General features: G+C 45.1%; 105 protein-coding genes and 4 tRNA genes (2 of these 109 only partly in view). 58 read left to right on the forward strand and 51 right to left on the reverse strand.

The window, feature by feature from the left end:
- Both glnD and map read right to left on the reverse strand, forming a co-directional pair.
- On the reverse strand, positions 1-1,627 hold the 5' portion of the coding sequence (gene glnD / locus EJ063_RS10030) for a bifunctional uridylyltransferase/uridylyl-removing protein GlnD (protein WP_126574146.1). It extends 995 nt beyond the left edge of the window; the window shows 1,627 of its 2,622 coding nt (coding positions 1-1,627); it begins with the start codon at positions 1,625-1,627; its stop codon lies beyond the left edge, outside the window.
- Between the two features lie 102 nt (positions 1,628-1,729).
- A complete protein-coding gene (gene map / locus EJ063_RS10035) occupies positions 1,730-2,608 on the reverse strand; it encodes a type I methionyl aminopeptidase (RefSeq protein WP_126574147.1) in 879 nt (292 codons plus the stop codon).
- Positions 2,609-2,958: 350 nt separating this feature from the next.
- On the opposite strand from map, the gene rpsB reads away from it, so the two are divergent.
- The 21 genes from rpsB to EJ063_RS10140 all read left to right on the forward strand — a co-directional run bounded on the left by rpsB (position 2,959) and on the right by EJ063_RS10140 (position 25,533).
- Positions 2,959-3,687 carry a 30S ribosomal protein S2 gene (gene rpsB, locus EJ063_RS10040; RefSeq protein WP_126574148.1) on the forward strand — a complete coding sequence of 243 codons (729 nt, stop codon included), beginning with the start codon at positions 2,959-2,961 and terminating at the stop codon, positions 3,685-3,687.
- A 131-nt stretch (positions 3,688-3,818) separates the two neighbouring features.
- Positions 3,819-4,661 carry a translation elongation factor Ts gene (gene tsf, locus EJ063_RS10045; RefSeq protein WP_126574149.1) on the forward strand — a complete coding sequence of 281 codons (843 nt, stop codon included), beginning with the start codon at positions 3,819-3,821 and terminating at the stop codon, positions 4,659-4,661.
- A 150-nt stretch (positions 4,662-4,811) separates the two neighbouring features.
- The gene (pyrH, locus tag EJ063_RS10050; RefSeq protein ID WP_126574150.1) at positions 4,812-5,543 is read left to right on the forward strand and encodes a UMP kinase; all 732 of its coding nucleotides are present in this window, start codon (positions 4,812-4,814) and stop codon (positions 5,541-5,543) included.
- A 102-nt stretch (positions 5,544-5,645) separates the two neighbouring features.
- Complete coding sequence (gene frr / locus EJ063_RS10055) at positions 5,646-6,203, forward strand: ribosome recycling factor (RefSeq protein WP_126574151.1); 558 nt, start codon at positions 5,646-5,648, stop codon at positions 6,201-6,203.
- 96 nt (positions 6,204-6,299) lie between these two features.
- Positions 6,300-7,055 (forward strand): undecaprenyl pyrophosphate synthase, encoded by a 756-nt coding sequence (uppS, locus tag EJ063_RS10060; protein WP_126574152.1) that lies wholly within the window; start codon positions 6,300-6,302, stop codon positions 7,053-7,055.
- Between the two features lie 11 nt (positions 7,056-7,066).
- A complete protein-coding gene (locus EJ063_RS10065; protein ID WP_126574153.1) occupies positions 7,067-7,909 on the forward strand; it encodes a phosphatidate cytidylyltransferase in 843 nt (280 codons plus the stop codon).
- 42 nt (positions 7,910-7,951) lie between these two features.
- The gene (ispC, locus tag EJ063_RS10070; protein WP_126574154.1) at positions 7,952-9,160 is read left to right on the forward strand and encodes a 1-deoxy-D-xylulose-5-phosphate reductoisomerase; all 1,209 of its coding nucleotides are present in this window, start codon (positions 7,952-7,954) and stop codon (positions 9,158-9,160) included.
- Entirely contained in the window at positions 9,157-10,515 is a 1,359-nt protein-coding gene (rseP, locus tag EJ063_RS10075) for a sigma E protease regulator RseP (protein ID WP_126574155.1), read from the forward strand. The genes ispC and rseP overlap by 4 nt, the downstream gene beginning before the upstream one ends.
- 38 nt (positions 10,516-10,553) lie before the next feature.
- The gene (bamA, locus tag EJ063_RS10080; protein ID WP_126574156.1) at positions 10,554-12,965 is read left to right on the forward strand and encodes an outer membrane protein assembly factor BamA; all 2,412 of its coding nucleotides are present in this window, start codon (positions 10,554-10,556) and stop codon (positions 12,963-12,965) included.
- A 16-nt stretch (positions 12,966-12,981) separates the two neighbouring features.
- Positions 12,982-13,491, forward strand: a complete 510-nt coding sequence (locus tag EJ063_RS10085; RefSeq protein ID WP_126574157.1) for an OmpH family outer membrane protein — start codon at positions 12,982-12,984, stop codon at positions 13,489-13,491.
- Positions 13,492-13,499: 8 nt separating this feature from the next.
- A complete protein-coding gene (gene lpxD, locus EJ063_RS10090; protein ID WP_126574158.1) occupies positions 13,500-14,531 on the forward strand; it encodes a UDP-3-O-(3-hydroxymyristoyl)glucosamine N-acyltransferase in 1,032 nt (343 codons plus the stop codon).
- 149 nt (positions 14,532-14,680) lie between these two features.
- A complete protein-coding gene (fabZ, locus tag EJ063_RS10095; protein WP_126574159.1) occupies positions 14,681-15,133 on the forward strand; it encodes a 3-hydroxyacyl-ACP dehydratase FabZ in 453 nt (150 codons plus the stop codon).
- A gap of 1 nt (position 15,134) precedes the next feature.
- Positions 15,135-15,923 carry an acyl-ACP--UDP-N-acetylglucosamine O-acyltransferase gene (lpxA, locus tag EJ063_RS10100; protein ID WP_126574160.1) on the forward strand — a complete coding sequence of 263 codons (789 nt, stop codon included), beginning with the start codon at positions 15,135-15,137 and terminating at the stop codon, positions 15,921-15,923.
- A gap of 139 nt (positions 15,924-16,062) precedes the next feature.
- Complete coding sequence (lpxB, locus tag EJ063_RS10105) at positions 16,063-17,214, forward strand: lipid-A-disaccharide synthase (protein ID WP_439333279.1); 1,152 nt, start codon at positions 16,063-16,065, stop codon at positions 17,212-17,214.
- Positions 17,214-17,831, forward strand: coding sequence for a ribonuclease HII (gene rnhB / locus EJ063_RS10110; RefSeq protein WP_126574162.1), 618 nt, complete (start codon positions 17,214-17,216; stop codon positions 17,829-17,831). The genes lpxB and rnhB overlap by 1 nt, the downstream gene beginning before the upstream one ends.
- A 90-nt stretch (positions 17,832-17,921) precedes the next feature.
- On the forward strand, positions 17,922-21,401 hold the full coding sequence (gene dnaE / locus EJ063_RS10115) for a DNA polymerase III subunit alpha (protein ID WP_126574163.1): 3,480 nt from the start codon (positions 17,922-17,924) through the stop codon (positions 21,399-21,401).
- 38 nt (positions 21,402-21,439) lie between these two features.
- Positions 21,440-22,399 carry an acetyl-CoA carboxylase carboxyl transferase subunit alpha gene (accA, locus tag EJ063_RS10120; protein ID WP_126574164.1) on the forward strand — a complete coding sequence of 320 codons (960 nt, stop codon included), beginning with the start codon at positions 21,440-21,442 and terminating at the stop codon, positions 22,397-22,399.
- 94 nt (positions 22,400-22,493) lie between these two features.
- Entirely contained in the window at positions 22,494-23,813 is a 1,320-nt protein-coding gene (gene tilS / locus EJ063_RS10125) for a tRNA lysidine(34) synthetase TilS (RefSeq protein WP_126574165.1), read from the forward strand.
- Positions 23,814-23,863: 50 nt separating this feature from the next.
- Positions 23,864-24,178, forward strand: a complete 315-nt coding sequence (locus tag EJ063_RS10130) for a c-type cytochrome (protein ID WP_126574166.1) — start codon at positions 23,864-23,866, stop codon at positions 24,176-24,178.
- A 111-nt stretch (positions 24,179-24,289) separates the two neighbouring features.
- Positions 24,290-24,628, forward strand: a complete 339-nt coding sequence (glnB, locus tag EJ063_RS10135) for a nitrogen regulatory protein P-II (RefSeq protein ID WP_004744805.1) — start codon at positions 24,290-24,292, stop codon at positions 24,626-24,628.
- A 47-nt stretch (positions 24,629-24,675) separates the two neighbouring features.
- Positions 24,676-25,533: an endonuclease/exonuclease/phosphatase family protein gene (locus tag EJ063_RS10140; protein WP_126574167.1), complete on the forward strand. Its 858-nt coding sequence runs from the start codon at positions 24,676-24,678 to the stop codon at positions 25,531-25,533.
- On the opposite strand, the gene EJ063_RS10145 is transcribed toward EJ063_RS10140, so the two are convergent.
- The 3 genes from EJ063_RS10145 to gloB form a co-directional block, all read right to left on the reverse strand.
- A complete protein-coding gene (locus EJ063_RS10145; protein ID WP_126574168.1) occupies positions 25,513-26,199 on the reverse strand; it encodes a YIP1 family protein in 687 nt (228 codons plus the stop codon). The genes EJ063_RS10140 and EJ063_RS10145 overlap by 21 nt on opposite strands.
- The gene (locus EJ063_RS10150) at positions 26,196-27,761 is read right to left on the reverse strand and encodes a LysM peptidoglycan-binding domain-containing protein (protein ID WP_126574169.1); all 1,566 of its coding nucleotides are present in this window, start codon (positions 27,759-27,761) and stop codon (positions 26,196-26,198) included. Before EJ063_RS10150 ends, EJ063_RS10145 begins: the two co-directional genes overlap by 4 nt.
- A 70-nt stretch (positions 27,762-27,831) precedes the next feature.
- A complete protein-coding gene (gene gloB, locus EJ063_RS10155) occupies positions 27,832-28,590 on the reverse strand; it encodes a hydroxyacylglutathione hydrolase (RefSeq protein WP_126574170.1) in 759 nt (252 codons plus the stop codon).
- A gap of 33 nt (positions 28,591-28,623) precedes the next feature.
- Here gloB and EJ063_RS10160 point away from each other — a divergent pair, with 33 nt between their 5' ends.
- On the forward strand, positions 28,624-29,361 hold the full coding sequence (locus tag EJ063_RS10160; RefSeq protein ID WP_126574171.1) for a class I SAM-dependent methyltransferase: 738 nt from the start codon (positions 28,624-28,626) through the stop codon (positions 29,359-29,361).
- Between the two features lies 1 nt (position 29,362).
- On the opposite strand, the gene rnhA is transcribed toward EJ063_RS10160, so the two are convergent.
- On the reverse strand, positions 29,363-29,827 hold the full coding sequence (rnhA, locus tag EJ063_RS10165) for a ribonuclease HI (protein WP_126574172.1): 465 nt from the start codon (positions 29,825-29,827) through the stop codon (positions 29,363-29,365).
- A gap of 56 nt (positions 29,828-29,883) precedes the next feature.
- Here rnhA and dnaQ point away from each other — a divergent pair, with 56 nt between their 5' ends.
- Together dnaQ and EJ063_RS10175 are read left to right on the forward strand one after the other, a co-directional pair.
- Positions 29,884-30,618 (forward strand): DNA polymerase III subunit epsilon, encoded by a 735-nt coding sequence (gene dnaQ, locus EJ063_RS10170; protein WP_126574173.1) that lies wholly within the window; start codon positions 29,884-29,886, stop codon positions 30,616-30,618.
- A gap of 8 nt (positions 30,619-30,626) precedes the next feature.
- A complete protein-coding gene (locus tag EJ063_RS10175) occupies positions 30,627-31,877 on the forward strand; it encodes a TIGR03503 family protein (protein ID WP_126574174.1) in 1,251 nt (416 codons plus the stop codon).
- Positions 31,878-31,990: 113 nt separating this feature from the next.
- On the opposite strand, the gene fadE is transcribed toward EJ063_RS10175, so the two are convergent.
- Entirely contained in the window at positions 31,991-34,441 is a 2,451-nt protein-coding gene (fadE, locus tag EJ063_RS10180; RefSeq protein ID WP_126574175.1) for an acyl-CoA dehydrogenase FadE, read from the reverse strand.
- A 304-nt stretch (positions 34,442-34,745) separates the two neighbouring features.
- On the opposite strand from fadE, the gene lpcA reads away from it, so the two are divergent.
- Positions 34,746-35,327 carry a D-sedoheptulose 7-phosphate isomerase gene (lpcA, locus tag EJ063_RS10185; RefSeq protein ID WP_126574176.1) on the forward strand — a complete coding sequence of 194 codons (582 nt, stop codon included), beginning with the start codon at positions 34,746-34,748 and terminating at the stop codon, positions 35,325-35,327.
- Between the two features lie 106 nt (positions 35,328-35,433).
- A complete protein-coding gene (locus EJ063_RS10190) occupies positions 35,434-36,279 on the forward strand; it encodes a class II glutamine amidotransferase (protein WP_126574177.1) in 846 nt (281 codons plus the stop codon).
- Positions 36,280-36,464: 185 nt separating this feature from the next.
- On the opposite strand, the gene EJ063_RS10195 is transcribed toward EJ063_RS10190, so the two are convergent.
- Both EJ063_RS10195 and tsaA read right to left on the reverse strand, forming a co-directional pair.
- The gene (locus EJ063_RS10195) at positions 36,465-38,180 is read right to left on the reverse strand and encodes a proline--tRNA ligase (RefSeq protein WP_126574178.1); all 1,716 of its coding nucleotides are present in this window, start codon (positions 38,178-38,180) and stop codon (positions 36,465-36,467) included.
- Between the two features lie 112 nt (positions 38,181-38,292).
- A complete protein-coding gene (gene tsaA / locus EJ063_RS10200; RefSeq protein ID WP_126574179.1) occupies positions 38,293-38,988 on the reverse strand; it encodes a tRNA (N6-threonylcarbamoyladenosine(37)-N6)-methyltransferase TrmO in 696 nt (231 codons plus the stop codon).
- Between the two features lie 113 nt (positions 38,989-39,101).
- Between tsaA and EJ063_RS10205 the strand changes: the two genes are divergently transcribed.
- From EJ063_RS10205 to EJ063_RS10220, 4 genes are all read left to right on the forward strand, one after another.
- Positions 39,102-39,362 carry a type B 50S ribosomal protein L31 gene (locus EJ063_RS10205; RefSeq protein WP_126574180.1) on the forward strand — a complete coding sequence of 87 codons (261 nt, stop codon included), beginning with the start codon at positions 39,102-39,104 and terminating at the stop codon, positions 39,360-39,362.
- Positions 39,363-39,488, forward strand: a complete 126-nt coding sequence (ykgO, locus tag EJ063_RS10210; protein WP_126574181.1) for a type B 50S ribosomal protein L36 — start codon at positions 39,363-39,365, stop codon at positions 39,486-39,488.
- A 366-nt stretch (positions 39,489-39,854) separates the two neighbouring features.
- Entirely contained in the window at positions 39,855-41,441 is a 1,587-nt protein-coding gene (locus EJ063_RS10215; RefSeq protein ID WP_126574182.1) for an AbgT family transporter, read from the forward strand.
- Positions 41,442-41,611: 170 nt separating this feature from the next.
- On the forward strand, positions 41,612-42,136 hold the full coding sequence (locus EJ063_RS10220; RefSeq protein WP_126574183.1) for a cytochrome b: 525 nt from the start codon (positions 41,612-41,614) through the stop codon (positions 42,134-42,136).
- Between the two features lie 76 nt (positions 42,137-42,212).
- Here the strand turns inward: EJ063_RS10220 and EJ063_RS10225 are convergent, their stop codons facing one another.
- The 3 genes from EJ063_RS10225 to metN are packed head-to-tail and all read right to left on the reverse strand — an operon-like array spanning position 42,213 to position 44,768.
- On the reverse strand, positions 42,213-43,022 hold the full coding sequence (locus EJ063_RS10225; protein WP_126574184.1) for a MetQ/NlpA family lipoprotein: 810 nt from the start codon (positions 43,020-43,022) through the stop codon (positions 42,213-42,215).
- Positions 43,023-43,066: 44 nt separating this feature from the next.
- Positions 43,067-43,744, reverse strand: coding sequence for a methionine ABC transporter permease (locus EJ063_RS10230; protein WP_126574185.1), 678 nt, complete (start codon positions 43,742-43,744; stop codon positions 43,067-43,069).
- Entirely contained in the window at positions 43,734-44,768 is a 1,035-nt protein-coding gene (metN, locus tag EJ063_RS10235; protein ID WP_126574186.1) for a methionine ABC transporter ATP-binding protein MetN, read from the reverse strand. Before metN ends, EJ063_RS10230 begins: the two co-directional genes overlap by 11 nt.
- 259 nt (positions 44,769-45,027) lie before the next feature.
- Between metN and gmhB the strand changes: the two genes are divergently transcribed.
- The 5 genes from gmhB to treC all read left to right on the forward strand — a co-directional run bounded on the left by gmhB (position 45,028) and on the right by treC (position 50,389).
- Positions 45,028-45,579 (forward strand): D-glycero-beta-D-manno-heptose 1,7-bisphosphate 7-phosphatase, encoded by a 552-nt coding sequence (gene gmhB / locus EJ063_RS10240; protein ID WP_126574187.1) that lies wholly within the window; start codon positions 45,028-45,030, stop codon positions 45,577-45,579.
- A gap of 47 nt (positions 45,580-45,626) precedes the next feature.
- A complete protein-coding gene (locus tag EJ063_RS10245) occupies positions 45,627-45,971 on the forward strand; it encodes an MliC family protein (RefSeq protein WP_126574188.1) in 345 nt (114 codons plus the stop codon).
- Between the two features lie 63 nt (positions 45,972-46,034).
- A complete protein-coding gene (treR, locus tag EJ063_RS10250; RefSeq protein ID WP_126574189.1) occupies positions 46,035-46,982 on the forward strand; it encodes a trehalose operon repressor TreR in 948 nt (315 codons plus the stop codon).
- Between the two features lie 224 nt (positions 46,983-47,206).
- Positions 47,207-48,631, forward strand: a complete 1,425-nt coding sequence (treB, locus tag EJ063_RS10255) for a PTS trehalose transporter subunit IIBC (RefSeq protein ID WP_126574190.1) — start codon at positions 47,207-47,209, stop codon at positions 48,629-48,631.
- A gap of 75 nt (positions 48,632-48,706) precedes the next feature.
- Positions 48,707-50,389, forward strand: a complete 1,683-nt coding sequence (gene treC, locus EJ063_RS10260; protein ID WP_126574191.1) for an alpha,alpha-phosphotrehalase — start codon at positions 48,707-48,709, stop codon at positions 50,387-50,389.
- A 143-nt stretch (positions 50,390-50,532) separates the two neighbouring features.
- Here treC and EJ063_RS10265 read toward each other — a convergent pair.
- The 4 genes from EJ063_RS10265 to EJ063_RS10280 all read right to left on the reverse strand — a co-directional run bounded on the left by EJ063_RS10265 (position 50,533) and on the right by EJ063_RS10280 (position 51,130).
- Positions 50,533-50,617, reverse strand: a tRNA-Tyr gene (locus tag EJ063_RS10265).
- 86 nt (positions 50,618-50,703) lie between these two features.
- Positions 50,704-50,788: transfer RNA gene (locus EJ063_RS10270), tRNA-Tyr, on the reverse strand.
- A gap of 85 nt (positions 50,789-50,873) precedes the next feature.
- Positions 50,874-50,958, reverse strand: a tRNA-Tyr gene (locus tag EJ063_RS10275).
- An 87-nt stretch (positions 50,959-51,045) separates the two neighbouring features.
- Positions 51,046-51,130 (reverse strand) — tRNA-Tyr (locus EJ063_RS10280).
- Between the two features lie 268 nt (positions 51,131-51,398).
- Between EJ063_RS10280 and EJ063_RS10285 the strand changes: the two genes are divergently transcribed.
- A complete protein-coding gene (locus tag EJ063_RS10285; RefSeq protein WP_126574192.1) occupies positions 51,399-52,469 on the forward strand; it encodes an efflux RND transporter periplasmic adaptor subunit in 1,071 nt (356 codons plus the stop codon).
- A complete protein-coding gene (gene vexH / locus EJ063_RS10290) occupies positions 52,469-55,591 on the forward strand; it encodes a vibriobactin export RND transporter permease subunit VexH (RefSeq protein ID WP_126574193.1) in 3,123 nt (1,040 codons plus the stop codon). The genes EJ063_RS10285 and vexH overlap by 1 nt, the downstream gene beginning before the upstream one ends.
- A gap of 181 nt (positions 55,592-55,772) precedes the next feature.
- Here the strand turns inward: vexH and EJ063_RS10295 are convergent, their stop codons facing one another.
- Positions 55,773-56,372 (reverse strand): YitT family protein, encoded by a 600-nt coding sequence (locus tag EJ063_RS10295; protein ID WP_126574194.1) that lies wholly within the window; start codon positions 56,370-56,372, stop codon positions 55,773-55,775.
- Positions 56,373-56,737: 365 nt separating this feature from the next.
- On the opposite strand from EJ063_RS10295, the gene glyA reads away from it, so the two are divergent.
- Positions 56,738-57,988, forward strand: a complete 1,251-nt coding sequence (gene glyA, locus EJ063_RS10300; protein WP_126574195.1) for a serine hydroxymethyltransferase — start codon at positions 56,738-56,740, stop codon at positions 57,986-57,988.
- A gap of 345 nt (positions 57,989-58,333) precedes the next feature.
- On the opposite strand, the gene EJ063_RS10305 is transcribed toward glyA, so the two are convergent.
- The 6 genes from EJ063_RS10305 to nadK form a co-directional block, all read right to left on the reverse strand.
- Complete coding sequence (locus EJ063_RS10305; RefSeq protein WP_126574196.1) at positions 58,334-58,660, reverse strand: hypothetical protein; 327 nt, start codon at positions 58,658-58,660, stop codon at positions 58,334-58,336.
- Between the two features lie 132 nt (positions 58,661-58,792).
- On the reverse strand, positions 58,793-59,938 hold the full coding sequence (gene dnaJ, locus EJ063_RS10310; RefSeq protein WP_126574197.1) for a molecular chaperone DnaJ: 1,146 nt from the start codon (positions 59,936-59,938) through the stop codon (positions 58,793-58,795).
- A 185-nt stretch (positions 59,939-60,123) separates the two neighbouring features.
- The gene (gene dnaK / locus EJ063_RS10315; protein ID WP_126574198.1) at positions 60,124-62,043 is read right to left on the reverse strand and encodes a molecular chaperone DnaK; all 1,920 of its coding nucleotides are present in this window, start codon (positions 62,041-62,043) and stop codon (positions 60,124-60,126) included.
- A gap of 314 nt (positions 62,044-62,357) precedes the next feature.
- Entirely contained in the window at positions 62,358-62,717 is a 360-nt protein-coding gene (bamE, locus tag EJ063_RS10320; RefSeq protein ID WP_126574199.1) for an outer membrane protein assembly factor BamE, read from the reverse strand.
- Between the two features lie 183 nt (positions 62,718-62,900).
- On the reverse strand, positions 62,901-64,565 hold the full coding sequence (gene recN / locus EJ063_RS10325) for a DNA repair protein RecN (RefSeq protein ID WP_126574200.1): 1,665 nt from the start codon (positions 64,563-64,565) through the stop codon (positions 62,901-62,903).
- A 193-nt stretch (positions 64,566-64,758) separates the two neighbouring features.
- Complete coding sequence (gene nadK / locus EJ063_RS10330) at positions 64,759-65,643, reverse strand: NAD(+) kinase (RefSeq protein WP_126574201.1); 885 nt, start codon at positions 65,641-65,643, stop codon at positions 64,759-64,761.
- A 144-nt stretch (positions 65,644-65,787) separates the two neighbouring features.
- Here nadK and grpE point away from each other — a divergent pair, with 144 nt between their 5' ends.
- Both grpE and EJ063_RS10340 read left to right on the forward strand, forming a co-directional pair.
- Positions 65,788-66,384 (forward strand): nucleotide exchange factor GrpE, encoded by a 597-nt coding sequence (grpE, locus tag EJ063_RS10335; RefSeq protein WP_126574202.1) that lies wholly within the window; start codon positions 65,788-65,790, stop codon positions 66,382-66,384.
- A 283-nt stretch (positions 66,385-66,667) separates the two neighbouring features.
- Entirely contained in the window at positions 66,668-67,945 is a 1,278-nt protein-coding gene (locus EJ063_RS10340; RefSeq protein ID WP_126574268.1) for a dicarboxylate/amino acid:cation symporter, read from the forward strand.
- Between the two features lie 96 nt (positions 67,946-68,041).
- Here the strand turns inward: EJ063_RS10340 and lnt are convergent, their stop codons facing one another.
- The 5 genes from lnt to miaB form a co-directional block, all read right to left on the reverse strand.
- The gene (gene lnt, locus EJ063_RS10345) at positions 68,042-69,550 is read right to left on the reverse strand and encodes an apolipoprotein N-acyltransferase (RefSeq protein WP_126574203.1); all 1,509 of its coding nucleotides are present in this window, start codon (positions 69,548-69,550) and stop codon (positions 68,042-68,044) included.
- Between the two features lie 36 nt (positions 69,551-69,586).
- Positions 69,587-70,486 (reverse strand): CNNM family magnesium/cobalt transport protein CorC, encoded by a 900-nt coding sequence (corC, locus tag EJ063_RS10350; protein ID WP_126574204.1) that lies wholly within the window; start codon positions 70,484-70,486, stop codon positions 69,587-69,589.
- A gap of 72 nt (positions 70,487-70,558) precedes the next feature.
- Positions 70,559-71,023: an rRNA maturation RNase YbeY gene (gene ybeY, locus EJ063_RS10355; RefSeq protein WP_126574205.1), complete on the reverse strand. Its 465-nt coding sequence runs from the start codon at positions 71,021-71,023 to the stop codon at positions 70,559-70,561.
- Between the two features lie 2 nt (positions 71,024-71,025).
- The gene (locus EJ063_RS10360) at positions 71,026-72,138 is read right to left on the reverse strand and encodes a PhoH family protein (protein ID WP_126574206.1); all 1,113 of its coding nucleotides are present in this window, start codon (positions 72,136-72,138) and stop codon (positions 71,026-71,028) included.
- Positions 72,139-72,257: 119 nt separating this feature from the next.
- Entirely contained in the window at positions 72,258-73,682 is a 1,425-nt protein-coding gene (gene miaB, locus EJ063_RS10365; RefSeq protein ID WP_126574207.1) for a tRNA (N6-isopentenyl adenosine(37)-C2)-methylthiotransferase MiaB, read from the reverse strand.
- A gap of 287 nt (positions 73,683-73,969) precedes the next feature.
- Between miaB and EJ063_RS10370 the strand changes: the two genes are divergently transcribed.
- Entirely contained in the window at positions 73,970-75,148 is a 1,179-nt protein-coding gene (locus EJ063_RS10370) for a 2-octaprenyl-3-methyl-6-methoxy-1,4-benzoquinol hydroxylase (RefSeq protein ID WP_126574208.1), read from the forward strand.
- Positions 75,149-75,221: 73 nt separating this feature from the next.
- Here EJ063_RS10370 and crr read toward each other — a convergent pair whose 3' ends face one another.
- The 5 genes from crr to cysZ all read right to left on the reverse strand — a co-directional run bounded on the left by crr (position 75,222) and on the right by cysZ (position 80,177).
- On the reverse strand, positions 75,222-75,731 hold the full coding sequence (gene crr, locus EJ063_RS10375) for a PTS glucose transporter subunit IIA (protein WP_126574209.1): 510 nt from the start codon (positions 75,729-75,731) through the stop codon (positions 75,222-75,224).
- A gap of 104 nt (positions 75,732-75,835) precedes the next feature.
- Positions 75,836-77,560, reverse strand: a complete 1,725-nt coding sequence (gene ptsI, locus EJ063_RS10380) for a phosphoenolpyruvate-protein phosphotransferase PtsI (protein ID WP_126574210.1) — start codon at positions 77,558-77,560, stop codon at positions 75,836-75,838.
- A 138-nt stretch (positions 77,561-77,698) separates the two neighbouring features.
- Positions 77,699-77,956, reverse strand: a complete 258-nt coding sequence (locus tag EJ063_RS10385) for an HPr family phosphocarrier protein (protein WP_004415108.1) — start codon at positions 77,954-77,956, stop codon at positions 77,699-77,701.
- A gap of 300 nt (positions 77,957-78,256) precedes the next feature.
- Positions 78,257-79,225: a cysteine synthase A gene (gene cysK / locus EJ063_RS10390; protein WP_126574211.1), complete on the reverse strand. Its 969-nt coding sequence runs from the start codon at positions 79,223-79,225 to the stop codon at positions 78,257-78,259.
- Positions 79,226-79,430: 205 nt separating this feature from the next.
- A complete protein-coding gene (gene cysZ / locus EJ063_RS10395) occupies positions 79,431-80,177 on the reverse strand; it encodes a sulfate transporter CysZ (protein ID WP_126574212.1) in 747 nt (248 codons plus the stop codon).
- Between the two features lie 203 nt (positions 80,178-80,380).
- On the opposite strand from cysZ, the gene zipA reads away from it, so the two are divergent.
- The 3 genes from zipA to EJ063_RS10410 all read left to right on the forward strand — a co-directional run bounded on the left by zipA (position 80,381) and on the right by EJ063_RS10410 (position 85,063).
- Complete coding sequence (zipA, locus tag EJ063_RS10400; RefSeq protein ID WP_126574213.1) at positions 80,381-81,289, forward strand: cell division protein ZipA; 909 nt, start codon at positions 80,381-80,383, stop codon at positions 81,287-81,289.
- A 148-nt stretch (positions 81,290-81,437) separates the two neighbouring features.
- On the forward strand, positions 81,438-83,447 hold the full coding sequence (gene ligA, locus EJ063_RS10405) for an NAD-dependent DNA ligase LigA (RefSeq protein ID WP_126574214.1): 2,010 nt from the start codon (positions 81,438-81,440) through the stop codon (positions 83,445-83,447).
- Between the two features lie 494 nt (positions 83,448-83,941).
- The gene (locus EJ063_RS10410; RefSeq protein ID WP_126574215.1) at positions 83,942-85,063 is read left to right on the forward strand and encodes a porin; all 1,122 of its coding nucleotides are present in this window, start codon (positions 83,942-83,944) and stop codon (positions 85,061-85,063) included.
- Between the two features lie 123 nt (positions 85,064-85,186).
- Here EJ063_RS10410 and EJ063_RS10415 read toward each other — a convergent pair whose 3' ends face one another.
- The 7 genes from EJ063_RS10415 to EJ063_RS10450 form a co-directional block, all read right to left on the reverse strand.
- Positions 85,187-85,852 carry a DUF2057 family protein gene (locus EJ063_RS10415; protein ID WP_126574216.1) on the reverse strand — a complete coding sequence of 222 codons (666 nt, stop codon included), beginning with the start codon at positions 85,850-85,852 and terminating at the stop codon, positions 85,187-85,189.
- A 114-nt stretch (positions 85,853-85,966) separates the two neighbouring features.
- On the reverse strand, positions 85,967-86,152 hold the full coding sequence (locus tag EJ063_RS10420) for a hypothetical protein (protein ID WP_126574217.1): 186 nt from the start codon (positions 86,150-86,152) through the stop codon (positions 85,967-85,969).
- Positions 86,153-86,470: 318 nt separating this feature from the next.
- Positions 86,471-86,938, reverse strand: coding sequence for an NfeD family protein (locus EJ063_RS10425; protein WP_126574218.1), 468 nt, complete (start codon positions 86,936-86,938; stop codon positions 86,471-86,473).
- A 9-nt stretch (positions 86,939-86,947) separates the two neighbouring features.
- Positions 86,948-87,871 (reverse strand): SPFH domain-containing protein, encoded by a 924-nt coding sequence (locus EJ063_RS10430; RefSeq protein WP_126574219.1) that lies wholly within the window; start codon positions 87,869-87,871, stop codon positions 86,948-86,950.
- A 151-nt stretch (positions 87,872-88,022) separates the two neighbouring features.
- Positions 88,023-88,877 carry a co-chaperone YbbN gene (locus EJ063_RS10435; RefSeq protein WP_126574220.1) on the reverse strand — a complete coding sequence of 285 codons (855 nt, stop codon included), beginning with the start codon at positions 88,875-88,877 and terminating at the stop codon, positions 88,023-88,025.
- Between the two features lie 308 nt (positions 88,878-89,185).
- Positions 89,186-90,013: an SDR family oxidoreductase gene (locus EJ063_RS10445; RefSeq protein WP_126574221.1), complete on the reverse strand. Its 828-nt coding sequence runs from the start codon at positions 90,011-90,013 to the stop codon at positions 89,186-89,188.
- A 44-nt stretch (positions 90,014-90,057) separates the two neighbouring features.
- Complete coding sequence (locus tag EJ063_RS10450; protein WP_126574222.1) at positions 90,058-90,972, reverse strand: TIGR01777 family oxidoreductase; 915 nt, start codon at positions 90,970-90,972, stop codon at positions 90,058-90,060.
- Between the two features lie 169 nt (positions 90,973-91,141).
- Between EJ063_RS10450 and yfcE the strand changes: the two genes are divergently transcribed.
- Positions 91,142-91,690 carry a phosphodiesterase gene (yfcE, locus tag EJ063_RS10455; RefSeq protein ID WP_126574223.1) on the forward strand — a complete coding sequence of 183 codons (549 nt, stop codon included), beginning with the start codon at positions 91,142-91,144 and terminating at the stop codon, positions 91,688-91,690.
- A 28-nt stretch (positions 91,691-91,718) separates the two neighbouring features.
- On the opposite strand, the gene EJ063_RS10460 is transcribed toward yfcE, so the two are convergent.
- From EJ063_RS10460 to EJ063_RS10475, 4 genes are read right to left on the reverse strand one after another with little or no spacing between them, the layout of a single operon-like run.
- Positions 91,719-91,997, reverse strand: a complete 279-nt coding sequence (locus EJ063_RS10460; protein WP_126574224.1) for an Rdx family protein — start codon at positions 91,995-91,997, stop codon at positions 91,719-91,721.
- Between the two features lie 8 nt (positions 91,998-92,005).
- The gene (locus EJ063_RS10465) at positions 92,006-92,761 is read right to left on the reverse strand and encodes a sulfite exporter TauE/SafE family protein (protein WP_126574270.1); all 756 of its coding nucleotides are present in this window, start codon (positions 92,759-92,761) and stop codon (positions 92,006-92,008) included.
- 44 nt (positions 92,762-92,805) lie between these two features.
- Complete coding sequence (locus EJ063_RS10470) at positions 92,806-93,330, reverse strand: regulatory protein ToxS (RefSeq protein WP_126574225.1); 525 nt, start codon at positions 93,328-93,330, stop codon at positions 92,806-92,808.
- A gap of 11 nt (positions 93,331-93,341) precedes the next feature.
- Positions 93,342-94,205 (reverse strand): winged helix-turn-helix domain-containing protein, encoded by an 864-nt coding sequence (locus EJ063_RS10475; protein ID WP_126574226.1) that lies wholly within the window; start codon positions 94,203-94,205, stop codon positions 93,342-93,344.
- A 263-nt stretch (positions 94,206-94,468) separates the two neighbouring features.
- Here EJ063_RS10475 and htpG point away from each other — a divergent pair, with 263 nt between their 5' ends.
- From htpG to EJ063_RS10495, 4 genes are all read left to right on the forward strand, one after another.
- Positions 94,469-96,373 (forward strand): molecular chaperone HtpG, encoded by a 1,905-nt coding sequence (htpG, locus tag EJ063_RS10480; RefSeq protein WP_126574227.1) that lies wholly within the window; start codon positions 94,469-94,471, stop codon positions 96,371-96,373.
- 305 nt (positions 96,374-96,678) lie between these two features.
- The gene (adk, locus tag EJ063_RS10485; protein WP_126574228.1) at positions 96,679-97,323 is read left to right on the forward strand and encodes an adenylate kinase; all 645 of its coding nucleotides are present in this window, start codon (positions 96,679-96,681) and stop codon (positions 97,321-97,323) included.
- A 132-nt stretch (positions 97,324-97,455) separates the two neighbouring features.
- Positions 97,456-98,409 (forward strand): ferrochelatase, encoded by a 954-nt coding sequence (gene hemH, locus EJ063_RS10490; protein WP_126574229.1) that lies wholly within the window; start codon positions 97,456-97,458, stop codon positions 98,407-98,409.
- Between the two features lie 508 nt (positions 98,410-98,917).
- Entirely contained in the window at positions 98,918-99,637 is a 720-nt protein-coding gene (locus EJ063_RS10495) for an oligogalacturonate-specific porin KdgM family protein (protein ID WP_126574230.1), read from the forward strand.
- Between the two features lie 79 nt (positions 99,638-99,716).
- On the opposite strand, the gene EJ063_RS10500 is transcribed toward EJ063_RS10495, so the two are convergent.
- Positions 99,717-100,160, reverse strand: coding sequence for a DUF411 domain-containing protein (locus EJ063_RS10500; protein ID WP_126574231.1), 444 nt, complete (start codon positions 100,158-100,160; stop codon positions 99,717-99,719).
- An 8-nt stretch (positions 100,161-100,168) separates the two neighbouring features.
- Positions 100,169-102,841 carry a heavy metal translocating P-type ATPase gene (locus tag EJ063_RS10505; RefSeq protein ID WP_126574232.1) on the reverse strand — a complete coding sequence of 891 codons (2,673 nt, stop codon included), beginning with the start codon at positions 102,839-102,841 and terminating at the stop codon, positions 100,169-100,171.
- A gap of 487 nt (positions 102,842-103,328) precedes the next feature.
- Here EJ063_RS10505 and EJ063_RS10510 point away from each other — a divergent pair, with 487 nt between their 5' ends.
- The 5 genes from EJ063_RS10510 to EJ063_RS10530 all read left to right on the forward strand — a co-directional run bounded on the left by EJ063_RS10510 (position 103,329) and on the right by EJ063_RS10530 (position 109,340).
- Positions 103,329-104,432 (forward strand): porin, encoded by a 1,104-nt coding sequence (locus EJ063_RS10510; RefSeq protein WP_126574233.1) that lies wholly within the window; start codon positions 103,329-103,331, stop codon positions 104,430-104,432.
- 68 nt (positions 104,433-104,500) lie between these two features.
- Complete coding sequence (locus EJ063_RS10515) at positions 104,501-105,145, forward strand: DUF2057 family protein (RefSeq protein ID WP_126574234.1); 645 nt, start codon at positions 104,501-104,503, stop codon at positions 105,143-105,145.
- Positions 105,146-105,259: 114 nt separating this feature from the next.
- Positions 105,260-106,687, forward strand: coding sequence for a glutamate--tRNA ligase (gltX, locus tag EJ063_RS10520; protein WP_126574235.1), 1,428 nt, complete (start codon positions 105,260-105,262; stop codon positions 106,685-106,687).
- A gap of 473 nt (positions 106,688-107,160) precedes the next feature.
- Positions 107,161-108,135 carry an OmpA family protein gene (locus EJ063_RS10525; protein ID WP_126574236.1) on the forward strand — a complete coding sequence of 325 codons (975 nt, stop codon included), beginning with the start codon at positions 107,161-107,163 and terminating at the stop codon, positions 108,133-108,135.
- A 236-nt stretch (positions 108,136-108,371) separates the two neighbouring features.
- Positions 108,372-109,340 (forward strand): OmpA family protein, encoded by a 969-nt coding sequence (locus EJ063_RS10530; RefSeq protein ID WP_126574237.1) that lies wholly within the window; start codon positions 108,372-108,374, stop codon positions 109,338-109,340.
- Between the two features lie 62 nt (positions 109,341-109,402).
- Here EJ063_RS10530 and EJ063_RS10535 read toward each other — a convergent pair whose 3' ends face one another.
- A complete protein-coding gene (locus EJ063_RS10535) occupies positions 109,403-109,909 on the reverse strand; it encodes a Fe3+-citrate ABC transporter substrate-binding protein (protein ID WP_126574238.1) in 507 nt (168 codons plus the stop codon).
- 121 nt (positions 109,910-110,030) lie between these two features.
- Positions 110,031-111,164 (reverse strand): flagellar assembly protein FlgT, encoded by a 1,134-nt coding sequence (locus tag EJ063_RS10540; RefSeq protein ID WP_126574239.1) that lies wholly within the window; start codon positions 111,162-111,164, stop codon positions 110,031-110,033.
- A gap of 161 nt (positions 111,165-111,325) precedes the next feature.
- Between EJ063_RS10540 and EJ063_RS10545 the strand changes: the two genes are divergently transcribed.
- Positions 111,326-111,961 carry a FlgO family outer membrane protein gene (locus EJ063_RS10545; protein WP_126574240.1) on the forward strand — a complete coding sequence of 212 codons (636 nt, stop codon included), beginning with the start codon at positions 111,326-111,328 and terminating at the stop codon, positions 111,959-111,961.
- An 8-nt stretch (positions 111,962-111,969) separates the two neighbouring features.
- Complete coding sequence (flgP, locus tag EJ063_RS10550; RefSeq protein ID WP_126574241.1) at positions 111,970-112,401, forward strand: flagellar assembly lipoprotein FlgP; 432 nt, start codon at positions 111,970-111,972, stop codon at positions 112,399-112,401.
- 94 nt (positions 112,402-112,495) lie between these two features.
- Here the strand turns inward: flgP and EJ063_RS10555 are convergent, their stop codons facing one another.
- The 3 genes from EJ063_RS10555 to flgA form a co-directional block, all read right to left on the reverse strand.
- Positions 112,496-112,921 (reverse strand): flagella synthesis protein FlgN, encoded by a 426-nt coding sequence (locus tag EJ063_RS10555; protein ID WP_126574242.1) that lies wholly within the window; start codon positions 112,919-112,921, stop codon positions 112,496-112,498.
- Positions 112,922-112,940: 19 nt separating this feature from the next.
- Positions 112,941-113,255 (reverse strand): flagellar biosynthesis anti-sigma factor FlgM, encoded by a 315-nt coding sequence (gene flgM, locus EJ063_RS10560; protein ID WP_126574243.1) that lies wholly within the window; start codon positions 113,253-113,255, stop codon positions 112,941-112,943.
- 80 nt (positions 113,256-113,335) lie between these two features.
- Positions 113,336-114,082 carry a flagellar basal body P-ring formation chaperone FlgA gene (gene flgA / locus EJ063_RS10565; protein WP_126574244.1) on the reverse strand — a complete coding sequence of 249 codons (747 nt, stop codon included), beginning with the start codon at positions 114,080-114,082 and terminating at the stop codon, positions 113,336-113,338.
- A gap of 77 nt (positions 114,083-114,159) precedes the next feature.
- Between flgA and EJ063_RS10570 the strand changes: the two genes are divergently transcribed.
- A complete protein-coding gene (locus EJ063_RS10570) occupies positions 114,160-115,086 on the forward strand; it encodes a chemotaxis protein CheV (protein ID WP_126574245.1) in 927 nt (308 codons plus the stop codon).
- An 11-nt stretch (positions 115,087-115,097) separates the two neighbouring features.
- Positions 115,098-115,343, forward strand: partial view of a protein-glutamate O-methyltransferase gene (locus EJ063_RS10575; protein ID WP_126574246.1) — the beginning only. It continues 582 nt past the right edge of the window; only the first 246 of its 828 coding nucleotides appear in the window; its start codon is at positions 115,098-115,100; its stop codon lies off the right edge, out of view.

The following is a 115,343-nucleotide window of genomic DNA, read 5'->3' on the forward strand; positions in this document are numbered from 1 at the left end:
ACATCAATAGGTGATGTCTGACCAACCAAGCAACCAATTTTGCTTCTGGCTTTGATAGGCCATGATCGATGCAGAAGTTGTACGCTTCACCTTCACCAATCACTGAGTGGTCACCACCTCGACCTTTTCCTATATCGTGAAAAATGGCCGCCAGGATCAGTAACTCTTTTTTCTGAATACGGGGATAGACTTCACAGCAAATTGGGTGCTTATCTCGGTTTTTAGCATAGCTGAACGTATTGATGTGCTTGAGCAGGCGAACGCTGTGCTCATCAACGGTGTACACATGGAAAAGATCAAACTGCATCTGACCCACAATCTGGCTCCACTGCGGTAGGTAGGCGGCTAACACCCCCAGTTTGTGCATCAAACTGAATGCTTTGTGCAAAGCGTTAGGGTGGCGGCAGAGATCCATAAACTTCTCTCTTGCCTCAGGCATGGTATGGAGAAATTTGTTGAGTCGCCTTCTTGCGGTTCTTAGTTGACGGAGCGTCGGTGGGGCGACACCTTCGATGGTTGAGTCATTGGCGATATGCAAAAACATATCCAAAATTGTCTCAGGCCTTGCTTGGAACAGTGCCGGTTTACGGGCCTCGATTAAATGACCACGACGTTGAAAATCATCACCCAGTATTTGCGGTTCTGCTTCAATACCATTATTGAGGATCGCTTGGTCGAACAGTTTGAGTAGCATTTTGTTGAGTTCAGCCACACGGCGAAGGGTGCGATAAAACTCTTTCATCATCATTTCAACACCGCGATTGCCTTCACCGACATAGCCGAGGCTTTCCGCAACTTGAGCTTGATGAGCAAAAGTGAGGCGGTTGTCGTAGCGTTTAAGCTCAATGTGCAAGGCGAAGCGTACGCGCCACAAGAAATCTTGGCACTCGACCAGCTCTCGATATTCCGCATCAGTTAAAAATCCATAGCGGCTCATTTCGAGTAGCGATGTTGCACCAAAGTGGCGGCGAGCAATCCAACTTAGCGTATGAATATCTCTAAGGCCTCCGGGGGTTGATTTGATGTCTGGTTCAAGATTGTACGTGGTGTCATGGTAACGAGCATGACGATTACGCTGCTCTTGGATCTTAGCTTTATAGAATACTTCGCTTGGCCAAAACGACTCAGAGTGGATCACCATGCGCAGTTGATAAAACGTGTCTTCACAGCCACAGAGCAGACGAGCTTCTTGAAGGTTAGTTGCAACGGTTAAATCGTCACGACCAATTTCTGCACATTCCTCAACGCTACGAACGGCATGGCCGACTTCTAAGCGTAAGTCCCAAAGTAGGGTAATGAACTCACTGACTTTCCCTTTCAGCTGTTCTGGTAACGCTTTTCGCGACACAATTAAGATATCGATGTCGGATAAGGGGTGCAGCTCGCCACGACCGTACCCGCCGACCGCGACCAAACTGATATTGGGTAACGCAGAAAATCCGAAGTGTTGCCACAAGCGGTTGAGTAGCAAATCAATATATTCAGAGCGGCCCAATACTAAATCGGTAACTGGGTGATGGTTAAGGAACTCTTGCTTCTGATAATTGGCAAACGCTTCCAATTTATCTTTAAGTTCGTTAACTGAAAGTTGCTCATCTTGAAAGGTGAGGGGGGACTGAAAAGGCATACAGCAAATCCGTGCAGAAAATCCATTTGATACCAATCTATCAAAATGGAGCCGATAAAAAAATATCCCCGATTGTCGGGGATATTTTAAAAAGTGTTGAGATTATGCGTTGTTCATCATTCGAGGGATGGTGTCATCACTGCGCAGAGTGAGAACCTCACAACCTGTCTTAGTCACTAGAATAGTGTGTTCATACTGCGCCGATTTTTTCGCATCGCCGGTATATACCGTCCAATCATCTTCTGCATCAACAGTCACACCGAACTTACCAGCGTTGATCATAGGCTCGATAGTGAAACACATGCCTTCTTTCAATACGCGGCGGTCGTTGTTTTTGTAGTGAACGATTTGCGGCTCTTCGTGGAACTCGTTGCCAATGCCGTGACCACAGAAATCTTTCACGATAGAGAACTTGTTACGTGGGTTCTTTTTGTTGTTCTCTTTGATGTACTTCTCGATAGCCGTACCGATATCACCAACCGTTGAACCTGGCTTAACTGTACGCATACCCACGTACAGTGCTTCTTGTGTCACCATACATAGACGCTTATCAGCAGGAGATGCGTCACCAACAAAGAACATCTTAGACGTGTCACCGTGGTAACCATCTGGGCGAACGCTTAGGTCTGCACCTTCTTCGTTTGGAATGATAACCGTAATATCAACGTTGATGATGTCACCGTTTTTCAGCACCGCTGGCTTAAGTTGACCATTACTGCCCACTTCATCTTGAGACGCTGGAATACCGTGACAAACGATGTGGTTGATCGAGGTACAGATTGATTTAGGGAAACCGTGGTAATCAAGAGGAGCAGAGTAAGCGCCTTTTTCAATCCCGTAATCGTGACAGATTTGGTTCAATTCGTCTGTCGTTACCCCTTCTTTGATATGAGGTTCGATCATCTCTAGGATTTCAGCGGCCAACGCGCCCGCTAGTCGCATACGTTCGATTTCTTCAGCTGTTTTAATCTTGATTGACATCGGTTTTCTCTACTTTATTCAGTTGCACTCACTGGTGCGATTGGCCGCATTCTAACAGGAACACCACATAATGAGAATTATTCTTCACTTTATGATACGAGAAAAGACGAGAGTGAAATCACTGCAAAATGTTTTTTTACTAGCCAGAAGACATGAAAATATGGTATAAAGCGCGCCGGAATTGTGGTCAGTTCTCTCTAGTTAAGTTTCTTAACTGGCGAAGCGGATTACGTCCAACTAACTTATATCTTTAAATCACACACATTCCGTCACATATTCCGGGGTGCTGGGCAGAAGCCTAGTCGGAGTTATGGGGGATGTGGAGGCCTAACCCCATAGAGGATTTTAAAATGGCAACTGTATCAATGCGCGATATGCTAAAAGCTGGTGTTCACTTCGGTCACCAAACTCGTTACTGGAACCCAAAAATGAAGCCATTCATCTTTGGTGCTCGTAACAAGGTTCATATCATCAACCTAGAAAAAACTGTACCAATGTTCAACGACGCTCTAGCTGAACTAGCTAAAGTTGGCGAGAAGAAAGGTAAAGTTCTATTCGTAGGTACTAAGCGCGCTGCATCTGAAGCTGTTAAAGAAGCTGCAATCGCAAGCAACCAGTACTACGTAAACAACCGCTGGTTAGGCGGTATGCTTACTAACTACAAAACTGTTCGTCAGTCAATCAAGCGTCTAAAAGAACTTGAAGCGCAAGCTCAAGACGGTACTTTTGACAAGCTAACTAAGAAAGAAGCTCTAATGCGTACTCGTGAAATGGAGAAGCTAGAGAAATCTCTTGGTGGTATCAAAGATATGGGCGGCCTACCAGACGCTCTATTCGTAATCGATGCTGATCACGAACACATTGCGATTAAAGAAGCTAACAACCTAGGTATTCCAGTATACGCTGTAGTAGATACTAACTCTAACCCAGACGGCGTTGACTACATCATCCCAGGTAACGATGATGCGATCCGTGCAGTACAGCTTTACCTAAACGCTGCTGCTACTTCAGTAACTGAAGGTCGCAACAAAGACGTAGCTGTAGCTGCTGAAAAAGACGGTTTCGTAGAAGCTGAATAATAGCGGCTCCGCGTCACACTTAGCTTATGTGCAACTTAGTTGTAGCATATACTGAGTTATAGTTATCAGCAGGGGCCTACGATATTGGCCCCTGTTTTTTACCAAATACAGAATCAACTGAGGAATTTAGAATGGCTGTTACTGCTGCTCTAGTTAAAGAACTGCGCGAACGTACTGGCGCAGGCATGATGGAATGTAAGAAAGCGCTTGTTGAAGCAAACGCTGACATCGAACTAGCAATCGAAAACATGCGTAAGTCTGGTGCTGCTAAAGCTGCTAAGAAAGCAGGTAACGTAGCTGCTGAAGGCGCAATCATCATCAAAGAAGAAAACGGCGTTGCTGTTCTTCTTGAAGTTAACTGCCAAACTGATTTCGTTGCTAAAGATGGTAACTTCACTGCATTTGCAGAGAAAGTTGCAGCTGACGCTCTAGCTTCTAAAGCTTCTGTTGAAGAACTAGTAGCTAAATTCGAAGACGAGCGCGTTGCTCTTGTTGCGAAAATCGGCGAAAACATCAACATCCGTCGCGTTCAATACGTTGAAGGCGCTGCAATCGCTTCTTACCGTCACGGCGAGAAGATCGGTGTAGTTGTTGCTGGTGAAGGCGATGCTGAAACTCTTAAGCACGTTGCAATGCACGTTGCTGCTTCTAAGCCAGAGTACGTTAACCCAGAAGACGTACCAGCTGACGTAGTTGCTAAAGAGAAAGAAGTTCAAGTTGAAATCGCTATGAACGAAGGCAAGCCTGCTGAAATCGCTGAGAAGATGGTTGTTGGCCGCATGAAGAAATTCACTGGCGAAATCTCTCTAACAGGTCAAGCGTTCATCATGGAACCTAAGAAATCTGTAGGTGAAATCCTTAAAGAGCGTGGCGCTTCTGTTTCTACTTTCGTTCGCCTAGAAGTGGGTGAAGGTATCGAGAAAGCTCAAGAAATGAGCTTCGCTGAAGAAGTAGCAGCAGCTCAAAAAGGTTAATCCTTAGAGACTTGCATACTATTTAGACCGTAGCCATGGCTGCGGTCTTTTTACGACTAACGGTTAATCGTTTAGCCGTGATGGATGCAGACTGCTAGAGTCTTTATCCATGACTGTTAATCAACAACTCTCTTTTGGAAGGTAAACTCCATGACTACGAACCCTAAACCAGCGTATCAACGTATCCTGTTAAAACTGAGCGGTGAAGCTCTACAAGGCGAAGAAGGTTTTGGCATTGATCCAGCGATTCTTGATCGCATGGCACAAGAAGTAAAAGAGTTGGTTGAGCTAGGCGTACAAGTCGGTGTGGTTATCGGTGGTGGTAACCTGTTCCGTGGTGCTGGCCTTGCTGAAGCAGGTATGAACCGCGTTGTTGGCGACCACATGGGTATGCTTGCAACGGTAATGAATGGCCTGGCAATGCGTGACGCGCTGCACCGTGCATACGTAAACGCTCGTGTAATGTCTGCTATTCCACTGAAAGGTGTGTGTGATGACTACAACTGGGCTGATGCAATCCGTGAACTTCGTCAAGGTCGCGTTGTTATCTTCTCTGCGGGTACTGGTAACCCATTCTTCACCACAGATTCTGCTGCATGTTTGCGCGGTATTGAAATTGAAGCTGACGTAGTTCTAAAAGCGACAAAAGTTGATGGTGTATTTACGGCTGACCCTGTAGCAAACCCTGACGCAGAGCTGTATGATAAGCTATCTTACACTGAAATTCTGGATAAAGAATTGAAAGTAATGGACTTGGCTGCGTTCACACTTGCTCGTGACCACAAAATGCCAATCCGCGTATTCAACATGAATAAGCCAGGCGCACTACGTCGCGTGGTTATGGGTGAAGCAGAAGGCACGCTAATCAGCGACTCTGAGTAACTCCAATCACCGTAGCGTAAAGTGATTTATGCTACGGTATTGCCTTTTGAAGAGTCCCGCATAGGCTTTCTTCGAGAAAGAATTACACATTAAGGTGATATTGTGATTAACGAAATCAAACAAGACGCTCAAGAGCGCATGGAAAAAAGCGTAGAAGCGCTAAAGAACAACCTTTCTAAAGTTCGTACAGGTCGTGCGCACCCAAGCCTACTATCTGGTATCTCTGTTGAGTACTACGGTGCTCCAACGCCTCTAAACCAAGTAGCAAACGTTGTAGCTGAAGATGCACGTACACTAGCAATCACAGTATTCGACAAAGAGCTTACGCAAAAAGTTGAAAAAGCGATCATGATGTCTGACCTAGGCCTAAATCCTATGTCTGCTGGCACTATCATCCGCGTTCCACTGCCACCACTAACGGAAGAGCGTCGTAAAGACCTAGTTAAGATTGTACGTGGCGAAGCTGAAGGCGGTCGCGTTGCTATCCGTAACATCCGTCGTGATGCTAATGGTGAGCTTAAAGCATTGCTAAAAGACAAAGAAATCTCTGAAGATGAAGATCGTAAAGGTCAAGACGAGGTTCAGAAGCTAACAGACGCTGCAGTTAAGCAAGTGGACGAAGTGTTAGCTGCGAAAGAAAAAGAGTTGATGGAAGTCTAATTCTCCATAATCTCTCTGTATAAATAGCGCTGTGCTCGCAGCACAGCGTTTTTTTATGCTAATCTCTCTCTCCTGCTGATTATCTATCAATGTTTTATGCATAATTCTCAACTCTCTCCTGATTTACTTCCTAAACACATCGCAATCATTATGGATGGCAATGGCCGTTGGGCGAAAGCGCAAGGGAAACCTCGTGTATTTGGCCACAAAAATGGTGTTGCTGCAGTACGTAAAGCGATTTCAACCTCTGCAAAATTGGGCATTAAGGCTATCACTCTGTTCGCATTCAGTAGTGAAAACTGGCGCCGTCCTGAAGAGGAAGTCGGTGTCTTGATGGAGCTGTTTATCTCGGTTCTTTCGACAGAGGTGAAAAGGCTGCATAAAAACAACTTACGCCTACGTGTGATCGGTGATAAGTCTCGCTTTAATGAACGACTGCAAAAGAAAATCGCTCAAGCAGAGGCGTTGACTGAGTCAAACAGTGGCATGGTGATTAACATCGCGGCCAACTATGGCGGTAAGTGGGATATCATGGAGGCAACAAAAGCAATTTCAGCTAAGGTTGCCAATGGTGAACTCGATGCTAATGAAATCAGTGAAGAACTGATCACAGAGCATCTGACCATGGCAGATTTACCTGAAGTTGATTTAATGATTCGAACCAGTGGTGAGTGCCGCATTAGTAACTTTATGTTGTGGCAAATGGCGTATGCTGAACTCTATTTCACCCCGATCTACTGGCCAGAATTTGATGAAAATAGCTTGATCGAAGCTGTGACTTGGTTTGTTAACCGTGAGCGCCGTTTTGGCTGCACTGGTGAGCAAGTTAAGGCTTTGATGGAAAGCGAATAAAGGATCAAAGTTTGAAACAAAGAATTATAACCGCACTTATCCTTGCCCCTCTGGTAATTTTAGGCATCTTTGAGCTGTCTTTACCGTTGTTTATGGTGGCGATTGCGGCTGTCACTCTGATCGGCTTTTGGGAATGGACCCAGTTTGTCGATGCAAAATCACGAGCTTTGGCGCTTATTCCAACGGTGGTTGTCAGTGCTGTCAGCTTTCTGGTTCTTCCGTTTGATTCAATCAGCTTAGGCTTAGTGACTGAACCTCATGTTGCGATGTTGGCTGTTGGTTCTGTGTGGTGGTTGGCGGCAAGTGCGCTCGCGATCACTTACCCTAAATCTTCGGTTTTATGGCAACACTCGTCTTTTTTGCGCCACGCTTTTGGTGTGCTAACTTTACTGCCATTTTTCTGGAGTGTTCTGCTTTTACGAGCGAAAGGCATCGAACTTGACCCTTATCACGGTGCGAAGCTTGTCTTGTACGTTTGCTTTATCGTTTGGGCCGCTGACAGTGGTGCTTACTTTGCCGGAAAGAGTTTCGGTAAACGCAAAATGGCCCCTCATGTAAGCCCAAATAAAACCATTGAAGGACTGATTGGCGGTATTATCACGGCAATTTTGGTCGGTTGGGGTACAGCAAGCTGGTTTGAAATTCAGTTTACTAGCCCGTTAGCAATGGTAGGAATTACACTTATCACCGTTGTTATTTCAGTCTTAGGTGACTTGGTCGAAAGTATGTTTAAGCGTGTCTCTGGCATTAAGGACAGCAGTAACATCATTCCGGGTCATGGCGGTGTTTTGGACCGCATTGATAGCTTAACGGCTGCATTCCCTGTCTTTGCTTTCCTATACTTCATTTTTTAAGGCAAGCTTCGGCTTGCCCTTACTCCATACTGGTTTCTTGCTATGCGTAAGTTAACGATTCTAGGTGCGACAGGCTCTATTGGAGCAAGCACGTTTAAGGTTCTCGAACAAAATCCTGAGAAGTTTTCTGTGGTTGCGTTAGCCGCAGGGCAAAACGTAGCGAAAATGAGAGAGCTGTGTCAGAAATGGCAGCCTAAGTTTGCTGTGATGGCTGATGACAACGCAGCTAAACAATTAAAGCTTCAACTTTCTGAGCTTAAAATCGCGACACAAGTGCTTTCTGGCGTGGATGCGATGTGTGACGTCTCATCGATGGATGAGGTCGATACTGTTATGGCTGCCATTGTGGGGGCTGCAGGTTTGCTACCGACAATGGCGGCCGTAAAAGCGGGTAAGCGTGTGCTATTGGCCAACAAAGAAGCATTAGTGATGTCTGGTCAATTGTTTATCGATGCGGTGAACAAGCATGGTGCCGAATTGCTGCCTGTTGATAGCGAACATAATGCTATTTTCCAATGTTTACCTAGCGAAATCCAAACCAACTTAGGTCATTGTCAGCTTACTGAGTACGGTATTTCTCACATTCTATTGACTGGTTCTGGTGGCCCTTTCCGATACAGTGATATTGAATCACTTCAAGCAGTAACGCCTGAGCAGGCGATTGCCCACCCTAACTGGTCGATGGGGCCGAAAATTTCTGTCGATTCAGCGACCATGATGAATAAAGGCCTTGAGTATATTGAGGCGAAATGGCTGTTCAATACACAGCGAGAGCAGTTGAAAGTTGTGATTCATCCTCAGTCCGTTATTCACTCTATGGTTCAATATAAAGATGGGTCCGTATTGGCTCAAATGGGAGAGCCAGAGATGGCAACACCGATTGCTTTGACCTTGTCATACCCAGAACGAATTTCAGCGGGTGTGGCACCGCTTGATTTCACTAAGGTGGGTGAATTGACTTTCATCGAACCTGATTACAATCGTTACCCATGTTTGAAGCTCGCGATTGATGCCTGCTATGAAGGTCAGCATGCGACTACGGCGTTAAATGCGGCAAACGAAGTCGCAGTCGAGGCCTTTTTGAACCGACAACTGCGTTTTACCGATATTGCAGTAGTCAATGACAAAGTAACCAGTCAAATTTGTGCAACACACAATCAGTCACACTGCAGTGACTTGGAAAGCATACTGGAGCTCGATAGAATGGCCAGAGAACTAGCTGTGAACCATCTAAGTGAGCTGAAACTATGACCGGTATTTTGTGGAACTTCGTGGCGTTTATTGTCGCGCTTGGCATCCTAGTCGCTGTCCATGAATTTGGCCATTTCTGGGTTGCGCGCCGCTGCGGCGTAAAAGTTGAAAAGTTCTCGATAGGATTTGGCAAATCTATCTGGAGCAAAATAGGAAAAGATGGCACTGAATACAGTGTGTCGATGATTCCATTAGGCGGCTACGTCAAGATGCTTGATGGACGAGTCGATGATCTAAAAGAGAGCGAAAAAGCGTTTGCCTTTGATCTGAAACCACTTTGGAAGCGCAGCGCGATAGTTGCCGCTGGCCCGGCCTTTAATTTCTTGTTTGCTATTTTTGCCTACTGGCTTGTCTTCCTTATTGGTGTTCCTGCCGTCAAACCGGTTGTGGGCCAAGTAACACCGTCCTCAATTGCGGCAGAAGCGGGTTTGGAGCCTGGAATGGAACTAAAAGCGGTTTCTGGCGTCAAAACTGCGGATTGGGAGTCGGTTAATATGGGGCTGATTTCCCATATCGGTGACCGCCAACTGACAATGACAGTCGTACCCGCTGATGGTGTTGGTGTTGAGCAAATAAAATATTTTGATTTAACAGAGTGGAAGTTTGACCCTGAGAAGCAGTCTGCCATGTCTGCACTGGGTTTCGTTCCATTTACGCCGCCCCTTACGCCACGCTTAACCAACGTGTCACCAGAAGGTGCTGGAGCGAGAGCAGGGTTAGAAGTCGGTGATGTATTGCTTGAAGTTGATGGGCTAAAAGTGGCCAATTGGCAGCAAGTGGTCGATGCGATTCAGCAGCATCCGAATACGCCAATTGAACTAAACGTTGATCGTAGTGGTCAGACGTTAGCGTTAACCATAATACCAGACAGCCGCGAACTTTCTGACCAACGTGTGATTGGTTTTGCGGGAATCGCACCTGAGGTCGCAGAATGGCCAGAAAATTATCGCTTCGACTTACAATTTGGTGTAATTGATTCAATCGGAAAGGCGGTTGAAAAGACAGGTCAGGTTATTAGCTTAACGATCAGCATGCTTAAAAAGCTGATCGTGGGCGATGTTGGATTGAATAATTTAAGTGGACCTATTTCGATCGCAAAAGGAGCCGGGACGACCGCTGACTATGGGTTAGTGTATTTCCTTGGTTTCCTTGCATTAATTAGTGTGAATTTAGGGATTATTAACCTTGTACCGCTTCCTATGTTAGATGGCGGACATCTATTGTTTTTTGCTATTGAGGCTGTAATAAGACGCCCTGTGCCTGAGAAAATTCAGGAAATGGGGTACCGCGTTGGCGGTGCAATTATCTTCTCTCTTATGGCAGTGGCAATTTTCAATGATTTTGCTCGTCTCTAATCGAGTGAAGGTTGAAGTAAGGAATAACTAAAACAAATATGGCGATGAAAAATATCCTGTTTGCCTCCTTGTTGGCGACAAGTGTGAGTGCAAACGGTGCTGAGAACTTCGTAGTTCAAGATATCCAAATTGAAGGTCTTCAGCGTGTTGCACTGGGTGCAGCTTTGTTGAAAATGCCAGTACGTGTGGGTGATACCGTAGGTGGACAAGACGTATCGGAGACGATCCGCGCGCTGTACGCCACAGGTAACTTCGAAGACATTAAAGTTCTACGTAATAACGATGTGCTTGTTATTCAAGTGAAAGAGCGCCCAACTATTGCGAGCATCTCTTTCTCTGGCAACAAAGCTATCAAAGAAGAGCAGCTGCAACAAAATTTGGACGCGTCTGGTATCCGAGTCGGTGAAGCACTCGATCGTACAACCCTGTCTACGATTGAAAAAGGCTTAGAAGACTTCTATTACAGTGTGGGTAAATATAACGCGACTGTAAAAGCGGTTGTGACGCCACTACCTCGAAATCGTTCTGACCTGAAATTCGTCTTTACTGAAGGCGTTTCAGCCAAAATTAAGCAGATTAACTTTATCGGCAATACTGAGTACACCGATGAGGAACTATTGAGCCGTTTTGAGTTAAATGTTGACGTTTCGTGGTGGAACTTCTTATCGGATGATAAATACCAGAAGCAGGTGCTTGCTGGTGATATTGAAGCGTTGAAGTCTTACTACCTTGATCGTGGCTACCTCAAGTTCCAAATTGACTCTACTCAAGTCGCTATCTCTCCAGATAAGAAAGGGGTGTACATCACTCTTGGTCTTAACGAGGGCCTACCTTACAGCGTTAACGATGTAAAATTCCGTGGTGAGCTGTTAGGCAAAGAGGCGGAGTTTGAAAAGCTCGTTCCTTTCGAAGCGGGTGAAACGTATAACGGCTCGGCGGTGACTGGGCTAGAAGAAAACATCAAACGTCTTCTGGGTGAAGCCGGTTATGCCTACCCGCAAGTACGTACTATTCCTGAATTTGACGACGAAAACCAAACGGTCTCTTTAGTTGTGAACGTAGAAGCGGGTCAGCGAATTTATGTTCGTGATATTCGCTTTGTCGGTAACAACTCAACCAAAGATGAAGTTCTGCGTCGTGAAATGCGTCAGATGGAAGGCAGCTGGCTAAACTCGAAATCGATTGAAACGGGCAAAAACCGTCTTAACCGCCTTGGCTTCTTTGAAACTGTTGATGTTCAAACGGTGCGTGTTCCTGGCAGCAATGACCAAGTTGACCTTGTTTACAACGTAAAAGAAGCGAACTCGGGCAGCGTGAACTTCGGTATCGGTTATGGTACTGAGTCAGGTATCAGTTTCCAGGTTGGCTTACAGCAGGATAACTTCGCAGGTACGGGCAACCGCGTTGGTATCAACGCGATGATGAACGATTACCAGAAGAACATCAGCTTAGATTATCGTGACCCATACTGGAACCTTGATGGTGTCAGCATGGGCGGTAAGATTTTCTACAACCAGTTTGAAGCTTCGGAAGCGGGTATCGTTGACTACACCAACGAAAGTTATGGTGCGAGTTTAACGTGGGGCTTCCCATTCGATGAGCTTAACCGTTTTGAATTTGGTGTGGGTTATACACACAATAAGATCGGTAACGTACCGACTTACGATCAAGCTCAGCAGTTTGCTCAAAGTATTGGTCAGCCAGATGGTGATATCTTAACTAACGATTTTGATCTCAACGTCTCGTGGACACGAAACAACCTAAACCGTGGTTATTTCCCAACGGCGGGTAACTATCAGCGTGCATTTGCTAAAGCAACCGTACCTAGCTCTGACGCACAGTACTTTAAAGTTCAGTATGATGTTAGACAGTATGTACCTATTACCAAGAAGCATGAGTTCACGCTCTTAATGCGTGGTCGTCTGGGTTACGGTAATGGCTATGGTCAAACGGATGGCAACGATAACTTGTTCCCATTCTACGAGAACTACTACGCAGGTGGCTTTACAACGCTCCGTGGTTTCGGTTCAAACAGCGCGGGTCCGAAGGCGGTATATACCACTAACGGCAACCCTGCTACCTGTAACAGTGCGAGTTGTGTATCAGCGACTGATGATTCAGTGGGTGGTAACGCGGTGGCACTGGCGAGTATGGAGCTGATTGTTCCAACGCCATTTGCATCTGAAGAAGTTCGTAGCCAAATTCGTACCAGTGTCTTCGTTGATGCGGCAAGTGTTTGGGACACTGAGTTTATCTATGATCCAAGTTATGAGGGTGAGCGCTACTACCATGACTACTCTGATCCAATGAACTTCCGTGCTTCTTACGGTGCTGCATTACAATGGATGTCGCCAATGGGGCCGTTGGTCTTCTCTGTTGCTAAACCAATTGAAATTTACGAGGGTGATGACGAAGAATTCTTCACATTCACTATCGGCAGAACCTTCTAATACAAAGGAAAATAAAGTGAATAAAACAATTAAAGCGGCTGGCTTAAGCCTTCTTGTAATGACGTCTTCTTTCTTTGCTAATGCTGCTGAAGCTGCGCAAAAAGTGGGCTATGTAAATACCGCACAGGTTTTCCAAGCGCTTCCTCAACGTGAAGTCGTGCTGCAAAAAATGCAGGAAGAGTTCAAAGATAAAGCGGATGAGCTAAAGTCTATTCAGGCTCAAGCTAAAACTAAAATTGAAAAGCTTAAGCGTGATGGCGAATTGCTAGGTCAAGATGAAGTTGAAAAACTGCGTATCGAGATCGGTCAACTAGACAGCAAGTACAAGATCAAAGCACAAGCTCTAGAGCAAGCATCAGCACGTCGTGAAGCACAAGAGAAGCAGAAGCTGTTTAAAGTGATCCAAGACGCAGTTAAGAAGGTTGCTGACAAGCAAGGTTACGACATCATCGTTGATATCCAAACCATGCAGTACGGCAAGCCTGAATACAACATTTCTGAAGACGTAATTAAAGCTCTTAAATAACGATAATTATGACAGTACTTTCTTTAGCCGAATTGGCAACCATTACCGGGGGCGAGCTACATGGTGACGCGAATGCGACAGTTACCATGGTTGCGCCAATGGATAAAGCGCAGGAAGGTCATGTAACTTTCCTGTCTAACCCTAAATACGCTAAGCACTTAAACGATTGTCAGGCAACGGTTGTGATGGTCAAAGAGGCTCAGCGTGAACAGTGCAACGGAAATGTACTGGTCGTTAATGACCCTTATGTGGCATTTGCCAAAGTGACTCAAGCGTTAGACATAACGCCAGCACCTGCTCAGGATATTGCTCCTTCGGCTGTTATTTCAGAGCAAGCCAAGCTTGGTAGTAACGTCTCTGTTGGCGCTAATGCTGTGATTGAATCTGGTGTTGAACTGGGTGATAACGCGGTAATTGGTGCGGGCTGTTTCGTTGGTAAGAATGCTAAGATCGGCGCGAACTCAAAGCTTTGGTCAAATGTTAGTGTTTACCACGAAGTGCAGATCGGCTCTGACTGTCTGATTCAAGCGAATTCCGTGATCGGTTCGGATGGCTTTGGCTATGCGAACGAAAAAGGTGAGTGGATTAAAATTCCTCAGCTTGGCAGTGTTCGTATTGGTAATCGAGTTGAAATCGGTTCATGTACCACTATTGACCGTGGTGCGTTGGACGATACGATTATTGAAGACAACGTCATTCTTGATAACCAACTGCAAATCGCTCATAACGTACACATCGGATATGGTACAGCAATGGCGGGTGGTACGATTGTTGCTGGCAGTACCAAGATCGGTAAGTACTGTATTATTGGTGGCGGTACGGTGATCAATGGCCATATTGAAATCGCAGATGGTGTGACGATTACCGGTATGGGTATGGTCATGCGTGGTATTGAAGAGAAAGGCATGTACTCATCAGGCATTCCCCTTCAACCGAATAAAGAGTGGCGTAAGACTGCGACTCGAGTTCATCGCATTGATGAGATGAACAAGCGCCTCAAAGCGGTTGAAAAACACCTCGAGCAGAAAGAGGAATCGTAGTTCCACTTCTGATAAAAAAGGCTCGCAATAGCGAGTCTTTTTGTCTATATACCCACCAATAAATGGACTAAGTTATACCTTAAGGCGACTTGGGTATATAATGTCTGCCAGCAACCAAATTTAGCATTCAATATAATAGGAATATGACTTTGACTACTGAACAGAAAACGATGAACATCACTGAAATTCAGGAATTGTTACCTCATCGCTACCCGTTTTTGTTAATCGACCGTGTAATTGATTTTCAAGAAGAAAAATATTTAACAGCGATCAAGAATGTTTCAGTGAATGAACCTCAGTTTACAGGTCATTTCCCTCAACTACCTGTATTCCCAGGAGTACTGATCCTAGAAGCAATGGCTCAAGCAACAGGCCTACTGGCATTCAAATCGTTTGGTGCTCCTTCTGACAATGAACTGTACTATTTTGCGAGTGTTGATGGCGCGAAATTCCGCAAGCCTGTCGTTCCAGGTGACCAACTTGTCATTGAAGTAGAATTCCTAAAAGAACGCCGTGGCATCGCTGCATTCAAGGGTGTCGCAAAAGTAGACGGTGAAGTGGTATGTTCTGCTGAACTGAAATGTGCTCGCCGAGAGTTTTAATATGATTGATGCAACGGCTCAAATTCACCCTTCTGCTGTTATTGAAGGTGATGTAAAAATTGCAGCAAACGTGACAGTCGGTCCTTTCACTTACATCTCAGGTAATATCGAGATCGGGGAAGGCACGGAAATTATGTCACATGTCGTGATTAAAGGTCACACAACGATTGGTAAAGAAAACCGTATTTTCCCCCATGCAGTGATTGGTGAAGAAAACCAAGACAAGAAGTATGGCGGCGAAGAGACGACCGTTGTGATTGGCGATCGTAATGTGATTCGTGAAGCGGTACAAATTCACCGTGGGACGACACAAGACAAAGCGACCACTGTGATCGGTGATGACAACCTACTTTGTGTAAATGCTCACGTTGCACACGATGTGATTGTCGGTAATCACACTCACATTGGTAATAATGCGATCCTAGGTGGCCACGTTACTGTTGGTGATTATGCCGGTGTGATGGCGCTTTCAGCGATTCACCCATTCTGTAACATCGGGGCATACTCATACACTGGTGGCTGTTCTGCGGTTGTTCAAGATGTGTTGCCGTATGTTCTAGCACAAGGTAACCATGCAACGCCGTTTGGACTAAACCTAGTCGGCCTTAAGCGAAACGGCTTCGAAAAGCCAGAGATTCGTGCACTTCAGAAAGCGTACAAAGAGATTTACCGCTCAGGTAAAACGCTTGAAGATGCGAAAGCGAGCTTAGTTGAAATGGCGAAAGAGTTTGAATCTATCAAACCTATGCTGGAAATGTTAGAGATCTCTGAACGCGGCATTATTCGCTAATTAGAGCATTGAAAGATCGTGAGGTTATTCGTGGCAAGAGTGCTACAGTGATGTCACGATCTTTTTGTTTTTATAAGGAAAATAGCTAAGGGAATCTAACTTAACTTTTAGCTATTTCTCTGAACATTCAGGAATACACATGCCTCAAATGGAAAGACCACTTCGTATTGGTATCGTTGTCGGTGAACTCTCTGGTGACACGCTTGGTGAAGGTTTTATCAAGGCCGTCAAACAAAAATACCCGAATGCAGAGTTTGTCGGTATCGGCGGACCGAAAATGATCGCACAAGGCTGTGAGTCACTTTTTGATATGGAAGAGCTGGCGGTCATGGGACTGGTTGAAGTCCTTGGTAGATTACCGAGACTGCTGAAAGTGAAAGCTGAGTTGGTTAAGTTCTTCACCGACAATCCTCCGGATGTCTTTGTCGGTATTGATGCCCCTGACTTTAACCTGAGGTTAGAGCTCGATCTTAAGAAAGCTGGGATTAAAACCGTTCACTACGTGAGTCCATCGGTGTGGGCTTGGCGTCCAAAACGTATTTTTAAAATCGATGCGGCGACTGATCTTGTTCTCGCATTCTTGCCTTTTGAAAAAGCGTTCTATGATAAGTATCAAGTCGCCTGTGAGTTTGTTGGCCATACCTTAGCGGATTCGATTCCACTCGTGCCCGATCAGCAGGAAGCGAGAGAACTCCTTAACTTAGAACAAGACAAGCAGTGGCTTGCTGTTTTACCGGGGAGCCGTGGTGGCGAAGTGGGCTTAATCGCTCAACCATTTATTGAAACCTGTCGCCAAGTAAAACAGAAATTTCCTGATATTGGCTTTGTTGTCGCCGCGGTGAATGACAAGCGCAAACAGCAGTTCGAAGAGATTTGGCAGCAAACGGCACCTGATCTCGATTTCGTGATTGTTCAGGACACCGCTCGTAACGTGATTACCGCGTCAGACGCGGTGTTGCTTGCGTCGGGTACGGTTGCACTAGAGTGTATGCTGCTTAAGCGCCCTATGGTAGTGGGCTATAAAGTCAACCGATTCACTGGTTGGTTAGTTCAGAAATTAGCGATTACAGAATTTGTTTCTTTGCCAAATATTCTCGCGGGTGAAGAGCTAGTCAAAGAGTTTATTTTGGATGAGTGTGATCCAGAGTTTCTTGTCCCCGCGGTTGAGGACATGCTGAGCCGTAATAATGATGAACTGATTGCTCGATTTACTGAAATGCACCACTTGATCCGTAAAGACGCAGATGTTCAGGCTGCCAAAGCGGTCCTTAATTTAATTGGTAAAGAATAATGGCGAAAGACAAACAAGAACTTCCACCGTTTGAATACCCACAAGGTTACCAATTGGTTGCGGGTGTGGATGAAGTAGGCCGCGGCCCTTTAGTCGGTGATGTGGTTACCGCTGCGGTTATTTTAGACCCTAATAACCCGATTGAGGGTTTGAACGACTCTAAGAAATTATCAGAGAAAAAACGTTTAGCCCTGTTACCTGAAATTAAAGAAAAAGCCTTAGCATGGTCGGTAGGGCGCTGTTCTCCTGAAGAAATTGATAAGCTAAATATCCTTCAAGCGACTATGGTTGCAATGCAACGCGCAATCGAGGGGCTGAGTGTTCAGCCAGATTTAGCGCTTATTGATGGTAATCGCTGCCCCCAATTGCCCATGGACTCTCAAGCGGTGGTTAAAGGGGATCTACGTGTCGCTGAGATCAGTGCCGCGTCAATCATTGCTAAAGTGGTTCGTGATCACGAAATGGAAGAGCTTGATAAGGTGCACCCAGAGTTTGGTTTTGCTAAGCACAAAGGCTATCCAACCAAGGCGCATTTTGAAGCCATTGAAAAACACGGCGTCATTGAACAGCACCGAAAGAGCTTTAAGCCTGTCAAACGTGCGTTAGGCATTGAGTAGAAAGCGCATTCTTGGGGTATATAAGTCGCTATTTTTCACTTAAAATACCCCAACTATCTTCCAAATTTGTAACCTTTCCGGATCTTCTTCATGTCAGAACCAAAGTTTATCCACCTTCGAGTTCATAGTGACTTCTCCATGGTCGATGGCCTATCCAAAGTGCCGCCATTGGTTAAGAAAGTGGCTGAAATGGGTATGCCTGCAATGGCCCTGACCGACTTTACCAACCTCTGTGGCCTGGTTAAGTTCTACGGCACCGCACACGGCTGTGGTATCAAGCCAATCATTGGTGCCGATTTCTTAATGCAATCGCCAGAATTTGGCGATGAGTTAACCAAAATTACCGTTTTGGCCTCTGATAACGCAGGCTATAAAAATCTGACATTACTGATCTCAAAAGCTTACTTACGAGGTCATGTTCAGCACCAACCCGTTATTGATAAGGCATGGCTAGTAGAGTTAGCGGAAGGTTTAATTCTGCTTTCTGGTGGTAAGAGTGGTGAGATCGGCAAAGCATTGCTGAAGGGCAACCAAAACGTCGTTAACCAGTGTGTTGAGTTTTACCAAACACATTTCCCGGATCGCTTCTATCTCGAACTGACTCGCACGGGACGTGCCGATGAAGAGACTTACCTTCATTTTGCGTTAGACCTATCCGAGCAAAGTGAATTGCCTGTTGTGGCGACGAACGATGTTGTGATCTTGCAAGAAGATCTGTTTGATGCGCACGAAATTCGAGTCGCTATTCATGATGGTTATACACTTGAAGATCCTCGCAGGCCAAAAAACTACAGTCCTCAGCAATATCTGCGCACTGAAGAAGAGATGTGTGAACTCTTTTCTGATATTCCAGAAGCGCTAGAAAACAGTGTCGAGATTGCTAAGCGTTGTAACGTAACCGTTCGTCTCAATGAATACTTCCTGCCGGCCTTCCCAACTGAGGGGATGGAAGAAACCGAATTTCTGGTTAAGAAATCAGAAGAGGGGCTTGAAGACCGCCTTGAGTTCCTATTCCCGGATCCAAAAGTACGTGAAGAGCGCCGACCTGAATATGACGACCGCCTTAAGATTGAACTTGAAGTAATCAACAACATGGGATTCCCGGGTTACTTCTTGATCGTAATGGAGTTCATTCAGTGGTCAAAAGATAACGCGATTCCCGTTGGTCCTGGCCGTGGTTCGGGTGCCGGTTCACTTGTGGCGTATGCCCTTAAGATCACCGACTTGGATCCATTGGAATATGACCTGCTTTTCGAACGATTCTTGAACCCAGAACGTGTCTCGATGCCCGATTTCGACGTCGACTTCTGTATGGATAAGCGTGACCAAGTTATTGACCACGTAGCAGAAATGTATGGCCGAGACGCGGTATCTCAGATAATCACCTTTGGTACGATGGCGGCAAAAGCGGTTATCCGCGATGTGGGTCGTGTTCTTGGCCACGGTTTCGGCTTTGTGGATCGCATTTCCAAGTTGGTGCCGCCAGATCCAGGTATGACGTTAGAAAAAGCGTTCAAAGCGGAACCCGCATTACCTGAACTGTACGAAAACGACGAAGAGATCAAAGAGCTGATCGATATGTGTCGCATCCTTGAAGGGTGTACACGTAACGCCGGTAAGCACGCGGGTGGTGTTGTAATCTCACCAACGACCATTACTGATTTTGCGCCTATCTACGCCGATGCGGAAGGTCATTTCCCTGTTACCCAGTTTGATAAGAACGACGTAGAAACCGCCGGTCTGGTTAAGTTTGACTTCTTGGGTCTACGTACGTTAACCATCATCGACTGGGCGCTGGGCTTGATTAACCCTCGTCTAGAGAAAGAAGGCAAACCACCAGTCGCGATCGAGTCAATCCCACTGGTAGACCAAGCGTCATTCAATTTGTTGCAAAACTCAGAGACCACGGCGGTATTCCAGCTAGAATCGCGTGGTATGAAAGAGCTGATCAAGCGGCTTCAACCAGACTGTTTTGAAGATATTATCGCACTGGTAGCTCTATTCCGCCCGGGCCCACTCCAATCGGGCATGGTAGATAACTTTATCGACCGTAAGCATGGGCGAGAAGCCGTATCGTACCCAGATGAACAGTGGCAGCACGACTCGTTACAAGAAATTCTTGAACCGACCTATGGCATTATCCTCTATCAGGAGCAGGTAATGCAGATCGCTCAGGTTCTTTCTGGTTATACGCTAGGTGGTGCAGACATGCTCCGTCGTGCGATGGGTAAGAAAAAACCAGAAGAGATGGCCAAGCAGCGTGCCACGTTTGAAGAAGGGGCGATTGCCAACGGCGTTGACGGCGAACTGGCGATGAAGATCTTCGACTTGGTAGAAAAGTTCGCAGGTTACGGCTTTAACAAATCGCACTCGGCTGCCTATGCATTGGTTTCGTACCAGACGTTGTGGCTAAAAACGCACTTCCCTGCGGAATTTATGGCCGCGGTAATGACAGCCGACATGGACAACACGGAAAAGGTGGTTGGTCTGGTCGATGAATGTTTCCGCATGAAGCTTAAAGTGCTACCACCAGACATTAACGCTGGTTTATACCGCTTCAATGTTGATGAAGATGGTGCGATTGTTTACGGCATCGGCGCGATTAAAGGCGTGGGTGAAGGCCCAATTGATGCGATTCTAGAAGCGCGCAATAAAGATGGCCACTTTAAAGATCTCTTTGATTTCTGTGCTCGCATTGACCTAAAGAAGGTCAATAAGCGAGTGATTGAAAAACTGATTTATGCCGGTGCTCTTGACCGACTTGGCCCTCACCGTGCAGCTCTGATGGCGTCATTAAATGATGCCGTAAAAGCGGCGAGTCAACACCACCAAGCGGAAGCATTTGGTCAAAGCGACTTATTCGGAGTATTAACTGAGGCTCCGGAAGAGGTTGAGCATAAGTACACTAGAGTTGAACCATGGCCTGAGAAGGTATGGCTTGAAGGTGAACGTGATACACTCGGCCTATATTTGACCGGCCACCCAATTAATGCCTATATAAAGGAACTTGGTAAGTACACCAGTTGTCGACTAAAAGACGCGACGCCAACGCGTCGTGATCAAAGTGTCACGGTTGCCGGCTTAGTGATTGCGTCGCGAGTCATGACAACCAAGCGTGGTACACGTATCGGTATTATGACTTTGGATGACAGAAGCGGCCGAATGGAAGTGATGTTGTTCTCAGATGCGCTGGATCGATACGCAGAATTGTTAGAAAACGATAAAATTTTAGTGGTTTCTGGACAGGTCAGCTTTGATGATTTCAATGGTGGTCTTAAAATGTCCGCGCGCGAAGTTATGGATTTGGGAACAGCTCGTGAAAAATATGCACGAGGTTTATCTGTCTCGATTGATGAATCACAAATCAATGACCGATTTTTTGAGCGCTTTAGTCAAATCCTAGAGCCTCATCGGGCAGGAAGTGTGCCTGTCCATGTATACTACCAACGCTCCGATGCTCGGGCGCGTTTGACATTAGGTACAGAATGGCGAGTAACGCCGAGTGACGCATTATTAGATGATTTAAAACAACTACTTGGGAAAGGCCAGGTAGAACTCGAATTTAACTAAGTTCGGTCACCCCTGACCGAATAATAAAGGATCTATAGATGAGCCTGAACTTTTTAGAATTTGAAAAGCCAATCGCAGAGCTAGAAGCAAAAATTGAAGCACTTCGTGACGTCTCTCGTCATGGTGGTGAAGCAGGTGTTGATCTTGAAAAAGAGATTGAGCAGCTAGAAAAGAAAAGCCTAGAACTTAAAAAGAAAACGTTCAGCGATCTTGGTGCATGGGAAACGGCTCAATTAGCTCGTCACCCACAGCGCCCGTACACGCTAGATTACATCGAACACGTATTTACTGAGTTTGACGAAATGGCGGGTGACCGTCACTACGCTGACGACAAAGCGATCGTGGGTGGTATGGCTCGTTTAAACGGCCGCCCTGTGATGATCATCGGTCATCAGAAAGGTCGCGAGACAAAAGAAAAAGTAAAACGCAACTTCGGTATGCCAAAACCTGAAGGTTACCGTAAAGCGCTACGTCTAATGCAAACGGCAGAGCGTTTTAACATGCCAGTGATCACCTTCATTGATACTGCGGGTGCATACCCGGGTGTTGGTGCAGAAGAGCGCGGCCAATCAGAAGCAATCGCAACCAACCTTAAAGTGATGGCTGGCCTAACAGTACCGGTTATCTGTAACGTTGTGGGTGAAGGCGGTTCTGGTGGCGCATTAGCGATCGGTGTGGGTGATTACGTGAACATGCTTCAGTACTCAACTTACTCGGTAATCTCTCCAGAAGGTTGTGCATCAATTCTTTGGCGTGATTCTGATAAAGCGCCACAAGCGGCTGAAGCGATGGGCCTGATTGCTCCACGTCTAAAAGAGCTTGAGCTGATTGATGAAATCATTGACGAGCCTCTAGGTGGCGCGCACCGTGATCACCTGAAGATGGCTGAGAACATGAAAGCGACATTGGTTCGTCAGCTTGAAGAGCTAGAACAGTTTGATAACGACGCACTACTAGAGCGTCGTTACCAGCGCTTAATGAGCTACGGTTACTGTTAATCGCTACTCATTTCAAAGAAAGGCTGAACTTAGGTTCAGCCTTTTTTATTGCAAGTGATAAAATACCCCGATATCTCTTAATTTCGAGTTCGACATGAGCCTAGAATCGATTTTTACTTCTGTCATCCAGCAACATCATCAACCCGGCACTGGCATTGTGCTTGGGCTAAGTGGTGGACTGGATTCTCGAGTTATGTTGGAACTACTTGCAAATCACGCCAAGCAAACCAATATACCGTGTTTAGCGGTGCATGTTCATCATGGGCTGAGTGACAACGCAGACCAATGGGCAGAGCAATGTCAGCGTTGGTGTCAGTCTTTAGATGTACCGTTGGTGATTGAAAGAGTTCGCTTAGATCTAGAAGGTCGAAGCGTTGAAGAGAGTGCGCGGGAAGCACGTTATAGCGCACTGCGTAAACACCTTAATACCGGTGATTTGCTACTGACCGGTCAACATGCTGATGATCAGGTAGAAACGTTTTTGTTAGCCCTGAAACGCGGCAGTGGGCCGAAAGGGTTATCCTCAATGGCTGCAGTCATGCCTTTCGCGAATGGGCAGATTGTCAGACCCCTGCTTTCTGTCACTCGCCAAGAAATTGAATCGTTCGCGCAAGCATCAAAACTTGAGTGGATTGAAGATGAGAGTAACCAAGATCAGCGCTTTGATCGCAATTTCATCCGCCATCAAATTACCCCTTTAGTTACTGGACGTTGGCCACATTTTTACCAATCAGTGCAGCGAAGTGCAGAGCTGTGCGCTGAGCAAGAAAGTCTTATTGAGGAGCTGGTGGCTGACAAGCTTTCTGCAGCTCAAAGCCAAGACGGCAGTCTTGAGATTAATGACTTGGCCGCTTTGAGCCCACTTCTTCGTTTGAGGCTTATTCGCTCATGGTTAGCGTCTCACGGTCTACGTATGCCAACACGAACTCAGCTGCTCAATATATGGCAAGAGGTTGCAATGGCACAGAAAGATGCCAATCCACAGCTTGTGTTAGCCGGAGGACAGGTTAGGCGTTATGCGCATCGTCTGTATCTTGTGAAAGAATGGCAAAGCTTAGAGCAATGGCAAAGTCGATTGGAAATAGAGCAGCCATGCACATTACCGGATGGCCTAGGTCAGGTTAGATTGTCGCGTTCTCAACATGGGCAGTTATCGCTAGACGCCTTGAAGGAAGGAGAGCTACGGGTCACCTTTGATCCCGAAGGGTTGAGTGCTCACCCTTCGCAAAGGGGGCATAGCCGCAAGCTAAAAAAATTGTTCCAAGAGTATGGTGTTCCAAGTTGGTTGAGACGTAGAACTCCTATAGTGATGTGTGACCAACGTGTTGTTGCCGTGGGCAATTTATTTATTGATCGCCATTTTATCGGCCAGGACTGTGAACTCATCTGGGACAATTCTGAGTCTGTTCGGTAGAATTGTATACATAATAATGCACAACCAATATGGAATGATAAGGAAGAGCAATGAAGAAAATCGTAATTGGATTAGCTATTGGTATGGGCCTAATGAGCGCTCAATCTTTTGCGGCTGGTGATGTCGCAGCAGGACAAGCGAAAGCGGCAGTATGTGCAGCATGTCATGGTGCTGATGGTATTGCATTAATTCCTGGTTACCCAAACTTGAAAGGTCAGAACGAGCAATACCTTGTCTCTTCGATCAACGCCTACAAAAACAAAGAGCGTAATGGTGGTTTGGCGGCAGTGATGCAAGCTCAAGCGTCAATGTTGAACGATGCGGATATTGCAAACTTAGCGGCGTACTACGCAAGTCTTAAGTAATCACTCTATACAAAGTTTGAATGATTTAGCCCGAGCATAGTTTGCTCGGGCTTTTTATTACCCTATGAACATGGGATAATAAACCCAGTTACAATAGTTTAAGGGATGAACATGAAAAAGATTGAAGCCATTATTAAGCCATTTAAGTTAGATGATGTACGTGAAGCTCTAGCGGAAGTTGGCATAACTGGTATGACAGTGTCGGAAGTAAAAGGTTTTGGTCGTCAGAAAGGTCACACTGAGCTGTACCGTGGGGCAGAGTACATGGTGGACTTTCTACCTAAAGTGAAACTGGAAATTGTTGTAACCGATGACGTTGCTGATCAGTGCGTAGATACGATTATCGAGACTGCTCAAACAGGCAAGATTGGCGATGGTAAGATCTTCATTACGGATGTGGAGCGTATTGTTCGAATCCGCACTGGCGAAGAAGATGAAGATGCAATCTAGTTGTTAAAAAGGGCCTCAGGGCTCTTTTTTGTTTTAGGCTGTTTAGAATGAAAAAAGCGATTCTCCTTTCAATTCCTCTAGCGATCGCGGTTACAGCCGTGATTGGTTATCAAACCGTATTTACTTTGCCAGACTCAGCCCAAGTGACTTCTTTGTCTGATGGTAAAGCCCAACTTTCGCTGCAGTGCTACCGGAAAGAGTCGGTGAACGCGATTGATGATAACGGACGTTTGAATTTATTAGTTTGGAATATCTACAAGCAAAACCGTGCTCAGTGGCAAGCTCAGCTGTCTGATCTGGCGAGTGACAAACAGTTAGTTTTGTTGCAAGAAGCGAGTATGACCGAGGAATTAAAGTTGTGGATTGCCGAGCAAGGTTGGTTCGGAAGCCAAGTGGATGCCTTTAAGGCCTTCGAGACCACGGCCGGAGTGCTGAATTTATCACACGACTCACCGACTAAAGCGTGTGCTTACACTGAGCTAGAACCTTGGCTAAGGTTGCCGAAATCTGCCTTGTATGCACTCTATCCTCTGTCAAATAGCTCTAACTTGGCGGTAGTGAACATTCATGCAGTTAACTTCACCTATGGCACACAAGAGTATCAACGCCAGCTTGATACCCTAGTTGATGAGCTATTGGAGCATCAAGGGCCCATCATTGTTGCAGGGGACTTTAATAGTTGGAGCGAAGAGCGCTTGAGTGTGATGAAACAAGCGCTCAAGAAAGTTGGCGTCACAGAGGTGCATTATCAGCCGGACCATCGAACCCAATTTATTACAGGATTGCCACTAGACCATGTTTTCTACCGTGGCTTAGTCCTAGAAACAGCAGAGGCACCCGAATCGGATGCCTCTGACCATAATCCTTTGCTTGTGCGCTTTCGCTTAGAAAATAAGGATATATAGCGCCCAAATTAGGTAATAACCGACCCATGGCAGTGCAGAGATAGCTAACGCTTGTCCACGTTCAAACTCTGTCCATGTCCCCACCGCCGCATAGCCTAACGCAATGTACCAAGGTAATAGCAACGGGAATGAGCTAGCAAATTGCGACCAATCGTTGGTGAGCGGCAATTTTAACAGTCCATTTAGACTATTTAGGTCAGCCGCGTAGATCATCACTTGACCATGCTTGAGCAGCACACTGACGTAACTGGCTAAGTCACCAATAATCGCGGGGAAGGTAATGACAGCGCCTGCCGCAAACCACTTCCAAAACCCGTGTTGATGTTGGCTTTGTTTGGTGGCTAAGTTGAACCAAAAAGCGAGCATTAGAATCGTCAGTGTACGACCTGCCATATCACTGATGATTTCACTTGCCATTAAGGTATTGGCATCCAATAGCTCTAACTGTTTAGGGTTCGTTTCTGCTAGCTGAACGGTGAGGGCTTCTTTGAGCCATTCAAAGTTCACCAAGTCAAAGTACGAGCCCCAGAATAGGAAAGGCGATAAGATGAGGAAAACATAAGGCTGCCAGCCCCAAGCTCCACGCTGATAAAGTGCAAGAAAACAGGCACTCGGAGAGCGGAAAATATCCAGCAGCATTACTAAAGGGTTACTTGACGGGGTCATACACTCACCTTGGTTACATCGACATACAGCTTAAGCTTTTGACCTGGTTTTAGGTATTTCTGTTTGCTGAGATCGTTCCATTTGACGATGTCGTTAGATTTTACTTTGAATTTGCTGGCGATACCGCTGATGGTGTCACCTGAGCGTACATTATAGAAAACGGTGCGGATCACTGCGCCATCAGAACTGTTCTTCCAAATCACCAGCTTTTGGCCGACACGTAAGGTGTCACGAGGCCCCATGCCATTCCACTTTGCCAGCGACTGATGCGACACTTTGTTGGCTTTCGCTATGGACCAAAGGCTGTCACCTGAACGTACTGTGTGAGTCAGCTTGATTTGTCCTCGGCTCTTGGCTTGTGTTTTAGCCAGACGATTTGAAGCACTCAAGGCGTATGCATTGTCATCTTTGGTTGATGTTGGAATCATCAAATGTTGTCCAACACGAATATTGTTGTTGGATAGGTTATTGGCACTGCGAATCACACCCGATGTGGTGTTGTACTTTTGAGCCAGAACACTGATGGTATCGCCAGATTTAACTTTGTAGCGGACGACCTTCATGCCTTTACCACGGTTCTTAGCCACCGCTTGGTTGAACTGGTCTACGTTACCTTTCGGTAGTAGCAGCTGATGAGGGCCCTCCGGAGCCGTTGCCCACTGATTGTAAGCTGGGTTTAGACCTTGCAGTTCTTTGACTGTAATACCCGCATATTGAGCGGCAATGGCCAGATCGAGTTGCTCTTTTGGGTCAACCACTTCAACGACAGGTTTGTTCGCGATCGCAGGAATGATTAAGCCGTATTTTTCTTGGTTTGCAACGATGTCGGCTAGAGCAAGCAATTTTGGAACGTAACCACTGGTCTCTTTCGGCAAATCTAACGAGAAGAAATCAATCGGTTTACCAAGGTTGTTGTTCTTGCGAATCGCACGAGAGACACGGCCACCACCACTGTTATAGGCAGCAATGGCATGCGTCCATTCACCATCAAAACGTTTATTTAAGTAGGTAAGGTAATCGAGAGCAGCTTCTGTTGAGGCAGGTACGTCACGACGACCATCGTACCAAAAGTTTTGCTCAAGGCCTTGCTGCTTTCCGGTTGCAGGAACAAACTGCCATAACCCAGCGGCACTGCCATGAGAGTAGGCAAATGCGTCGAATGAACTTTCAACGATAGGCAGAAGTGCCAGCTCTAATGGAAGATTGCGTTCTTCAATTCTCTCTGTGATCAGATATAAGAAAGGTTCAGCACGCTTCGAGACCGTCTTTAAATGATTTGGATGTTTGAGGTACCAAGTACGGTAGTAATCGACCAATTGATGATCCGGAATTGGCATCTCGAGCTGCATAGCAATTCGTTGCCATACATCTTCTTGAGATTGCGGTGTCACCACAGGTTGTGGCTTTTCGACCGGTTTTGCTGGCTGAGCGGTTGGCTCAGCCGGTTCGATTGTTTCAGGTTGGTTTGTATCCGGAGAGACGGCTTCTCCAGAGTCCGTTGGCTGGGTAAGCTGACAGCCAGATAATACTAGCGCTAATACCCAGCTGTGTTTAACTCGCATTGCACAGCCCTTTTTTTCTTTGGCTGCTGATAATACTTGTCACAATCCGCCAGTGACAAGCAGCAAATCGTTAAAATTCGTTCTTCCACTCACGTAATGCAGTAAAAATGGAGAGAGAGTCCGATTGCGATGTACGATTCATCACCGAACGGATAACACTTGGCTCACCAGTGCGTAAGAATGGATTGATCCATTTTTCTCGGCGAATGGTGCTTGGCAGCGTCGGCTTATTCTGTGCACGAAGTCGGTTAACCTCGTCGCGGTACTGTTGAAGTTGCGTGTTGTCCGGCTCAACGGCTAACGCAAAGGCGACATTGCTCGCGGTGTATTCGTGAGCGCAGAACACCTGGGTTTCTTCAGGGAGGGCGAGAAGTTTACTCAGTGACGTGTGCATTTGTTCCATCGTGCCTTCAAACACTCGGCCACAGCCTGCAGAGAAGAGCACGTCGCCACAAAACAGTTTACTGTCACCCACATAACCAATATGACCTAGGGTGTGGCCTTCTAAGCCCAGCACGAAAAAGACTTCATCAAACAGTTCAATTTGGTCACCAGCTTCTACAGGATGAGTCAGGGTAGGAACCGGCTCATTAGCGGGTCCTACAACATCAACTCCAGGAAATTGGCGTACCAGTTCAGGGATACCGCCAATGTGATCATTATGGTGGTGAGTGATTAGGATCGCTTCTAAACTGAGGTTGTGTTCAGTTAGGTAGTCTAGCACTGGTTTAGCATCACCCGGATCGACAACAGCACAACGGCGATCGCTATTTTCAATCAGCCAGATGTAATTATCATTAAATGCAGGTATGCTTTTGATATTCAACATAGTTGTGTCTCCAAAGAGTGAAGCAGGTTAGATATGAAACCAGCACGTAGCGCTAAAAAGCTTGAAAAACCTCATTCGTGGTCTCAGCTAAAAAATGGTCAATGGGTCAATGACTCCATTCAAACCCGAGTTGATGAATGGTGCCCGAGATTGTTTGGCTATCACTTACTCAAACTGGGTGGTCTTAGCTGCGAGTTAACCAGCTTCAACTGTAACATTCAACATCAAGTTCAGTTAGATATCCAGAACCCTTTGCATAATGTCATTGCAGATGGTTACGATTTGCCCTTTTTAGAGAAAAGCTTTGATGCCGTCTTAATGGCGCATCAGCTCGACTACTGTAATGATCCCCATCGAATGTTGCGCGAAGTGGATCGTGTGATGATCGATGATGGCTATCTTATACTCACCGGATTTAACCCGATTAGCTTTAGCGGCTTGAGCAGTTTAATGCCGTGGCGAAAAAATAATCTGCCGTGGAGTGGTCGAATGTTCACGCCCAACCGGATTAAAGATTGGCTTGGATTACTGAATTATCAAGTGATTGAGTGTGATACGTATGCGCTCTTTCCGATGCAGAAGTATCAAACCATGTGGACGTGGCTTGAAAATAGCTTGGGGGATTGGGCGTCTCCGATGGGCAGTTTATACTTCATTGTTGCGCGCAAACGGACTTATCCACTTAAACCGATTAAGCCTCACTGGAAGCTTAAACGAAAATTGACGCCCGTGAGCGTCAATTACAAAGTGTCGAATAAGCAGCAACACTAGCTTAGTTAGGAATGTAGCCGGTATCTTCTTCTGTCGGATTTTCTGCTGCAGCGCGAGCCAGATCATCACACATTTCGTTTTCTCTATGGCCTGCGTGGCCTTTTACCCAGCGCCAATCAATTGTGTGACGTTCAGATTCTGCATCTAATGATTTCCAAAGGTCGGCGTTTTTCACAGGCTTTTTGTCGGCCGTTTTCCAACCTCGTTTCTTCCAGTTATGAATCCACTGAGTGATGCCTTGACGAACGTATTGGCTGTCGGTAGTCAGAATGACATTACACGGCTCTTTAAGAGTTTGCAGCGCGACAATCGTCGCCAACATTTCCATGCGGTTGTTGGTGGTAAGCGTGTAGCCTTTCGCCAGGGTCTTTTCGTTTTGCTTATAGCGAAGAACGATACCGTAGCCGCCAGGACCAGGATTGCCTAAACAAGAACCATCTGTGAAAATTTCCACTTGTTTCGTCATGATTTGATACTATTGGGTTAAGCACATTATTGGCATAGTCTGACACATATTTTGTTATGAATACTAGCAACAATTCTGAACAACATCGTATCGTCGTTCTCGATACAGAAACCACCGGTATGAACCAAGAGGGTGGTCCACATTATCAAGGTCACCGAATCATCGAAATCGGTGCGGTTGAGATCATTAACCGTAAGCTGACTGGGCGTCATTTCCACGTTTATATCAAGCCGGACCGTGATATTCAGGCCGAAGCGATCGGAGTTCACGGTATTACCGATGAATTTCTTGTCGATAAGCCAGAGTACCAAGACGTTCATAAAGAGTTTTTGGACTTCATCAAAGGTTCTGAGCTGGTGGCTCACAACGCCTCGTTCGATACCGGGTTTATGGATCATGAATTTTCGATGCTCGATCCGACCATCGGAAAAACAGACGATTTCTGTAAAGTGACCGATACGCTTGCCATGGCGAAGAAAATCTTCCCAGGTAAGCGAAACAACCTTGATGTACTTTGTGACCGCTACGGTATTGATAACTCCCACCGTACTCTCCACGGGGCTTTGCTCGATGCCGAGATTCTGGCAGATGTTTATCTGTTAATGACGGGTGGGCAAACTTCGCTGCAGTTTAACGCAGGAAGCTCAGAGTCAGGTGGTGAAACCATAAAACGTGCCGCTAATGGACGAAAAGCACTAAAGGTTCTGCGTGCAACGGCCGATGAAATAGATGCCCATAATAATAGATTAGATATCGTCGAGAAAAACGGAAGTTGTCTCTGGCGCTCGTAGGAGAAAGGATGTTGAGGATTTGGATTGCCATTGTAGGGATTGTATTTAGCACGCTAGGCTATTCAGCTGAAGAATCCTCAATGTCTTTGTTAGACAATCGTTTCAGGGTTGACCCATCGATCAAGCAAATCACGTTTGTTATCTATCGGGCGAAAAGCTCTCAACCTGTGGTATTGGTTCGCCCTGATGGTAAAAAATACTATGCGTGGCGAAACCCAGATCATGTTCGCTGGTATCAAGAATCTGCCATGGACATTATCTCGATTGATAATCCTATGCCGGGCCCTTGGCAGGCGATAGGTAAAGTCACACCCAAGAACAAAATTAAGCTTATCTCTCATCTAGAGCTTTCCACAGATAAGCTGCCAAACCGTCTTTATCTCGGCGAAACACTCAAGTTCAATGCTCGCCTGACGTCCGATGGTGAGCCTTTAGTGCTTCGAGATTTTCTCGACCGTGTCAAACTCAAAGTCACGTTTACCAAATATGTCGAGAATGAAGAAACCTTAGTCAAAGAAGCGCGCCCGGTTCCTACTGTTGTAGGTGAATTTGCTGATGATGGTCGCGATCTAGACGAAGTGGCCGGTGATGGTAACTTCACGGTGGCGCTGCCGATTTCAAGTGAACCAGGGAAATACCGAGTAAGAATTACTTCTGGGAATGGGGTGTTTTTGCGCGCTCAGGAGCAAGAAGTCTTAGTTTACCCTAAGCCTCTACAAGCGACCTTTATTCAATCTCGCATTGATACTAATCCGCATAAAGTTGTCTTTAGCGGTGAACAGGGCATGGTTAAGCCAGGTTCTATTTCAGCGCATGTCGAGCATATTGCACCAGACGGTCAGAAAATTACGGTTCAGGGCAGTGCTGAGATGGAAAGCAATCGTCTAGAGCTGGAGATCCCTAACAGTGACAAGCTCGGTAATTACAGCTGGTCAGGCAAAGCCTTTGCCACTGAAATGGGCTCGGAGCGACCTTTGACGTTCACGGTGACAGAGCATACTTACAGCATTGTAGAAGAAGTCGATTTAGAAGAAACTCGTCGTCTACAAGAGTTAGAGCGCATCGAACAACAAAGACGCTTGGAAGAGATTCAATTGCAGCAAATGCGTGAAGAGAAGAAGAAACGCACCATGATCATTATTGGTGTGGGCAACGTTGTTGTGCTGCTGCTAGGGCTGGTCATTTGGTTCGTGAGGCGTAAACTCAAGGCGAAGAAAGAGATGATGCCAGAAATGCAGTTAGAAATGCCGAAGAAATAGGGCGTTATTTGCTTTTAAAACCAATCATAAATTGAAAAGAAAAGGGGCTGCAGATGATGCAGCCCCTTTGTTGTATTTACTGTGTCGTTATGAAATGTACTGTCACGTTTGGTTTAAGCAACGGCTTCCATTGAAGGCGCCGTTGTTTGAGGCTTTGCCGCGAGTTCTTGAGGGTCAAAGTCGTCAACGTTAATCACATACAGTCTGTGCTGTTCTGCTTCTTTAAGCAGCTCTGCTTCGTCATTGCTGATGATGCCTTGCTCGAGGCCAATATCAGCCACAAGGTCTAGACGTAAGAACGGACGGCGCGTGTTGGTCGCTTTACAGACTTTATCAAACACGGGCTCAGCTTCTAAGATAACGTGCAGGGCTTTCTCAATCTTACCCACCGGATTGAATTCACTCGCTTCAAAGTATTGGTTACGGCCAATGCGAGAGCGTGTCGCACTTGGCGTTTGAAGAATTTGAGCCACTTGGCTATCGAGCTTATCACTTGGCGCTTTGCGGATTCGGCCAAACGGCAAGATAACAACGCGAAGTGCTTTGCCTAGCCACTTGTTTGGGAAGTTGGCTAAAAACTCATCAATCGCATGTTCCGTTTGTTTCAAGCTGTCTTGCAGTCCCCAATGAACTAGTGGTAAATCGTCTGCAATTCGACCTTCGCTTTCATAGCGTTTTAATGTTGCAGAGCTTAGGTAAAGTTGACTTAGAATATCGCCCAAGCGAGCTGATAAACGCTCTTTACGCTTCAGTGAGCCACCAAGAACGGCCATCGAGATATCTGACAAGAAAGCAATATTCGCACTGTAACGATTAAGCTGTTGGTAATAACGGGTTGTCGCATCTTTCACTGGCGCATCAGAGAATCGGCCGTCGGTTAAACCTAACCATAAACTGCGTGCGAAGTTACTCATGGTAAAGCTAACGTGCCCTGCGAGTGCAGCGTCAAATTTATCGAGTGCGTCTGCTGAATCTGAGTAAGCCGCGTTCATTTCTTCAAGTACGTAAGGGTGACAACGAATGGCTCCTTGACCGTAGATGATCATTGAACGAGTCAGAATATTCGCACCTTCAACGGTGACTGCGATAGGTGCGCCTTGGTAACCACGCGCTAAGAAGTTCGATGGACCCATACAGATCCCTTTACCACCGACGATATCCATTGCATCAATCACACTGTGTTGCATACGGTGAGTACAGTGGTATTTAACAATCGCAGAGATAACCGAAGGTTTTTCACCTAAGTCGATACCGGCCACTGTCAGTGAGCTAGCTGCATCCATCACGTAAGCATTACCACCTAAGCGCGCTAATGGCTCTTCAACGCCTTCCATATGACCGATTGGCTGCTTAAATTGACGGCGAATACGTGCGTAAGCGCCCGTTGCCAGTGCCGCGGTTTTGATGCCACCAGTAGAGTTTGAGGGCAGTGTAATACCACGACCAACGGACAGACATTCAACCAGCATACGCCAGCCTTGGCCGGCCATCTTAGGCCCACCAATGATGAAATCGAGTGGGACAAATAAGTCGTTAGCGCGAGTTGGACCATTTTGGAACGGCACGTTTAATGGGAAGTGGCGGTTACCAATATCCACCCCTTTAAGGTGAGTTGGGATTAACGCACAAGTAATGCCGAGTTCTTCTTGATCTCCCAATAGACCCTCTGGGTCGCGGAGTTTAAATGCCAAACCAAGCACCGTCGCCACCGGCGCCAGCGTAATATAGCGCTTGTTCCAAGTCAGGCGCATCCCCAATACTTCTTTGCCTTCCCATTTGCCCTTACAGACCACACCAAAATCTGGGATAGAACCTGCATCTGAGCCTGCTTCTGGGCTAGTTAATGCGAAACATGGGATCTCTTTACCTTCGGCAAGGCGAGGTAAGTAATAATCTTGTTGTTCTGTTGTACCGTAATGTTGTAGAAGTTCACCTGGGCCTAGTGAGTTAGGTACGCCTACCGTAGACGACAGAACACTCGAAACACCGGTTAGTTTTTGTAGCACCAAAGATTGTGCGTACGCTGAGAACTCTAAACCGCCGTATTTCTTCTTGATGATCATCGCAAAGAATTTGTGATCTTTCAGATACTGCCAAACCTCTGGTGGTAGATCAGCAAGCTCGTGAGTCACTTGGTAATCGTTGACCATTGCACAAACTTCACTGACTGGGCCATCAAGAAAAGCTTGTTCCTCTGCACTCAGTTTTGGATCTTTAATGCTGTGCAGTTTTTGCCAATCAGGTTTTCCTTTGAACAGCTCGGCTTCCCACCAGACAGTACCGGCATCAAGCGCTTCTTTTTCTGTCTGAGACATCGCTGGAAGCACTTTCTTAAATAAAGATAACGCTTTCTTACTGATTAGCGACTGGCGCACGGAAGGGATAGCCAGAGTCACCACTGCTGCGATAAACAGGATCCAGCTGATTGAGCCAGCACTACCAAAGATGGATAGCGCCACCATGGTTGCTGTCAATGCAGCGATAGATAGGGTGAGTGAACTGCGATGATACAAGCAGATGCCAAGTACCACAGTAAAACCTAAGAGGGAGAGCAAGATGTCCATATTGATTGTTCCTTTTACGGCGATATAGTGTTTTTGTATGCCATTAAGTTGTAAGAGGTCTAACCAGTTAAGTGTAATCAAAGTATTAATAAAATGTAAAATGGCTATTTGTTCAAAAAGTGATCTAAGTAGAGTGAAAGGTCTAAAAATGACGACTGATACCACTTTTGTGGGCTGAGATTTGTAATAAAGGTGCAATTGTTCAGGTCCAGGTATCGACAGTGAGAATTGTTTGAGTAAACTCTGTAGGTAACATTGTCTGTGTTTTACAGAACTATCTATTACAAAAATTAGAGACGAACCTATGTACCAGGACCTCATTAAGAACGAATTAACAGAAGCTGCTGATGTACTAAACAAATTCCTAAGCGATGATCACAATATCGCTCAGATTGAAGCAGCAGCAAAAATGCTTGCAGACTCCTTCAAGCAAGGCGGCAAAGTGCTTTCTTGTGGTAACGGTGGTTCTCACTGTGATTCCATGCACTTTGCAGAAGAACTAACGGGTCGTTACCGCGAAAACCGTCCAGGTCTACCAGGTATCGCAATCTCTGATCCAAGCCACCTTTCATGTGTAAGTAATGACTTTGGCTATGACTTTGTCTTTTCTCGTTACGTTGAAGCAGTAGGCAGCAAAGGTGATGTTCTATTTGGTCTATCGACGTCAGGTAACTCGGGCAACATTCTAAAAGCCATTGAAGCAGCACAAGCGAAAGGCATGAAGACGATCGCTCTAACGGGTAAAGACGGCGGTAAAATGGCTGGCCTAGCGGATATTGAAATCCGTGTACCGCATTTTGGTTATGCTGACCGTATCCAAGAGATCCACATCAAGATCATCCATATTGTGATTCAGCTGATTGAAAAGGAAATGGAAAACGCTTAATAGCTGTTACCGTTTTCTATCTTATAACTATAAGCGCTAGCAATCTTGCTGGCGCTTATGTTATTAAAGAGAGAGTACACGCACCGAGAAGGGAGTTGAGTAAACGATGTGTGAATTGCTTGGAATGAGCGCTAACGTTCCAACTGATATTTGTTTTAGTTTTACTGGCTTAATGCAGCGCGGTGGGAATACTGGCCCGCATCGAGATGGCTGGGGAATTACTTTTTACGAAGGCAAAGGCTTTCGAACGTTTAAAGATCCTAACCCGAGTTGTGATTCTAAAATCGCCGAGCTGGTTCAAAACTACCCGATCAAAAGCCAGGCGGTGATTAGCCACATTAGGCAAGCTAACCGTGGCGGAGTGAATCTAGAAAACACTCACCCCTTTACGCGTGAATTGTGGGGAAGTTACTGGACGTTTGCGCACAATGGCCAGCTCTCTGATTATCAAGATTTGCAAACAGGTCGTCATAGACCGGTAGGCCAAACCGACAGTGAACTCTCTTTCTGCTGGCTACTAAAGCAGATGGAAGATCGCTACCCTGAGCCTCCGCAGGATATGGTGGGTGTCTTTCGTTTTGTCGCAGAGTGTTGTGACAAATTGCGAGAGAAAGGAGTGTTTAATATGCTGCTTTCTGATGGTGAGTATGTCGTGACGTACTGTACCAATCATCTCTACTGGATCACTCGTCGTGCGCCATTTGGCAAAGCTTCACTGATTGATGAAGATGTTGAGATTAACTTCCAAGAAGAGACCACCCCGAATGATGTTGTCTCAGTGATAGCGACTCAGCCACTGACTGACAATGAGAAGTGGCATCGCATGAAGCCGGGAGAATTTGGTATTTTCCACTTTGGTGAGTTGATTGATGGTAATGCTGACGAACTTGTTGATGTGCCATACGCACCGAAGAAGGTAGCAAGCCAAGCACCCACTGAGCCGCTGGAGTAGGGAGCGCAGTATGGATACTGTCATTCCATAGACTGACGAAGGAAGGAGTAGGGAATCTCATATAGAACGAGACTAGCTTCAAGAGATCCCCAACTCTCTCGTCCCTCGCTCTTGAGGATGACAGCAAAAACAAAAAAGGCTGATGTTTTCACATCAGCCTTTTTGGTATCTAAGCGTTAAACAACTTAAGCAAGTTGCGCTTTAACGTGCTCAACAATGTCAGCCATCGCTACTGCAGTCTTCTCGCCGTTGCGGCGGTTCTTGTACTCGAAGTTGCCTTCTTTCATAGAACGATCACCAATCACGATAGTGTGAGGAACGCCGATAAGCTCCATATCAGAGAACATAACGCCTGGACGCTCTTTACGGTCATCGAATAGGACTTCAATACCCATAGCCGTCAGCTCAGCGTACAGCTTCTCAGCCGCTTCTTTCACTTCTTCTGACTTGTGCATGTTCATTGGCACGATAGCTACTTGGAAAGGCGCTAGTGCGTCTGGCCAGATGATGCCGTATTTGTCATGGTTCTGCTCGATTGCAGAAGCAACAACGCGTGATACACCGATACCGTAACAACCCATCTCTAGGATAACATTCTTACCGTCAGGACCAAGAACGCCACAGTTCATCGCTTCAGAGTATGCTTTACCTAGCTGGAAGATGTGACCAACTTCGATACCACGTTTAAGCATTAGCGTACCTTGACCACATGGGCTTGGATCGCCTTCTACTACGTTACGTAGATCTTCAACTTGGCCTAGCTCAACGTCACGACCCCAGTTGATACCGAAGTAGTGTTTGTCATCAATGTTAGCGCCTGCGCCGAAATCGCTCATTACAGCTACTGTGCGGTCAACGATGAATGGCAGTTCAAGGTTTACTGGGCCTAGAGATCCAGGGCCTGCGCCAATCAGTGCACGAATTTCTTCTTCTGTTGCCATCTCTAGAGGGGCAGCAACTTGAGGAAGGTTTTCCGCTTTCACTTCGTTCAGTTCGTGATCGCCACGGATGATAAGCGCGATGAGATCTGCGTCTACTTCATCAGATGCTTTAACGAAAAGCGTCTTAACTGTCTTCTCGATAGGCATGTCGAATTGTTCAACAAGCTCAGCAATAGTTTTCGCATTTGGCGTATCAACCAGCGTCATTTCTTGAGTTGGCTGCGCACGCTCACCTGCAGGGGCTGCTGCTTCTGCTTTCTCGATGTTCGCTGCGTAATCAGACTCAGTAGAGAACGCGATTAGGTCTTCGCCGCTTTCAGCTAGTACGTGGAATTCTTGAGAGCCACTGCCACCGATAGCGCCAGAGTCAGCCAGTACAGGGCGGTACTCAAGGCCCATGCGATCGAATGCTTTACAGTAAGCATCGTGCATCGCTTGGTAAGATTGCTCTAGACCAGCTTTGTCGATGTCGAAGCTGTACGCATCCATCATGCAGAATTCACGTGCACGCATTACGCCAAAACGAGGGCGACGCTCATCACGGAATTTAGTTTGAATTTGGTAAAGGTTTAGCGGTAGCTGTTTGTAAGAGCTCACTTCATTACGCACTAGGCTAGTGATCACTTCTTCAGCGGTTGGGCTAAGAACAAACGGACGCGTGTGACGGTCAGTAAAGCGAAGTAGCTCAGGACCCATCTTTTCGCTGCGACCTGTCTCTTCCCATAGTTCAAACGGCTGAACAACGGGCATCAGAGTTTCGACAGCACCTGCATTGTCGATCTCTTGACGAACGATGTTTTCGACTTTACGCAATACACGTAGACCAGTAGGTAGCCAGGTGTAAAGACCTGAAGCTAGCTTACGGATCATACCTGCACGTAGCATAAGCTGGTGGCTTACTACTTCTGCGTCGTTTGGAGTCTCCTTCAGAGTAGAAAGAAGATAATTACTGGTACGCATTAAATTTATCCGTTTATTAAAGTTGATGACTCAAGCCGGAATGGACAGGAGCATGAAATCCCAAAACAGGGAAATTTGTTAAGCCGTCTATAATATCAGCCAATTGGCTTTGTCAAAAGCACTCAATCGTTGTAACCGTAATGAAATTGCCTTCCACGATGAATTTTACATTCAAGTCGAACAAGTTGACGGCATATTCCTTATTGTCAGGTTTATTTTTCTTATAGGCAGGACGAGGATCTTGACCGAGAACCTGTTTGATTACAGCTGTTTCCATGGCTGCTTCTGGGCGCTTGGCGAGCGCTTTTTGTGCAGACTCACTAAAGATGACATCGATAGTGTCAGGCGCTTGTTCAGCGTAGCCACCTTGGGCATCGGCAATTGAATCTGAATAAGGGATATAAGGCTTGATGTCGACGATTGGCGTGTTGTCGACCAAATCGACATTACCTAACTCGAGATAGACTTGATCGCCTTTGATCGTGACGTCCTTTAATTCAACCGCTGACATACCAATCCCGTTGGGTCTGAATGTCGAGCGTGATGCTAAGACACCGATACGTTCATTTCCGCCTAAGCGTGGAGGCCTGACTGTTGGCTTCCAGCCTGCTGCCAAGTTTTGGTCAAACAAAAACAGTAACCACACATGGCTGAACTGCTCGATGCCACGCACGGCTTCGAGGCAATTGGCTTGCCCTGTTAAACGCACGCGAGAAGTGGCAGAGGGAACAAGCCTTGGTTGCCTAGGAACAGCAAACTTCTCTTTATAAGGTGATTCGACAAAGCCAATGGGTTCGATTGAGTACATGTTTCCGCTCTCGGTGATCTTTGATCTAGAAAATATCACAAAAAACCTTGATTTTCTTTTTGATAATGATTATTAATTGCAATGTTATATCATAACAATTTATGGAGAGAATAATGAAACAAGGCATTCACCCTGAATATCGACAAGTGGTTTTTCACGACACCAGCGTTGATGAGTATTTCGTGATTGGTTCGACATTAAAAACGGACCGTACCATCGAGTGGAAAGATGGCAAAACGTACCCGTACTTCACCGTGGAAGTGTCTGCAAAGTCGCATCCTTTCTATACCGGCAAACAACGTGTGATTCAGAAAGAAGGTCGTATTGCGAACTTTAACCGTCGTTTTGCTCAATTTTCAAAAGAGGGAAAGTAAATGAAAGTCGTCAAGTCACTACGAAGTGCTAAGAATCGACATCCTGACTGCCAGATCGTTAAAAGGAGAGGGCGTCTTTATGTCATCTGTAAGACAAACCCAAGGTTTAAAGCGGTGCAGAAATAAGAGGAAGTCATCTATAAAAGTGCTGACCCTCTTGTAGGAAAAGGGCGAAACTAGAAAGGTGTGTGATGGATAGTGATAAATGAGGATTTAGAAACGCTGAATGACGATTTCGCCTATTTTAAATCAGTCACTTATCAATAAACGCATTAACAGTATGAATGTGTTTATATGAATTATAAATCTTACTTTGATATATAATTTAGTGATATTTGCTAATTTATTGTTCAAATGAAGTTAAATAACATGATTCATTACACACTTTGTAACATTTTGCATTTCTAATTGATGGTTTTGTCGAGTACCCTGCGCTGGCAATTTGAACATTTTTGTCACATTTGCACAGGAATAACTACAAGGAGGGAACAGATGAGTTCATCTGCTTCAATTAGAAACAACTCGCCAAAGAAACCTTTATTTACTCGCTTTCTCGATGGCGTTGAGTATTTGGGGAACCTTTTACCCCACCCAATCACACTTTTTGCAATCTTCTGTGTTGCGATTCTAGTCACTTCAGGCATCGCTGGTTACTTCGAAGTATCTGTTATGGATCCTCGTCCAGAAGGTGCTAAAGGTCGTGCTGCTGACGGCATGATCCACGTTGTGAGCCTGCTAAATGCAGAAGGCTTGCAGCTTATCGTTACTAACTTAGTTAAAAACTTTGTTGGCTTCGCACCGCTAGGTACGGTACTAGTGGCAATGCTTGGTGTTGCTATCGCTGAGCACTCTGGCCTTCTATCTGCAGCAATGCGTGGCATGGTAATGGGCGCGTCTAAGCGTATGGTTACTGTGACTGTGGTATTCGCAGGTATCATTTCTAACACGGCATCAGAGCTTGGCTACGTTGTTCTAATTCCACTAGCAGCAATGCTATTCCACTCGTTAGGTCGCCACCCTCTAGCAGGTCTTGCAGCGGCGTTCGCGGGTGTATCTGGTGGTTACTCTGCAAACCTTCTTATCGGTACCGTTGACCCACTGCTTTCTGGTATTACAGAAACAGCGGCTCAGATGATTGACCCATCTTACACAGTAGGTCCTGAGTCAAACTGGTACTTCATGTTTGTATCAACGTTCTTCATCGCAATTACGGGTGCGTTCGTAACTGAAAAAATCGTTGAGCCAAAACTGGGCAAATACAACGATGAAGAAGCGTCTGAAGACCTATCAAACGATTCAATGGGTAAGCTTACAGACGTTGAGAAGAAAGGTCTGAAACTTGCTGGTCTAGCGGTTGTTGCTGTATCAGCACTTCTTGCTTGGACAATCGTTCCTGAAGATGGCGTTCTACGTTCAGCAACAGGTACAGTGGCAGGTTCACCATTCCTGAAAAGTATCGTCGCGTTTATTTTCGTATTCTTCGCAATCCCTGGTTTTGTTTACGGTAAAGTAACAGGCTCAATGAAGACTGACCGTGACGTGATTGATGCAATGGCGAAGTCAATGTCTTCTATGGGCATGTACATCGTACTTGTATTCTTCGCAGCTCAGTTCGTTGCTTTCTTCAAGTGGACTAACTTTGGTCAGGTATTCGCAGTTGCGGGTGCAAGCTTCCTACAGGAAATCGGTCTAACTGGCCCAATGCTGTTCTTCGCATTCATCCTAATGTGTGGCTTCATTAACCTAATGATCGGTTCAGCGTCTGCTCAGTGGGCGGTAACAGCACCAATCTTCGTTCCAATGCTAATGCTAGTTGGTTACGCGCCAGAAACGATTCAGGCAGCTTACCGTATCGGTGATTCAACAACGAACATCATTACTCCAATGATGAGCTACTTCGGTCTAATCCTTGCGGTAGCAACACGTTACATGAAGAACCTAGGCATCGGTACGCTAATCGCGACTATGCTTCCGTACTCAATCTGCTTCATCGTAGGTTGGAGTGTACTATTCTACCTATGGGTATTCGTATTCGGTCTACCAGTAGGCCCAGGTGCGGCAACGTACTACACGCCTTAGTCAAACTAGGCAATACGAGAACAGAAACCAGAGCTTCGGCTCTGGTTTTTTTATGTCTGTCGAACGGGATGTTTCTTTTTACGTTTCTTTACGCTTCGTTCACTAGAACTTTACACAAGCTGGAATGATAATTACGGCATTAAATACGCTAACGGCTAGAGCATGTCATTATGAGCAAATCACTATCGAAGCAAACCATCTTATTACACTGGCTAACAGGGCTGACTTTTATCGCTGTATTTGCTTTAGGGTATTATCTTGAAGGGTTACCTAGAAGCCCAGAGAAGGGGGAGCTTCTAGGCATTCACAAGTCACTTGGAATCATCGTACTTACTTTTGCTGTTGCACGATTAGCTTGGCGATTATTCGAAGGGCAACTATCGAGTGTTGCGAAGCTGACGAAAACCCAAGAGCTAGGCGCGAAAGCGATTCACTTGTTCTTGCTAGTTACGACGTTAGCTATGCCTATTTCGGGTATTGCCATGAGTTACGGAGGCGGTCGAGCGATTGAGGTCTTTGGGATAGAGTTACTGACGGCAGGTGAAAAAATTGAATGGTTAGCAAATGCTGGTGGAGCGGTGCATGGGTTGAGCGTCAATCTCATCATAGTCGCATTACTACTGCACGTTGGTGCTGCATTGAAACATCAACTTATTGATAAAGATGGCACTCTGAGCCGTATGTTCGGTAAGTAAAGACGAATTTGAAAGGATGAGAAAAGGGCTGACGCGTTAACGTCAGCCCTTGTTGTTTGTGTTCGCTAGTCAGTGATTACCAACCTTTAACCACGCCACCTTTGAAGATGTCTGAAGCTGCGCTGTACACTTCTTCAGTTTGGTAAGCTTTAACGAAGTTAACGACGTTTTCAGCTTGTGCATTGTCTTCACGTGCAACGATTAGGTTTACATATGGAGACTCTTTGTCTTCAACGAAGATGCCGTCTTTCTGTGGCGTTAGGTCGATAGAGCTCGCGTAAGTGGTGTTGATGATTGATAGAGCTACGTCATCAAGAGAACGAGGAAGCTGTGCAGCATCCAGTTCAACGATAGTGATGTTCTTAGGGTTACCTACGATGTCACGTACGGTTGCTAGTAGACCCACGCCTTGACGAAGTTCAATCAGACCTTGTTGCTCAAGAAGAAGCAGTGAACGACCTAGGTTAGTTGGATCGTTTGGTACGGCAATACGAGCGCCTTCTTGGATCTCATCAACTGCTTTTACTTGCTTAGAGTAACCAGCAATTGGGTAAACAAATGAGTTACCAGCGATAACCAGTTTGTAACCACGGTCAGCAACTTGTTGGTCTAGGTATGGCTTGTGCTGGAATGCGTTGATGTCGATTGAACCATCGTCTAGTGCTGCGTTTGGCGTTACGTAATCTGTGAAAGTAACAAGCTCAACGTCTAGACCGAACTTCTCTTTAGCCACTTTTGCTGCAACTTCAGCAACCTGTGCTTCAGCACCTGCCATTACACCAACTTTTACTTTGCTTGTATCGGCTTCTTTTTCGCCACAACCTGCTAGAACCAACGCAGACGCTGCTGCTGCAATTGTCAAAAGACCTTTAAGACTGAATTTCATGACTATCTCCTTATAAATTGAATCTGTGAAATTTGTTGTTATTTCTAGCGGTGATCAACACGACGAACGATCGCATCACCGATAGATTGAATGATTTGTACCAGTACGATAAGCATCACAACGGTTACAGCCATGATGGTTACATCGTAGCGGTGGAAACCGTAACGAATGGCAACGTCGCCTAAGCCACCGCCGCCAACGGTTCCTGCCATGGCAGAGTAGCTGACGAGCGTGACTAGCGTAATGGTGACTGAGTTAACAATCGTTGGCATCGCTTCTGGTAGCAGAACCTTGGAAATGATCTGCATTGGGGTTGCGCCCATAGATTGAGCCGCTTCAACGAGACCAGTTGGAACTTCCAACAGCGCACCTTCAATCAGGCGAGCCACAAATGGGATTGCGCCAATCGTAAGTGGAACGATGGCCGCGGTTGTGCCGATAAACGTACCTACTAACAGCTTAGTGACCGGGATGATGGCAACCATCAAGACTAGGAAAGGCACAGAACGGCCGATGTTGACAATCGCACCAAGAATACCGTTAAGCTTGGTGTTTTCTAGCAAGCCACCTTTCTTAGTCGTATGCAGAATAACACCCAGCGGAATACCGACAGCGAAGCCGACGATGCCGGCAACGGCCACCATGTAAAGGGTTTCCCAGGTTGCACCAAGTAGTAGGTTGCTGTTTAGGCTTAGCCATTGAGAAATTTCATTAAAGGACATAACCAAGCACCTCTACTTTTACATTGTGTTCACGCAGGAACTCAATCGCTGCATTGTCATCTTGTTCATTACCGAACAGTTCAGCGACCATCATGCCGAACTTAACACCGCCAGCGTAATCAAGGTCAGAGCTTAGAATGCTGACATCAATGTTGAACTTGCGAGCAATTTGCGTCATTAGCGGAGCGTCTACTGTAGCCCCTGTAAACTCAAGACGAACCAGCGGATAGCTGCCGTCTACGCGAGTCTCTTGTAAACGTACTTGGTAGTCTTCTGGGATAGAAAGGTCGAGTGTTGAACGAATAAACTCATGCGCCAGTTCCGTTTTTGGATGCGCGAAGATTTCACCCACTGTGCCTTTCTCTACAAGCTCACCACCACCGATGATGGCTACTTCATGACAAATGCTTTTTACTACGTCCATTTCGTGCGTGATAAGCAGCATGGTGATGTTCAGCTTGCGGTTGATCTCTTTCAGCAGCTCAAGGATAGATTGAGTGGTTGCTGGATCGAGTGCGCTAGTTGCTTCATCACACAGCAGCACTTTCGGATCAGACGCTAGAGCACGAGCAATCGCAACACGTTGTTTCTGACCACCACTTAGATTCGAAGGGTAGCTTTCATGTTTATCGGCCAAACCAACCAGCTTTAGTAGCTCAGTCACTTTGGTATCAATTTGTTCTTTATCTTTGCCAGCTAACTCTAAAGGAAGTGCCACATTTTCAAACACAGTACGTGACGAAAGAAGGTTAAAGTGCTGAAAGATCATACCGATGTTACGGCGTGCTTCACTCAGTTGCGATTTAGACAGGGTTGTTAAATCAACGCCATCAACCACGATAGAGCCCGTCGTTGGCGCTTCTAGCATGTTTACACAACGAATAAGCGTACTTTTCCCTGCTCCTGATGAGCCAATAACACCAAAGATTGTTCCTTGAGGAATATGTAGGTTGATATCGATCAGGGCATTGATTTCCTTATTGCCTTGAAAGAACACCTTATTTACTTGATTAATTTCAATCATCGATAAACTCTTATCAGAACTGGAGCAGTAGATTATTTTGAACTATATCTCATTTACTAGAGGATGCTATGGTTTTGTAGGAAATGTGTCAATAGATATTTTTACGTCTAGACGTCTAAACGTATTTTATGACTAACCAAATTGTCATTAGATAGAGGTTGTAGCAATAAGCACGTCTAAGTCATTGTTGCGAGGATGGCATATTGCAACGACTCGGGTATAATCTTCCCTATATAAAGCAAATAACGAGAAGCATATTTTGGCAAAACCAGCAGTCTTTTTAGATCGTGATGGCGTAATTAATGTAGACAATGGCTATGTCCATGATGAACACGACTTTGAGTTTATCGAAGGTGTGTTTGAAGCGGCTAAAAAGCTAAAAGAGATGGGCTATCAGCTTGTACTCGTGACTAACCAATCTGGCATTGCCCGCGGCATGTTTACTGAAGATCGTTTTCTAGATTTGACTCAGTGGATGGATTGGAACTTTGTTGACAATGGCGTGGAGTTTGATGGTTTCTATTATTGCCCTCACCATGCAGAACATGGTCAAGGTAAATACAAAGAAGACTGTGATTGTCGTAAACCAAAGCCTGGTATGTTTCTTTCGGCGCGTGATTACTTAAAAATAGATATGGCGAATTCTGTCATGGTCGGCGATAAAGCAGAAGACATGATGGCAGCTGAAGCCGCAGGTGTCGGTACTAAGATTCTTGTTCGTACCGGTAAACCTGTCACAGAAAAAGGCGAGGCAATTGCTTCTGTGGTGTTAGACAGCATCGCAGATGTGCCTGCTTATCTAACGAAATAATGTTATTAGGTCGCCATGTGCGGCCTTTATATTGTCTGGAGGTTTTGATGAAGTATCGTTCACTCGCAATGGTTGTCGTTGCCGCTACTCTGATGGGTTGTTCATACAGTGCCGTTGAGCCTAAAAGTGAATACATGGGTGATTTTAAACATTACTCTTGCCAAGATAATAAAAGCTTTAAAGTGGCTTACATGCCAAATGAACCTAAAGCGTTGCTTCGCTTGCCAGAGCATGATTACCGGTTGGCGCAAGTACGTTCCGGATCAGGCGCTAAATACATTCTTGACGATGGTACATCAGAGTCGTTAAACCCAGTGACGCTATTCACTAAGGGTAATGAAGCTCGATTAGAGCTTGGACGTGTCGTTTACAAAAACTGCCAAACACAATAATCATCTTTCGTCACGATAGAGGGCTTTTGGGCTTTCTATCGCTGATAGATCAATAGAGTTATCATGACCAAAAAACTCACTATTCTTGATATTGCCAAGCTTTCCGGTGTTGGGAAATCAACGGTTTCACGTGTACTAACCAATGATCCTAAGGTAAAACCTGCTACTCGTGAGAAGGTTGAACGTGTGATCCAAGAGTCAGGCTATGTTCCATCCAAGTCAGCGCAGTCTATGCGTGGTGGAAGTCAGAAAGTGGTCGGGGTTATCATTTCTCGTTTGGACTCTCCGTCGGAGAATAAAGCCGTCAGTAGCATGCTTAATACCCTCTATGGCGCAGGCTACGATGTCGTGATTATGGAGAGTCAGTTTGATCGTGATAAAACCAATGAGCATCTCGATGTGCTTAAGAAGCGCAATGTTGATGGGGTGATAGTCTTTGGTTTTAGCGACTTTGATCTTAGTCAGCTAGCGAGTTGGCAAAACCGCAGTGTTGTGATTGCGATGGACACGGATGAAGTCTCCTCTATTAACTATGACAATAAGCAAGTGATTGTTAAAGCGCTTGAATTCCTTGAACAGAAGCAGCTAGAGAACATCGCTTTCATCGGCGTTGACCCAAGTGATAAAACCACAGGTAAACTCCGCCTTGATGCGTACCTAGATTGGTGCCAAGCCAAAGGTATGACCGCGAGTTATGAGACGGGCCAGTTGAACCATGAGAGTGCCTACTTATTGGTGGATAACGTACTCACAGAACAAACTCAAGCGATTGTGTGTGCCAGTGATACATTGGCGTTAGGGGTCATCAAACGTCTACAAGAGCTTAAGCGTGAAGATGTAGTGGTGACTGGTGTGGGTGGCAACGAACTGCTTTCTTTTCTTTTCCCTAAGGTGTTCAGTATCGACCCTGGTTATTCTCTTGCCGGTGAAAAATCCGCTAACTTGTTGATCTCTCATATAAATGGTGATCAAGAACAAGTTCATTTGACGCAAGACCCCCTCGCGCTATAAGCCATTCTTTCCAAAGTGATTTAAAATTATACTGTGATCTCATTCAATTAATGGGACTGTTCCCATTTTTATCTAATATCAGATCTGACAATATAATAAGTACAAAAGGGAACGTTCCCATAAATAACAAAAAACTGAAAATTTAAGTCAGTAAAAACGCGTTAGTTTAAACGTCTGATATTGATTTAGACATGAATGAGAATCCAATTAGGGTGGACATGGATATGAGTAAGATTGCGAAACAAGAGGTTGAGCGTCTGATAGAGTTAGTCGGTGGTCGTGACAATATCGCGAGCGTAAGCCACTGTTTAACGCGCCTTCGCTTTGTATTGAACGATACTGATAAAGCCGACGAAAAACAGCTAGAAGCCTTGCCTCTTGTTAAAGGTTGCTTTACCAATGCAGGCCAATTCCAAGTAGTGATTGGCACGGAAGTGGATGAAGTCTACAAAGTGTTGATTGAACTGTCGGGTAAGAGTGAAGCCTCAAAAGATGACGCGAAGTTAGCGGCTCGTCAAAACATGAACATCCTTGAACGCGGTATTTCCCATTTAGCTGAAATCTTTGTGCCGTTGCTTCCTGCGATCATTACTGGTGGTTTGATTCTGGGTTTCCGCAACGTGATTGGCGACATCAAGATGTTTGATGGTCAGTCTCTGACAGAAATCAGTCAGTTCTGGGCAACCGTCCATAGCTTCTTATGGCTGATTGGTGAAGCGATTTTCTTCTTCCTACCTGTCGGCGTATGTTGGTCTACAGTGAAAAAGCTCGGTGGCACACCGATTCTGGGTATTACGCTCGGTGTGACCTTGGTGTCTCCTCAATTGATGAACGCGTATTTAATTGGTAAGCAAGTACCAGAAGTTTGGGATTTTGGCCTGTTCGTGATTGAAAAGGTCGGTTATCAAGCTCAGGTGATTCCAGCCATGTTAGCTGGTGTCGCGTTGGCGTTTATTGAAACCAACCTTAAACGTATCGTCCCTTCATATCTGTACCTAGTGGTTGTTCCTTTTGTCTCTATCATTTTATCGGTTGTGCTTGCACACTCTCTGATTGGTCCATTTGGTCGTGTTTTAGGTGATGGCGTAGCGTTTGCGGCAAAAGCGGCAATGACTGGCGACTTTGCTGTGATTGGTTCAATGGTGTTTGGTTTCCTATACGCACCACTAGTGATCACTGGTATTCACCACACCACCAACGCCGTTGACCTACAGCTAATGCAAGAGCTTGGTGGCACACCAATCTGGCCATTAATCGCACTGTCAAACATTGCTCAAGCCTCTGCGGTTGTCGGTATCATTCTGATCAGTAAAAAACATGGTGAACGTGATATTTCTGTTCCGGCTGCGATTTCTGCTTACCTAGGTGTGACTGAACCTGCGATGTACGGCATCAACCTGAAATACAAGTTCCCTATGCTCAGCGCGATGATTGGTAGTGCAATTGCAGCAGCAGTTTGTGGTAGTGCGGGTGTGATGGCGAACGGTATTGGTGTCGGTGGCCTTCCGGGTATTCTCTCTATCCAACCACAATATTGGGGCATCTTTGCGATTGCGATGTTGGTTGCTATTGCACTGCCAGCAGCATTAACCCTGTTTTTCTACAAGCGTGCTCAGCTTAAAGGCGAACTAGAGCCAGCCAACGCTTAATCAACTCTTTTAGTTTGGAGCGGCTGTTTGTCGCTCCCTTTTCAACGATTTTTATTTTGGTAAGTGAGTCGAGTCATGACAACGATGGTTAATGAGATGAATTGGTGGAAAACAGCGTCTATCTATCAAATCTATCCAAAGAGCTTTTGCGACAGTGGCAGTAAAGGGACGGGTGATATCCAAGGCATTATCTCTAAGCTGGATTACCTAAAGAAGCTCGGTATTGATGCGATTTGGTTAACGCCTGTTTATGAGTCGCCAATGATCGACAATGGCTACGATATTTCAGACTACTACGCCATCAACCCAGACTTTGGCACCATGGAAGATTTCGACCAGTTGCTTGCAGAGGCACACCAACGTGGTATTCGAATCATCATGGATATCGTCGTGAATCATACCTCGACGGAGCACAAATGGTTTCAATCGGCACTTGGTGACAAAAATAGCCCTTACCGTGATTACTACATTTGGAAAGATCCGGTTGAAGGTGATGTGCCGAATAACTGGCAATCAAAGTTTGGTGGCAGCGCTTGGGAAATGGACGACAAAACGGGGCAATATTTCCTGCATTTGTTCGCCAAAGAGCAGGCCGATCTAAACTGGGAGAACCCAACCGTTCGTGCGGAAGTAAAAGAAGTGATCAGCTTTTGGGCAGAGAAAGGTGTTGATGGTTTCCGTTTAGACGTGATTAACCTGATCTCTAAGCAGCAAGATTTCCCTAGCGATGAGATTGGTGATGGTCGCCGTTTCTATACCGATGGTCCACGTGTACATGACTACCTGCAAGAGATCAGCGAAGCGGTGTTCCAAAAGTATGGCAGCGTGACGGTAGGGGAAATGTCTTCAACCACACTAGAGCATTGCCAACAATACTCTTCTCTAGACAATAAAGAATTGTCGATGGTGTTTAACTTCCATCATCTAAAAGTGGATTACCCAAATGGTGATAAGTGGACCAAAGCGCCGTTTGATTTTCTTCAACTCAAGCAAATTTTCAACCATTGGCAAACGGGCTTAAATGGCAAAGGGTGGGGAGCTCTATTTTGGTGTAACCACGATCAGCCACGTGTTGTGAGCCGTTTAGGTAACGATCAAGAGTACCGAGTGGAAGCAGCGAAAATGCTAGGGGCGTCTGTGCACATGATGCAAGGCACTCCGTATATCTACCAAGGTGAAGAGATCGGGATGACCAATCCTGGTTATACTTCAATCGATCAGTACCGCGATGTTGAAAGCACCAATATGTACGACATCATGGTGAATCAGCAAGGTGTCAGCCACGAAGAGATGATGGCTATCTTAGCGCAGAAGTCTCGTGACAACTCACGCACACCAATGCAGTGGAACAGCGAAGAATATGCCGGATTTTCTAAAGCTCAGCCGTGGTTAGAAGTGGCAAACAATTACCCAAAGATCAACGCTGAAAAAGCCGTGGCTGATGAGGGCTCGGTCTTCTATTTCTATCAAAATCTGATTCAACTTCGTAAAGAGATTGAAGTGATCACAACAGGCAGCTATGAAGATCTTTACCCAGAACATAAGGCCATCTTTGGTTATCAGCGTCAGTCTGAGGCTCAGACACTGATCTGTTTGAATAACTACTACGGTGAAGAAACAGAATGTGTTCTTCCGGAAGGGTTTGATTGCGATAAAGCGCAGTACATTTTAGGTAATTATGAGCTAACGAGTGAAAAGGTGTCTCAGCATCAAGTTCTAAGGCCATACGAAACTCGCATTATCCTTTTGAATAACTAACGCCCCCTGTTAGTTAGTGCCTCGGCTTTGGTCGGGGCTTTTTTATATCTGGAGCTTGCTGGATGGCTATTGTGGATGAGGGATCATTTGTGGAGAGCAGAAACGAAAAAAGCCAACTCAATGAGTTGGCTTTCGTCTTTATGTGGTGGAGGGGGACGGATTCGAACCATCGAAGGCAGTGCCAGCAGATTTACAGTCTGATCCCTTTGGCCACTCGGGAACCCCTCCAGGGTATTTTTATCCTTAACTGATGTTTTCCCAACGCTTCAGTCAAGCTGTTCTAATATCTTAATCAAATAAGCCATTAGAGAATATGGTGGAGGGGGACGGATTCGAACCATCGAAGGCAGTGCCAGCAGATTTACAGTCTGATCCCTTTGGCCACTCGGGAACCCCTCCAGGGTATTTTTATCCTTAATTGATGTTTTCCCAACACGTCAATCAAGCTGTTCTAATATCTTAATCAGTTAAGTATTAGAAAATATGGTGGAGGGGGACGGATTCGAACCATCGAAGGCAGTGCCAGCAGATTTACAGTCTGATCCCTTTGGCCACTCGGGAACCCCTCCAGGGTGTTTTATCCTTAACTGATGCTTTCCCAACACAACAATCAAGCTGTTCTAACGTTTTAAAGGAAATAAACATTAGAGAAAATATGGTGGAGGGGGACGGATTCGAACCATCGAAGGCAGTGCCAGCAGATTTACAGTCTGATCCCTTTGGCCACTCGGGAACCCCTCCAGGGTGTTTTTATACTTAATTGATGATTTCCCAACTCATCTCTCAAGTGCGGAGCGAATCATAGCAAACTCGCTCAAGCTGTAAAGCGTTTTCTTATAATTTTGAATTGAATGGTGCCTTTTTGGGCAAAGACGGCAGTAATTAACCATAAAGCACAAACAATCAACGGTTTTACTTACACAATATTTCGCGCTCTTTACATTACTTGACGTTCAAAAACCGTATAAAGGGATACAATATGCTCAACTACTCTATGCAGAAACTAACCATGAAAAATAAAATTGTTTTGAGTTTGCTCTCTTTGTCTATTATTGCAGCAACACCAACAGCTTATGCAAAAAGACAAGGGCCATCGAGCGTTACGGTGGTCACTGAACAAGTTCAAACTCATGAAGTATCCCAGTCTCTAGAACTTGTCGGAAAACTTGATGCAGAGCAGTCGGTCATTATCTCTCCTGAAGTGGCGGGCAAAGTGGAAGTCATTGCGGTAAAAGCGAACCAAGTGGTGCAAAAAGGTCAACTTTTAGTTCAATTGAATGACGATAAAGCCCGTGCTGCGGTCAAAGAAGCGAAGGCTTACCTAAAAGATGAGCAACGTAAACTGAAAGAGTTTGAACGCCTGGTTAAGCGTAACGCGATTACCCAAACGGAAATTGATGCGCAGAAAACGAGTGTCGATATTGCGCAGGCTCGTTTGGATGCTGCCAATGCAAACTTGAAAGATCTTCATATCAGCGCACCATTCGCCGGTACGGTCGGTTTTATCGACTTTAGCCTTGGCAAAATGGTCAGCGTTGGCTCAGAACTGCTGAACCTAGATAACCTGTCGGTGATGCAACTTGATCTGCAAGTGCCTGAACGTTACTTATCCCAACTCTCTCAAGGGATGAAAGTGACCGCGACGACTGCAGCTTGGTCAGGCCAAGTATTTGAAGGCGAAGTGGTAGGTATTGATTCTCGTATTAATCAAGAAACCTTAAATCTGCGTGTTCGGATTCATTTCCCTAACCCAGAGCAGGTGCTAAAACCGGGTATGCTTGTTTCTGCTGATATGGATTTCCCTGCGATTAAAGCCCCGATCATTCCTGTCCAAGCCTTGGAGTATTCAGGTACTAAGCGTTACGTCTACGTGATCAACGAAGATGGTAAGGCAACGCGCACCGAAGTGATCTTAGGCGCTCGTATTGAGAACTCAGTGGTGATTGAAGAAGGCTTAACCATCGGCGACAAGATTGTGGTTCAAGGCATCGTAAATATGCGTGATGGCGTCGCGGTAACAGAGCTTGGCAGTGACGCGCGCCCTAAAGCGGTAGATAAGAGCCAAGAAGGGGCAAGCTAATGCTGTTATCAGACGTTTCAGTTAAGAGACCGGTCGCTGCGGTCGTTCTTAGCTTGCTACTTTGTGTATTTGGTATTGTCTCGTTCAGCAAGTTAGCTGTACGTGAAATGCCAGACATCGAAAGCCCAGTTGTTTCAATCAGTACTCGCTACGAAGGTGCGTCTGCGACCATTATTGAAAGCCAGATAACCTCGGTTTTAGAGGACCAGCTCTCGGGCATTAGTGGTATTGATGAAATCTCGTCAACCACTCGAAACAGTATGTCACGTATCACCATCACCTTTGATTTGGGCTATGACCTCAATACCGGGGTCAGTGATGTGCGTGATGCGGTGGCTCGTGCTCAGCGCTCTCTGCCTGATGAAGCGGATGATCCTATTGTCTTTAAGAACAATGGTTCGGGCGAAGCTTCTCTGTATATCAATTTAAGCTCTTCGGAGATGGACCGCACCCAGCTGACCGATTATGTCGAGCGTGTGCTGGTGGACCGTTTCAGCTTGATATCAGGGGTAAGCTCAGTCGACATTTCGGGCGGCTTGTACAAAGTGATGTACGTTAAGCTCAAACCCGCGCAAATGGCAGGTCGTGGTGTTACAACGGCGGACATTACATCGGCACTTCGCAGTGAGAACATCGAAAGCCCAGGTGGTGAGATTCGTAACGACCAGATTGTCATGTCGGTTCGTACCGCTCGCAGTTATAACCAAGCAGAAGACTTTGAATACTTGGTGGTGAAACGTGCTAGCGACAATGCGCCGATTTACTTGCGTGACGTAGCCGACGTTTACATCGGTGCAGAAAACGAAAACTCGACCTTTAAGAGCGATGGCGTGGTTAACGTTAGTATGGGGATTGTGCCTCAGTCGGACGCCAACCCTCTTGAGGTTGCAGACCTTGTTCACCACGAAGTAGAGAATATTCAGAAATTCTTACCGGAAGGTACGCGCTTAGCCATCGACTATGACTCTACGGTGTTTATTGAGCGCTCAATTTCAGAGGTATACAGCACACTCTTCATCACTGGTGGCCTGGTGATCTTGGTACTGTACATCTTTATTGGTCAAGCCAGAGCGACCTTAATTCCGGCAGTAACCGTTCCAGTATCGCTGATTTCTTCGTTTATCGCGGCTTATTATTTTGGCTTCTCGATTAACCTCATCACCTTAATGGCTCTGATCTTATCGATTGGGCTGGTGGTCGATGACGCCATCGTGGTGGTTGAAAATATTTTCCACCACATTGAGCGAGGTGAAAAGCCACTTCTTGCGGCCTACAAAGGGACCAGAGAAGTGGGCTTTGCGGTAATCGCAACTACGTTGGTACTTGTGATGGTCTTCCTGCCTATCTCCTTTATGGATGGCATGGTTGGTCTGCTGTTTACTGAGTTTTCAGTATTATTAGCAATGTCGGTGATCTTCTCTTCGTTGATTGCGCTGACGTTGACGCCAGTATTGGGCAGCAAACTGCTTAAAGCGAACGTAAAACCGAACCGATTTAACCTGTTTGTTGATCGTATGTTTGGTCATTTAGAGTCGGCTTACCGTAAAACCTTACAAGGCGCCTTGAACTGGAAATGGGCGGCGCCACTGGTCATCCTTGCATGTATTGGCGGTAGTTGGGGGCTGATGAAGCAAGTACCCGCTCAGTTGACGCCTTCGGAAGACCGTGGGGTTATCTTTGCCTTCGTTCGTGGTGCCGATGCGACCAGTTACAACCGCATGTCGGCCAACATGGACATTGTTGAAGAACGCTTAATGCCACTGCTTGGCGAAGGTTTCCTAAAATCATTCAGCATTCAATCACCAGCGTTTGGTGGTAATGCTGGCGACCAAACTGGTTTCGTTATCATGATCCTTGATGATTGGAACGACCGTGACGTAACGGCTCAGCAAGCGCTAGGACAGGTACGTAAAGCTCTAACGGGCATTCCAGATGTGCGTGTCTTCCCATTCATGCCAGGCTTCCGTGGTGGTTCAAGTGAACCTGTTCAGTTTGTGTTGGGGGGGAGTGATTACCCAGAGCTAAAAACGTGGGCGGATAAACTCAAACTACTGGCCGAAGAGTCGCCACTAATGGAGGGCGCTGAGATTGATTACTCCGAGAAAACACCAGAGCTAGTGGTCTCGGTAGATAAACAGCGAGCAGCTGAGCTTGGGATTAGCGTTCAAGATATCTCTGACACACTAGAGATCATGCTCGGTGGTAAGAGTGAAACGACCTTTGTTGAGCGTGGTGAAGAGTACGATGTGTATTTGCGTGGCGATGAGAACAGCTTTAATAACGCGGCTGATCTGAGCCAAATCTACATGCGCACGGCTTCTGGTGAGTTAGTGACGCTTGATGCGGTGACTAAGATTGAAGAAGTGGCCTCATCTATTCGCTTATCTCACTATAACAAGCAGAAGTCGATTACTGTCACCGCGAACCTTTCGGATGACGCGACGCTTGGTGAGGCACTTGATTACCTTGATCAGCAAGCGATCGAATTGCTGCCGGGTGATGTGTCCGTGAGTTATTCTGGTGAGTCAAAAGATTATAAAGAGAACCAGTCAAGCATTCTTGTGGTGTTTGGATTGGCTTTGTTGGTGGCTTACTTAGTTCTCGCTGCGCAGTTTGAAAGCTTTATTAACCCGCTAGTGGTGATGTTCACCGTACCTATGGGGGTATTTGGTGGCTTCTTAGGTCTGTTCATCATGGGGCAAGGTCTCAATATCTACAGCCAGATTGGTATGATCATGTTGATTGGGATGGTGACCAAGAACGGCATCTTAATTGTAGAGTTTGCCAATCAACTGCGTGACCGCGGTATTGAGTTCGAGAAAGCGATCATCGATGCATCGGCTCGCCGCTTAAGACCAATCATGATGACTGCGTTTACGACATTAGCGGGCGCAATCCCTTTGATTATCTCAACGGGTGCGGGCTATGAGAGCCGAGTAGCGGTTGGTACGGTGATTTTCTTCGGTATGGCTTTTGCGACCTTAGTTACACTGTTTGTAATTCCTGCGATGTACCGTTTGATCTCAGCAAGCACGCAATCACCGGGTCATGTGGAAGCGGAATTGAACAAAGAGCTCAGTCATGACGTGAAAGCGCGAACCTCTCATGGTGAGTTGAATTAATCGCGTTGTTCAACGAGTCATTCCATAGAGCGACGAAGGAGAGAGTAGGGAATCTCATCGAGTATTCGATTAGCGTTAAGAGATCCCCAACTCACAAGTTCCTTGTTCTCGGGGATGACGGTGGAAAGTGTTAAAAAAGGGGCAGACGTTCAACGTCTGCCCCTTTTTCTATTTGCCGTGTTTAACCGTAATTCACGGAGTAGCGAGTAGGCTTATGATTCATTGCTAAGACAAGGTTAAGAGCAATAGCACCAAGAATCGATAGACCAATCACTTCGAGAGAAACAAAGAAGCACGAAGCAATTAAGATACAAAAATCGATGGCAAGCTGAGACTTACCAACTGAAATACCAAACTTGTCTTGGATGAATAAACACAGAACATTAAAACCGCCAAGGCTTGAACGATGTCGGAATAGAATCAGCATCCCTAAGCCCATTAAAAGTCCACCGGCAACTGCGCAGTACACTTCGTTAATAGTATCTAAGCTAATCACCAAATAAAGGTGATCGGCAAAGATCGAAACCAATGCACCTGAAAGGGCACTGTTAAAGGCGAATCTAGAACCAAAGCGTTTCCAAGCTAATAGGTAAAATGGACAGTTAGCCACAAAATAGAGCGTACCGAATGAAATAGGGACAAACTGACTGGCCAACAAGGCTAATCCTGTCGTGCCGCCAGTCAGCAAAGAGGCTGATTGCAAGAAGAAGACGCCCTGTGCGACTAAAAAGGTGCCGGTTAAAATTGCGATCCAATCTTCTTTTCTTGAGTGTTTTTCCATCAAACTGAAATTTAACTAGTAAATAATGGCGTGCATACTATTTAAAAATTAAGGATTTCGGTAGCTTGAGAGGCAAATTTAAGGTAAACCTATGTAATTATCGTTTTACGGGGTGTAAAGGATAGAGTTGACACTTGCCTCAATTTGAAGCGTAAAAAGTGCCATCATGACAATCTTTGTAAAACACTATGAAAAAACTGCATGAGAAAAATTTCAATTTTCTCTTTATGACCCAGATCAAATTATGTAGAATGCGCGTCATTAGCTTAATGCAAACGTTTGCGTCAGGTAAAAAACGTCGGTATTGAGGTCAGAAATCAGTTTTTTTGCAATTTTTAAGTCTTAATCTGAGTCAGGAGATACAGATGCTAAAGCGTGATATGAACATCGCAGATTACGATGCGGAACTGTTCGCAGCAATCCAAGAAGAAACTCTTCGCCAGGAAGAACACATTGAACTTATCGCTTCTGAAAACTACACAAGCCCACGTGTAATGGAAGCTCAAGGTTCTCAGCTAACTAACAAGTACGCTGAAGGTTACCCAGGCAAGCGCTACTACGGTGGTTGTGAGTACGTTGATAAAGCAGAAGCTCTTGCTATCGATCGTGCATGTGAGCTTTTCGGTTGTGAATACGCAAACGTACAGCCACACTCTGGTTCTCAAGCAAACAGCGCTGTTTACATGGCTCTTCTGAATCCAGGCGATACAGTTCTAGGCATGAGCCTAGCGCACGGTGGTCACCTGACTCACGGTTCACCAGTAAACTTCTCTGGTAAGCACTACAACGTTATTCCTTACGGTATCGATGAAGCTGGCCAAATCAATTACGATGAAATGGAGCAACTTGCTCTAGAGCACAAACCAAAGATGATCATCGGTGGTTTCTCAGCTTACTCTCAAATCGTAGATTGGGCTCGCATGCGTGAAATCGCAGACAAAGCAGGTGCTTGGCTATTCGTTGATATGGCACACGTAGCGGGTCTTATCGCTGCAGGTGAGTACCCAACGCCAGTACCTCACGCACACGTTGTTACAACAACAACGCACAAAACACTAGCAGGTCCACGTGGTGGTCTAATCCTGTCTAACGCTGGCGAAGAGATGTACAAGAAGCTGAACTCAGCAGTTTTCCCTGGCGGTCAAGGTGGTCCACTAATGCACGTAATCGCTGGTAAAGCGGTAGCGTTCAAAGAAGCAATGGAACCAGAATTCAAAGCATACCAAGCTCGCGTAGTGAAGAACGCAAAAGCGATGGTTGCTCAGTTCCAAGAGCGCGGTTACAAAATCGTATCTAACGGTACAGAGAACCACCTGTTCCTAGTTGATCTAATCGACAAAGACATCACAGGTAAAGATGCAGACGCAGCACTAGGCGCAGCAAACATCACTGTAAACAAGAACTCAGTACCAAACGATCCACGTAGCCCATTCGTTACTTCAGGTATCCGTGTAGGTTCTCCAGCAATCACTCGTCGTGGTTTCACTGAAGAAGATGCGAAAGAGCTAGCGAACTGGATGTGTGACGTTCTAGATAACATCGGCAACGAAGAAGTTATCGAAGCGACAAAAGCAAAAGTTTTAGAGATCTGTAAGCGTCTTCCAGTTTACGCTTAATTTTCGTCATAGTTGACTGAACTTCGTTGTCGGGCATGCTCATTTACACTTGTAAACTCCGCGTGCCCTCCTAGAATTTCAGCCAACTATTTTGAAAATTCCGAAGCCTCATCTTTTGATGGGGCTTTTTTGTATCTACCGGAGGTTGAGCTGTGGATATGCCGAGGCACAAGTTGTCATTCCATAGAGCGACGAAGGAGTGAGTAGGGAATCTCTAAACAATTTCTGCTCGCTGGAAGAGATCCCCAACTCATTCGTGCCTCATTCTTGAGGATGACAGAGTTACTTACTCAAACTAAAAAGGGTTGATGCTTTCACATCAACCCTTGTCGGTTTTTCTTTTCGCTATTTAGGCAAGCTAATCAATGTGCCTGACTTACATTTGAATGAGTAGTATTTGCTGCTTTCGCTGAATTTACCTAGACCTTCACCATCACAGTAATCGAAGTTGATATCACGCATAGTGGTTAACGTTTCTTCGCTGTTGAGTGAGAACTTTGAACCGTCAGCACAGACGATACGAACTCGCTCATCATCACTGACTGAATAAAGAGAGACTTCGGTGTTACAAAGCTCAAAAGAGGCTTCACGGAAATTATCTTGTTTCGTATTCGAAGCACAACCTGCCAATAGCGTCGTAGCTGCAACAGCGACAAGCCCTAATCTCTTCATAATGGTTCCTTGGATAACATAATTATATTTTTAATGAGATAAGCTAAGCCTATATAAGAGTAGGGCGTCATTCAACCGCACAAACAAAAAAGCCTGCACAGAGGCAGGCTTTCAATCAAATTTAATTACCAATTAGCTGGTTAGGTCATCAAAGAATTTCTTAACGCCGTTGAAGAAACCTTCAGACTTTGGCTTATGCTTTGTTGCCGCTTCACCGCCACAAGACTCTTCAAACTCTTTCAGGAGTTCTTTTTGACGAGAGCTTAGGTTAACTGGAGTCTCAACAACAAGCTTAACGATAAGGTCACCAATACCGCCGCCGCGTACACCCTTAACACCCTTACCACGCATGCGGAACATACGGCTAGTTTGAGTTTCAGAAGGCACTTTGAGATTTACACGACCATCAAGCGTAGGAACTTCAACTTCACCACCTAGTGCCGCCATTGCAAAGCTTACAGGCACTTCACAGTAAAGGTTGTTGCCGTCACGCTCAAAGATATGGTGCTCTTTTACGTGGACTTGTACGTATAGATCGCCTGCTGGTGCGCCGTGCTCACCTGCTTCACCTTCGCCAGATAGACGAATGCGATCGCCAGTATCCACACCTGCTGGGATCTTAACGTTAAGTGTTTTGGTTTTTTGTTTGCGGCCTTGGCCGTGGCAAGATTTACATGGGTTCTTAATGATCTTGCCTTTACCATGACAGGTAGGACAGGTTTGTTGAACCGCAAAGAAGCCTTGACGCATCTGTACTTGGCCGTGGCCATGACACGTACCACAAGTCTCAGCTGAAGAGCCTTTCTCTGCGCCGCTGCCGTCACAAGTGTCACACTCAACTAGAGTTGGGACTTCGATTTCTTTAGAGACACCACGAACCGCTTCTTCTAGCGTTAGTTCCATGTTGTATCGTAGGTCAGCACCGCGCTGTGCACGATGACCACCGCCACCACGACGACCGCCACCAAAAATATCACCGAATACATCGCCAAAGATATCGCCGAAGTCTGCACCGCCGCCACCGAAGCCACCGCCTCCGCCCATGCCACCTTGTTCAAAGGCTGCGTGGCCGTATTGGTCGTAAGCTGCACGTTTTTGAGCGTCAGTAAGAATTTCGTACGCTACTTTTACTTCTTTAAACTTTTCTGCAGCGCTGTCGTCACCCTGATTGCGGTCTGGGTGGAATTTCATCGCTAAGCGCTTGTACGCTTTCTTAATATCGCGCTCTGATGCATCGCGGCTTACGCCTAATACTTCGTAAAAATCACGTTTTGACATGTTCTTCGTCACCAATGTAGTACTGCAAACAGTGGTTAGTCGGCCACCGCTTGGTGTTTGTATCATTCTAGATAAAGGCTTTAAACAAAAGTGTTTATCTGGAAGGACAGTTAATTACAAACATACGGGCGTATGAGTTTCCCCAAACGCCCGCATCATAATTTAAGTTAAATCAGATTCAAGAATTACTTCTTGTCTTCTTTTACTTCTTCGAATTCTGCGTCAACAACGTCATCGTCTTGAGACTGTTGCTGTGCACCAGCGTCAGCACCTTGTGCTTGCTGAGCTTGAGCTTGCTGCTGAGCGATTTCCATTAGCTTCTGAGCCGCTGCCATAAGAGCTTGAACTTTAGCGTCGATCGCTTCTTTGTCTTCACCCTTACGAGCTTCTTCTAGCTCAGTGATAGCTGCTTCAATCTTCTCTTTCTCGTCAGCTGGAAGAGCGTCGCCCGCTTCTTCGATTTGCTTACGAGTACCGTGAATCATTTGGTCAGCTTGGTTACGTGCAGTTACTAGCTCTTCGAACTTCTTGTCCGCTTCTTTGTTAGCTTCTGCTTCTTGTACCATTTTCTCGATTTCTTCGTCTGATAGACCGCCAGAAGCTTGGATAGTGATCTTCTGTTCTTTACCAGTCGCTTTATCTTTCGCAGATACGTTTAGGATACCGTCAGCATCTAGGTCGAAAGTTACTTCGATTTGTGGCATGCCACGTGGCGCTGGCTGAATACCTTCTAGGTTGAACTGACCAAGAGACTTGTTGTAAGTCGCTTGCTTACGCTCACCTTGTAGTACGTGGATAGTTACCGCGCTCTGGTTGTCTTCAGCTGTAGAGAACACTTGGTCCGCTTTAGTAGGGATAGTTGTGTTCTTCTCGATTAGCTTAGTCATTACACCACCCATCGTTTCGATACCGAAAGATAGAGGAGTAACGTCTAGTAGAAGTACGTCTTTAACATCACCAGCTAGTACACCACCTTGAACTGCAGCACCCATTGCTACTGCTTCATCAGGGTTCACGTCACGGCGAGCTTCTTTACCGAAGAACTCAGCAACTTTAGCTTGAACCATAGGCATACGAGTCTGACCACCTACTAGGATAACGTCAGTGATGTCGCCTACAGATAGGTCAGCGTCAGCTAGAGCAACTTTTAGTGGCTCTAGAGAACGTTGAACTAGGTCTTCAACTAGAGATTCTAGCTTCGCACGAGTCACTTTTACGTTCATGTGCTTAGGACCAGTTGCATCCGCAGTAACGTAAGGTAGGTTTACGTCAGTTTGAGTAGTAGAAGAAAGCTCGATCTTCGCTTTTTCTGCTGCTTCTTTAACACGCTGCATTGCTAGTGGATCAGTCTTAAGATCGATGCCTTGCTCTTTCTTAAACTCTTCTACTAGGTAGTTGATCATGCGGTTATCGAAATCTTCACCACCAAGGTGAGTGTCACCGTTAGTTGCTAGTACTTCGAAAGTTTTCTCGCCTTCAACTTCGTCGATTTCGATGATTGAGATATCGAATGTACCACCACCAAGGTCGTATACTGCGATAGTGCGATCGCCACCTTGCTTGTCTAGGCCGTATGCTAGTGCAGCAGCCGTTGGTTCGTTGATGATACGTTTAACATCTAGACCTGCGATACGGCCAGCATCTTTAGTTGCTTGACGCTGAGCATCGTTGAAGTAAGCAGGTACAGTAACAACAGCGCCAGTTACTTCCTCACCAAGGAAGTCTTCCGCTGTTTTCTTCATTTTCTTCAGGATTTCAGCTGAAACTTGAGGAGCCGCCATTTTTTGGCCTTGTGCTTCTACCCAAGCGTCACCGTTGTCAGCCTTAACGATTTTGTAAGGCATGATTTCGATGTCGCGCTGAACTTCTTCGTCTTCAAAGCGACGACCAATAAGACGCTTAATTGCAAATAGCGTGTTTGTTGGGTTAGTAACTGCTTGACGTTTAGCTGGTTGGCCTACTAGCGTTTCGCCGTCTGTGTAAGCAACAACGGATGCCGTTGTACGCTCACCTTCTGCGTTCTCGATTACACGTGGTTTGTCGCCGTCTAGTACAGCAACACATGAGTTAGTAGTACCTAAGTCAATACCAATGATTTTACCCATCAGGCTATCTCCGAATAATTTTCTATTTTCGTTTTGCTATATCCCCTATGTGGGGATGGAGAATCGGGTTTCAACCCTTGCTCACAAACAAAAATATGGATGTTTGCTTCTCGTATGCACCATAGATAAGGGCGCTAAATGGCATTTCAAGGGAAGAATTGAAAAAAAATCTAATTTTCTCAATAAATACATCGGTGGAGGTAAAGGAAAGGACTTTCAGGGATTGGTGAAGGGATGAAAATAAAAAGGAGGCTCACCGATAGAGCCTCCTTTTAATAAATTAGTGCTATTACATCTTTAAGAGCGGCAAAAGGTTAGTTGATGCTCTCAAAGAAGTCGTTGCTGGCAGGGAAGTCTCCCGCGACTTCGACCAGCTGACCGTTACCGTTAAAGTTAACGATCAGGTTTTTCTGTACTGAGTCATTATGGCCTTCCGTGTGGTGGTAAATGTAGTACCACGTATCTGGATAACCATTTTCAACCAACATCGGAGAACCCATTACATAACGCACTTGCTCTTTGGTCATGCCAAACTTGAGCTTTTCCACCGCGGTCTGCTCAACATAGTTGCCTTGGTTAATATCAATGCGGTATACCAGCTTTTCGAGTAGAGAGCAGCCTGTCAGCATAGTCATAGCGAGTGGTACAGCGATAAGCCACTTTTTCAATTGCATACTTAAATTCTTGTAACTGATAAATTCTTAAACTCAGCCGATAATAAACAAGCTGGGCGCTAATGTAAAAAGCTGAACGTGTTTTGAATTGTTTCAGACCATGATTTTTGAATTTGGTTGCAAAGTCGAGCCAAAATTCTGTCAAGAATGGAACTTTGGCTCGATAAAGTAGTGAAAAGAGGATTATGCGGCGATCAGTAACTCCTTTGCATTGGCAAGGGTAGAATCCGTAATTTGGCTACCACCCAGTAGGCGAGCGAGTTCAGAAACTCGTTGCTCGTCATCCAATCGGCGCATTTGCGTTTCTGTTTTGCCGGATTTTGTTTGCTTAGCAACGAATAGCTGTTGGTGACCGCACCCCGCCACTTGAGGTAAGTGGGTAACACAAAGTACTTGAGTTGACTCACCAAGTTTGCGCAGCATCTTACCGACAACTGCGGCCGTTGGGCCACTGATACCGACATCCACTTCATCGAAAATCAGACTAGGTGTGTCAACTTTCTGTGCGGTAATTACTTGAATCGCGAGGGAGATTCGAGACAATTCACCACCGGATGCCACTTTGGCAATGGGCTGCATTGGTTGGCCAGGGTTGGTTGATACAACGAAACAGATTGAATCCATGCCGAGTGGGGAAGGGTGCGTTCCTTCGTTGTTCACTTCAATACTAAACTGGGCCTTCTCCATACTCAGTTCATGCATACTTGCCGTAATAAGTTTGTTGAGCTCTTTGGCGTAACGCAGACGCGATTTGTGCAGTTTTTCCGCTGAGGTCAAGAAGCTTTGGTATTTATTTTCGACTTCTTGTTCTAACTCTTCTAGACGTTCATCGGAACAATCAAGTGCTTCAATTTGTGCAAGGAGATCCTGATGATGTTGGTAGAGTTCCTCCGGCATGACGTGGTGCTTACGCGCCATCGACATCACTTTTGAGAAACGTTCTTCGACATAGGCCATTCGAGCCGGATCAACGTCGATACAATCAAGGTAATTTCTCAGTTCACTATTGGCTTCTTCAAGCTGAATGATGGCCTCTGCCACCATGTTGGGCAGCTCGACAAGCTTTTCATCCAGCTCAGCTAACTGTATTAGGGAGTGATTGGCCGATTGCAAAATACCAAGCGCATTAACGTCTTCACCTTCGTAAATAAGTTCGATGGCCTGCTGACAGGTAGAGGCGAGTTCACCACTGTTGGAGAGGCGTTTGTGTTCTTGTTCCAGTTCATCATATTCCTCTTCCCCAATCGCAAGTTCATTAAGCTCTTTGATTTGGTATTCCAATAGCTGCTTTTGAGCTAAGTTTGCCGCACTGTTTTCTTTCAGCTGTTTAAGGCTGTTATCTGCTTGTCGCCAAGTTTGATAAGCGTTACGGGTGCTTTTTAGGTGGCTGGAATGACCTGCATATTGATCTAACATCGCCATTTGGTAGTCACTTTTCATCAATTGGTGATGAGCATGTTGGCCATGGATGTTGATCAGCAGCTGCCCTAAAGATTTGAGTTGAGAGAGAGGAACAGGGCTGCCGTTAATGAACGCACGCGAGCGGCCTTCTTTACTGATGATTCGGCGTAAGATGCAGTCGCTACCATCGAGAAGATCGTTGTCTTCTAACCAACGGGTCGCATTGATATTGTTTTCCAGTGAGAAAGCGGCACTGACTTCCGTTTTTTCTTCCCCTTGTCGTACCATGCTGGCTTCCGCGCGCCCGCCTAAACATAAACCAAGCGCGTCAATGGCGATGGATTTACCAGCGCCAGTTTCACCGGTAATGGTCGTCATTCCTTTGGATAGCTCTAGCTGTAGAGACTTAACAATTGCAAAATTATTAACACTTAGATGAGCCAGCATTTTGTTGTACCTGTTTAAATGAACAATACTGTGTATGCGAACAGTATATACTGTTTCTTTATACAGTAAAGTTGCAGGTGAAAATTTTTGTGAGGAGGATCAGAGTCGAAGTTTCAATGCGTTATAGTCTTTTGGGTGGAAGGTACAAAAAAGCCGACACAATGGCCGGCTTCTAAAGAGATCTTTGTTGGGACTAGAAAAGCTTACTTGACCACCCAAGCTTGTTCCGAAGGACATGGTAGTAGCTGTAATCTTTCGGGTGGATCAGTTTCAATATGTTCGGGCTTTGATAAATATGTACTTCATCGCCGGGAGAAACAGGCAGTGACACCTGACCATCACACCCAACTTCTTGTGTACCACGGTTATCTGGGGAGACTAACAACTTAATTCGGCGATTGCCGTCAACAACCAAAGGCCTGCTTGATAACGTATGCGGGAACATGGGTACAAGTGAAATAGCGTTTAAGCTTGGAGACAGAATAGGACCACCACCAGAGAGTGAATAAGCTGTCGACCCTGTTGGTGTGGAGACAATCAGTCCATCGGCTCTCAGAGAAAATGCAAAGCTCTCATCAATGTACACTTCGAATTCAATCATGTGGGCCACTTGCCCGGGGTGAAGGACGGCTTCATTTAATGCGGCGTTATGGCTTTTTACTTGGCCGTGGCGATGCACTTCAGCTTCAAGTAAGAAACGCTCTTCTTCGAAAAACTCCCCTTCGAGTACTTTTTTCAGCGCATCTTGGAAATCTTCTGGATTAAGATCGGTCAAGAAACCAAGGTTGCCACGGTTAACCCCTATCACTGAAATGTCGAAACGGGATAACACGCGAGCTGCACCGAGCATGTTGCCGTCACCACCGACAACGATCGCAAGGTCAGCGATGCGTCCGAGTTGAATGAGGCTAGCAAAGTCATCTTGTGGAATATCATCCAAGATTTCGCAGAGACGGTCATCGATATAAACTTTATAACCTTCAGCTTTTAACCATGTATAGAGCTCTCTATGCGTAGCAATAGCTTGTTGATCTCTTGGTTTTCCAATGATGGCGATCACTTGAAAAGGTTTTTTCATAGGTTTTAGGTACCAATTAGGCTTGAATCGTCAATCTTCATCCCCATAATAATGGCAAGTTAGCTATTTATGCGAATTTTTGTGTGTCTCAATACGATAAACGTGAAGTATTGGGCGCCAATAGATGTGAATTCTGGAGATATCATGAGCAACGAAGAAAACAAAGTTACTGAAGAAGAGCTGGATCAAATCATCGAAGAAGCCGAGAAAGTAGAAGCTGCGGCTCAAGCAGCGGAAGCTGAACTTGAAGAAGCCGGTGATGAGAAAGACGTGAAAATTGCTCAATTGGAAGCGGCTCTTCTATCAAGTGAAGCAAAAATCAAAGATCAGCAAGATGGTGTTTTACGTGCGAAAGCTGAAGTAGAAAACATGCGTCGCCGCACTGAGTCTGAGATTGATAAAGCGCGTAAGTATGCTCTGAACAAGTTTGCAGAAGAGTTACTGCCGGTTATTGATAACCTAGAGCGTGCTATTCAAGCAGCAGACACTGATAATGAAGCAGTGAAACCTCTTCTTGAAGGTGTTGAGCTAACGCACAAGACATTTACTGATACCGTTTCTAAATTTGGTCTTAAAGAGATCAACCCTGAAGGTGAAGCGTTCAACCCTGAACTTCACCAAGCAATGTCGATTCAAGAAAGCCCAGATCATGAGCCAAATTCGGTTATGTTCGTAATGCAGAAAGGTTACGAGCTAAACGGTCGTGTGATTCGCCCTGCGATGGTGATGGTATCTAAGTAAACACCACTGAGATCTCACTTTTAAAAAGAGAGCCAATTGAGGCTCTCTTTTTTTGTGTCTCAAGAAACTGGAATGAGGACTAAATAAACAGTTGATGTAGAGAATAAATCCCCTAATTGAAATGTTTACAGAGTTATTTCCTTTAATGAATCCTGTAACATTATCGTAAACAAATGCTTTATTTTGTAACCTTTGTGTGTATTATGTGCGAACTCCGCCGAGTAATATGGCGGATTAATCTATAAAAATATAAATTGGAAACACGACATTCTGGAGATGAATGATGGATAAATCGCTTTCAAGCAAGATATTTGTAGGCTTGTTTGCTGGTCTACTGATCGGTACTGCTATTCAGTACTTGTTCAGCGGAGTTGCTATTTTTGATACATACCTTCTTGGTGCCGCAGAAGGCGCTGGTGGTATGTTTGTATCACTGATCAAACTGCTTGTTGTACCTTTGGTCTACGTTTCAATCGTATGTGGTATTGTCGATCTAAAAGACATCACTGCTTTCGGTCGTCTTGGTGGTAAAACTTTTGCTCTTTACATTATTAACACCATCATCGCAATTACCGCAGCACTGACTGTTGGTATGATCTTCCAGCCAGGTGCGGATGCAAACCTTGCGGGTACGATTTCAGAAACGGTTAAGCTAACAACCACTGAAACGCCTGATATCTTCTCACTTGTAGTGAACATCGTACCAAGCAACCCTGTACAGGCGTTTGCTAACGGTGACATGCTGCAAATCATCTTTATGGCAATCTTGACTGGTCTTGCTATTCAAGCGCTTGATTCACGTGGTGGCCCAGCTATCCGTACGTTCAAGATGGCTAACGAAATCATGATGAAGCTAGTAGGCCTAGTAATGAGCCTAGCGCCATTCGGTGTATTTGCTCTTATGATTCAACTAGGTGCAACGTTAGATGCAAACACGCTAATGTCTGTAGCTGGTTACGTAGCGCTTGTTGTTGCAATGCTCGTATTCTGGATCTTTGTTTTCTACCCAACAGCGGTAGGCATTGCGACGGGTACTTCTCCGAAGACATTCCTACGTGCAACTCGTGAGCAGATCCTATTCTCACTATCAACCGCGAGCTCGAACGCGACGATTCCAGTAACAATGCGTACTTTGACCGAGAAACTAAAAGTTTCTAAGTCAGTAGCAGGCTTTGGTGTACCACTAGGTGCAACAATGAACATGTCTGGTGTATCTATCTACATCGCATTGGCAACTATCTTCGTCGCAAACGCGTTTGGTCAGCCAATCAATACTGCAGACGTATTCACTCTTGGCCTAACTATCCTTCTACTGTCTATCGGTGCTGGTGGTGTTCCTGGTGGTGGCGTTGTAATGGTAGGTGTACTACTTCACCAACTAGGTCTTCCACCTGAAGGTCTTGCAATCATCGCAGCGGTAGACCGTATTAACGATATGTTCTGTACTTCTTCTAACGTAGTTGGTGATACAGCAGTGAACACAATCGTTGCTAAGACTGAAGGCGAAATCGGTAAAGAAGAAGCGGAAGTTGAAGTGAAAGTAGCGGAAGCGAACGCTTAATCGAACAGATAAATCAAACTAAAAGCGAGCCCAAGTGGCTCGCTTTTTTGTTTGTGGAAAAATTTGACCGACGCACAGGGACAGTCTGAATCGGAGCTAGTTTCTTAATCTCCAACCAACCACTAAGCTAAGTAATACCCAAAGATAGAGCGGCCAACTGCCAACCTGACGGTAAGGTGTTGCACCTTCGGTAGCGGTGATTTCAGCTCGTAATACGGCTGTCTCAAACTGAGGTACCTGCGCGGTAATATGACCCAAATGATCCGTCACGGCAGTGATGCCATTATTGGTCGCTCGAATCACTGGCTTCCCTAGCTCTAAAGCACGCATTCTTGCGATTTCCATGTGTTGCAGTGGGCCTATTGAGCGACCAAACCACGCATCGTTGGAAAGTGTAAGAATGTAGTCAGTTTCATCATTCACATTTTGTCGAACTTGCTCGTTAAAGATGATCTCATAACACAGTGCTGGTGCCATTTGTTTGTTGTTGGCATCAATGTTCGGCTGAATAAAATCACCGCGGCTGAATGATGACATTGGCAAATTAAAGAATGGCGCGATTGGCCTTAAGATGTTCTCAAACGGCACAAACTCACCAAACGGCAGCAAGTGATGCTTATGGTAACGTAGGTTCATGTCGTAGCTGTAACCGCCATTCTGTGTTTGCCCTAGCGTTAAAATGCTGTTGAAAAACTGCTTGTCTTCACCTTGGTTAACGATACCCGTGATGACCGCGCTGTTATTCATACGAGCCGCTGCGTCTAGGTTACGTAAGAAAGAGGCAATTTCAAATTCAAACGCAGGGATTGCGGCTTCTGGCCAGATGATGATGTCTGCATCCCAGCTTTCTCGGGTAAGGTCGGTGTACTTCATAATGGTCGGCCAGCGCTGGCTTGGCTGCCATTTTAGCTCTTGAGCAATGTTGCCCTGGATTAACGCCACTTTTGTTGTATCTTCAGGCTTTGGCGTTACCCACTGAGCCGACTGTAAACCAAAGCCAGTAGCGAGAATAACGGCAGGAATTATCAGGGTTAGCCACTGCCTATGTAAGCTTGCATAAGCAATCGCAGCAGCAGAGAGCATCACAAGTAAGGTAAGAAGCTCTACACCGCCAATAGGAGCAAAGTTTGCAAGTGGACTTTCTATTTGACTGTAGCCTAGCCATAGCCAAGGGAAGCCTGTCATTACCCAGCCACGAAGCCAATCAAAAATCAGCCATAGAGCAGGGGCTGCAAGCAAGAAGCGAGTGCGATTAGCGTTAGGGAAGAACCGGTTTAAGCTCCAACTGAATAGAGCAGAATAAACAGCAAGGTAGCCAACCAGTAGGGTCATTAAGAATAAGCTGGCAATCTTTGGCATACCGCCAAAGTTGTCGATGCTGACATGAACCCAACTTATGCCGGTAGCAAATTGCCCGAATCCCCATGCGTAACCTGTCCATAGCGCTTGTTTCGCTGACTGGCGGTGAATAAGGAGTAAAAGCAGCGCAGGGCTGATAAATGCGAGAGGCCAAAGCTCATAAGGAGCAAAAGCGAAAGTCGTGGATGCGCCAACAAAAACGGCCGCAAGCGGCCGTTTTAGGCGATGAAAAAGTGAATTGATCATCGTATTTTCTTTTTATTCCCAAATGGGAGAGTAGCGTTACTCTTCGGTAGAGTCTGTTACGAGCTCTTCGTCAGGGATAGTCACTTGCAGCTGCAGTACACGTCGGTTATCGGCAGAAGTCACTTTGAAGCTGTAACCTTCAATGTCTACGATTTCACCGCGAGATGGTAAGTGGCCAAACGCGGTCATTACCATACCACCAACAGTATCGACTTCTTCATCACTGAAAGTGGTGTTGAAGGTGTCATTAAACTCTTCAATCGTTGTCAGAGCTTTTACTGCGTATGTGTGCTTGCTGAGCTTGCGAATATCGAGTTCTTCTTCATCGTCAAATTCATCTTCGATTTCACCAACGATTTCTTCAAGAATATCTTCGATTGTCACAAGACCAGATACCCCACCGAACTCATCGACAACGATAGACATATGATAACGTTCTTCACGGAACTCTTTCAGTAGGCGATCAACTCGCTTACTTTCAGGAACAACCACCGCTGGGCGGATAACTTGTTCGATATCAAATGGTTCGCTGCCAGAACCCAAGTATTTAAGTAAGTCCTTCGCTAACAGAATACCTTCTACATGGTCTTTATCTTCACTGATAACTGGGTAGCGAGAGTGCTGAGCATCAGTAATAAGGCCGATCAGAGTGTCTAAATCGTCACTACGGTCAACCGTAACCATTTGCGAACGCGGTAACATGATGTCACGCACTCGCATTTCAGAAATCTCCATAACACCTTCAAGCATGTCGCGGGTGTCGTGGTCGATTAGGTCATTTTCTTCTGAGTCACGGAATACTTCCACAAGCTCTTGGCGATCTTTTGGTTCACCTTGAAAAAGTTGACCTAGGCGTCCGAAGAAGGACTTTCTACTCGGACCTTCAGATTTTTCTTTCTTACCTTCTAGAGAGGAGGGCGAATTGTCTTCGTTCATTGTTTCTCATTTAAGTAACGCTATCAGATGTGTGATAGCTCACGTCAGTAGAAGTTTACCTTTCGGCTGATTCTACTCTTTTTCATCAATGTACGGGTCTTTAAATCCCATACCTTGCATGATTTCTGTTTCGAGTGACTCCATCTCTTCAGCTTCGTCATCCTCGATATGATCATAACCTAGCAGATGCAAGCTACCATGTACAACCATATGCGCCCAGTGGGCCATTAGAGGTTTGTTTTGCTCGATGGCCTCACGTTCAACAACTTGGCGGCAGATGATTAGATCACCCAGTAGATCCATTTCGATACCCGGAGGGGCTTCAAATGGGAAAGATAACACGTTGGTCGGTTTATCTTTACCGCGATAGTCGTGGTTGAGCTGGTGACTTTCTTCTTCATCGACCACGCGAATGGTGACTTCGGCTTGTGGTTGAAATTGTGTCACTGCTGAGCTTAACCAAAGATGAATGTCATCAAACGTTGGTAAACCATTTTCATCTTCGACCGCTAATTGAAGATCAAGTTCGATGCTCATGCTCAGTTGCTCTCTTTTACTGTTGAATTGTTGGCTGTCGCAGCGGCTTCAACTAACGCTTGATTAGCCGCTTGTTGAGTTTCGCGTTCTTCTCGGCGAATGCGGTCACGTTCTTTGCGTTCTTTTTGGTCTTTCGCTTCCCACTTCTCATAAGCATTAACGATACGAGCGACAACTGGGTGGCGAACAACGTCATCAGCTAAGAAGAAGTTAAAGCTAATATCATCAACGTCACTCAATACTTCAATCGCATGGCGAAGGCCTGATTTAGCGCCGCGTGGTAAGTCGATCTGGGTAATATCACCCGTTATTACCGCACGCGAGTTAAAGCCGATACGAGTTAAGAACATTTTCATCTGTTCCACGGTCGTGTTTTGGCTTTCATCCAAGATGATGAAGGCATCGTTTAATGTACGGCCACGCATGTACGCCAGTGGCGCGACTTCAATAACATTACGTTCAATCAGCTTTTCTACTTTCTCGAAACCTAACATTTCGAAAAGGGCATCGTAAAGTGGACGAAGATAAGGGTCGACTTTTTGGCTCAGGTCACCGGGTAGGAAGCCTAGCTTCTCACCGGCTTCAACTGCTGGACGAGTCAGCAAAATACGGCGAATTTCTTGGCGTTCAAGTGCATCGACAGCGGCTGCAACGGCGAGGTACGTTTTACCTGTACCTGCAGGACCAATACCAAACGAGATGTCATGAGTAACCATGTTCATCAAGTACTGACCTTGGTTTGGCGTACGCGGTTTGATGACGCCTTTCTTAGTCTTAATGAACACTTCTTTGCCGTGCTCGAAGCTCGCTTCTAGATCTTGTTCAAGTACACCCGTTTCTTTGATCGCAAGGTGGATTTCGTCTGGTTCAACATCAGGAATGTTGCCGCGAACAGGTGCCGTGTTGACGTAAAGCGTTTTAATGATTTCAAGCGCAGCCGCACTCGTGTGGGGCTTACCAACGATAGTAAAGAAGTTACCACGGTAGCTGATTTCAACACCTAAACGGCGTTCTAAGTGCTTGATGTTGTCGTCGAAAGGACCGCAAAGACTAGCCAAACGGCGGTTATCTGATGGTTCTAGATCGATTTCTAGGGTAACAATTTTATTGCTCAAAGTTGCCTCTCATTGTGTGCCACTCTAAAAAAGCCCGATTTAGACCGGGCTTTTAGTGACTTTATATACCTTTCTCTAAGATGGTATCAGAGTCGGGTAAATTCAAGCTAATTTAGAACTTAAGGTGTGAAGGTTGCTACACCTAGCTCATCTTCGCGTTTTGTTCTTGCCATCATTTGAGTTGGCGACACCATTGTACGTAAGTCCATGTCTTTTTCTGTACGGACTAAATCACCACGAAGAGAGTTAGCGAATACATCGGTGATCTTCACATCAACGAACTGACCGATAAGGTCTGCGCTGCCTTCAAAGTTCACTACGCGGTTATTCTCCGTACGTGCGCGAAGCTCCATTAGATTCTTCTTAGATGGGCCTTCAACCAAAACGCGCTGCTCTGTATCAAGCATTAGGCGAGAATAACGCATTGCTTGGGCATTAACCGTTTGTTGCAGTTCGTATAGACGTTCCTTCTTCTCTTGCTCTGGCACGTCACATGGGTAGTCAGCAGCTGGCGTACCTGGACGTGGAGAGAAGATAAAGCTAAAGCTCATATCAAAATCAACGTCTTTGATTAGCTTCATTGTGTCTTGGTGATCTTTCGCTGTTTCACCCGGGAAGCCAACAATGAAGTCAGAACTGATTTGAATATCAGGACGCGCTTTACGCAGCTTACGAATGATCGACTTGTATTCGATGGCCGTGTGTGGACGCTTCATCATCGTCAGGATGCGGTCACTACCACTTTGTACTGGTAGGTGCAGGAAGCTTACAAGTTCAGGTGTATCTTCATACACTGCGATGATGTCGTCAGTAAACTCTAATGGGTGGCTCGTTGTGAAACGAATACGGTCGATACCGTCAATTGATGCCACAAGACGAAGAAGTTCAGCGAATGAACAGATATCACCTTCGTGTGTTGGACCACGGTACGCGTTTACGTTTTGACCTAGTAGGTTGACTTCACGTACACCTTGATCGGCTAGCTGTGCGATTTCGAACAGTACGTCATCCATTGGACGGCTTACTTCTTCGCCACGAGTGTATGGTACAACACAGTAAGTACAGTACTTAGAACAGCCTTCCATGATGGAAACGAACGCGGTTGCGCCTTCAGCACGAGGCTCCGGTAGACGGTCAAACTTTTCGATCTCAGGGAAAGAGATGTCCATTACTGGCGCTTCGTTAGACTGAGATTGTTTGATCATCTCTGGAAGACGGTGCAGTGTTTGTGGACCAAAGATTACGTCAACAAACGGTGCACGTTCACGAATGTGGTCACCTTCTTGTGTCGCAACACAACCGCCCACACCGATTACCACACCTTCTTTTTTGTCTTTTAGCGTTTTCCAACGACCAAGCTGGTGGAATACTTTCTCTTGCGCTTTTTCGCGGATAGAGCAGGTATTAAGAAGTAAGACATCTGCCTCATCTGGGTCTTCTGTTAGTTCGTAGCCATTTGCCGCGTTCATTAGATCGGCCATCTTTGATGAATCGTATTCGTTCATCTGGCAGCCCCAGGTTTTGATTAGCAGTTTCTTACTCATTTTGTTCGCTCGATCGTTAGTTTAAATTAAGGGAGCAAATCGCCCAGTGTTACTGTCGATCATCTATAAAATAGTGTGTGTGATGACCGGATTTTCTGCTCACATAGCAGAGAGCGGCGTATTGTACTGCTTTAAAAACCTACTGACTAGTGTTGCAGCAAAATCAATTGAAAGCGTTACCGAACAAGGGCTTTGACCATATCCAAGCTGAGGTTTTTGGTTACATTTTAGTAATGAAAACGTACAATAAAAAACAGCCAAATAATCAATATGATGAAGAACAAATTATGAGCAATTTTGATGTTGCAGTGATTGGTGGAGGCATGGTTGGTGCAGCCACTGCGATTGGTTTTGCTAAACAAGGCCGAAAAGTCGCTGTAGTTGAAGGATCGGAGCCCAAGGCTTTTACTCCCGAACAGCCACTAGATATTCGTGTGTCGGCGATTTCTGAACATTCGGTGTCCCTTTTAAGTGATTTAGGGGCTTGGGATGCGATTCAGCAGATGCGAATTTGCCCATATCGCCGATTGGAAACGTGGGAGCACCCAGAGTGTCGTACCCGGTTTCATGCTGATTCTTTGGGTATGGATCAGCTTGGCTTCATCATTGAAAATCGCCTAATTCAACTAGGGCTTTGGCAGCAACTTGAAGCTCTCGATAACGTGACGCTTTACTGTCCTGATAAACTGGAAAATATAGAGTTTGGTGAGCTGAATCAGATCAAGCTTGCTTCTGGCACTTCGATCAGCGCGAAGCTCACTGTTGGTGCTGATGGCGCTAACTCAAAAGTTCGCCAGTTGGCTGGTATCGGTATTACTGCATGGGATTATCGTCAGCATTGTATGCTCATCAATGTTGAAACAGAGCTTCCTCAACAAGACATAACTTGGCAGCAATTTACGCCATCTGGTCCAAGGTCGTTTTTGCCTCTTGCTTCGTTAGAGGGCGATGGAAAGAGCGTACCGCAAGGATCGCTAGTTTGGTATGACTCACCAAGTCGTATTAAGCGTTTATCAGCAATGTCTCCGGCACAATTGCGCGAAGAAGTCTTGGCTCACTTTCCGCAAGAGCTTGGTGATATCAAGGTGCTTCAATCGGGGTCTTTCCCTTTAACTCGCCGTCATGCGCAATCATACTCAGCGAATCAATGTGTGTTGGTTGGCGATTCTGCTCATACGATAAATCCATTAGCAGGGCAGGGGGTAAACTTAGGCTTTAAAGATGTCGAGGTGTTACTTGCTGTCACCGAAGGTAAAGAAGAGCTTTCCAGTGATGTTCTAGCTCAGTATGAGCGTAAGCGCCGTCCGGATAATCTACTGATGCAATCGGGTATGGATTTCTTCTATAAGAGTTTCAGCAACGATATTGCACCGCTTAAGCTTGTGCGAAATGCCGCACTTAAAATGGCTGAGAAAACGGGGCCTTTGAAAGTACAAGTATTGAAGTACGCTTTAGGGCTAAAGTAGCCTAAAGACAAAATTGAGATATAAAAAAACGCAGCCAATCGGCTGCGTTTTTTCGTGTTTGTCTAAGTGAAAATTACTTAGTTACACGTAGAACTGGCGTTTCACCAACAGTTACAGAACCAGCAAGCTTGTTCAGCTCTTTGATTTCGTCCATGTTAGAGATAACAACAGGAGTTAGAGTAGACTTCGCTTTCTCTTCTAGAAGCGCTAGGTCGAAAGTGATGATAGTGTCACCAGCTTTAACAGTTTGACCTTCTTCCGCTACGCGAGTGAAGCCTTCACCTTTAAGTTCAACTGTATCGATACCGAAGTGAACGAATAGCTCAACACCGTCGTCAGACTCAATAGAGAATGCGTGGTTAGTTTCGAAGATCTTACCGATAGTACCGTTTACAGGAGCTACCATCTTGTCGCCAGCAGGCTTGATAGCAATACCGTCACCAACGATTTTCTCAGCGAAAACAACGTCTGGCACATCTTCGATGTTTACGATTTCACCAGATAGAGGTGCGATGATTTCGATTGCACCAGCGTCAGCGCTGTCGTCAGATACTAGCTTCTTAAGTTTGTCAAACAGACCCATTGTGTCGTGCTCCTAACGTTTTATTTAATTCTGTCGAATTATAGTATACCAATCTTACGAGATAGACGACATTTTTCGCCGCCTATCTTATTGGAATTCGTTGATTATTGTGTTTTTTCAGCGATGAATTTTTCTACAACTGCTTCGATTTCAGCGGCCGTTGGTAGAGAAAGTGCTTCTTCAGCCATTGCTTTCACTTCAGCGAAGTTAGAGTTACGGATAACCTTCTTCACTTTAGGGATAGAAATGCCGCTCATTGAGAACTCATCTAGACCCATACCTAGTAGAAGTAGCGTTGCACGCTCGTCGCCTGCAAGCTCACCACACATACCAGTCCACTTGCCTTCAGCGTGAGAAGCGTCAATAACTTGCTTGATCACTGTTAGTACCGCTGGAGATAGTGGGTTGTATAGGTGAGAGATCATCTCGTTACCACGGTCTACTGCTAGAGTGTACTGAGTCAGGTCGTTAGTACCGATAGAGAAGAATGCGACTTCTTTCGCTAGGTGGTGAGCGATTGCTGCAGCAGCAGGAGTCTCAACCATTACGCCGATTTCGATCTCTTCATCGAACGCTAGACCTTCAGCGCGAAGTTCTGCTTTGTACTCTTCGATTGCCTTCTTAAGCTCACGAATTTCTTCAACAGAGATGATCATTGGGAACATGATGCGAAGCTTACCGTGTGCAGATGCACGTAGGATACCGCGTAGCTGGTCACGAAGGATTTCACGACGGTCTAAGCTGATACGTACTGCGCGCCAGCCTAGGAATGGGTTCATCTCTTGTGGAAGATCCATGTAAGGAAGATCTTTGTCACCACCGATGTCCATCGTACGGATAATTACCGACTCACCGTTCATTGCTTCAGCAACTTCTTTGTACGCTTGGTACTGCTCTTCTTCAGTAGGAAGTGCATCACGGTCCATGAATAGGAATTCAGTACGGTACAGACCAACGCCTTCACCGCCGTTACGGATGATGCCGTCACAGTCTTTAACGGTACCGATGTTACCGCAAACTTCAACGCGGTGGCCGTCTAGAGTTTCAGCGTGTAGGTCTTTTAGCTTAGCCAGTTCTTCTTTCTCTGCAACGAATGCTGCTTTAACTGCTTTCGCTTCTTCTAGCTCTGCTTCAGATGGGTTGATAACGATCTTGTTGTTCATCGCATCAAGAATCAGCATGTCGCCATTCTTCACTTGCTTAGTGATGTCGTTAGTACCAACGATAGCTGGAAGTTCAAGTGAACGAGCCATGATTGAAGTGTGCGAAGTACGACCGCCGATGTCACAAGCGAAACCAAGAACGTAGTCTAGGTTGATCTGCGCAGTTTCAGATGGCGTTAGGTCGTAAGCAACTAGGAGAACTTCTTCATTGATATCGCTTAGAGAAACGATGTTGATGCCTAGTGCGTTCTTCACGAAACGTGTACCGATATCACGGATATCTGTTGCACGTTCCTTTAGGTATTCGTCGTCTAGAGATTCTAGAGCCGATGCTTGCTCTTCGATAACGGTGTAAATCGCGTTATCAGCGTGCATCTTGTCTTTTTTGATCAGTGCTAGGATTTCTTCCTCTAGCTCTTCGTCTTCAAGAAGCATGATGTGACCTTCAAAGATCGCTTCTTTTTCTTCACCGAAAGTCTCAAGTGCTTTTTGCTTAACAACTTCTAGTTGAGCTGAAGATTTGTTACGAGCGTCAAAGAAACGCTGAACTTCTGCTTCAACTTGGTCTTCAGTGATAGTGTTAGTGTTTAGAACGATTTCATCTTCTTGAAGTAGTAGTGCTTTACCGATAGCAATACCAGGAGATGCTAGGATGCCTGAAATCATAGCCTTACCTTAAATTGGTCAACTTTAAAAACGGGAGAATAATGAGTGCGCTAACGAATATTTGTAGCTTATATTTTGGCCTATTTCCAACAAAGCCATTTTGCTTTCACAAAATGGCTTTGAAAATAGGAGACCGAATTAGTGTAGTTGGTCCATTAGAGCAACTAGGTGGTCAACAGCTTGTTGAGCTTGTGGGCCCTCAGCTGAGATAGAAACTACTGTACCTTTAACTAGGCCAAGAGTTTGTAGCTTGAAAAGGCTCTTAGCGCTAGCGCTTTTACCGTTAGAAGTCACAGTGATGTCCGCGTCGAATGCTTTAGCTTCTTTAACGAACTGTGCAGCTGGACGAGTGTGAAGGCCGTTTTCTGCAGTGATTTCTACTTGCTTCTCGTACATGTTATATACCCCAATTGATTTATTTTTTGATAGTTTCTTAACCAGAACTAGCTTAACTCCAAATAGTATATTCTGCTAGATGCAGAACGTTCATTTCGTGTCAGAACTGATACTGGTTGTAAATTATTCAATCGCGATTCCAGTCTATGCTCTCTTTCGCCATTGATAGAAATTCTTATTTAGCTCTTTATTTTGAAGCTAGAAATAAAACAGCCCTGATATTACCAAAGGTGAGGCAGGGATCAACAAAAAAGCCCCTGAATGGGGCTTTTTTAAACGAAAAATTGATTTGACAACATATTACTGTTGGTTCTCTTTCTCAGTAAAGATGCCAGTAAATAGGGCGGTGCTCAGGTAACGTTCACCAGAGCTTGGTAGAACGGTTACGATAGTTTTTCCTACAAATTCAGGGAGTTCCGCTAAGCGGTTGGCCGCAACAACTGCCGCACCTGACGAGATGCCCGCTAGGATACCTTCTTCTTCCATTAGGCGACGAGCCATAGCAATTGCTTCGTCAGAAGTTACTGACTCAACGCGGTCAACAAGCTCTAAATCTAGGTTGCCTGGGATGAAGCCTGCGCCAATACCTTGAATTTTGTGTGGTGCTGGTTGGATTTCGTCACCTGCAAGCGCCTGAGCGATAACTGGTGATTCTGCTGGCTCAACGGCTACAGAAACGATGTTCTTACCTTTTTCGCCCTTAATGTAACGGCTAGTACCTGTGATTGTACCACCCGTACCCACACCTGCTACGAATACGTCGACTTCACCGTCAGTCGCTTCCCAGATTTCAGGACCCGTTGTCTTCTCGTGGATCTGTGGGTTTGCAGGGTTGTTGAACTGTTGCAGTAGAAGGAACTTTTCTGGGTTGCTCGCCACAATCTCTTCTGCTTTAGCAATGGCACCTTTCATACCTTTAGCGGCTTCTGTCAGCTCAAGGTTAGCGCCAAGTGCTTTAAGCAGTTTACGACGCTCAAGGCTCATTGACTCAGGCATCGTTAGCGTTAGCTTGTAACCACGAGCGGCTGCAACAAACGCAAGAGCAACACCCGTGTTACCACTTGTTGGCTCTACAAGTTCTACGCCTGGCTTAAGAGTGCCAGCTTTTTCCGCTTCCCAAATCATGTTTGCGCCAATACGACACTTAACACTGAAGCTTGGGTTACGTGCTTCTACTTTTGCCAGAACTTTACCGTTGCTGACTTTGTTAAGGCGTACTAGAGGAGTGTTACCAATAGTTTGAGAGTTGTCTTCGTAGATTTTGCTCATGGTGTGATCCTTCATCTGATTAAATGCTTGTTCGATTTTGTGCGTGACAATCATCAAACAAGTTAATGTTCTTAATATGACTAAATGGTTGTCTGCTTAGAAGATTATGGTAGGAAGTGAGCCGAGAAAAGGATTAAAAAGTTATATGATATGAAATTGGACAAAGCGCACGTTATTACATGCGCTTAAAGAATCTTAAATTTAATTAGCGGTTCTGGTTCTTAAATTCAGAAACCCACATTGAAGTTGCACCACATACGGCCACCGGCATCACGATAAGGTTTAAAATTGGAATGGTAGTGAACACTGACACTAAAACGCCAAACCCGTATGCTTTGCCTTGTTTTTGTTTCAAATTGTTTCGCATCTCATTGAACGACACCTTATGGTTATCAAATGGATAGTCACAGTATTGAATCGCTAAAATCCAAGCGGTAAAGATAAACCAAAGGAAAGGACCAACAGTTTGGCCCAGTGCAGGAATCAGTAACAAGATAAAAAGACCAATGGCTTTCGGTAACACATAGACAAGCTTACGCCATTCACGAGCTAAAATTCTTGGGGTGTCTTTGACTACCGCCAGCATGCCATCTTCATTGACTTTTTGTTGGGTTAGGTGCTCTTCCACTTTTTCAGCCAGTAGGCCATTAAAAGGAGCGGCAACAAAATTGGCTAGTGTACTGAAGAAGTACGAGAAGGTGGCCAAAATAGTCAGAACGAGTAACGGCCACAGCAGGTAGCTTAACCAAGTAAGAAAGTCAGGCAACTGACCAATCAGCTGATCAATCCAAACATCCAAGTTCGAGAAGAGATAAAACAGAGCGCCACCTACTAAAAGGACATTAGCAAGTAGAGGCAAAATCACAAATCGACGAATGCCTGGAGTCAGAGCAAGCTCTAAACCATGAAAGAAGTAACCGAAGCCGGAACGTTGCTGTAAATGTGTCATCATAATCCATTGCAGTGGTGTAAAAACGAACGCTTTCTATCTTAACAAGAAAAAAGCGTGTTCAAAATCACAACATTAAGGGAACTTCTAACATTAAGTTGTTCTAAAACAGGGGAGAGTTTTGGTAGAGTAACTCACAGTATGGTTTAAACAGATTCGATATAGGTCAGATAACTCGGCTTGTATCGTGCAAATGAGAGCTAAAAATGCAGGAACTGCGATTTGTACTGATAATTGTCGGAGCATTAGCGATTGCCGCTCTATTGTTCCACGGATTATGGACAAGTAAAAAAGAAGGGAAGGCCAAGTTTGGTAATAAACCACTTGGTAAGTTGAATGTCGAGAATGATGACTCAGACGTAGCACCTGAAAGAGCATTTGGGCCGGAAGATGACTTTGAGGTCATTAAAAAAGAACGCAAAGAGCCCGGATTCGTCGAGAGTAACGACATTATGGCTGATCCTCTTATCGATACTCTCCCTGACACAGAGCCTGCGCCTGAACCAATACGTAAAGAGCCCGACGTTGAGTTGAGCAAAGAAGACGTTGATCTCGATATTCCTTCTTTCTCTAGCAAACCGCTTGATGAAGTTGAAGAGAAACCTGAACCTCTCGTTGAGTCTGAGCCTATCATTGAAACAGTGATTGAAGAACCGATCGCTGATAAAGAGCCTGAACCACAAGAAGAAGCACCACTTGAAGTGATTGTTCTTAATGTGCATTGTGCAGGTGACGATCCGTTTGTCGGCACAAAACTGTTTGATAGCATGCAGCAAAATGGGTTGATTTACGGTGAGATGGACATATTCCATCGTCATGCTGATTTGTCGGGAACGGGTAAGGTGCTCTTCAGTGTTGCCAATATGATGCAGCCGGGTACGTTAAAACATGATGACCCTGCAGAGTTCACGACGAAAGGCATTTCATTCTTTATGACCATGCCATGTTTTGGCGATGCCGAGCAAAATTTCAAGCTCATGCTGAAAACGGCTCAACAAATTGCAGATGACCTCGGAGCGAACGTTCTTGACGATGCGCGCAATTTAATGACGCCGAATCGACTTGATCGCTACCGAGCTCAAATCCAACAGTTTAAAGCCTCTCAGCAAGCATAGATAAAAATAGTGATGTTAAGGCTCCCTCGTGGAGCCTTTTTTCGTTGACGATCGGTTGCGAAGAACCAAAGGGATGTTCATACTCCCAAACATTCAATGAGGGCGCTAAGGTTTCCCCTCGATGCAGATAGATAAAATAGAGTGAGCTATGTCTACAGAGATTCAAGAGAAGCTTAATCAATTGCGTGAAACGCTCCATTATCATGGCGCTAAATACTACGTTGAAGATAACCCAGAAATACCTGATTCAGAGTACGATCGCTTGATGCGAGAGTTGATGGAGATTGAATCGAGTCATCCTGAGTTGATGTCGATTGACTCTCCTAGCCAAAGGGTCGGCGGTATGCCTCTTGATGGCTTTGAATCTGTAGCGCATGAGATCCCAATGCTGTCACTCGACAATGCCTTTGATGACTCTGAGCTCGCAAGCTTTCATAAACGTATGGGCGATCGTATTCCAACCGCTCAGTTTGATGTGTTCTGTTGTGAACCAAAACTTGATGGTTTAGCGGTAAGTTTGCTCTACGAAAACGGCATCTTAGTGCAAGCGGCTACCCGTGGTGATGGCGCTACAGGTGAAAACATCACAGAGAACGTTCGTACCATCAAAGCGATCCCACTAAAGCTACAAGGTGAAGGTTGGCCACAGCGTATTGAAGTACGCGGTGAAGTATTCATGCCAAAAGCGGGTTTTGACAAGCTTAATGAGATCGCTCTGAAAAAAGGCGAAAAGGTTTTCGTGAACCCTCGAAATGCGGCTGCAGGTAGCTTGCGCCAGCTAGATTCTCGTATTACCGCGACTCGACCATTGAGTTTCTACGCCTACAGCGTGGGGGTCGTTGAAGGCGCAACGCTTTCTGATAGTCATTATGAGCGTTTCTTGCAGCTCAAAGCTTGGGGCCTACCAATGTGTCCCGAGACAAAGCGAGTTTCTAACCTCAATGAAGTAAAAGACTACTATCAGGATATTTTAGAGCGCCGAGAGTCATTAGCTTACGAGATTGATGGCGTAGTGATTAAAGTGGATGATATCGCTCTTCAAGAGCTGCTTGGCTTTGTCGCTCGAGCGCCTCGTTGGGCTATCGCGTATAAGTTTCCTGCTCAGGAAGAGATTACTCTGCTTAACGACGTTGAGTTCCAAGTCGGACGAACAGGTGCGATCACCCCTGTGGCTAAGCTAGAGCCTGTGTTCGTTGGTGGTGTGACTGTCAGCAATGCAACGCTTCATAACGCAGATGAAATTGAACGTTTAAGTGTGATGATTGGTGATACGGTTGTGATTCGCCGCGCTGGTGACGTTATTCCACAAATCGTTTCGGTTGTAACCGATCGGCGTCCAGAATCCGCACAACTTATCGTGTTCCCGTCTCAATGCCCTGTTTGTAGCTCTCAAGTCGAAAGAGTTGAGGGTGAAGCGGTGGCTCGTTGTACCGGTGGATTAGTCTGCCAAGCTCAACGTAAAGAAGCTCTAAAACACTTTGTCTCTCGTAAAGCTCTTGACGTTGATGGCCTGGGTGAAAAGGTGATTGAACAGCTTGTTGATCGTGAGATGGTAGAAACACCCGCTGATCTCTTCAAACTTTCTGCCGGTATCATTACTGTCCTTGACCGAATGGGGCCTAAGTCGGCACAAAACGTTGTTGATGCCCTTAGTAAGGCTAAGGAAACGACACTTCCTCGCTTTTTGTACTCACTGGGTATTCGCGAAGTGGGTGAAGCAACAGCAGCAAATTTAGCACAACACTTTAAAACCCTAGAGTCAGTTAAAGCGGCAACCCATGACCAGCTGGTGGAAGTGCAAGACATTGGTGAGATCGTTGCGAGTCACATTACCGCTTTCTTCGCGCAAGAGAAAAACCAAACAGTGATTGATGAGCTTATCGAGCAGGGTATTCACTGGGCTGAAATTCAAGAAAAAGATGCAAGTGCGCCTCAGCCTTTAGAAGGGAAAACGGTTGTACTGACTGGCTCATTGTCTCAATTGACCCGAAGCGATGCAAAAGCGGCCCTACAAAACTTAGGTGCGAAAGTCACAGGCAGTGTCTCTAAAAAAACTGACATCCTATTCGCCGGGGAAAATGCGGGTTCGAAACTCGCGAAAGCCCAAGAACTGGGTATTGAAATTCGTACTGAGCAAGACCTTATCGAACTTATGTAAGGTCAAATTCAGTTTGAAAAAACCACCATTATGGTGGTTTTTTTTTGACCAAAATAATGTCTCAATAATCCCCCCATATTGAACCTTTCTGATCTGTGACTAGTATCTAATTCACTATTATTGAACCTGCTTTAAAGAAAGAAATGCGAGCCACTTCAAGGTGGTTTATGTTTTTTTATTTTTTAAATTGCTGTTTTTAAAGGTTTTTTATGATTTTTTGGAAAGTTCACTTTCAAAAGGAGATCATGATCACTCTGTTTATAAAAGTTTGTGGCGGGTCATATTTTTTTATATAGAAATTAAGTTCTGGTTGATGTTTTTCTGCGCGAAGTTAGTCTGAAAAGTATGGATACACGGGGTGTATGCAGGAAATAGAAAATCTCAATTCACGATGAACTTTGATTTTCAACATAGGAAATGATTTCTCCCTTCGGCGGCCAACTTAAGGCGAGAAAATAATAAGACAGCTATATCCATTTTTAGGAGTTTATTCCATGGACAAAATGTTTAAACGTACGCTTTTAGGTGCAGCAGTGGCGATTGCTTCAACAAGTGCTTTTGCTAACACTGAGTCTTCTCAAGTAGGTATTATCTCAGACTTCAACGTACAAGCGTATGGTGTTGCAGCGATCAGTGCATACACTGAGAAAGATCAGAAAGGTTACCAGTGGGACAATGAATCTCGAATTGGTTTCCGTGCAGACAAAGACTTTGTAGACAATGTTAACGTCTTTATGCAAATTGAGTCTGGTTGGGTTGGTACAGATGGTACTGGTGCAACATTAGGTAACCGTGACACATTCCTAGGTCTTCGTGGCGATTGGGGTACTCTTCGTGCCGGTCGTATGTTGACTCCAATGTATGAACTAGTTGACTGGCCATACTCTAACCCTGGTCTAGGCCGAGTATGGGATTCAGCATGGGCTGCTGACGTTGCTTACCACCGCGACCGTCACGGCAACCAACTACGTTACGATTCAGCTCAACTTGGTAACTTTAACTACAGCCTTTCTACAGGTATGGGTGACACGTCAGTAGATAACAACTACTTCTACGGTGCTAAGGCGACGATGAAAGCGGGTGATATGATCACTTTCCATGCTGCTTTCGAAACAGAGCAGAACCGTAAGAAGAAAGATGCTGTTGATGCAGCTTGGGAAATCTGTGCTGACTCAGCAGGTTGTAAAGATGTTGACGAAGTAGCTGTAGCTGAAGGTGATAACTACAAATCAACTAACGCAGCAGGTGCAGAAATGGTTGACACCATGGGTTACTTGATTGGCTTTGAAGCATCTCTTCCTGGTGGTTTTGGCCTAGCAGCAGCTTATAAAGCTGGTGAAAGTGAAGTTCAAGGTGGCGCTAAATCTGATCAAGGTTCTTACTCTATCATCGGTCAATACTGGGCAGGTCCATGGGGCTTCAAAGTGGGCTACGCGGCTAACACTGATTACGAAGTAGACGGTGCTAAGCAAGAGAACACTTCTGACCAAGTAATTTCAGGTCAGCTAATGTATGTTAAGAACGGCTTTGTACCTTACCTACGTGTAGGTTCTTACACTAAAGACGATGGTGACTCAACTCCATTCGCACGTGTAGGTCTAGAATACGGTTTCTAAAATTTAGTTAACCTATTACTAAAGTTTGAAAAGGGAAGCGATAGCTTCCCTTTTCTTGTTCTGTTTGAACGATAGAAATAGAAAAGGGTCTCAATTGAGACCCTTTTGACGTTTGACTATATTCTAATCAATATTGGATACAGCCCAAGAAAGGAAATTTTGTTTTTCTGTCTTAGACAGTTTCTTGAAGGAATCTTGAGTTAATTTCAAATTACTTGTACTAGGTGATACTGCTTCTACGGTATCTACTGATACAATGGGTTTGTCTATAACAGTAGCAGGTAGAGTTACTGCCGTAGCACCTATTACGCCAAGCGTAATATTGTTGTCTTTATTATACATTCGGCTAGCGTCCGCAAAGTTTTCTGTTAAAGAAAGCCAGCCTTTAGATAAATTATCGGACTCAATTGAGTCAATTCCATTTACAGAGCTTAAGCTAAATTTATCTTTTGCTTGGAGTTGATCAAACTCTTGAGCTGCATATTCAGACGAAATTTCAGGTGTTGTTAATTTCGCACTAGCATTATGACCTTCTAGTGTGATGATAACAGGGACTGATTGGTAAAACGTAGCTTGGCTTGATCCTGGTTTAAATGTTTTTCTGATATCAAATACAAACTGACTTTTCCCGTCAGGTAAAGATAGGGTATTTGACTCCAAGTATTTGCTAATATTCGTTGACTCGTTTACAGCTAAAACGTTTATGTGCTTTGGAATTGAAATGTCAACAGATGCATGAGCGCTTAAAGAAAGAAAAGAAAGAGTGGAAAGGGTTATTTTTTTTAACATGATTTGGCCGTCCCTAAATAAATCAGAGGTCAATTATACAATAACAAGTGTGCAAGTTTTGTTATTTGCATAATATATTTGATCGATAACTGTTTAATAGAGACGGCAATGTTTTCAGTATTGTTTTTTTCCTTTATTTATATCGCAATAAAGTTGAGGGACGAAAACAGAAGTACCGTCAGGAAGAATGCATTGAACGTGATTTCCCACAACATTGCCATACTGAGTGTTGTTTGCGCTTACGCTCATAGGCACTGCAAATGCAAGGGTTAATGAACATACGATCAGCAGGTTTTTCATAATAAGCTCCGTTATTTAATGTGAAGTAACTCGCAAAAGAGTTATATTTAGTATGTTCGATGAACCATAAAGATCAAAAAAAAAGTGACCCTAATAAATTCACACTAATTAATAACGCTCACTTTTTGTTGAGAAGAAAATAATAAACATATGAAATGAATGGATTAATATTTTTGTTGGATAGGCTTGTATGTCAAGTAATGTGGCTTTTGAGGCATTTAAACGCAGACTTATTTTTTTTGCAATTTCTAGATAACTATTTGAAATTGTTAATTGTTAGGAGGGCGAGGCTATGAAGCCTCACCTTTATTGAAGGACTTACTTAGGATTATCCTCAAATTTTTTGTTAATAGTAAGGATAATTCCATCAACTGAAGTGACTTCAACCAATGTATTCGCCTCTAAATCGACTTCGGACTTGGCAGTCCATGTACTATCACCAAGCTTAATTCGTCCTTTTCCAGCGAGGAAATCTTGCTCTAGACGTACCGTTTGCCCAAGAAGCTGTTTGTGCTTTTGGTTGAGATCTCGGTTTGCATCGCTTCGCTTGTCTCGCTTGAACTGTTTTCTCCACCATAGCCATGTTGTTACGAGGGAAAATACACCAAATGAGACCCACTGTAGTTGCCAACTCATCGGGATAAACGTGAGTAGCGCACCAACGATCAGCGCTGATAGTCCTAACCAAAGAAAGTAGCCTGCAGTACCCAACAGTTCAACCGCTAGCAACGCTAGACCGAATGCTAGCCAATGCCAATAATTTATACCGTCTAATAGTTCAATCAAACTGCACCTCTATTTTTCGCTGTCCTTTGAATGCTTAAACATCTCTGCGATTCCTGCTACCGATCCCATCAGTCCAGATGCTTCTAGCGGTAACATAATAATCTTACCATTTTCAGCCTGGCCAATTGTTTTCAGCGCATCTGTGTAGCCTTGGGCAATAAAATAGTTAACTGCCTGCATATCACCTTTTGAAATCGCTTCAGATACCATAGTCGTGGCTTTCGCTTCTGCTTCGGCGGCGCGTTCACGGGCTTCAGCTTGAAGTATAGCGGCTTGCTTATCACCTTCGGCTTTTAAAATCTCAGATTGTTTATGACCTTCTGCTCTAAGGATCTCAGCTTGTCGTACCCCTTCTGCTTCAAGGACTTCTGCACGTTTATTACGCTCGGCTTTCATCTGAGCGTTCATTGCTGCGGTTAGATCTGCAGGTGGCTGAACATCTTTAATTTCTATACGTGTAACCTTTACGCCCCATGGGTTTGTCGCTTCATCAACGATTGAAAGCAGCTTTGTGTTGATCATATCGCGCTGGCTAAGCATCTCATCGAGCTCCATTGAACCTAACACAGTACGAATATTGGTGAGGGTAAGGTTGCGAATCGCATGTTCAAGGTCGTTGACCTCGTACGCTGCTTTTGGTGCATTAATGACTTGTACAAAACAAACGGCATCGATAGTGACATTCGCATTGTCTTTAGAGATGACCTCTTGCGCGGGAATATCGAGGACGCGCTCCATCATATTGATCTTATGACCAATGCCATCAATGAAAGGAATTATCAGGTTGAGGCCGGGCTTTAAGGTTAGGGTATAGCGGCCAAATCGCTCTACAGTCCAGTTATTACCTTGTGGGACAGTCTTGACGCCCGCAATGAGCAGAGCGATGGCAACTATGAGAAAAACACCAATTGTAATCAATGAATCAATAGCCATATTTGCAGTTCCTTATGAGAATAGTTGAGTAATTGTTGCTTAATTGCTCAATTGAAACAATGGCATAAATGAGAACCTTGGCAAATTTTAGGCAGAATAAAGGCCGGATAAACTGACCTTAACTTTATGATTTAGAAAGAACTAATTAGCTCTAATAGAGAATTGAGTAGAGTTGGCGACGATATTTACCAGCAACCGGATTCCCTTGCCCAAGTGCGGCTAAGATATCCATAAAGGACTTCTTAATTTCGCCATCCAATGCATTCAGGTCACTGCGCAAGTGATTCCAAAGCAGTTCAAGTGCTTCTTCATCTCTATTGACTTGGTGATACGCGAGCGCAAGTTTGTTGGTCAGTTCAAGGTTATCTGCATCTTGCTCTAGTGAAGTTTTTAACGATTGAATTTCAGGGCTGTTGGCGGCTTGAGCATGTAGCTCCAATTTTGCGATAAGCCCCTTGTAGAAGTTATCTTGATACTCAAGTGGAATATGTTCCAAGATGGCTTTTGCTTGGTCGTAATTCTGCGCTTCTAAGTAACAATCCGCTAAGGCAAGTTTCACATCGCCTTTTTGTTTCACTTCGTCACCTAGGCTTTCAAGCAATGGCAAAGCTTGTGCGTGTTGGCCGGCCTGAATCAGTTCACCCACTTGCTTGAGAATAAGTTCATCTTGGCTTGGTAGGTGTTTAGTGAGCATCTCTTTGATTGCTTCAATATTTTGCGGACCACCCATGCCATCCACTGCTTGACCATTGATAAACAAAGCAATGGTAGGCAATGCTTGTACACCAAACTGACTGGCGATTGCTTGTTCTTGTTCGCAGTTAAGCAAAGCGAGTGTGAATGCCCCGTTATACTGCTGCGCGAGCATTTGAAGATCAGGAATTACTTGTGCACTCTCTTGACTCATTGGAGCCCAAAAGTGAATAAGAACGGGCGTTTGCATCGAGCCTTCAAGTACTTGGCGGAAATTTTGTTCGTTTAGCTCAACAATAAATGGAGATTGCATGTAAGGAGTCCTTGCAACAGAGGTGATATAGCAAAGATATGGGCTGACGGTTCAGAGTTCAAGGTAAGTCTCTGAATTATACAAAAACACCGCCAATAGAAGGCGGTGTATTGTTCCCAAAAGGGCAAGCGAAGGTGTCTACATTACTATAAACAAAGTTAGCACAACACCGATACTCAGCCAGTTCAACTGGTTTAACGACATATAATTATCCCGAATGTAGCGCTGATATAATCTTAGTTAGGGTGAACCCTGAGTATTAAAATAGCGTCTTAATGTTACGAAAAAATTACACGTATTCATCAAAATTAAGCGGCTTGCCTCAAAATCTTATCCAGTAAACGAGTGGGCAGTAGACGTTTTAACACCGCGAATACTTTAGTTGGTGTCGTAATTCGGTAGCGAATTTTGGGTTTGGCTGACTCGAGTGCATGAATGAGTGGAGCGATACAGGACTCCGCAGGCAGTACAAAGGCATTGTTGGATGTGCTGCTATTTAGGCGCGCCATTTGCTGTCGATATTGTTCTTCGTGTGCACTGCCTTCGATAGTGATCCAGCGATTGAAAGCCAGTAAGGCATTGGCACGAAACTGCGTTTCTATCGGGCCTGGCTCAATCAAGCTGATTCTTATGTCGCTGTCCATGAGCTCGAGGCGTAAAGTGTCTGTCCAACCCTCAATCGCAAATTTAGAGGCATTGTAAGCCCCGCGATATTTCATCGCAGCGAATCCGAGCACCGAGCTATTTTGGACAATGCGACCAGAGCCTTGCTTGCGCATGACAGGCAAAACCTCACAAACAAGTTGATGCCAACCAAAGAAATTGGATTCAAATTGTTCTCTTAAGCCGTCTGTAGGCAAATCTTCTAAAGCGCCAGGCTGACCATACGCTCCATTGTTGAATAGCGCATCTAATCTTCCATTGGTTATTTCTAGGGCTTCTTTGACACCGTGGCTGATGCTAGTCGGATCGGCGAGATCAAGAAGGATCGATGTAAGCCCTTCGCTGCGAAGCCGTTCGACATCTTGCGGCTTTCGGCAAGAGGCAATGACTTGATAACCTCGTTTATGCAGAGCGTGAGCGCAGACATAACCAATGCCTGTTGAGCATCCTGTTATGAGAATTGATTTTTTCATCCTAAATAGACCAAGTAACCCATCGTTCTCAATAGGTTACTGGATTAGTCATGATGTTGTAATAGGTTTTTTAGTGCAGGCTCGATACGGGAATAGCTGAAATGGAAGCCTAACTCTGTCAGTTTCTTAGGTTTTGCTCGTATGCTATCAAACAGCAAGACTGAACTTTCACCCATTGCCAACGACAGGGCCCATTTCGGCGTACGTAGTAAGTGAGGTCTTTTCAGCGTTTTGGCTAAGGTTTGACTAAAGAGTTTGTTTGTCACTGGGTGCGGGGCACACAGGTTAAATTCGCCATGAGCGTGAGGCGTTTCTAAAAGGTAAGTAATTCCGCGCACCATATCTAGCATGTGAATCCAAGGCATAAATTGACGACCATGTCCTATTGGACCGCCTAGGCCTAATCTATAGGGCGGTAACATTTTGCTAAGGGCACCGCCTTGTGGCGCAAGAACAACCCCGGTTCTCAGTAGGCAAACCCGAGTCATTTCAGAACGAGCGCGGCAGGCTATTTGCTCCCACTTTGCACATACGTTGTGAGTAAAGCCGTGATCCGAAACGTGCAATGTTTCATCGAATGGGTGTTCTTGTTGATCGCCATAATAGCCAACAGCAGAACCACTGATAAACACACTTGGTGGCGTGGTACTGGCATGAATGAGAGAAACTAACTTCTCGGTTAGCGTCCAACGACTCTCGCAAATATGTTTCTTTTGCTTCTTTGTCCAACGCTTATCGGCAATCGGCTCACCAGCTAAATTGATCACCGCATCAAAGTCATTGAGATGATGATAATCATCAAGGGAGGAGATATAACGAACGTTACCCATGTCAGTGTGACTGAGTTTTTCTTTTGCTTTGCTCGGTGTTCGCGTTAGAAGTACGACTTCATGGGTTGTTAGATACTTAAGTAACTCGCTTCCTATAAAACCTGTTCCGCCAGTGAGTAATACCTTCATCTGATTCCTTTCCAATTCTTTCGATTTAGCTGGTGGTATCTAAACCATAACTAACTATTGTTACTAATTATAGCGACTTAGAGATAAAACGGATCAGCAGTCTTATCCAGGATGACTAATCGAGGTTGAATGGGTAAAATCCCCTTATTAATTCTGAGGAGATGATGTCGTGAAACTGTTTTTTGCCTCTGATCTGCATGGCTCTTTGCCTGCAACCGAAAAAGTGCTAGCTGAATATCAAAAGTCAGGAGCCGAAACTCTGGTCATTTTGGGGGATGTGTTGAATCACGGCCCTCGTAACCCTGTGCCTCAAGGCTATAATCCTCCAGCGGTAGCGGAGTTACTCAACCAGTACGCTGATCAAATCATTGCGGTGCGAGGTAATTGCGACAGTGAAGTTGATCAAATGCTGCTCTCATTCCCGATGATGATGGACTATGCGTGGGTCATGTTACCATCGGGTCAGCGTCTGTTTCTGACACATGGGCATCTCTATAATGCAAGTAAGCGCCCACCGTTGAGAGAAGGGGATCTGATCGCCCATGGTCACACTCATATTCCTGTCGCTGAGCTTAATGATGGTCAGTATATCTTCAACCCTGGCTCGATTACCTTCCCGCGTAACGGCTTTGCTGCAAGTTATGGCTTACTAGAAGACAACCATTTGAGTGTGGTGACGTTTGACGGTGAGATATTAGCGAAGACGTTAATCGCATAGAGAAAAGGCAGCGATGGCTGCCTTTTGTTTATTTGCTGTCTGAGTGTCCTAAATCTCGTTCTGGATCGATGATGTCTCTGACACGTTGCTTGAGCACTTTCGCTTCAGGGAATCCTCCGTCTCGTTTACGTTCCCAAATTAGCTGGCCATTGCAGTGAATTTCGAATCGCCCGCCAGTGTCTGGGTGTAAAGAAACGCTCTCAATTTCTTCGCTAAAGGTATGTAGTAGTTCTTGAGATAGCCAAGTAGAACGAAGCATCCAATTGCACTGTCGACAATAATAAATATCGATTTTTGCTTTAACCATTTTAATCCCTAAAAGAGTAGTTTGAGCCCCACAGCCACCGTTAGGATCTCAAAGCATATTTTAATGATGCTGTTGCTGAAGCGGGTAGATAGATAAGCCCCTAAGCTGCCGCCTAAAAATGAACCGAGTAGTAATACCGGCAACCATGACCAGTAGATAGGTGCGCCAGCTTGTGCGACAGCGATTCCCCCGAGGCCATTCCAGAATAGACCTACACAGAACATCGTCAAAGCGACGGCTTGTTTGTAGCTGTAGCCAAACCAACGCACTAAGAATAACGTGACCAGCAAGCCAGACCCTGCGGTGAGTGAACCATTGATAATACCAATCAACATTAAACCGAACCCACCGAGAACCCAACCGAGGGTGGTGCGATGGGTTGGGGTTTCTTGTTGGCCGAGTTGCTTTTTGAGTCTGGAGTAAACCCCCAGTCCTAGAATCATCGCGCCAAGCATTTTTTCTGCTATCGCTTCCGGTATCAGCAACACAATATTGGCGCCAATGATGACGCCTATGCTACCGACTAAGACAAGGTATAGCGCAACCTTAAAATCGAAGCTTTTGTTCTTGATGTGTGCGTAAGCAGCGCCTAATCCAAGCGCAACACTGGCAATCTTGTGTGTTGCCAATGCCACAGAGAAAGGTAAGCCAAAGAAAATCAGCAGAGGAAATTGCAGCAATCCGGCACCGCCACCAGAAAGGGAGGCAAGGGTATTTGCAATCAGTGACCCAACAAAAAGGCCAAGCGTGTTCATCCAATCCATAGACACATAAGAAGAGAAAAGGGGCATCATGCCCCTTTATGAATTTAGTTACTAAAAAGTACCGTAGAACCGTGACTTAAGCTAGTCAGTAACAGCGTTTTAGCATTGACGATGTCAATACGGCGGCTTTGTTGAGCATCCATTTTGAACAGTTGAGTAATTAGTTCTAACTGCTCAGGTGTAAATTCTTTGCTCTGAGCTGAAGAAATATCTTTGAACTCTCGTGGTGACACAAGTAAGTAGTTATCACTGATGTCCCAATCACCCGTTTCTGAAATATTGATGACTACGTCGTTTTCTTCTTGATCGGCATCGTCTGCAAACAGGCGAACGGTCGCTACGCGGATGTAGGTGTTGTTTGGTAGGTACTTAACGTTAGACGTAATGTCGGCTTTACGCAGTGGACCAACAGATTCTTCCTGCATTGGCTTGGTGATAACCGTCACCATCTTTGATTGCCATTCATGGGATGTGAGCACTTGCTCAACTTTGAGGTCGCTGCCCCAATAAAGCCACGCACTGAAAAGGGCAGAGATAGCAAGTAAGCCTACGGCGAGTTTTTGATTCATGTTCAACATTCCTATTGGCAGACTTTCGCTAAGTCTTTCTGTTCAGCAAAAATACGTAAAGTGATGTTCTCTCCAGAGTGATCCAAAGAGTGGATGTAGTTGAGCACTAACTGATTGTTTTGCCCACCTGTCGCAATCACTTCGATCGGTGCCAGCTCATCGGCATGTGTTTCTTTGTACTTCTTCACACATTGCTCGATAGATGGATGCCAAGCGGTCAGTTCAGGGTGATTGATCGGGGTCTTGACTGGGGTGTTGTCAAAAACGGCAATCTCACGGAACTTAGATTCTGCTGGATTCGTAAATAGGACAACGCACAATGGTAGGAAGAGCGCGAGAGTAATCAGTATTTTGCTAAGCACTGTTGTACGTGCAGGTGTGGCAGTAGTAGGGGCTTCGACGACTGGATTCTGCTCTGATTCAGTCACAATGTTCGATTGCTCTTCTACAGTGTTCGTTTCTTCTGCAACGTCTTCGATAGTCAGGTTGTCGTTTTCGCTGATTTCATCACCTTCGCCACTCATTAGAGGTGTAGTGCGCTCAACGGTACAAATCAACTGATAGCCTCGTTTTGGCACTGTTTTTACGAACATCGGTGACTTGGTTGAGTCTTTGAGAAGTTTACGCAGGGTAGAGATGGCTTGTGTCAGACTTGAATCATCCACTTCGAAGCCTTGTTTGCGCCAAACAAAGTCGTGAAGTTCATTACGAGACACCACTTCGCTCGGTTTTTCACACAGCAAAAGCAGAATTCGGCTTTCGTTGCTGCCTAAACGAATCAGCTCGCTATCGCACTCTTTGTCGATAAGAGAGTTCGTATTCGGATCAAAAGTGAATCTGTTCGCAAGATTGAACTTAGTGCCTATATTACTCATTAACCACGGCCATTTTTTGTAAAGGTTTCAGAAGGCTGAACGTTTGCAGTATCAGCAATGACTAGCTACACGGTCTAGTTTAGGTTTTTTGATTTTTTAGAGATGCAAGGATAGTCAAAATAAAACCAAAAAAACACTGTTTTTATGATTCTTGACCTTGAATTTACATTTGTCACCCTCATGTTAATTGATAGATTTAGGCCAATTAAACATTGTCACTATGAATGTATTGGCTTGATAAGTATAGAACTTATGGAGTTATCATGAGCGAAACTGCAACACAGAACAAAGAAACTCGCGGCTTTCAGTCTGAAGTAAAACAATTGCTTCACCTAATGATTCATTCTCTTTACTCAAACAAAGAGATCTTCCTACGTGAGCTTATTTCTAACGCTTCTGACGCATCAGATAAACTGCGTTTTCAGGCACTATCTAACTCAGACCTTTACCAAGGTGATGCGGACTTAGGTGTAAAGCTTTCTTTTGATGAAGCGGCAAATACATTAACGATCTCTGACAACGGTATCGGTATGAGCCGTGACGATGTGATCGAGCACCTAGGTACCATTGCTAAATCAGGTACGGCGGAGTTTTTCTCTAAACTTTCTGAAGATCAATCAAAAGATTCTCAACTGATTGGTCAATTTGGCGTTGGTTTCTACTCTGCGTTTATCGTAGCAGACGCGGTGACGGTTCGCACACGTGCTGCGGGTCAAGCGGCAGAGCAAGGCGTTCAATGGCACTCAGCAGGTGAAGGCGAGTACACAATTGAAGACATTACCAAAGAGTCTCGCGGTACTGACATCGTTCTTCATATGCGTGAAGAAGGTAAAGAATTCCTAAATGAGTGGCGTCTGCGCGAAGTGATCAGCAAGTATTCTGACCACATCGGTATTCCAGTTTCTATTCAAACTGCAGAGCGTGATGAAGAAGGCAAAGAAACGGGCACTAAAAAGTGGGAGCAAATCAACAAAGCTCAAGCACTTTGGACGCGTAACAAGTCTGACATTACGGAAGAAGAGTACCAAGAGTTCTACAAGCACGTATCGCATGACTTCGCTGATCCACTAGTGTGGAGCCACAACCGTGTAGAAGGCAAAAACGACTACACAAGCCTGCTTTATATCCCATCTCAAGCACCTTGGGATATGATGAACCGCGATCATAAATCGGGTCTGAAGCTTTACGTACAACGTGTATTCATCATGGATGACGCTGAGCAGTTTATGCCGTCATACTTGCGTTTTGTTCGCGGCCTAATAGATTCAAACGATCTTCCGCTGAATGTTTCTCGTGAAATTCTTCAAGACAACAAAGTGACTCAGTCTCTACGCAGCGCATGTACGAAGCGTGTTCTAACAATGCTAGAGCGCATGGCGAAGAATGATGAAGAGAAATACCAATCATTCTGGAAGCAGTTTGGCCTAGTCATGAAAGAAGGCCCTGCCGAAGACATGAGCAATAAAGAGAAGATCGCTGGTCTTCTACGCTTTGCTTCTACAGAGGTAGAGTCTGTGGATCAAACTGTTGGCCTAGCGTCATATGTTGAGCGTATGAAAGAAGGTCAAGACAAGATCTACTATCTAACAGCAGACAGCTACGCAGCAGCGAAAAACAGCCCACACCTAGAGCAATTTAAAGCGAAAGGTATTGAGGTTGTTCTTATGTACGATCGCATTGATGAGTACGTAATGAACTACCTAAAGGAGTTTGATGGTAAGCAGTTCCAGTCAATCACCAAAGCGGGTTTAGACCTGAGCAAGTTCGAAGACGAAGCAGAAAAAGAGAAACAGAAAGAGACGGAAGAAGAGTTTAAGTCTGTTGTTGAACGCACTAAAGAGTATTTAGGTGATCGTGTGAAAGAAGTTCGCACAACGTTCAAGCTTGCTTCGACTCCAGCCGTTGTTGTGACGGACGATTTCGAAATGGGCACGCAAATGGCGAAGCTTCTTGAAGCAGCAGGCCAAGCGGCTCCGGAAGTGAAATACATCTTCGAAATCAACCCAGAGCATGCATTGGTTAAGCAAATGGCTGATGAAGCGGATGAACAAGCGTTCGGTCGTTGGGTTGAAGTGCTGCTTGGTCAGGCAATGCTAGCAGAGCGTGGCTCGATGGAAGATCCATCACAATTCTTAGGCGCTATTAATACGCTTTTGACTAAGGGCTAATAGCTCAATTACCTCAAAAAGCTCGCATTTTGCGGGCTTTTTGATTTATTTGCGGTCATCGTGAATAAAATCGCGATATTCAATAGAGAGTGTGAGTGTTTAAGCATTCTTTAGTCGTAAATCGCGCCTTGGTCTCAATTTGTATGATAGAATGCAATCTTGAAACCAAACGAACAGGCGTGTAATGTGCACGCCTGTTTTATTGTTAGTTCTAGAACAGTTATACCGAAACTTACCGTGAGCGATGGCTTAATCCATCATTGTGAGCTTCGGTATAAATCATCATTATCTTAAGAGGATTCAACATGCGCATCATTCTTCTAGGTGCTCCAGGTGCAGGTAAAGGCACACAAGCTAATTTCATCATGGAAAAATACGGTGTTCCGCAGATCTCTACTGGTGACATGCTACGTGCTGCTATCAAAGCAGGTACAGAACTTGGCAAACAAGCTAAAGCTGTTATCGACGCTGGTCAGCTAGTTTCTGATGAAATCATCCTTGGTCTAATCAAAGAGCGCATTGCTCAAGATGACTGCGAAAAAGGTTTCCTACTAGATGGCTTCCCACGCACTATCCCACAGGCTGATGGTCTAAAAGAGATGGGCGTAGACGTAGATTACGTTATCGAATTTGACGTAGCTGACGATGTGATCGTTGAGCGTATGGCAGGCCGTCGTGCTCACCTACCTTCTGGTCGTACTTACCACGTTGTTTACAACCCACCTAAGGTTGAAGGTCAAGATGACGTAACAGGCGAAGAGCTCGTTGTTCGTGATGACGATAAAGAAGAAACGGTACGTGCACGTCTAGGTGTTTACCATGATCAAACTGCACCGCTTATCTCTTACTACGGTAAAGAAGCTGAAGCAGGTAACACTAAGTACCTTAAATTTGATGGTACTAAGCAAGTTACTGAAGTAAGTGCAGATATCGAGAAAGCACTAGCATAAATTGCTACCAGCGATTTTTGAAAATTTGATATAGTGAAAGCGACCTCAAGTAGGTCGCTTTTTTTATGCTTTGGTTTTGATCTGAAACGAGAGCACCTACGTAAAGAGCCATTTCAGTATCGACGGGAATCTATGCAAAATAATAAAAAACAGGGTGTGCTATTGGTTAACTTAGGCACGCCTGATGAAGCAACCGCTCCTGCAGTTAAACGCTTTTTAAGCCAGTTTCTTCATGATCAGCGTGTGGTTGATATGACTCGTTGGCTTTGGTGCCCGATCTTACATGGCGTAATACTGCCAATTCGAGCGCCTAAAGTAGCCAAACTCTATCAGTCAGTGTGGATGGATGAGGGCTCGCCGCTGATGGTGTACTCCAAAAAGCAAGCAGAAAAGCTGAGAGAGAAACTGACTATTCCCGTAGAACTAGGCATGACTTACGGAAACCCTAGTTTGCAATCGGGCGTTGAAGCGTTGCTATCGCAAGGTGTTGAAGAAGTGCTTGTGTTACCTCTATATCCCCAATATTCAGGGACAACGACCGCCGCTGTTTTTGATGGCTTAACGAAAGCGTTCAAAAAAGTTCCAGTGACGCCAGGTTTCCAGTTTATCCGCGATTACCATGACCATCCCATTTATATCAAAGCACTCGCCGAAAGTGTCAAACGCTCATGGCAGGAGAAGGGAAAAGGCGAATACTTACTCTGTTCTTACCATGGTATTCCCAAGCGCTATGCAGATAATGGTGATATTTACCCGCAGCATTGCGAACGTACCACAGAGTTACTTGGCAAAGAGTTGGGTTTAACGCCTGATCAAATTGGCATGACATACCAATCTCGTTTTGGTCGAGAAGAGTGGTTACAACCCTACACCGATAAGACGTTAGAAGTTCTGCCAAGCAAGGGAATTAAAAAACTCGACATTATGGCACCTGCTTTTTCGTCCGATTGTTTGGAGACGTTAGAAGAGCTGTCAGAAGAATGTTGTGAGATTTTCACCGAGCATGGTGGAGAGAGCTTCACTTACATTCCTTGTTTAAATGATGACGACTTGCACATCGATATGATGGTGGAGCTGCTGAAGTAAGTTCAGGTATATGGATTGAAAGACGAAAGGCTGCCGAAAAATCGGTGGCCTTTTTTATTGTCTGAGCGGTTGCGCCATCGAGTCTAACGTTACTATTGATGCCGCGTTACGTTAGTTTCAATATTAAAGCGCTAATAGTGGTATTGATTGTCTCAATAAATAAGTGATCGAGATCGAATTATTATTATCGAAAATTAAGCAAAAGATAAAAGCGGCGTGACGGGGGTAACGATAAAAAATAAAGGTGGATGATTAAGTGTGATCTGCATCTCTAGATAATGATTTTTAGTTTTTGATGTTTTTGTAAGTTGTTGAATTTAATTTGGAAAATAACCTGATTCTTTTTCATAGTGAAGTCGGTCGCACAAAATTTTGATTTATTTTCGCTTGTAAATTAATTCAGTCAGTATGAAAAGCAAGCCAGGGAGGCGAACCTTCTTTGCGGTCAAAGGTGATGAATTACCAGATAAGAACCGCGGCTACTTTTGATACTTTAAGGCAGATTCTAATGAAAAAACTATTTACTCTTAGCGCACTTTCTCTTGCTTTCGCTTCAACTGCTTTCGCAGGTTCTTCATACGTAACAGGTAACGTGCAGTTCCACGATGATGACCTTCATGGTAACAGCGCAACTTCAACACTAGAAGCAGGTCATACTTTCGATAACTCTATCGGTGGCCTGACGGTTTACACAGAGTTTGATGGTATTTCTCTTGGTGACCCAGTAGTTGATGGAGTAAACAACTCAATTGGCGTTACGATTGGTGGTGAGCAAGCTTACAACGTGACTGATAACTTATGGGTTGCAGCAGGTTACCAACACCTTTTAGTTGATGGTGAGACAGCTCAGTACCGTCCATTAGTGAAAATTGGTTACAACTTCGATAACGGCTTATCTTTGAGCAACCGTACTCGTGTTCACATCAACGAAGACAGCGGCCTAGATAACGACATCCGTTTTGATAACCGTATTGGTTACGTTGTTAACGAAGATATCTCACTAAGCTACAACAACGTTTATGTTATCGCAGGCAATGAATCTCAGTACAACCTAGCGGGTGACATGAAGAAGCAAGACACTATGGATCACGAGCTACGTGCAACATGGACTCGTAAAGGTGTTCAGCCATACTTTGAGTTCCGTAGCCAAGCGAACGGCGCAGACTACGCAGATGGTTCAAGTAAGCAAAACAATGCATTCGTATTCGGTGCTTCTTACGGTTTCTAAAACACCCTTATTACTGTCCTAATAACACAAAGCCCAGCAGATGCTGGGCTTTTTTTCATCAGTCAATATCGTTTAATCGTTATTGATTACCCTGGTAATGACGGTAACTAAAGACTTGGCCTTTCTCGTTATACGCGTACACCACGTATTCATCTTTCTTGTCACCATACTCCATACCTGGAGAGCCCATTGGCATACCTGGTACCGCAAGGCCCTTGGCGTTACGTGGTGGGTTGTCTAGAAAAGCTTTGATGTCATCGGCTGGAATATGCCCTTCGAACACATAGCCATTGATTTCAGCGGTATGACAAGACGCAAGCTCGGGTGTTACGCCTAGTTTTTGTTTAATAGGATTCATGTCTTCATGAAGTTTTTCTTCAACGGTAAACCCTGCATCTTGCATGTGTTTTGTCCACTCGGTGCAGCAACCACAGTAAGGAGATTTGTGATTAATGACATCTGCGGCTAAAGCGTTGCCGGTAACGAACAATGAAGCGGCAATCGCCAATGTTTTTTTATTCATAGTAACCTCTACGAAGTTTTAAATAGTCTCAGACGGTTAGCGTTACTAACGACTGTGATTGAAGAAAGGGCCATTGCCGCTCCTGCTACAACAGGACTCAGCAAAAAGCCAAAAGCGGGATAGAGCACGCCAGCAGCGACTGGAATGCCTAACGAGTTATAGATAAAGGCGCCAAACAGGTTCTGTTTCATATTTCGGACGGTGGCTTTTGATAACTCGATTGCTCGAATGACTGAAAGGGGAGAGGCGTTCAGAAGTGTCATTTGTGCACTCTCAATCGCAACATCACTGCCACTTCCCATCGCGATGCCAATATCGGCCAAGGCTAATGCTGGCGCATCATTGACACCATCACCTACCATTGCGACACGTTTACCCTGTTGCTGTAAATGCGCGATATGTTGCGCTTTCTCATCAGGTGATACTTGGGCAATGATTTGGTTAATCCCTAGCTGGTTTGCGATGGAAGTAGCAACAATCTCGTTATCGCCAGTGAGCATGACAGACGTAATCCCCATTTTATCCAATGCCCGAATCGCTTTGATTGCATCTGGCTTGATTGGATCAGATATCGCTAGGGTGCCAATGACATCATCGCCGACTCTTATGATAACAGGTGTCCAAGCTTTGGCTAAATAGCTGTCGACCTCGTTAGTAACCGCTGAAAGATCCCATTGTTGGCTCTGGGCATGGTTAAGCGACACAATAGATATCTGTGTATCGTTATGTCTTGCTAGTACGCCTTGGCCTCGCTGATTTTCAAACTGTTCGACTTCCAATAGTTCCAGTTCAGACTCCATTGCTTTTGACACAATGGCTTTTGCCAGCGGGTGCTCAGAGTGTTGTTCAACAGAAGCACTTAGAACGAGCAAATGTTCAGGCTGGTTAGTCGTTGAATAAATGGCTTGTACGCTTGGTTTACCTTCAGTCAGTGTACCTGTTTTGTCAAACACGACCGTGTCCACTTTACTGGCAGACTGGAGGACATCGGCATCGCGAATTAAGATCCCCATTTCAGCTGCTTTACCGACACCGACGGTGACAGAAAGAGGCGTCGCTAAACCGAGCGCACAAGGGCAAGCAATGATCAGCACTGTTGTTGCAACGACTAACATATAGCTCGCACTTGGCTGAGGGCCGACGAAATACCAAACTGCTGCTGAGACGATGGCGATAGTGACTACGATAGGGACAAAAATAGCCGAGACCTGATCGGCCAGTTTTGCGATCGCAGGTTTACTGCTTTGAGCTTGGCGAACCATTGAAACAATTCTAGACAGCATGGTATTACTGCCGATCCCTGTTGCTTTGATGGTTAAGGAGCCATCTTGATTGATCGTGCCGGCAGATACAGGCTCATCCTCACTTTTACTTATCGGCATCGGTTCGCCAGTTAGCATCGATTCATCTACATAGGACTGCCCTGAGAGCACAACACCATCAACAGGAAGCTTTTCTCCGGGTTTGACTCTTAATACCATACCTAACTGAATCGCACTGATGGCGATGACAGATTCCCCCTCATCCGTGATTAAGTTTGCGGTTTGAGGTTGTAAGCCAATGAGTGCCTGAAGAGACTGGGTAGTTTTAGCCTTCGCTTTTGCTTCAATATAGTGACCAAGAGAAATCAGGCCGACGATCATCGCGCTGGCTTCGAAGTAGACGTGTCTAGATTGGATCGGAAACCATTCAGGGAAAGTGACCACTAACATTGAGAAAAGCCAAGCAGCGCCGACACCTAATGAGACCAGCGTATCCATGGTTGCTCTTTTGTGAGTAAGTGCTTGCCATGCATTGACGAAGAATGAGCGTCCGGCGGTTGCCAGTAGCCAAAAACAGATAATGCCAATGATGCCCCAAGCGAGTTGGTCGGTTGGGTTTCTTATCATCATGTTGCCGCCCAGTACACCCCAAAGCATTAAAGGTGCGCCAATTGCTAGCCCATACCAAGCACTGCGTTTATGTAATTTTTGAGTTTGTGCTAACAGTTCCGCCTGTTTGAGCTGCTGAGATTCGACATCATCAATAATCTGCCCTTCATAGCCCACTTTCAATATCGCAGAGAGTAGGGCTGACTCGATAGTTTTGGATTCTTTGGTGGTAAAGACAGCGGCGCTTTGTTCTGCAAGGTTGATGCGAGCGTTGGTCACTTCTGTCACAGAGAGCAAAGCTTTTTCTACTGAAGCGACACAACTCGCACACGTCATGCCTTTGATCAGTAGGTGAGTCGAGAATGATTGGCTGCTATCGGTAACCTTAGGTGACGTCGATATGATCTCTTTAGCTTGAGGAGTCGGTTCGTCTATCGATGAATCAAATCCAAGAGTTTCGATTAATGATTGGATGCTCTCTAGCGAGTGTAACGTTGTAATAGTGAGGTGAGTTTTCGTCGCAGTGAAGTGGCCAATATTTTCGTCTTGCTTTAGGGCGGTTTCGAGTTTTTCCACACACTTGCCGCAGTTTAGGCCGCTTAAATGGAGTTGATATTCAAAGCCTGCCTGATAACCAAGTTCACGAACGCTGTGGTCAATTGCCGTAAACGGAGCATCAGTGACTAATGACATATGAGTTGGTGACAGCTCCAGTATAGAAACGTCCAAATCAGCGTTCAGTTTTCGCTCTACTTTTCTCGCACACCCCATACAGTTGAGCCCTGTAAGAGGAATATTCAACTCAGCCATTAAATTTGCCCTAAAAAGAATCGACTAAAGAGGAGCATAAACCTTACCTCAAGGGTAAGGTCAAGCATTCGGTGAGGAAATTAAAAACGTCAAAATAGCGTTTTGGTAAATAGAAATGGTCGATTTTAGTGCGAGTCATTTCAAAGTTATTTTTTCTTATTTCTAAAGTTCCGTAAATCAATAAAAAATCACGGTGATCTGAATAACAGATTTGAACGGAATTAAGCTCTAGTAACGTTTAAAAAACTAAATTGACGAATTTGCAGTGTGGAGTTTCTGTCTTAAGTAATTGATATTAATTGTTTTATATAAATTGTTGTTTTTTGATTTTGAAGATGATCAGACATTTTTTTCTCTGATTTCTTGGCGCGAAAAAAGTTTGCCAAGATGCCCCTGTCCATAAATAGTCCCCCTGCGAAATCAAGCGCTTAGTGAGATGAGTAGGGGACAAGGAAAATAAAATTCTAAATAAATAGGGGTTAATCTTATGTCTCATTTCAAAAAGACACTACTTGGCGCAGCGATTACAGCAGCTACCTTGGCCGCAGGTACTGCAAACGCTTACATGATTGGCGATCCAAACGATGCCAACGTTGAAGTGTACGGTGTGGTTTCGATTTCTGCTGTGGATTACGGCGCAGAAAACCAATCGTTTGCATTAGAAAACGAAACTCGTGTAGGTTTCCGCGCTGCAAAAGCAATGACTGATAGTGTGACAGCCTTTGCTCAAGTCGAGTCTGGTTGGGTGCTAGATAACGGTGCTGACTTAGGTAACCGTGACACATTCGTCGGTGTTCGTGGTGACGACTGGGGTCAAGTACGTTTTGGTCGTATGCTGACTCCAATGTATGAATTGGTCGACTGGCCGTACTCTGCATCTAACATGGGTACAACATTTGACCGCGGATGGCGCAGTGGTGAGCGCTTCCAGTTTGACCGTAAGAGCCAACAAGTGCGTTATGACTCTCCAATGTTTGCTGAAACAGTGAAGTTCAGCCTATCGGCAGGTAACGGCACAGACAACTCTGACGATTCTAAATTCTACGGCGGTTCGGTGTCTGTTGTTCCAGTAGATATGCTAACGCTACACGCAGCATTTGAGATCGGTGAAGGCAACACATTTGATGATGGTAAAGACCACGCATTCGATACCAATAACCCAGTACCACCAGGTGATACGGTACCTGGTATCGCGGGCTACGACGCTTCAGTTGGTGACACAGACGCATACTTCGCTGGCTTCCAAATCGCACCTGTAGACAACTTCAACATTGCTGGTGCGTACAAATCAGGCTCTTATACGGCGACAACGCTAGGTACAGGTGCTGATAATGCGTACAAAGAGCGTTCAATTGATGCTTACTCGATTCAAGCGAACTACTTCTTTGGTAACGCAAATATCCGTCTAGGTTACGCTTCTCAGACAGGTGAAACGGATGGTAAGACAGATTCAGGTCTAGATTACACAACAATCACAAGTGAACTAGGTTACTCATTCAACTCTGTTTACACATTCGTGCGTGTAGCTGAGCATGCAAATGATGGTGACGGTGACCTAATGATTCGCTTTGGTACAGAGTGGACATTCTAATTAAATAACTAAAACCTTGGCGGACCCCAGTGTCCGCCTTTTTCCGTTTCTGATGAGTGAGAATAATAATGAAAAAAGCATTAACCCTAATTGCCCTTGGTCTACTAAGCACCATGGCACACGCCAAAGTCACCATTCAAACGGATAACCGAGTGGAAATACTGGCGGTTAACCAAGTGATTAACTCTGTGCCTAAGCAAGCGAAAGGGGATTTGAAAATTGAAAATGGCGTCAATCAAATGCTGGTTCGTGTAACTGCAATGGTTGATGGCAATGGTGGTAAGCAAAAATTTAATTCACTGCCGATGGTGGTGAAGTTTGAAGGTAATGACGAAACATTAAAGTTTGAAACGCCATTTCCGATTCGTGATGAGCGAGCAGTTAAGCGTTTCAAAGCAGAGCCTCAGATAAAAGTGACCAGTGGTGGTAAGAGCATCTCAGTTGAAAGCGATATTATCTTCGATCAAACCTTTGCTCTTATTAAAGATTACGATGAAATGCTGCATGGGTATAACCTTGCTGGTGGTATAGCTGCGATCAATATTGCGAGCCAACCGCAAAAAGTTTCTTCTAATGTGATCGCTAATTCATCGATAGAAAATCAGGGGAAAATCGCTCCGAGTTTTGACAACATCCAACATGGGTTTCTGGAGATGACGCCAGCCCAACGTCAAGAGTTTATCTCCTGGGCAGTAAAACATATCAACGATTAACAAAGATTGTTGATGATGGATTGTAGAATTACGTATCGGTGCTAAAATAACGCGCAATTTTGGCACCATGCCGTTTGGCTTGGTGTGGTCATTTAGACAATCAAGGTATTTTACATGACGGTTAAAACTCGTTTTGCTCCTAGCCCTACTGGCTACCTTCACGTTGGTGGTGCGCGTACTGCACTTTACTCTTGGCTTTTCGCGAAAAACCAAGGCGGCGAATTTGTTCTACGTATTGAAGATACGGATCTAGAACGTAACTCTCAGGAAGCGGTTGATGCGATCCTAGAAGGTATGCAGTGGATGGGCCTAGAGTGGAATGAAGGTCCTTACTTCCAGTCTAAGCGCTTTGATCGCTACAACGAGATGGTTGATAAGCTACTTGCAGAAGACAAAGCATACAAATGTTACGCTTCTAAAGAGCTTCTAGACGAAATCCGTGCAGAGCAAGAAGCAGCAAAAGAGATGCCTCGTTACGATGCAAACCACCCGAAAATTGTTGCTGCAAATGCAGAAGCGAAAGAAGGTGATGCGTTTGTTATCCGTTTCCGTAACCCGAAAGAAGGCAGCGTTGTATTTGATGACCAAATCCGTGGTCGTATCGAAATCGCTAACAGCCAACTAGATGACCTAATCATCCGTCGTACTGATGGTGCACCAACGTACAACTTTGTGGTTGTGGTTGATGACTGGGACATGGGCATTACACACGTTGTGCGTGGTGAAGACCACATCAACAACACGCCTCGTCAAATCAATATTTACGAAGCGTTAGGTGCGCCAGTACCTACTTTTGCTCACTGTGCAATGATCCTAGGTGATGACGGTGCAAAACTGTCTAAGCGTCACGGTGCAGTATCAGTCATGCAGTACCGCGATGAAGGTTACCTACCAAATGCACTAAACAACTACCTAGTGCGTCTTGGTTGGTCTCATGGTGATCAAGAGATCTTCTCTCAAGAAGAGATGATCAACCTGTTCTCTCTAGATGCTGTTTCTAAGTCAGCGTCAGCATTTAACACTGAGAAACTACTTTGGTTGAACAACCACTACATCAAGACATCTGCTCCTGAATACGTAGCGGAGTACCTACAGTGGCACCTAGACAACCAAAATCTAAACATTGAAAACGGCCCAGCGATCACTGAAGTGATTAAGCTTGTAGGCGAGCGTTGTAACACGCTAGTAGAACTGGCTGAGCAAATCCGTTACTTCTACGAAGACTTCGCTGAGTTTGAAGCTGGCGCGGCGAAGAAGCACCTACGTGGCGTTGCTAAAGGCCCACTAGAGCTTGCTCTTGCAAAAGCAGAAGCGCTAGAAGCGTGGACAACAGCAAACATCAAAGAAGGTGTGATTGCTGCCGTTTGTGAAGAGCTAGAAATCGGCATGGGCAAAATCGGTATGCCATTACGCGTTGCAGTAACAGGTGGTGGTCAGTCTCCGTCTGTTGACGCAGTGATGGAACTTATTGGTAAAGAGCGCGTGGTTGCTCGCATTAAGATGGCTATCGCATTTATCGAAGAGCGTGAAGCAAACGCATAATCTTTGGTGAGTTATTAAGCTTATCGCTTACATTTTAAACCGCAGCACCCGCTGCGGTTTTTTTATGTCTATTTATTGACGAAGTTCTCAATCTAGACAAGGTGAGAAAGGTCCTACAAAAGAGTGTCAATTTTTCGAGATTCTCCTACCCAGACACTAATTAATTGATATGGTTCAGAAAAACTTCCAACATCTTACAGCCCTTACTGAGTAAGCGATCAGAAAGCTCTCTGAAATTACCCTGATTTTATGCTAACCAGACGCTGACATTTTTGCCCTTTCATCTCGAATCAAATTGTTTATAGTGCCCTCCGTCAGTTACAGAGCGTAACAAAATGTAACGGCTAGGACAGAAAGCTCACATTCGGAATGTGCCATTGTTGGGTGCTCTGTCTCCATGCAAGTTTAATTGAGCTTGAATGGAGATGAGCACCGAAGCTAACTCTAAACAAATAGATTTCGAGGAATCAGTAATGAAAAAATTAGCAGCGGTAATTTCAGCGTCTCTTCTTCTTGCATCAGCACCTTCAATGGCTGAACTGTATGTGGGCGGTAAAGTAGGTAAATCATGGTTGGAAGATGCTTGTACAACAGCGACCGCTAACTGTGATGATGAAGCCTCAACAGCAGGTGCATTCGTTGGTTACGAAATGTGGGACTTCCTATCAATTGAAGGTGGTTACGATTACCTAGGCAAGTTCACGGCTGACGGTCTAAACGATGACAAAGTAGAAGCATTTACTCTTGCACCAAAAGTAAATCTACCGATTACTGATGACATCTCTCTTTACGGTAAAGTGGGTGGTGCTTACGTTAAGTACGGTAGCGAAGAAGATTACTCTTACCTAGGTGCTGCTGGTATCGAGTTTGATTCACACGAGAACGTGACAGTACGTGTTGAATACCAAACAATCACTGATGCAAACAACGAACAAGTTCGTGCAATGGGCAACAGCGCAACACTAGGTTTCGTGTACAAGTTCGGTAGCAACGAAGAAGCAGCGCCAGTAGCCGTTATCGAAGAAGAAATGGTTGAAGAAGTTGTTGAAGAAACACCAGCAGAGCCAGTAGTAGAAACGAAAACATTCGAAACTCAACAACTAGGTTCTGGTAACTTCAAACTGAACAGCACTGAGCTTAACGAAGAAAGTGCAGCACAACTTGATGAGCTAGTAGAGTTCCTAAACACATACCCTCAAGCGAACGTTGAAATCGTAGGTTACACTGACACTTCAGGTGCCGCTGAGTACAACCAAGTTGTTTCTGAAAAACGTGCTGAGTCTGTTGCTCATACTCTAGAAGAGAAAGGTATCGATGCTTCACGCATTACTGCTCGTGGTGAAGGTGAGAACAATCCAATCGCTTCAAACGACACTCGTGAAGGTCGTGAACAGAACCGCCGCGTTGAAGTAACGGTTCCAGCGTTTGAGTACCAAGTAGCACAATAATCTTATACAGATTAAGCAACGTCAGATGTCGAGCCCCAACCTTTTGGTTGGGGCTTTTTTTGTATAGGCACTAAAACAGAAAATTCAATCAAATTTGTTATATCGCTCGCAATAAAATTCGTTTAGCATGCGCAATAGTGTGCATTTTGGGGTGACCCTTAATAGCGCCAATTCATAGAGTACAAGTGGGACGATTGTCCAATCGTCCGCAGCTTAGAGATAAAAAGGAACAACTCATGAAAAAATTAGCAGCGGTAATTTCAGGCGTTTTGATGTTAGGTTCAGCAGGCGCAAATGCTGAGTTCTATTTAGGTGGTAAGGTCGGCAAATCTTGGCTAGATGATGCATGTACATCCGCAACAACAAACTGTGATGATGAGTCATTTGCAGCCGGTGTTTTTGCTGGTTATGAATTTCTAGATTTCTTATCGCTAGAAGGCGGCTATGACTACTTTGGTGATCATACGGCAGATGGCTTAAATGATGAAAAAGTGACGGCGTTTACACTAGCACCAAAACTCAACATCCCTTTCAATGACGACCTATCGCTTTACGGTAAGTTTGGTGGCGCCTACGTTGACTACGGCAATAAGAATGATAGCTCTTACCTAGGTGCTATTGGCTTAGAGCTAGAGTCGCACAAAAACGTTACGGTACGTTTAGAATACCAACGCCTAACAGACGTGAACAATGACTTAGTGAGAGCGGCAGTTAACTCAGCGACATTGGGCTTTGTCTATAAGTTTGGAAACAATGAACAGGCTCAATCAGAGCCAGTACAAGAAGTGATGGTTGTTGAAGAGGTCGTGGAAGAAACGGTTGTCGTTACTCCTGTAGTAAAAACGTTCGAAACTAAGCTTGTTGATTCAGGTAGCTTTGAGCTGAACAGCACGGAACTGAAAGAAGAAAGCAAAGTGCTTCTTGATGAGCTTGTTCAGTTTATGGAGCAATACCCACAGGCAACAGTTGAAGTAACGGGTTACACGGATTCAAGTGGCGCAGCGTCATACAACCAGATGCTTTCTGAAAAGCGTGCGCAATCTGTTGCTAATACGCTGGAAGAGAAAGGCATCGAGGCTTCACGTATTGCGGTAAGCGGTGAAGGTGAAAATAACCCAATCGCATCAAATGAGACCCGTGAAGGTCGTGCTCAGAACCGCCGTGTAGAAATTGTGGTTCCAGCGTTTGAGTACCAAGAACAGTAATCGTTTTTAGCTCTTATAAAACAAAGCCTTGGTTGTCGTGCCAAGGCTTTTTTGTTTCTAAACTACTTTAGATCTATGCTGTTGAGGCGGCCCATAAATTCGAGGATCTCTAAATTTTCTTTATTTGCCTCGAGGAGCGCTTTTTTCGTTTTAGAATAGGCAGCTAAGCGACCGTGTTTTTTGATTGAGCACACCACGCTTTTATAGATTAACTTGCCGTTTTCATCATAGTTGCGCCATGCCGCGATGTAACATTCGTCTTTGGCATCGGGTTCGGCTTTTGTTGGTCGAGGTTTGAAGATGATTTTAGGTTCGAGCGAGTGTGGGAGGCGAGTCATTAAATATGGGTCTTTCAATAGCTTTCGCCAAAACTTCCCCCACATTTCGCTGCCCATTTCATTTCGCAACTTAATTGCCTTTTGTAATCCTTTCTTTTCACCAATGCGAATATAACCCACAGAGCGGTGGATAATCTTGTCATCAGGAGTATGGATATGGATCTTAAAAGCGGTTTTCGCTTTAGAGATAAAGCGATGGCCTGTATTGGTTTCTAAGTTGCTCTTTTTCATCTTCTAACTATAGATAACTTTGTTAATAATTATTTTAGATGAAAGTCACGGGTTGGTGAAGTAAGAAGTAAAAGGGCTCAGAGAAATTTCTGAGCCCTAATCAATGAAAGGTGGGGGAAAGTTATAAGATCTTGTGCATCACATCACCTATTTGAATGCTACCTGCAAGTTCCGCTTGGTCAACTGACAGTTCCGCTTCGTTTTCATAAACGCGTGATACGGTTAATGTAATGTCTGTCTCTGTTACCTTGTTTCTCGGTAAGCCTCGCTGATCGATAAAGGAGCCCGTGTGCCATAGTTGCAATTTATCGCCTTCTTCAACGCCATGAATACGACCTAAATCAATCGTGATGGTATTGCCCCATTTCGCGACAACTTCCGGTAAAGTAATTTTGCATGACACTTCAGACTCTAGATCAAGCATGATACTGCGGCTGACTCGCAGCATCATATCACCGTAAGTTGAAGCCCAAAAACGCGCGCTTTTGGTATCAACTTGACTGGTTTTTGGAAATGGCCAACGTGCCACTTCGCGATAATTACGGTTGTAAACCTCATTGCCAGTCTTGCCATCGAAGATGGTCATTTCCAGTGCAAACTGACGATTAATGACATCATCTTTGATCAGGTTCTGTTCTACCGTTGCCGTTAAGTCAGTAATGACTCCGCCGATGATGTACTGAGCACCTGTGTCTTCTGCAATCATTTTTAGGCGTTCAGGGTAACGCTTGCTGATTTCGAAGTCTGTTGTGCCAACCGAGATAAAACTTGCAGATTCTTGATCAAGTTGACGATTAATGACGTTAGCAAAGTCATCACCTACGCTGTATATCTGCCCCATGACTGCTTGTTGAGGGGAAGCTAAGTCGATATTGCCGACCAAAAATGTCTTTTTGTATTGGTTAACATGGCAACCTGTTGCCGATGGGTAGATATCAATACGGGCGCGAACAAACATAACGCCACTGCGCTTTCTCTCTTCTTCCACTAAGATATAACGGACTTCGTTACCCGTAAATTGGTACTCTTTGCGCCCACTTTCTAATAGCGGCTTCAAATTAGAAATGCTGCCGATATCCGCACCAGAAAAACTGACCGCTTTATAGAGGGCGTCCTCTAAAGCGTGTAGTCGTGCGACTTCATCCGATGAAACTATGGAAGCTGTTCCCGTCACTTCATACCATCCCGCCACTGCGACATTCGCAAATAGGTTCAAGCAGAGCGTTGAAAAAACAGTCAGAAGTGATTTTTTCATTATTGTTTACCGAGTTGGTTCATTTTTTGCTTAGTAAATCTTAGCTGATTTAGGCATTGCCTTTCTAAATAGTTGCACAGTTAGAAAAGCAAAGAGTGTTCCACTTTTAGAAATCAGACAAAAGATTGAACATTACGCCTTAATGTATCGGAGATTAGAGAATGAAAAAATGGCTATCGCTAGTGCCGGTGGTGTTTTTAACCGCTTGTGCCTATGCACCAATTTATAACGGTAAAGAACCGTACCCGGGCTCGCAGTTTATGCTGATGGACAGCCCGCGTCATACTCTTGACTTCTTTGTCGAGAGCATGACAGAAGACTTAATGATTTCAAACACCAGTGTGTCTGCGCGTACACCGATTGCTGTCACCTCTTTTGTCGATCTGCAAAATATGGATGCGACAAACTGGCTGGGTAATTCGGTCTCTGAAGGGTTCATCCATCAGTTCCAACGCCGCGGCTTTAAAGTCGTTGATTTCAAGACGACAGGTTCGATTCAAGTGACGCACCAAGGTGATTTCGCTTTCAGTCGTGATTGGAAAGATCTCGCACAAGAGCAAGACATTCAATACGTGTTAACGGGCACTATGCTTCGCCAAGAGGGTGGTGTGCTAGTGAATGCTCGAGTCGTTGGCATGCAGTCGCGTATTGTTGTCGCGACCGCACAAGGCTTCTTACCGGCGGATCGTATTGGTCGAGATCTTGATACACTTAATAGCATTCGTACGCAGGATGGAGTATTAATTCGTTCTGATCCTACGATTACTCAACCATACACCGTTATTCTGCGTCCATAGGAGACACGATGAAAAAGTTACTACTTCTTGTTGTTGCCTTAATGATGGTGGGTTGCCAGCCCTTACAGAATATGCGCCCTGATGATTGGCTAACGGCTGTCGGTTACGCAAGCATCAGTGAGCAGAAAGGTCGTAATGACGATGAAAAACAAGTGCGAGCGATGCGCGCATCTAAGATAGATGCGTATCGAGAGCTGGCAGAACAAGTGTATGGTATGCGAGTCAGCGGACGTGCGGATCTGCAAGATCAACGATTGGGAACAGAACTCACCTCTGGCGCAGTAGACGGTGTCATTCGTGGTGCTGAAGTGGTACGTAGCTATAAGGTAGGCGATAGTTACGTGACGGAATTGCGTCTAGACATCAAGAAAATGGACAAGCTGCGTGATTACGGTGAAGTCCAACAAGTCCCAGAAAAAAGGCAACAAACCCTTTTCTAACTGAACATTCTTCTCTGATACAAAAAAAGCGGCAATCATTGCCGCTTTTCTCTTTTATTCTTTTATGCTTTGCCTATTAAGGCTCAATGCTTGTTTACGCTTTGATGTTGGTTCCCAGCGTCGTCACATTTTTCGTTTGGCCTTCCGCTGTGTAAGTCATCCCCAGTTTTCCCTGAGATTGCTTCATTAAGTTATTGAGCTTGTTGAAGCTTAGCTGTGCTCGTTGTAATGCCTGACCATTGATTTCGTTCGCTTGCTGACACTCAGTGATGAGTTGTCTAACTTGCTCGACCAGAGGGCTCAATTCTGGGTTTGAAGTTAGACTCTCTACATCAGGGTGGCGGCGAATTCGATCGTCTGTGACTTGGAGCTGGTCGATCAGCGTCACTTTTTGTTTCGCAATCAACTCAATATCTTTGGAAGCTCGATTTGTGATGGCAAGCTTCTCTTGCTCTAGAACATCATGCAGTTCTTGAGCACTTTTTAGTTGAAACTCGATTAAACCTTGCAGTGCAGCCATCTATCGGATTCTCACTCAGTTAAAGTCCACCCAGTTCTTTTTCAAACTTCATCATATTGTCGGCCAGTTTCTCAGGATTCACTGTGTACGAACCATTGGCAATCGCTTCTTTGATTGCCGCAACTTTCGCTTGGTCGAAACTTGGCTGGCTAGCCATTTGAGTATGCATTTCACCGACCGCTTTACCTTGAGAGCTAAGCGAAACAGAATCTTGAGCAACCGCTGACTTCTTTGCTGAGTCTGCGCCGCTGGTGGTCGAATTGTCATTACGAACAGAACTTCTCGTGGTTGTTGAGAGAGTTTGCCCTGAACGTATATTATCAATGCCTGCCATAGATGAGCCTTTTAGAAATAGAACTTGTAATGTCAGTATCGACTGACGCTAGAATAACTTTAGTGATTTTTTCATTTTCACTAGAACACAACCGTGACTTCAGAGATTCCAGATACGCGTCCTTCAATTATACGGTTGGATTTACTATTTTTCACTCTAATCTGTTCACCGTGTGAGCCGTCTGTCAGAGCAACACCCTTAGTCGTAATGGTCATTCCGGACTTAATGGCTTTGATCGTGACCGTTTCATTGCGGCAGACCACGCAAATATCCCGATCCTCTAGGATCTCACCCGCCCGAAGGTTTTTCTTTGCTTTTGCTCCAATGACGGCTTCAATGGAGGAAAACCCTTGCCGTCTAAAGCGTTGCAGGTCGACCATGCTGACCGTCACATCATGAGGCGAGATCAGCTGACCACGCGAAAGAGGAGAGACGATAGTGACTTGCGGCCCTGAACGAACGAGACGAACGGGGACATAAACACGCCAGTTGTCTTCGAAACATTCGACCAACACGGTAATGTTGCTTGCACTTGGGTTGGTTGAAGAAGAAGACGTATTGAGGGGAGAGGGGCAGTCTGTGGCAAAAATTCGGCTATCAATATTGGCGGCCGTGGCTTCCAGTTTACCGCCCATGGGCCACTCAATCGTAGCGACAATGTACTCCTCTGCGCTTTGTTGAATAGCCTGTATTTGGTTCTCTGTTGCAGAAAGTACCGAAAAACTAAAGAAAAAGAATAAAAAGCCGATAGACTTACAAAACTTTTTATAGAAAGCTCTACAATTAGTTATGGAAATTGAGCATAATGATGTTTTAGAATATGTCATTCTGTTTCTCTGGTTTTTTCATGGCCACAGGTAGACTACCATTTTTTTTGCATGAAGTTTGAGATGGAGATGAGCTTATGTCGGGTATTCTTGATTCGGTGAATCAGCGTACGCAACTCGTCGGTCAAAACCGATTAGAACTCCTAACCTTTCGCTTAATGGGGCGACAGCGTTATGGAATTAATGTATTTAAAGTAAAAGAGGTACTTCAGTGCCCTAAGCTTACTTCGATGCCAAACCTGCACCCTTTAGTGAAAGGGGTTGCACACATTCGTGGCCACACAGTATCAGTCATTGATCTTAGTTTAGCAATTGGCGGTCGTCCGACGACGGATGTCGAAAAAGCATTTGTTGTTATTGCAGAATTTAACCGTACTATTCAGGCATTTTTGGTGACTTCGGTAGAGCGAATCATTAATATGCACTGGGAGGCAATCCTACCGCCACCAGACGGTGCGGGTAAGGCTAACTACCTGACTGCAGTAACCAATATTGACAATGAACTTGTTGAAATTCTTGATGTTGAAAAAATCCTCGCAGAAATTGCGCCAGTCGACGAAACGATGGATTCAACAATCGGTGAAGAAATCGCACAAGCAGAATCTCAAAAAGAAATTGTCCGCCGCATTCTTATTGCAGATGATTCTACTGTTGCGCGCAAGCAAGTAGAGCGAGCGATTACTTCATTAGGCTTTGAAGTGGTTTCAGCAAAAGACGGTAAGGAAGCGTACGATAAACTGGTTGAAATGGCGGCGACAGGCAGCATTTATGATCAGATCTCCTTGGTTATTTCAGACATTGAAATGCCTGAGATGGACGGCTATACGTTAACAGCAGAAGTTAGACGTAATCCGGATTTAAAAGATTTATACGTGATTCTTCACTCTTCACTGAGTGGCGTATTTAACCAAGCAATGGTCGAACGTGTAGGTGCTAATGCCTTTATTGCGAAATTTAACCCGGATGAGTTAGGTAACGCAGTGAAATCAGCACTTACAGAATAAAAGAGAAGTTAATGACAGCAATAACTATAAGCGATCAAGAGTATCGAGATTTCAGCCGCTTCCTAGAGTCACAATGTGGCATCGTGTTGGGAGACAGTAAACAGTACCTTGTAAGAAGTCGTCTAAGCCCACTGGTTACCAAATTTAAGTTGGCTTCACTGTCTGATCTATTGAGAGATGTGGTCAGTGGACGTAACCGTGAGTTACGAGTTGCTGCTGTCGATGCAATGACGACAAACGAAACTCTTTGGTTCCGT

Source organism: Vibrio aquaticus, assembly GCF_003970385.1.
Taxonomy (GTDB): Bacteria; Pseudomonadota; Gammaproteobacteria; order Enterobacterales; family Vibrionaceae; genus Vibrio; species Vibrio aquaticus.

What these genes read in the sequence shown, in the direction of transcription:
- rpsB (WP_126574148.1), top strand. Translation starts at nt 2,959, where the DNA reads ATGGCAACTGTATCAATGCGCGATATGCTAAAAGCTGGTGTTCACTTC.
- lnt (WP_126574203.1), bottom strand. Translation starts at nt 69,550, where the DNA reads ATGATCAATTCACTTTTTCATCGCCTAAAACGGCCGCTTGCGGCCGTT.
- tilS (WP_126574165.1), top strand. Translation starts at nt 22,494, where the DNA reads ATGAGCCTAGAATCGATTTTTACTTCTGTCATCCAGCAACATCATCAA.
- ybeY (WP_126574205.1), bottom strand. Translation starts at nt 71,023, where the DNA reads ATGAGCATCGAACTTGATCTTCAATTAGCGGTCGAAGATGAAAATGGT.
- recN (WP_126574200.1), bottom strand. Translation starts at nt 64,565, where the DNA reads ATGCTGGCTCATCTAAGTGTTAATAATTTTGCAATTGTTAAGTCTCTA.
- EJ063_RS10570 (WP_126574245.1), top strand. Translation starts at nt 114,160, where the DNA reads ATGTCGGGTATTCTTGATTCGGTGAATCAGCGTACGCAACTCGTCGGT.
- bamE (WP_126574199.1), bottom strand. Translation starts at nt 62,717, where the DNA reads ATGCAATTGAAAAAGTGGCTTATCGCTGTACCACTCGCTATGACTATG.
- lpxA (WP_126574160.1), top strand. Translation starts at nt 15,135, where the DNA reads ATGATTGATGCAACGGCTCAAATTCACCCTTCTGCTGTTATTGAAGGT.
- treC (WP_126574191.1), top strand. Translation starts at nt 48,707, where the DNA reads ATGACAACGATGGTTAATGAGATGAATTGGTGGAAAACAGCGTCTATC.
- tsf (WP_126574149.1), top strand. Translation starts at nt 3,819, where the DNA reads ATGGCTGTTACTGCTGCTCTAGTTAAAGAACTGCGCGAACGTACTGGC.
- EJ063_RS10150 (WP_126574169.1), bottom strand. Translation starts at nt 27,761, where the DNA reads ATGCGAGTTAAACACAGCTGGGTATTAGCGCTAGTATTATCTGGCTGT.
- EJ063_RS10500 (WP_126574231.1), bottom strand. Translation starts at nt 100,160, where the DNA reads ATGAATAAAAAAACATTGGCGATTGCCGCTTCATTGTTCGTTACCGGC.
- EJ063_RS10205 (WP_126574180.1), top strand. Translation starts at nt 39,102, where the DNA reads ATGAAACAAGGCATTCACCCTGAATATCGACAAGTGGTTTTTCACGAC.
- crr (WP_126574209.1), bottom strand. Translation starts at nt 75,731, where the DNA reads ATGGGTCTGTTTGACAAACTTAAGAAGCTAGTATCTGACGACAGCGCT.
- tsaA (WP_126574179.1), bottom strand. Translation starts at nt 38,988, where the DNA reads ATGTACTCAATCGAACCCATTGGCTTTGTCGAATCACCTTATAAAGAG.
- EJ063_RS10130 (WP_126574166.1), top strand. Translation starts at nt 23,864, where the DNA reads ATGAAGAAAATCGTAATTGGATTAGCTATTGGTATGGGCCTAATGAGC.
- rnhA (WP_126574172.1), bottom strand. Translation starts at nt 29,827, where the DNA reads ATGACGAAACAAGTGGAAATTTTCACAGATGGTTCTTGTTTAGGCAAT.
- EJ063_RS10175 (WP_126574174.1), top strand. Translation starts at nt 30,627, where the DNA reads ATGTTGAGGATTTGGATTGCCATTGTAGGGATTGTATTTAGCACGCTA.
- flgP (WP_126574241.1), top strand. Translation starts at nt 111,970, where the DNA reads ATGAAAAAGTTACTACTTCTTGTTGTTGCCTTAATGATGGTGGGTTGC.
- rseP (WP_126574155.1), top strand. Translation starts at nt 9,157, where the DNA reads ATGACCGGTATTTTGTGGAACTTCGTGGCGTTTATTGTCGCGCTTGGC.
- EJ063_RS10225 (WP_126574184.1), bottom strand. Translation starts at nt 43,022, where the DNA reads ATGAAATTCAGTCTTAAAGGTCTTTTGACAATTGCAGCAGCAGCGTCT.
- EJ063_RS10510 (WP_126574233.1), top strand. Translation starts at nt 103,329, where the DNA reads ATGTCTCATTTCAAAAAGACACTACTTGGCGCAGCGATTACAGCAGCT.
- EJ063_RS10295 (WP_126574194.1), bottom strand. Translation starts at nt 56,372, where the DNA reads ATGGAAAAACACTCAAGAAAAGAAGATTGGATCGCAATTTTAACCGGC.
- EJ063_RS10370 (WP_126574208.1), top strand. Translation starts at nt 73,970, where the DNA reads ATGAGCAATTTTGATGTTGCAGTGATTGGTGGAGGCATGGTTGGTGCA.
- cysZ (WP_126574212.1), bottom strand. Translation starts at nt 80,177, where the DNA reads ATGATGACACATTTACAGCAACGTTCCGGCTTCGGTTACTTCTTTCAT.
- nadK (WP_126574201.1), bottom strand. Translation starts at nt 65,643, where the DNA reads ATGAAAAAACCTTTTCAAGTGATCGCCATCATTGGAAAACCAAGAGAT.
- lpxD (WP_126574158.1), top strand. Translation starts at nt 13,500, where the DNA reads ATGACAGTACTTTCTTTAGCCGAATTGGCAACCATTACCGGGGGCGAG.
- EJ063_RS10470 (WP_126574225.1), bottom strand. Translation starts at nt 93,330, where the DNA reads ATGAATCAAAAACTCGCCGTAGGCTTACTTGCTATCTCTGCCCTTTTC.
- EJ063_RS10160 (WP_126574171.1), top strand. Translation starts at nt 28,624, where the DNA reads ATGAAACCAGCACGTAGCGCTAAAAAGCTTGAAAAACCTCATTCGTGG.
- EJ063_RS10340 (WP_126574268.1), top strand. Translation starts at nt 66,668, where the DNA reads ATGGATAAATCGCTTTCAAGCAAGATATTTGTAGGCTTGTTTGCTGGT.
- EJ063_RS10420 (WP_126574217.1), bottom strand. Translation starts at nt 86,152, where the DNA reads ATGAAAAACCTGCTGATCGTATGTTCATTAACCCTTGCATTTGCAGTG.
- corC (WP_126574204.1), bottom strand. Translation starts at nt 70,486, where the DNA reads ATGAACGAAGACAATTCGCCCTCCTCTCTAGAAGGTAAGAAAGAAAAA.
- dnaJ (WP_126574197.1), bottom strand. Translation starts at nt 59,938, where the DNA reads ATGTCAAAACGTGATTTTTACGAAGTATTAGGCGTAAGCCGCGATGCA.
- fadE (WP_126574175.1), bottom strand. Translation starts at nt 34,441, where the DNA reads ATGGACATCTTGCTCTCCCTCTTAGGTTTTACTGTGGTACTTGGCATC.
- ptsI (WP_126574210.1), bottom strand. Translation starts at nt 77,560, where the DNA reads ATGATTTCAGGCATCCTAGCATCTCCTGGTATTGCTATCGGTAAAGCA.
- EJ063_RS10140 (WP_126574167.1), top strand. Translation starts at nt 24,676, where the DNA reads ATGAAAAAAGCGATTCTCCTTTCAATTCCTCTAGCGATCGCGGTTACA.
- grpE (WP_126574202.1), top strand. Translation starts at nt 65,788, where the DNA reads ATGAGCAACGAAGAAAACAAAGTTACTGAAGAAGAGCTGGATCAAATC.
- rnhB (WP_126574162.1), top strand. Translation starts at nt 17,214, where the DNA reads ATGGCGAAAGACAAACAAGAACTTCCACCGTTTGAATACCCACAAGGT.
- accA (WP_126574164.1), top strand. Translation starts at nt 21,440, where the DNA reads ATGAGCCTGAACTTTTTAGAATTTGAAAAGCCAATCGCAGAGCTAGAA.
- EJ063_RS10535 (WP_126574238.1), bottom strand. Translation starts at nt 109,909, where the DNA reads ATGAAAAAGAGCAACTTAGAAACCAATACAGGCCATCGCTTTATCTCT.
- pyrH (WP_126574150.1), top strand. Translation starts at nt 4,812, where the DNA reads ATGACTACGAACCCTAAACCAGCGTATCAACGTATCCTGTTAAAACTG.
- EJ063_RS10475 (WP_126574226.1), bottom strand. Translation starts at nt 94,205, where the DNA reads ATGAGTAATATAGGCACTAAGTTCAATCTTGCGAACAGATTCACTTTT.
- EJ063_RS10515 (WP_126574234.1), top strand. Translation starts at nt 104,501, where the DNA reads ATGAAAAAAGCATTAACCCTAATTGCCCTTGGTCTACTAAGCACCATG.
- hemH (WP_126574229.1), top strand. Translation starts at nt 97,456, where the DNA reads ATGCAAAATAATAAAAAACAGGGTGTGCTATTGGTTAACTTAGGCACG.
- ligA (WP_126574214.1), top strand. Translation starts at nt 81,438, where the DNA reads ATGTCTACAGAGATTCAAGAGAAGCTTAATCAATTGCGTGAAACGCTC.
- lpcA (WP_126574176.1), top strand. Translation starts at nt 34,746, where the DNA reads ATGTACCAGGACCTCATTAAGAACGAATTAACAGAAGCTGCTGATGTA.
- glnB (WP_004744805.1), top strand. Translation starts at nt 24,290, where the DNA reads ATGAAAAAGATTGAAGCCATTATTAAGCCATTTAAGTTAGATGATGTA.
- EJ063_RS10410 (WP_126574215.1), top strand. Translation starts at nt 83,942, where the DNA reads ATGGACAAAATGTTTAAACGTACGCTTTTAGGTGCAGCAGTGGCGATT.
- flgM (WP_126574243.1), bottom strand. Translation starts at nt 113,255, where the DNA reads ATGGCAGGCATTGATAATATACGTTCAGGGCAAACTCTCTCAACAACC.
- glyA (WP_126574195.1), top strand. Translation starts at nt 56,738, where the DNA reads ATGCTAAAGCGTGATATGAACATCGCAGATTACGATGCGGAACTGTTC.
- EJ063_RS10230 (WP_126574185.1), bottom strand. Translation starts at nt 43,744, where the DNA reads ATGTCCTTTAATGAAATTTCTCAATGGCTAAGCCTAAACAGCAACCTA.
- map (WP_126574147.1), bottom strand. Translation starts at nt 2,608, where the DNA reads ATGTCAATCAAGATTAAAACAGCTGAAGAAATCGAACGTATGCGACTA.
- EJ063_RS10305 (WP_126574196.1), bottom strand. Translation starts at nt 58,660, where the DNA reads ATGAAGAGATTAGGGCTTGTCGCTGTTGCAGCTACGACGCTATTGGCA.
- uppS (WP_126574152.1), top strand. Translation starts at nt 6,300, where the DNA reads ATGCATAATTCTCAACTCTCTCCTGATTTACTTCCTAAACACATCGCA.
- EJ063_RS10495 (WP_126574230.1), top strand. Translation starts at nt 98,918, where the DNA reads ATGAAAAAACTATTTACTCTTAGCGCACTTTCTCTTGCTTTCGCTTCA.
- EJ063_RS10530 (WP_126574237.1), top strand. Translation starts at nt 108,372, where the DNA reads ATGAAAAAATTAGCAGCGGTAATTTCAGGCGTTTTGATGTTAGGTTCA.
- EJ063_RS10385 (WP_004415108.1), bottom strand. Translation starts at nt 77,956, where the DNA reads ATGTACGAGAAGCAAGTAGAAATCACTGCAGAAAACGGCCTTCACACT.
- dnaK (WP_126574198.1), bottom strand. Translation starts at nt 62,043, where the DNA reads ATGGGTAAAATCATTGGTATTGACTTAGGTACTACTAACTCATGTGTT.
- miaB (WP_126574207.1), bottom strand. Translation starts at nt 73,682, where the DNA reads ATGAGTAAGAAACTGCTAATCAAAACCTGGGGCTGCCAGATGAACGAA.
- treR (WP_126574189.1), top strand. Translation starts at nt 46,035, where the DNA reads ATGACCAAAAAACTCACTATTCTTGATATTGCCAAGCTTTCCGGTGTT.
- cysK (WP_126574211.1), bottom strand. Translation starts at nt 79,225, where the DNA reads ATGAGCAAAATCTACGAAGACAACTCTCAAACTATTGGTAACACTCCT.
- EJ063_RS10465 (WP_126574270.1), bottom strand. Translation starts at nt 92,761, where the DNA reads ATGGATTGGATGAACACGCTTGGCCTTTTTGTTGGGTCACTGATTGCA.
- treB (WP_126574190.1), top strand. Translation starts at nt 47,207, where the DNA reads ATGAGTAAGATTGCGAAACAAGAGGTTGAGCGTCTGATAGAGTTAGTC.
- EJ063_RS10195 (WP_126574178.1), bottom strand. Translation starts at nt 38,180, where the DNA reads ATGCGTACCAGTAATTATCTTCTTTCTACTCTGAAGGAGACTCCAAAC.
- EJ063_RS10245 (WP_126574188.1), top strand. Translation starts at nt 45,627, where the DNA reads ATGAAGTATCGTTCACTCGCAATGGTTGTCGTTGCCGCTACTCTGATG.
- EJ063_RS10525 (WP_126574236.1), top strand. Translation starts at nt 107,161, where the DNA reads ATGAAAAAATTAGCAGCGGTAATTTCAGCGTCTCTTCTTCTTGCATCA.
- bamA (WP_126574156.1), top strand. Translation starts at nt 10,554, where the DNA reads ATGGCGATGAAAAATATCCTGTTTGCCTCCTTGTTGGCGACAAGTGTG.
- zipA (WP_126574213.1), top strand. Translation starts at nt 80,381, where the DNA reads ATGCAGGAACTGCGATTTGTACTGATAATTGTCGGAGCATTAGCGATT.
- EJ063_RS10545 (WP_126574240.1), top strand. Translation starts at nt 111,326, where the DNA reads ATGAAAAAATGGCTATCGCTAGTGCCGGTGGTGTTTTTAACCGCTTGT.
- flgA (WP_126574244.1), bottom strand. Translation starts at nt 114,082, where the DNA reads ATGACATATTCTAAAACATCATTATGCTCAATTTCCATAACTAATTGT.
- metN (WP_126574186.1), bottom strand. Translation starts at nt 44,768, where the DNA reads ATGATTGAAATTAATCAAGTAAATAAGGTGTTCTTTCAAGGCAATAAG.
- gltX (WP_126574235.1), top strand. Translation starts at nt 105,260, where the DNA reads ATGACGGTTAAAACTCGTTTTGCTCCTAGCCCTACTGGCTACCTTCAC.
- EJ063_RS10430 (WP_126574219.1), bottom strand. Translation starts at nt 87,871, where the DNA reads ATGGCTATTGATTCATTGATTACAATTGGTGTTTTTCTCATAGTTGCC.
- EJ063_RS10505 (WP_126574232.1), bottom strand. Translation starts at nt 102,841, where the DNA reads ATGGCTGAGTTGAATATTCCTCTTACAGGGCTCAACTGTATGGGGTGT.
- dnaQ (WP_126574173.1), top strand. Translation starts at nt 29,884, where the DNA reads ATGAATACTAGCAACAATTCTGAACAACATCGTATCGTCGTTCTCGAT.
- EJ063_RS10145 (WP_126574168.1), bottom strand. Translation starts at nt 26,199, where the DNA reads ATGACCCCGTCAAGTAACCCTTTAGTAATGCTGCTGGATATTTTCCGC.
- EJ063_RS10415 (WP_126574216.1), bottom strand. Translation starts at nt 85,852, where the DNA reads ATGTTAAAAAAAATAACCCTTTCCACTCTTTCTTTTCTTTCTTTAAGC.
- EJ063_RS10450 (WP_126574222.1), bottom strand. Translation starts at nt 90,972, where the DNA reads ATGAAGGTATTACTCACTGGCGGAACAGGTTTTATAGGAAGCGAGTTA.
- EJ063_RS10555 (WP_126574242.1), bottom strand. Translation starts at nt 112,921, where the DNA reads ATGGCTGCACTGCAAGGTTTAATCGAGTTTCAACTAAAAAGTGCTCAA.
- vexH (WP_126574193.1), top strand. Translation starts at nt 52,469, where the DNA reads ATGCTGTTATCAGACGTTTCAGTTAAGAGACCGGTCGCTGCGGTCGTT.
- EJ063_RS10540 (WP_126574239.1), bottom strand. Translation starts at nt 111,164, where the DNA reads ATGAAAAAATCACTTCTGACTGTTTTTTCAACGCTCTGCTTGAACCTA.
- EJ063_RS10460 (WP_126574224.1), bottom strand. Translation starts at nt 91,997, where the DNA reads ATGGTTAAAGCAAAAATCGATATTTATTATTGTCGACAGTGCAATTGG.
- EJ063_RS10190 (WP_126574177.1), top strand. Translation starts at nt 35,434, where the DNA reads ATGTGTGAATTGCTTGGAATGAGCGCTAACGTTCCAACTGATATTTGT.
- EJ063_RS10445 (WP_126574221.1), bottom strand. Translation starts at nt 90,013, where the DNA reads ATGAAAAAATCAATTCTCATAACAGGATGCTCAACAGGCATTGGTTAT.
- EJ063_RS10435 (WP_126574220.1), bottom strand. Translation starts at nt 88,877, where the DNA reads ATGCAATCTCCATTTATTGTTGAGCTAAACGAACAAAATTTCCGCCAA.
- EJ063_RS10220 (WP_126574183.1), top strand. Translation starts at nt 41,612, where the DNA reads ATGAGCAAATCACTATCGAAGCAAACCATCTTATTACACTGGCTAACA.
- dnaE (WP_126574163.1), top strand. Translation starts at nt 17,922, where the DNA reads ATGTCAGAACCAAAGTTTATCCACCTTCGAGTTCATAGTGACTTCTCC.
- adk (WP_126574228.1), top strand. Translation starts at nt 96,679, where the DNA reads ATGCGCATCATTCTTCTAGGTGCTCCAGGTGCAGGTAAAGGCACACAA.
- EJ063_RS10215 (WP_126574182.1), top strand. Translation starts at nt 39,855, where the DNA reads ATGAGTTCATCTGCTTCAATTAGAAACAACTCGCCAAAGAAACCTTTA.
- ispC (WP_126574154.1), top strand. Translation starts at nt 7,952, where the DNA reads ATGCGTAAGTTAACGATTCTAGGTGCGACAGGCTCTATTGGAGCAAGC.
- EJ063_RS10285 (WP_126574192.1), top strand. Translation starts at nt 51,399, where the DNA reads ATGAAAAATAAAATTGTTTTGAGTTTGCTCTCTTTGTCTATTATTGCA.
- ykgO (WP_126574181.1), top strand. Translation starts at nt 39,363, where the DNA reads ATGAAAGTCGTCAAGTCACTACGAAGTGCTAAGAATCGACATCCTGAC.
- lpxB (WP_439333279.1), top strand. Translation starts at nt 16,063, where the DNA reads ATGCCTCAAATGGAAAGACCACTTCGTATTGGTATCGTTGTCGGTGAA.
- htpG (WP_126574227.1), top strand. Translation starts at nt 94,469, where the DNA reads ATGAGCGAAACTGCAACACAGAACAAAGAAACTCGCGGCTTTCAGTCT.
- gloB (WP_126574170.1), bottom strand. Translation starts at nt 28,590, where the DNA reads ATGTTGAATATCAAAAGCATACCTGCATTTAATGATAATTACATCTGG.